Origin of the sequence: Maridesulfovibrio zosterae DSM 11974 (assembly GCF_000425265.1) — a bacterium.
GTDB classification, from domain to species: domain Bacteria; phylum Desulfobacterota; class Desulfovibrionia; order Desulfovibrionales; family Desulfovibrionaceae; genus Maridesulfovibrio; species Maridesulfovibrio zosterae.
Map to the genome: position 1 here is coordinate 171,826 of NZ_KE384342.1, position 102,977 is coordinate 274,802.

78 protein-coding genes, 4 tRNA genes, 1 pseudogene and 1 riboswitch (1 of these 84 running past the window's edge) are annotated in these 102,977 nt (G+C 40.8%); of the genes and pseudogenes, 57 read left to right on the forward strand and 26 right to left on the reverse strand.

The window, feature by feature from the left end; translation table 11 throughout:
• The 22 genes and pseudogenes from H589_RS0112310 to H589_RS20475 form a co-directional block, all read left to right on the forward strand.
• Window positions 1-1,789, forward strand: partial view of a heme lyase CcmF/NrfE family subunit gene (locus H589_RS0112310; RefSeq protein WP_027722297.1) — the 3' portion only. 89 nt of this gene lie to the left of the window's left edge; the window shows 1,789 of its 1,878 coding nt (coding positions 90-1,878); the start codon falls outside the window, past its left edge; it ends in the stop codon at window positions 1,787-1,789.
• 9 nt (window positions 1,790-1,798) lie between these two features.
• Window positions 1,799-2,479, forward strand: coding sequence for an ABC transporter ATP-binding protein (locus tag H589_RS0112315; RefSeq protein ID WP_027722298.1), 681 nt, complete (start codon window positions 1,799-1,801; stop codon window positions 2,477-2,479).
• Complete coding sequence (locus H589_RS0112320) at window positions 2,472-3,149, forward strand: heme exporter protein CcmB (RefSeq protein ID WP_027722299.1); 678 nt, start codon at window positions 2,472-2,474, stop codon at window positions 3,147-3,149. The genes H589_RS0112315 and H589_RS0112320 overlap by 8 nt, the downstream gene beginning before the upstream one ends.
• Before the next feature lie 44 nt (window positions 3,150-3,193).
• Complete coding sequence (gene ccsA / locus H589_RS0112325; protein WP_027722300.1) at window positions 3,194-3,859, forward strand: cytochrome c biogenesis protein CcsA; 666 nt, start codon at window positions 3,194-3,196, stop codon at window positions 3,857-3,859.
• Between the two features lie 21 nt (window positions 3,860-3,880).
• A complete protein-coding gene (locus tag H589_RS20670; RefSeq protein ID WP_084147000.1) occupies window positions 3,881-4,021 on the forward strand; it encodes a CcmD family protein in 141 nt (46 codons plus the stop codon).
• Window positions 4,011-4,637, forward strand: coding sequence for a tetratricopeptide repeat protein (locus H589_RS0112335; protein ID WP_027722301.1), 627 nt, complete (start codon window positions 4,011-4,013; stop codon window positions 4,635-4,637). Before H589_RS20670 ends, H589_RS0112335 begins: the two co-directional genes overlap by 11 nt.
• A gap of 446 nt (window positions 4,638-5,083) precedes the next feature.
• Window positions 5,084-6,259, forward strand: coding sequence for a branched-chain amino acid ABC transporter substrate-binding protein (locus H589_RS0112340; RefSeq protein ID WP_027722302.1), 1,176 nt, complete (start codon window positions 5,084-5,086; stop codon window positions 6,257-6,259).
• Between the two features lie 85 nt (window positions 6,260-6,344).
• A complete protein-coding gene (locus tag H589_RS0112345) occupies window positions 6,345-7,247 on the forward strand; it encodes a branched-chain amino acid ABC transporter permease (RefSeq protein ID WP_027722303.1) in 903 nt (300 codons plus the stop codon).
• 78 nt (window positions 7,248-7,325) lie between these two features.
• Entirely contained in the window at window positions 7,326-8,549 is a 1,224-nt protein-coding gene (locus tag H589_RS0112350; protein ID WP_027722304.1) for an ABC transporter permease subunit, read from the forward strand.
• Window positions 8,542-9,342 carry an ABC transporter ATP-binding protein gene (locus H589_RS0112355; RefSeq protein ID WP_027722305.1) on the forward strand — a complete coding sequence of 267 codons (801 nt, stop codon included), beginning with the start codon at window positions 8,542-8,544 and terminating at the stop codon, window positions 9,340-9,342. Before H589_RS0112350 ends, H589_RS0112355 begins: the two co-directional genes overlap by 8 nt.
• On the forward strand, window positions 9,335-10,042 hold the full coding sequence (locus tag H589_RS0112360; protein ID WP_027722306.1) for an ABC transporter ATP-binding protein: 708 nt from the start codon (window positions 9,335-9,337) through the stop codon (window positions 10,040-10,042). Before H589_RS0112355 ends, H589_RS0112360 begins: the two co-directional genes overlap by 8 nt.
• Window positions 10,043-10,316: 274 nt before the next feature.
• A complete protein-coding gene (gene guaB, locus H589_RS0112370; RefSeq protein WP_027722307.1) occupies window positions 10,317-11,774 on the forward strand; it encodes an IMP dehydrogenase in 1,458 nt (485 codons plus the stop codon).
• Window positions 11,775-11,789: 15 nt separating this feature from the next.
• Entirely contained in the window at window positions 11,790-13,337 is a 1,548-nt protein-coding gene (guaA, locus tag H589_RS0112375) for a glutamine-hydrolyzing GMP synthase (protein ID WP_027722308.1), read from the forward strand.
• 665 nt (window positions 13,338-14,002) lie between these two features.
• Window positions 14,003-14,374, forward strand: coding sequence for a Sec-independent protein translocase protein TatB (tatB, locus tag H589_RS0112380; protein WP_027722309.1), 372 nt, complete (start codon window positions 14,003-14,005; stop codon window positions 14,372-14,374).
• 251 nt (window positions 14,375-14,625) lie between these two features.
• Window positions 14,626-15,393: pseudogene (tatC, locus tag H589_RS21285) on the forward strand (twin-arginine translocase subunit TatC); the annotation flags it as partial.
• 214 nt (window positions 15,394-15,607) lie between these two features.
• Complete coding sequence (gene hisB / locus H589_RS0112390) at window positions 15,608-16,195, forward strand: imidazoleglycerol-phosphate dehydratase HisB (RefSeq protein WP_027722311.1); 588 nt, start codon at window positions 15,608-15,610, stop codon at window positions 16,193-16,195.
• A complete protein-coding gene (locus tag H589_RS0112395; RefSeq protein WP_027722312.1) occupies window positions 16,195-16,851 on the forward strand; it encodes a hypothetical protein in 657 nt (218 codons plus the stop codon). The genes hisB and H589_RS0112395 overlap by 1 nt, the downstream gene beginning before the upstream one ends.
• The gene (gene hisA / locus H589_RS0112400) at window positions 16,848-17,576 is read left to right on the forward strand and encodes a 1-(5-phosphoribosyl)-5-[(5-phosphoribosylamino)methylideneamino]imidazole-4-carboxamide isomerase (protein WP_027722313.1); all 729 of its coding nucleotides are present in this window, start codon (window positions 16,848-16,850) and stop codon (window positions 17,574-17,576) included. Before H589_RS0112395 ends, hisA begins: the two co-directional genes overlap by 4 nt.
• A gap of 9 nt (window positions 17,577-17,585) precedes the next feature.
• Window positions 17,586-17,792, forward strand: coding sequence for a heavy-metal-associated domain-containing protein (locus tag H589_RS0112405; RefSeq protein ID WP_027722314.1), 207 nt, complete (start codon window positions 17,586-17,588; stop codon window positions 17,790-17,792).
• A gap of 323 nt (window positions 17,793-18,115) precedes the next feature.
• Window positions 18,116-19,822 (forward strand): FAD-dependent oxidoreductase, encoded by a 1,707-nt coding sequence (locus H589_RS0112410; protein WP_027722315.1) that lies wholly within the window; start codon window positions 18,116-18,118, stop codon window positions 19,820-19,822.
• A gap of 223 nt (window positions 19,823-20,045) precedes the next feature.
• Window positions 20,046-20,441, forward strand: a complete 396-nt coding sequence (locus H589_RS0112415; RefSeq protein ID WP_027722316.1) for a response regulator — start codon at window positions 20,046-20,048, stop codon at window positions 20,439-20,441.
• 366 nt (window positions 20,442-20,807) lie between these two features.
• Window positions 20,808-22,790, forward strand: a complete 1,983-nt coding sequence (locus H589_RS20475) for a histidine kinase dimerization/phosphoacceptor domain -containing protein (protein WP_051249740.1) — start codon at window positions 20,808-20,810, stop codon at window positions 22,788-22,790.
• Between the two features lie 452 nt (window positions 22,791-23,242).
• Here the strand turns inward: H589_RS20475 and H589_RS0112430 are convergent, their stop codons facing one another.
• Window positions 23,243-24,274 carry an esterase-like activity of phytase family protein gene (locus H589_RS0112430; RefSeq protein WP_027722318.1) on the reverse strand — a complete coding sequence of 344 codons (1,032 nt, stop codon included), beginning with the start codon at window positions 24,272-24,274 and terminating at the stop codon, window positions 23,243-23,245.
• Window positions 24,275-24,458: 184 nt separating this feature from the next.
• Between H589_RS0112430 and H589_RS0112435 the strand changes: the two genes are divergently transcribed.
• The 14 genes from H589_RS0112435 to H589_RS0112500 all read left to right on the forward strand — a co-directional run bounded on the left by H589_RS0112435 (window position 24,459) and on the right by H589_RS0112500 (window position 48,985).
• Window positions 24,459-27,119 carry a hybrid sensor histidine kinase/response regulator gene (locus tag H589_RS0112435; protein WP_027722319.1) on the forward strand — a complete coding sequence of 887 codons (2,661 nt, stop codon included), beginning with the start codon at window positions 24,459-24,461 and terminating at the stop codon, window positions 27,117-27,119.
• On the forward strand, window positions 27,112-28,587 hold the full coding sequence (locus tag H589_RS0112440) for a sigma-54-dependent transcriptional regulator (protein ID WP_027722320.1): 1,476 nt from the start codon (window positions 27,112-27,114) through the stop codon (window positions 28,585-28,587). Before H589_RS0112435 ends, H589_RS0112440 begins: the two co-directional genes overlap by 8 nt.
• A gap of 429 nt (window positions 28,588-29,016) precedes the next feature.
• Window positions 29,017-32,541: a pyruvate:ferredoxin (flavodoxin) oxidoreductase gene (nifJ, locus tag H589_RS0112445; RefSeq protein WP_027722321.1), complete on the forward strand. Its 3,525-nt coding sequence runs from the start codon at window positions 29,017-29,019 to the stop codon at window positions 32,539-32,541.
• A 217-nt stretch (window positions 32,542-32,758) separates the two neighbouring features.
• On the forward strand, window positions 32,759-34,471 hold the full coding sequence (locus H589_RS0112450; RefSeq protein WP_027722322.1) for an L-lactate permease: 1,713 nt from the start codon (window positions 32,759-32,761) through the stop codon (window positions 34,469-34,471).
• Window positions 34,472-34,586: 115 nt separating this feature from the next.
• On the forward strand, window positions 34,587-35,969 hold the full coding sequence (locus H589_RS0112455; protein WP_027722323.1) for an FAD-linked oxidase C-terminal domain-containing protein: 1,383 nt from the start codon (window positions 34,587-34,589) through the stop codon (window positions 35,967-35,969).
• Between the two features lie 5 nt (window positions 35,970-35,974).
• Window positions 35,975-37,270, forward strand: coding sequence for a (Fe-S)-binding protein (locus tag H589_RS0112460; RefSeq protein ID WP_027722324.1), 1,296 nt, complete (start codon window positions 35,975-35,977; stop codon window positions 37,268-37,270).
• A 218-nt stretch (window positions 37,271-37,488) separates the two neighbouring features.
• Window positions 37,489-39,606, forward strand: coding sequence for a phosphate acetyltransferase (pta, locus tag H589_RS0112465; protein ID WP_027722325.1), 2,118 nt, complete (start codon window positions 37,489-37,491; stop codon window positions 39,604-39,606).
• On the forward strand, window positions 39,607-40,797 hold the full coding sequence (locus tag H589_RS0112470) for an acetate kinase (protein WP_027722326.1): 1,191 nt from the start codon (window positions 39,607-39,609) through the stop codon (window positions 40,795-40,797).
• A gap of 219 nt (window positions 40,798-41,016) precedes the next feature.
• The gene (locus tag H589_RS0112475; protein ID WP_027722327.1) at window positions 41,017-41,643 is read left to right on the forward strand and encodes a lactate utilization protein; all 627 of its coding nucleotides are present in this window, start codon (window positions 41,017-41,019) and stop codon (window positions 41,641-41,643) included.
• Complete coding sequence (gene ldhH, locus H589_RS0112480) at window positions 41,643-43,799, forward strand: L-lactate dehydrogenase (quinone) large subunit LdhH (RefSeq protein ID WP_027722328.1); 2,157 nt, start codon at window positions 41,643-41,645, stop codon at window positions 43,797-43,799. The genes H589_RS0112475 and ldhH overlap by 1 nt, the downstream gene beginning before the upstream one ends.
• Before the next feature lie 380 nt (window positions 43,800-44,179).
• Window positions 44,180-45,991, forward strand: a complete 1,812-nt coding sequence (locus tag H589_RS0112485; protein WP_027722329.1) for a methyl-accepting chemotaxis protein — start codon at window positions 44,180-44,182, stop codon at window positions 45,989-45,991.
• Between the two features lie 95 nt (window positions 45,992-46,086).
• A complete protein-coding gene (locus H589_RS0112490) occupies window positions 46,087-46,389 on the forward strand; it encodes a Dabb family protein (RefSeq protein ID WP_027722330.1) in 303 nt (100 codons plus the stop codon).
• A 383-nt stretch (window positions 46,390-46,772) separates the two neighbouring features.
• On the forward strand, window positions 46,773-48,584 hold the full coding sequence (locus H589_RS0112495; RefSeq protein ID WP_027722331.1) for a methyl-accepting chemotaxis protein: 1,812 nt from the start codon (window positions 46,773-46,775) through the stop codon (window positions 48,582-48,584).
• A gap of 74 nt (window positions 48,585-48,658) precedes the next feature.
• Window positions 48,659-48,985, forward strand: coding sequence for an Hpt domain-containing protein (locus H589_RS0112500; protein ID WP_027722332.1), 327 nt, complete (start codon window positions 48,659-48,661; stop codon window positions 48,983-48,985).
• Window positions 48,986-49,062: 77 nt separating this feature from the next.
• Here H589_RS0112500 and H589_RS0112505 read toward each other — a convergent pair whose 3' ends face one another.
• The 4 genes from H589_RS0112505 to H589_RS0112520 form a co-directional block, all read right to left on the reverse strand.
• Window positions 49,063-50,025 (reverse strand): YheT family hydrolase, encoded by a 963-nt coding sequence (locus tag H589_RS0112505; RefSeq protein WP_027722333.1) that lies wholly within the window; start codon window positions 50,023-50,025, stop codon window positions 49,063-49,065.
• 144 nt (window positions 50,026-50,169) lie between these two features.
• Window positions 50,170-50,727 (reverse strand): manganese efflux pump MntP, encoded by a 558-nt coding sequence (locus H589_RS0112510; RefSeq protein WP_027722334.1) that lies wholly within the window; start codon window positions 50,725-50,727, stop codon window positions 50,170-50,172.
• 112 nt (window positions 50,728-50,839) lie between these two features.
• Entirely contained in the window at window positions 50,840-51,529 is a 690-nt protein-coding gene (locus tag H589_RS0112515; RefSeq protein WP_027722335.1) for a TVP38/TMEM64 family protein, read from the reverse strand.
• Window positions 51,526-52,263: a glycosyltransferase family 2 protein gene (locus H589_RS0112520; protein WP_027722336.1), complete on the reverse strand. Its 738-nt coding sequence runs from the start codon at window positions 52,261-52,263 to the stop codon at window positions 51,526-51,528. The genes H589_RS0112515 and H589_RS0112520 overlap by 4 nt, the downstream gene beginning before the upstream one ends.
• A gap of 88 nt (window positions 52,264-52,351) precedes the next feature.
• On the opposite strand from H589_RS0112520, the gene H589_RS0112525 reads away from it, so the two are divergent.
• The 4 genes from H589_RS0112525 to ptsP all read left to right on the forward strand — a co-directional run bounded on the left by H589_RS0112525 (window position 52,352) and on the right by ptsP (window position 57,475).
• Window positions 52,352-52,427 (forward strand) — tRNA-Met (locus tag H589_RS0112525).
• A gap of 466 nt (window positions 52,428-52,893) precedes the next feature.
• Window positions 52,894-53,952, forward strand: a complete 1,059-nt coding sequence (dhaK, locus tag H589_RS0112535; protein ID WP_027722337.1) for a dihydroxyacetone kinase subunit DhaK — start codon at window positions 52,894-52,896, stop codon at window positions 53,950-53,952.
• 179 nt (window positions 53,953-54,131) lie between these two features.
• Window positions 54,132-54,761, forward strand: a complete 630-nt coding sequence (dhaL, locus tag H589_RS0112540) for a dihydroxyacetone kinase subunit DhaL (protein ID WP_027722338.1) — start codon at window positions 54,132-54,134, stop codon at window positions 54,759-54,761.
• A 224-nt stretch (window positions 54,762-54,985) separates the two neighbouring features.
• Entirely contained in the window at window positions 54,986-57,475 is a 2,490-nt protein-coding gene (gene ptsP / locus H589_RS0112545) for a phosphoenolpyruvate--protein phosphotransferase (RefSeq protein WP_027722339.1), read from the forward strand.
• 142 nt (window positions 57,476-57,617) lie between these two features.
• On the opposite strand, the gene H589_RS0112550 is transcribed toward ptsP, so the two are convergent.
• Window positions 57,618-58,238 (reverse strand): LysE/ArgO family amino acid transporter, encoded by a 621-nt coding sequence (locus tag H589_RS0112550; RefSeq protein WP_027722340.1) that lies wholly within the window; start codon window positions 58,236-58,238, stop codon window positions 57,618-57,620.
• Window positions 58,239-58,341: 103 nt separating this feature from the next.
• Between H589_RS0112550 and H589_RS0112555 the strand changes: the two genes are divergently transcribed.
• The 4 genes from H589_RS0112555 (at window position 58,342) to H589_RS0112570 (ending at window position 61,202) form a co-directional block, all read left to right on the forward strand.
• The gene (locus tag H589_RS0112555) at window positions 58,342-59,226 is read left to right on the forward strand and encodes a LysR family transcriptional regulator ArgP (protein WP_027722341.1); all 885 of its coding nucleotides are present in this window, start codon (window positions 58,342-58,344) and stop codon (window positions 59,224-59,226) included.
• Window positions 59,227-59,361: 135 nt separating this feature from the next.
• A tRNA-Met gene (locus H589_RS0112560) sits at window positions 59,362-59,437 on the forward strand.
• A 208-nt stretch (window positions 59,438-59,645) separates the two neighbouring features.
• Window positions 59,646-59,721, forward strand: a tRNA-Met gene (locus H589_RS0112565).
• Window positions 59,722-60,017: 296 nt separating this feature from the next.
• Window positions 60,018-61,202: a CgeB family protein gene (locus H589_RS0112570; protein WP_027722342.1), complete on the forward strand. Its 1,185-nt coding sequence runs from the start codon at window positions 60,018-60,020 to the stop codon at window positions 61,200-61,202.
• 71 nt (window positions 61,203-61,273) lie between these two features.
• On the opposite strand, the gene H589_RS0112575 is transcribed toward H589_RS0112570, so the two are convergent.
• The 3 genes from H589_RS0112575 to H589_RS0112590 all read right to left on the reverse strand — a co-directional run bounded on the left by H589_RS0112575 (window position 61,274) and on the right by H589_RS0112590 (window position 65,749).
• Window positions 61,274-62,422 carry a YibE/F family protein gene (locus H589_RS0112575; RefSeq protein WP_027722343.1) on the reverse strand — a complete coding sequence of 383 codons (1,149 nt, stop codon included), beginning with the start codon at window positions 62,420-62,422 and terminating at the stop codon, window positions 61,274-61,276.
• Between the two features lie 103 nt (window positions 62,423-62,525).
• Window positions 62,526-64,079 carry an alkaline phosphatase gene (locus H589_RS0112580; protein ID WP_027722344.1) on the reverse strand — a complete coding sequence of 518 codons (1,554 nt, stop codon included), beginning with the start codon at window positions 64,077-64,079 and terminating at the stop codon, window positions 62,526-62,528.
• A 431-nt stretch (window positions 64,080-64,510) separates the two neighbouring features.
• Entirely contained in the window at window positions 64,511-65,749 is a 1,239-nt protein-coding gene (locus H589_RS0112590; RefSeq protein WP_027722345.1) for an APC family permease, read from the reverse strand.
• 130 nt (window positions 65,750-65,879) lie between these two features.
• On the opposite strand from H589_RS0112590, the gene H589_RS0112595 reads away from it, so the two are divergent.
• From H589_RS0112595 to H589_RS0112615, 5 genes are all read left to right on the forward strand, one after another.
• The gene (locus H589_RS0112595; RefSeq protein ID WP_027722346.1) at window positions 65,880-66,752 is read left to right on the forward strand and encodes a LysR family transcriptional regulator; all 873 of its coding nucleotides are present in this window, start codon (window positions 65,880-65,882) and stop codon (window positions 66,750-66,752) included.
• A gap of 333 nt (window positions 66,753-67,085) precedes the next feature.
• A complete protein-coding gene (locus tag H589_RS0112600; RefSeq protein ID WP_027722347.1) occupies window positions 67,086-67,667 on the forward strand; it encodes a hypothetical protein in 582 nt (193 codons plus the stop codon).
• Window positions 67,668-67,965: 298 nt separating this feature from the next.
• The gene (locus tag H589_RS0112605) at window positions 67,966-68,556 is read left to right on the forward strand and encodes a hypothetical protein (protein WP_027722348.1); all 591 of its coding nucleotides are present in this window, start codon (window positions 67,966-67,968) and stop codon (window positions 68,554-68,556) included.
• Window positions 68,557-68,752: 196 nt separating this feature from the next.
• Entirely contained in the window at window positions 68,753-69,190 is a 438-nt protein-coding gene (locus H589_RS0112610) for an alanyl-tRNA editing protein (RefSeq protein WP_027722349.1), read from the forward strand.
• A 73-nt stretch (window positions 69,191-69,263) separates the two neighbouring features.
• A riboswitch (ZMP/ZTP riboswitch) is annotated at window positions 69,264-69,351 on the forward strand.
• A 60-nt stretch (window positions 69,352-69,411) separates the two neighbouring features.
• Entirely contained in the window at window positions 69,412-70,668 is a 1,257-nt protein-coding gene (locus H589_RS0112615; RefSeq protein ID WP_027722350.1) for a serine hydroxymethyltransferase, read from the forward strand.
• A 152-nt stretch (window positions 70,669-70,820) separates the two neighbouring features.
• Here the strand turns inward: H589_RS0112615 and H589_RS0112620 are convergent, their stop codons facing one another.
• Window positions 70,821-71,420, reverse strand: coding sequence for a phosphatase PAP2 family protein (locus H589_RS0112620; RefSeq protein ID WP_027722351.1), 600 nt, complete (start codon window positions 71,418-71,420; stop codon window positions 70,821-70,823).
• Between the two features lie 241 nt (window positions 71,421-71,661).
• Here H589_RS0112620 and H589_RS0112625 point away from each other — a divergent pair, with 241 nt between their 5' ends.
• The gene (locus H589_RS0112625; RefSeq protein ID WP_035076269.1) at window positions 71,662-72,771 is read left to right on the forward strand and encodes a glycosyltransferase family 4 protein; all 1,110 of its coding nucleotides are present in this window, start codon (window positions 71,662-71,664) and stop codon (window positions 72,769-72,771) included.
• 264 nt (window positions 72,772-73,035) lie between these two features.
• Here H589_RS0112625 and hisF read toward each other — a convergent pair whose 3' ends face one another.
• The 5 genes from hisF to H589_RS0112655 all read right to left on the reverse strand — a co-directional run bounded on the left by hisF (window position 73,036) and on the right by H589_RS0112655 (window position 76,357).
• Window positions 73,036-73,815 carry an imidazole glycerol phosphate synthase subunit HisF gene (gene hisF, locus H589_RS0112630; RefSeq protein ID WP_027722353.1) on the reverse strand — a complete coding sequence of 260 codons (780 nt, stop codon included), beginning with the start codon at window positions 73,813-73,815 and terminating at the stop codon, window positions 73,036-73,038.
• Entirely contained in the window at window positions 73,808-74,446 is a 639-nt protein-coding gene (gene hisH, locus H589_RS0112635) for an imidazole glycerol phosphate synthase subunit HisH (protein ID WP_027722354.1), read from the reverse strand. The genes hisF and hisH overlap by 8 nt, the downstream gene beginning before the upstream one ends.
• 235 nt (window positions 74,447-74,681) lie before the next feature.
• A complete protein-coding gene (locus H589_RS0112645; protein WP_027722355.1) occupies window positions 74,682-75,491 on the reverse strand; it encodes a J domain-containing protein in 810 nt (269 codons plus the stop codon).
• Window positions 75,492-75,497: 6 nt separating this feature from the next.
• The gene (locus H589_RS0112650) at window positions 75,498-75,935 is read right to left on the reverse strand and encodes a YkgJ family cysteine cluster protein (protein ID WP_027722356.1); all 438 of its coding nucleotides are present in this window, start codon (window positions 75,933-75,935) and stop codon (window positions 75,498-75,500) included.
• Complete coding sequence (locus H589_RS0112655) at window positions 75,935-76,357, reverse strand: CoA-binding protein (protein WP_027722357.1); 423 nt, start codon at window positions 76,355-76,357, stop codon at window positions 75,935-75,937. Before H589_RS0112655 ends, H589_RS0112650 begins: the two co-directional genes overlap by 1 nt.
• A gap of 154 nt (window positions 76,358-76,511) precedes the next feature.
• On the opposite strand from H589_RS0112655, the gene H589_RS0112660 reads away from it, so the two are divergent.
• Entirely contained in the window at window positions 76,512-77,741 is a 1,230-nt protein-coding gene (locus H589_RS0112660; protein WP_156891729.1) for a M24 family metallopeptidase, read from the forward strand.
• Window positions 77,742-77,838: 97 nt separating this feature from the next.
• Here the strand turns inward: H589_RS0112660 and H589_RS0112665 are convergent, their stop codons facing one another.
• The 3 genes from H589_RS0112665 to H589_RS0112675 form a co-directional block, all read right to left on the reverse strand.
• On the reverse strand, window positions 77,839-78,717 hold the full coding sequence (locus H589_RS0112665) for an AMIN domain-containing protein (RefSeq protein ID WP_035076030.1): 879 nt from the start codon (window positions 78,715-78,717) through the stop codon (window positions 77,839-77,841).
• Window positions 78,718-79,043: 326 nt separating this feature from the next.
• Window positions 79,044-80,234 carry an iron-containing alcohol dehydrogenase gene (locus H589_RS0112670; RefSeq protein ID WP_027722360.1) on the reverse strand — a complete coding sequence of 397 codons (1,191 nt, stop codon included), beginning with the start codon at window positions 80,232-80,234 and terminating at the stop codon, window positions 79,044-79,046.
• 151 nt (window positions 80,235-80,385) lie between these two features.
• Entirely contained in the window at window positions 80,386-82,338 is a 1,953-nt protein-coding gene (locus tag H589_RS0112675; RefSeq protein WP_027722361.1) for a cytochrome c biogenesis protein CcdA, read from the reverse strand.
• 81 nt (window positions 82,339-82,419) lie between these two features.
• Here H589_RS0112675 and H589_RS0112680 point away from each other — a divergent pair.
• A tRNA-Lys gene (locus tag H589_RS0112680) sits at window positions 82,420-82,495 on the forward strand.
• 189 nt (window positions 82,496-82,684) lie between these two features.
• Window positions 82,685-82,864, forward strand: coding sequence for a hypothetical protein (locus H589_RS0112685; protein ID WP_027722362.1), 180 nt, complete (start codon window positions 82,685-82,687; stop codon window positions 82,862-82,864).
• Window positions 82,865-83,857: 993 nt separating this feature from the next.
• Here the strand turns inward: H589_RS0112685 and H589_RS19775 are convergent.
• From H589_RS19775 to H589_RS0112700, 3 genes are all read right to left on the reverse strand, one after another.
• Entirely contained in the window at window positions 83,858-85,249 is a 1,392-nt protein-coding gene (locus H589_RS19775) for an alanine/glycine:cation symporter family protein (RefSeq protein ID WP_051249741.1), read from the reverse strand.
• Window positions 85,250-85,315: 66 nt separating this feature from the next.
• Window positions 85,316-86,428 (reverse strand): alanine dehydrogenase, encoded by a 1,113-nt coding sequence (gene ald, locus H589_RS0112695; RefSeq protein WP_027722363.1) that lies wholly within the window; start codon window positions 86,426-86,428, stop codon window positions 85,316-85,318.
• 488 nt (window positions 86,429-86,916) lie between these two features.
• Window positions 86,917-88,539: a sigma-54 interaction domain-containing protein gene (locus H589_RS0112700; protein WP_035076033.1), complete on the reverse strand. Its 1,623-nt coding sequence runs from the start codon at window positions 88,537-88,539 to the stop codon at window positions 86,917-86,919.
• Between the two features lie 934 nt (window positions 88,540-89,473).
• Here H589_RS0112700 and H589_RS0112705 point away from each other — a divergent pair.
• Window positions 89,474-91,030: a DUF4301 family protein gene (locus H589_RS0112705; protein ID WP_027722365.1), complete on the forward strand. Its 1,557-nt coding sequence runs from the start codon at window positions 89,474-89,476 to the stop codon at window positions 91,028-91,030.
• A 102-nt stretch (window positions 91,031-91,132) separates the two neighbouring features.
• Here H589_RS0112705 and H589_RS0112710 read toward each other — a convergent pair whose 3' ends face one another.
• The gene (locus tag H589_RS0112710) at window positions 91,133-93,976 is read right to left on the reverse strand and encodes a bifunctional diguanylate cyclase/phosphodiesterase (protein ID WP_245577143.1); all 2,844 of its coding nucleotides are present in this window, start codon (window positions 93,974-93,976) and stop codon (window positions 91,133-91,135) included.
• A gap of 316 nt (window positions 93,977-94,292) precedes the next feature.
• Between H589_RS0112710 and ercA the strand changes: the two genes are divergently transcribed.
• Window positions 94,293-95,453, forward strand: a complete 1,161-nt coding sequence (ercA, locus tag H589_RS0112715; protein WP_027722367.1) for an alcohol dehydrogenase-like regulatory protein ErcA — start codon at window positions 94,293-94,295, stop codon at window positions 95,451-95,453.
• Window positions 95,437-97,113 (forward strand): PAS domain-containing sensor histidine kinase, encoded by a 1,677-nt coding sequence (locus tag H589_RS0112720; protein ID WP_027722368.1) that lies wholly within the window; start codon window positions 95,437-95,439, stop codon window positions 97,111-97,113. Before ercA ends, H589_RS0112720 begins: the two co-directional genes overlap by 17 nt.
• Before the next feature lie 55 nt (window positions 97,114-97,168).
• On the opposite strand, the gene H589_RS0112725 is transcribed toward H589_RS0112720, so the two are convergent.
• The 3 genes from H589_RS0112725 to H589_RS0112735 form a co-directional block, all read right to left on the reverse strand.
• Window positions 97,169-98,323: a hypothetical protein gene (locus H589_RS0112725; RefSeq protein ID WP_027722369.1), complete on the reverse strand. Its 1,155-nt coding sequence runs from the start codon at window positions 98,321-98,323 to the stop codon at window positions 97,169-97,171.
• Between the two features lie 18 nt (window positions 98,324-98,341).
• The gene (locus H589_RS0112730; protein WP_027722370.1) at window positions 98,342-100,000 is read right to left on the reverse strand and encodes a Na/Pi cotransporter family protein; all 1,659 of its coding nucleotides are present in this window, start codon (window positions 99,998-100,000) and stop codon (window positions 98,342-98,344) included.
• Between the two features lie 183 nt (window positions 100,001-100,183).
• Entirely contained in the window at window positions 100,184-100,660 is a 477-nt protein-coding gene (locus tag H589_RS0112735; RefSeq protein WP_027722371.1) for an OmpH/Skp family outer membrane protein, read from the reverse strand.
• A 250-nt stretch (window positions 100,661-100,910) separates the two neighbouring features.
• Between H589_RS0112735 and pyk the strand changes: the two genes are divergently transcribed.
• On the forward strand, window positions 100,911-102,332 hold the full coding sequence (pyk, locus tag H589_RS0112740) for a pyruvate kinase (protein ID WP_027722372.1): 1,422 nt from the start codon (window positions 100,911-100,913) through the stop codon (window positions 102,330-102,332).
• A gap of 62 nt (window positions 102,333-102,394) precedes the next feature.
• Here the strand turns inward: pyk and H589_RS0112745 are convergent, their stop codons facing one another.
• A complete protein-coding gene (locus tag H589_RS0112745) occupies window positions 102,395-102,814 on the reverse strand; it encodes a cereblon family protein (RefSeq protein WP_027722373.1) in 420 nt (139 codons plus the stop codon).
• Between the last annotated feature and the right edge of the window lie 163 nt (window positions 102,815-102,977).

The following is a 102,977-nucleotide window of genomic DNA, read 5'->3' on the forward strand; positions in this document are numbered from 1 at the left end:
TAAGCGAAATGTTCTGGTGCTTATTGATAGAGCCAATATCAGTATTGCCGGTTTTGTATCTTTTGCCAGTATTGTAATGACCATTGCTTTGGTTAATCGTAATTATTCATTCAAGTATGTATATGAATATGTGGATAATACTCTTCCAATTTTTTATACATTAACAGCTTTTTGGGCAGGGGCTGATGGCTCGTTGCTTTTCTGGATGCTATCCATTGCTGTTATGGGTGTTGTTTTTACCAGACTAAATCTTTTTAATGAATTTTCTGAAAAAACACGCCTTTATTACTGGCTTTTTTATATGGTTATTCAGGCATTCTTTCTGCTTATCCTTACCTGCTGGTCCAATCCGTTTATGGAGCTGGTTCCTACTCCGCTAGATGGGCGCGGCCTGAATCCTTTACTTCGTAATCCGGGCATGATTTTTCATCCTCCATTGTTGTTCTTAGGTTATGCAGGTTTTACTAGTCCTGCCGTTCTGGCGTTGGCTTCCTATGTCTCCGGCGAGTTGAAATCTTGGGTTTCATTTTGCCGTAACTGGAATATTGCGGCTTGGATTTTTCTTACAGCCGGTATTATTCTTGGTTGCTGGTGGTCATATATGGAGCTTGGCTGGGGAGGTTATTGGGCCTGGGATCCTGTGGAAAATGCATCACTTATTCCATGGCTTAGTGCTTCAGCCTTCATGCATACAGCAATTATTCAGACAAAAAGAAACGCTTTGCAGCGATCAAATGTTTTCCTTATGAGTTTGACTTTGCTGCTCTGTGTATTTGCAACATATCTTGTTCGAAGCGGTGTTGTTCAGTCTCTCCACGCTTATGGCGAAAACGGAGTCGGACTGCCACTGCTTACATTTATGCTTTTTACTATTGCATTGATTTGCATTGTTCTTGTCGTTGGTCCTAAGGTTGAGGGTAATACTCTTTCATGCCTTAACAGCAGACAGGGACTTCTTGTAATAACAGCCTGGGTCTTTCTCGGATTGGGCCTTGTGGTCGGTCTTGGAACCATGTGGCCTGTCATTAGTAAAACATGGAGTGCCAGTCCTGTTGGCCTTGATGCACGATTTTATAATCGTGTATGTCTACCTTTATTTAGTCTTATCATTTTGATGTTTACAGCCTGTCCATGGTTTGACTGGAAAGAAGGTATCCGTGAGAGGCGCGGTTTGATGCTTGTCGGTGGATCTTTTTTAGGTGGTGGAATAATCAGTTATGCTTGCGGACTTCATAACCCCGTTGCATTAATTACAAGTGCTGCATCTATTGCTTCACTCGTTAGCATCTTCGCTCTGTTTGTTTTTATGCCTCAGTTGCGCAGAGTTACATCCTCTATCGGGACATACGGTTTGCACCTAGGTGTTGCTCTTGTCTTTCTGGGTGTGGCATGGTCGGGCCCAAATAAAATTGAGCAGGAATTTATTGTAAAGCCGGGCGCAAGTATCCAGCTAGGTTCATATACAATGAATTTTAAGAAAATGGTTGAAGGTCAGACCCCGGAAATGGCTAAGATCTCAGCTATCGTGGAAGTAACTGAAAATGGCAAACCTGTTGGACTGCTCAGTCCTGAACGCAGGATATATCGTAATTTTCAACAGCCTTTTGCTGAAGTTTCAGTCATCCCCAGTTTGGGCAGTGAAATTTATGCTACTTTGTTAAGTGTAGACGAACAAGGTAATGCAACTTTTAAAATGAGCATTAATCCGCTGATTAACTGGATATGGATTGGCGGAACTCTGATGTGTCTTTTCGGTTTTGTGGCCTTTAGAAAGCCTCGTTTAAGCTAGGCGGTCATCGTGGAAAACAGTGAAAGAGTAGCTCTCAAGGTGCGCGATGCAGCCAAGTTTTTTGGAACAAGGCTTATTTTCAAGAAAGTCAGTTGCGATGTGATACGTGGGGAAATTCTTCTCGTAGTTGGTCGCAATGGTGCGGGTAAAACAACTTTGCTGAAAATTATGTCCGGTCTTTCAAGACCTTCGGCAGGATCGGCGCAAATTCTGACTGAACCTGAAAAAACGGCTTACCTTGGACATGCCACCTTTATCTATCCTCGCCTCAGCGGACTGGCCAATCTTTCTTTCTGGGCTTCCATGTATGGACTTTCGCCTTCCCGTGAAGAACTTCTCGTTTTGCTGAAGAGAGTCGGGTTGGAAAGAGCAGCTGAAGAAGAAGCCGGTGCTTATTCACGCGGCATGGCTCAGCGGCTTAATCTTGCAAGAGTTTTTCTTGTAAATCCTGACCTTCTCTTTTTGGATGAGCCGGGAACCGGTCTTGATCAGGCATCGCTAAACCTTCTGCGTGAGGAAGTTGTTTCGTTGCGTAATAATGGGACGGCGGTTGTCTGGATCAGTCACGATGTGAATCATGATACAGCTCTTGCGGACCGGGTTTTAGGATTATCTGGGCATAAAATGGCTTTTCTAGGCAGCGCAGCTGACTTTGATCCCGATTTTGTGTTGGGGGGAGATCATGCTTAAGCGTGGATTGACCATTGCATCTAAGGATTTACGGCTTTCAATGGTTGGAGGACAGGGGCTGACGCAAGCTGTTCTTTTGGGACTGCTTTTGATTTTTGTGTTCAGTCTATCACGTCCTGCTGGACAGCTGGTAGAGCCGCAAGCGGCCTCAGCTATATTCTGGCTTGCTTCATCATTTGGTTTAGTATTGGTTTTCAATACATTGTTTTCAATGGAAGAATCAAATGAGGCGCGACTGGGGCTGTTGTCTTCACCTGTGCCGCTTCATGCTGTCTGGTTTGGCAAAGGTCTGGCCGGTTTTGGATTGTTATTGTGTTCGCAGTTGGTCTTTCTTCCGGCGACAATTGTTTTTCTGGGGCAGGATATGAAAGGTTCGCCAGCTATTTTCGCTGCAACCCTTTTTGCTGCAGACTGGGGACTTGTAGCTCTTGGCGCATTGCTCGGTGCAATATCGCAAGGGCAGGCTGCAAGAGAATCTCTTTTGTCGGTGATTCTTTTTCCTCTACTTCTGCCTATTCTGCTTGGAGCAATTCAGCTGATGACTTCGGTTTTTTCCGGGGTTACCATAATGGATGAGAGTTCATGGATGGGAATTATTATTTCCGCTTCAGCTCTTTTCAGCGGTGCGGGACTTATCCTCTTTCCTTTTGTATATAGCGGTGAGCAGTAGATAATTGCTTTCCGATAAACATATTGTTTTTATGGAGCTTTTAAATGAATCTTGCAATTGCGGCACTTATCTCCGGCATTGCCTTGTGCGTCGGACAGTATTTCATCTGGATGTACGCTCCCGTCGAGATGACCATGGGGCTGGTGCAGAAAATTTTCTACACTCATATGCCTATGGCGGTCTGGGCCATGATAAGTTTTTTCGTGGTTTTTATTTTTAGCGCTGCGTATTTGCTTAAAAGAAATATTAAATATGATTATATAGCCGGAGCTGCTGCTGAAATCGGAGTTGTTTTTAGCGGAGTCGCTCTTATTACCGGTTCCCTATGGGGACGGGCTGCATGGAATGTCTGGTGGACGTGGGATCCAAGGCTGACAACCACTCTTATTATGTGGTTTGTTTATGCTGCGTATCTGGTTCTGCGTACATCTCCTATGTCAGCTGAACGAAGATCCCTTGTTTGTGCAGTTCTCGGAATAGTCGCTTTTGTTGATGTCCCTCTCGTTTTTTATTCTGCAAGACTATGGAGAAGTGTACACCCGAATATAATCGGTGCAAAGGGAGGAGGAATGGAACCTGAAATGTTGACAACATTGCTCGTCAATGTAGTTGCTTTCGGTTTATTCTGGCTTGTTCTCCTCATGGTCAGATTCCGTCAGCTACACCTGTCCGGTAAGCTTGATGCCCGTATGGTGTGGGATAACGAATAGTATAAATCAGGAGTAATATATATGAATAGTGAAACTTATCTTCTAATTGGAAATATTGCTGCGTGGGCTGTGATCGCCGGCTATCTGGTGTTTATTGCAGCAAAGGGAACATCCATGGAACGCCGCATCAGGCAGATGGAGTTACTCGATAATGATAGATAATAAGGGCTTATCTCTTTCTGGTGGACAGAAAGCTGTTGTTTGGATGCTCGGGATGTCACTTGTGGTAATTTTTATTGCTTCATTGACATACCGTATGAATCATCCGGGTAACAAAGTTGAGTTTCAGCAGGAAGGTGGTCAAAGATCTTCTGGTGGAATGCCGGGCGGGATGGGCAGCGGTATGAATGAAGCAAGTATGAAGCGTGTCCGCGGCCTTATGGAGAAAATGGGCAAAGATCCGGAGAATATGGAAATTCAGCTTGAACTTGCCAATTCTTTTATGATGATCCGGGCTTATGAACGTGCTCAGGTATTCTTTGAAAAAGTTGTTGCAAAGGAACCTGAAAATGAACAGGCCCTCATGGGCCTTGGAATGTGTTACTATCAGGGCGAGCAGTTTGAAAAAGCTGCTGCGGCTTTTGATGAAATTCTCGCCTTTAACCCCGATGAATCCATGGCTCAGTTTAATGTAGGCATTATCAAAAAATATTACCTCCACAAGCATGATGAAGCTGAGGAGCATTTTAAGAAAATTATTGATAATCCGAAAACGCCGGCTGATATGAAGAAAAGGGCAGAAGAGGAACTTATAAAGGATCCTCACCCAGAGCAATAATGATTTAAAAAAAGGAGTTCGTATTTAGGCGGACTCCTTTTTTTTTAATTTTTTCTGAAATGATTATTTATCTAAAGAGAATCTTTGATTAGTCATGAATTCTTTTGATGAAGAAGTGGTGCTTTTTACGAGCTGGTAAAATTTTATTACTTAATTCGTATTTATTCGCTAAACATTGACAAGTTTGCTTAATTTTGACTAATCAATGGGTACAAAGTTTGAATCTTATGCTTAAAATGCATTTTTTGTTCGTCTTGCCGGATTTGAACAGAAAATATGGTCTCGGATCAAATTTTAAGTAGCTGGCTGTTTTCAACAGTAGCATGTGCATGATAAGGTGTTTCACGTTTCATCTTGTGACTTTTCAAAGCACGAGTTGTTACGCAGGTGAATATGGTAACTCGGGCGATATGCCCCACAAATTAAAGTAGTCAAGGAGTGTAATGATGAAACGTTCATTGCTGGTTCTGGTTGCTGCTCTGATGTTGACCGTTGGTCTTATCGGTTGCAGCGGCGAGAAAAAAGACGATGCCCCCGCAAAAAAAGAAACCTCTGAAAAAGCTGCCCCGGTTTCTGCCAAGACAATTCTTCTTGGTGTTCCTGGAGCACACAGTGGTGACCTTGCTTCCTACGGTCTTCCTACTGTTGAAGCAGCAAAGCTTGTTGTAAAAGCAGTTAATGATGCAGGTGGTATCAACGGTGCACAGGTTGTTCTTTCTATGCAGGATGATCAGTGCAAACCGGAATTTGCTACCAACGCAGCTTTCAAGCTCGTTTCTGATAAAGCTACCGTTGTGCTGGGACATATCTGCTCAGGTGCAACCAAAGCAGCTCTTCCTATTTATAAGGAATCCAATCTTGTCTGCATGTCTCCTTCCGCAACCAATCCTGCTCTGACTCAGAGCGGTGACTATCCAAATTTTTTCAGAACTATTGCCTCAGATGATGCTCAGGCTGCACTGGCAAGTAAGTTCGCAATGGAAAATCTTGGCCTCAAAAACATAGCCATCATTCATGATAAAGGTGACTATGGTAAAGGTTTTGCTGAATTTGCTAAAAAATATGTCGAAGAATCAGGCTCAGCCAAAGTTGCCCTTTTTGAAGGAGTAACTCCTGGTGCAGTTGACTATTCTGCTGTTGTACAGAAAATTAGAGCTTCCGGAGCTGACGGTGTTATTTTCGGTGGTTATCATCCTGAAGCTTCCAAAATTGTATCCCAGATGCGTAAAAAGAAAATGACTGTCCCATTCATCTCTGATGATGGTGTTAAAGCGAAAACCTTCATTGATGTTGCAGCAGCAGCTGCTGAAGGTGTTTATGCAACCGGTCCCCGTGATATAACTGCTAATCCTATGTATAAAGTTGCTCTTGAGCAGTACAAGGCTTCCCACGAAGGTGAACCCGGTGCTTTCTTTTTCGAAGCTTATTCAGCTGCTATTGCTTTGCTGAAAGCTATCGAAAATTCAGGATCAACTGATTATGACAAAATCGTAGAAGCTCTGCGTACACATGAAGTTGAAACTCCTGTTGGTAAAATCAAATTTGATTCAAAGGGTGATGCTATAGGTGTAGGTTTCTCCGTATATCAAGTTAGAAACGGTGAGTATGTAGAAGTTAAATAACTTCTGTTTACTTTCTTAAACGTAATTCCGGTTCAGGGGGCGGACTGGTGTCTGCCTCCTGAGTCTTGATTCAGCAGGGATTTCAATGGACTATTTTCTGGAACTATTTTTTAGCGGTCTGACCAGAGGCAGTATTTATGCGCTTATCGCCCTCGGTTACACAATGGTTTACGGTATTATTGAGTTGATCAATTTCGCACACGGTGAAATATATATGATCGGAGCTTTCGTAGGGCTAACTGTTGCTGGTATTTTGACCAGCTTCGGGTTTCCTGCTGCTTCTATCATGGTTATGGCTACAATGGCTGCGGTTGTTTATGCCGCTGCTTATGGCTACACCCTGGAAAAGATTGCTTACCGTCCACTTAGAGGTGCGCCAAGACTCTCTCCGCTTATATCTGCAATTGGTATGTCAATTTTTCTACAAAACTATGTAATGCTTTCTCAGACTTCTGACTTTTTATCCTTTCCAAGTCTGACACCTGAATTCGGTTTTCTTCATAAGTATTCATCCATGATCGGCTCATCTGATTTTCTTATCATTGTCGTTGCAGCTGTGGTCATGGTTGCTCTGAACCTTTTTATTAAATTTACCAGAATAGGCAAAGCCATGCGCGCCACGGCTCAAAACCGTAAAATGGCTATGCTGGTCGGTATTAATGTGGATCAGGTAATTTCCGCCACATTTGTAATAGGTTCCTCTCTGGCTGCTGTTGGTGGAGTGCTTATCGCTTCTCATATTGGTCAGATCAACTTTTTTATCGGATTTATCGCAGGTATTAAGGCCTTCACCGCAGCTGTTCTCGGTGGCATTGGCTCTGTTCCGGGAGCAATGCTCGGAGGACTTCTTCTTGGGTGGACCGAGAGTTTTTGTACCGGGTATGTTTCCAGTGACTACGAGGACGTTTTCGCTTTCGCACTGCTGGTTCTGATCCTTATTTTCAGACCTTCCGGACTTCTCGGTAAGGCTCCGGTTCAGAAAGTTTAAGCTGCTCAATTATTCATCTTAAGTCAGGATATATGAAAATCCTGCTGATCAAAAAGATAAAAATGGAAAATTTGTAATATGGAAGGCTTAAAAAAATCTATACTGGCTTCATTGTGGTTCATGTTTTTGACTTTGCCCATTATGGGAGTCTTTGTGAACACAATTGATAAGTCCGTTACTTGGCATTTGGACAGAGTTTTATATGTCGGGGCTGCTGTTTTTGTACTTTCTTTTGTTTGGAGATTTCTACTGAACAGAAAAGAGCATGGTATGCAACAGGAAGAGCAGTCAAACGAGGAGAAAGTAACTTTTAGTTCTAAATTACTGACTAATCCAAAATTCTACTATCCACTTCTTGCAGTACTTATTGTTTTTGCTATCTGCTTTCCTAAATTATTTTCTATGTATCAGGTCAATATCATGATCTCGGCACTCATTTATGTAGTGCTCGGGCTTGGCCTGAATATAGTTGTAGGACTTGCGGGATTGCTCGACCTTGGTTTCGTCGCATTTTATGCCGTCGGTGCATATTCATATGCTTTGTTGAATCTTTATTGGGGAGTCAGTTTTTGGATAGCACTTCCTGTAGGAGCACTGCTTGGCGCTACTTGCGGTCTTCTGCTTGGTTTTCCTGTGCTCCGGTTGCGTGGTGACTATCTTGCTATTGTTACTCTCGGTTTTGGTGAAATTATCCGTCTTGTCCTTGAAAACTGGGGTGAATTCACTCACGGACCGTCAGGTATAGCCAATATCCCACGTCCAGACTTTTTTGGTTTAGTGTCAGGGCTGAGCGGTTCGATTTATTTTATGTACTACTTGATGCTGGTTCTTGTTGTTTTTACGATCTTTGTTGTGAGCAGGCTTAAAAATTCACGTATAGGTCGTGCTTGGCAGGCTCTTCGTGAAGATGAAATTGCATGTCAGGCAATGGGCATTGATAAAATGAAAACTAAACTTCTGGCTTTCTCTCTTGGCGCTACATGGGCCGGGATGGTCGGAGTTGTTTTTGCCGCCAAGACATCATTCATCAATCCTGCATCCTTCACATTTCTTGAATCGGCAATTATTCTTTCAATCGTAGTTCTTGGTGGTATGGGCTCTACTTTAGGCGTTATTTTAGGCGCTTTTGTATTAAGCTTACTCCCGGAATATTTGAGAGATTTCTCTGAATACCGTATGCTTGTTTTCGGAGCCACAATGGTTTTGGTTATGGTGTTCAGACCTCAGGGACTTATTAGGGATGTGCGTAAGAAAATTGATATCAGTGCTGTGAAGAAGGCTTTAGGTGGCGCCAATGAATAATGAAGAAAGATTTGTTCTTGATGTAAAGGGTGTCTGTAAAGACTTTGGTGGCTTGCGTGCACTTGATGATGTTGATCTTAATGTTAAGGAAGGAGAGATTGTAGCTCTCATCGGACCTAACGGAGCCGGTAAAACAACCTTTTTTAACTGTATTACCGGTATTTATACCCCTACATCAGGTGATGTAATTATTGATCCTAAAGGAGATGGTCCGAAAAGAATCAATGGGATGAAGACCAATCATGTGACTGAGCTTGGAATGGCTCGTACATTTCAAAATATCAGACTTTTTCCGTCCATGTCAGTTATTGAAAATGTTATGATCGGGTGTCACTGCCGTACCAAAGCAACATTTCTCGGTGCAATTTTTCGAGATCCGCGTACAAAAAAAGAAGAACAGGAAACAATCATCAAAAGTTATGAACTTTTGAAAGAGCTTGGTCTTGAGCAGTTTGCGGATGAACGTGCCCGCAATCTGCCTTATGGAGCACAAAGGCGTCTTGAAATAGCACGCGCGTTGGCTACAGATCCTTTTATTCTGCTGCTGGACGAACCCGCCGCAGGTATGAATCCTCAGGAGACCCTTGAGCTAGAGGAATTAATTGTTTCAATCAAGGAAAAACATAGAATATCAGTTTTACTCATTGAGCATGATATGAAAATGGTGATGAGTCTTTCTGATCGGCTGTTTGTTCTTGAATATGGACGTGAGATTGCTCACGGCACACCTCAGGAAGTCAGCGAAAATCCAGCTGTTATCAAGGCCTACCTCGGAGAAGACCTAGATGCTTAAACTTAAAAATATTAATACTTTTTACGGTAATATACAGGCTCTTCGAAATATTAATATCGAAGTTGAGCAGGGTGAAATTATTACTTTGATCGGAGCTAACGGCGCCGGCAAGACAACAACGCTTATGACTATCAGCGGTGTTGTTCCACCCCGTACAGGCGAAGTTTTATATAATGGTCAGTCTATCAACAAACTTAATCCTGATAAGATCGTCAAAATGGGGATTTCACAGGTCCCTGAAGGGCGTCTTATTTTTCCAGATCTGACAATTACTGAAAATCTCGATATGGGTGCTTTTCTGCGTGATGACAAGGATGGAATTAAAGATGACATGGATCATGTTTATGAACTTTTTCCTATCCTGTGGGAACGCCGTAAACAGGCGGGAGGTAATTTATCGGGTGGTGAGCAGCAGATGCTTGCAATTTCAAGGGCACTTATGGCGCGCCCAAAGCTTTTGCTGCTGGATGAGCCTTCGCTTGGATTGGCTCCGCTGATTATTCGGCAGATTTTTGAAATCATCAAGAAAATTAACGAAGAGAGCGGTACAACTGTTTTTCTTGTTGAACAAAATGCGAACCTCGCTCTTAAGACAGCCCATAGAGGATATGTCATGGAAAATGGGGAGATTATACTCTCTGACAGTAGCGAGAATCTACTTGCGAACGAGGAAATAAAAAAGGCTTACCTAGGACTTTAGAGTTGACAAAAATCGGCCCCGCACATATGCGGGGCCGAACACTTTTAATAACTTTTTTGTACGGGCCTTGAGTCTGAGGCAAAAAAGTATATAATCTGTTTATCAAAGTTTGAAAATCCCGGCAGGGAAGAACCTGTCACAAACCCGATTGAAACTGCCGGCAACATGTCCCGCCGTCCGCCAGAAGACCGGGCTGGAGCCTTGAGAGGAATCATCAGTATATGGTTTCTCTTTTCTTTTAGATAATATTTCAAAAACATAATGCGAGGGCAATATGGAAAAGGTAGTTGGTCAGGCTCTGACTTTTGACGATGTTCTGCTTTTGCCCGCCTATTCGGAAGTTCTTCCTGATAGCGTGGACTTAACCGCCAAGCTTACCGAAGAGATCACTCTCGGAATTCCTCTTATCAGTGCTGCGATGGACACCGTAACCGAGTCCGACATGGCTATTCAGATGGCACGTCACGGAGGTGCAGGGGTTGTTCATAAAAATATGAGCGTCCGTGATCAGGTTCGTGAAGTGGAAAGAGTTAAAAAATCCGAATCAGGCATGGTTACTGATCCTATTGTGGTACATCCTGATGACACAGTTGGTAAAGCTCTTGACCTTATGTCTGAGTTTAAAATTTCCGGTTTTCCAGTTGTTAAGGGCGAGCACCTTGTCGGTATTATTACTAATCGTGACGTTCGTTTTATCACTGACCGTAATGTGGCTGTATCCGAAGTTATGACAAGCCGTAATCTCATAACTGTTCAGAAAGGTACTTCTACCGAGGAAGCAAAGCGTCATCTCCATACTAACCGCATTGAAAAATTGTTGGTTGTAGATGAAGAAAATAAGCTGACCGGTCTGATTACTATTAAAGATATTGATAAAGTCAAAAAGTATCCTAATGCTGCTAAAGATTCTCAGGGTAGATTACGTGTAGGTGCTGCTATCGGTGTTGGGCGTGATCTTATGGAACGTAGTTCCGCTCTTATTGCTGCCGGTGTAGACTTTCTTACCCTTGATTCAGCTCACGGCCATTCTAAAGGTATTCTTGATGCAATTCGTGAACTACGTTCATGTTATCCTGATACCCAGATTATCGGTGGTAATATTGCTACATATGATGGTGCTATGGCTCTTATCGATGCAGGAGTAAATGCCGTTAAAGTTGGTATTGGTCCCGGTTCGATATGTACTACACGTGTTGTTGCAGGTGTTGGTGTTCCCCAGATTACGGCGATTATGGAAGCAACCAGAGCATGTTCTGAACGTGGTATAGGTGTAATAGGTGATGGTGGTATCAAGTTTTCCGGTGATGTCGTCAAAGCTTTAGTTGCCGGTGCAAACACTGTTATGATGGGTTCTATGTTTGCAGGAACTGACGAAAGTCCCGGTGAAAAAGTTCTTTATCAGGGACGTAGCTACAAACTTTATCGCGGTATGGGTTCTATTGACGCTATGAAACAGGGTAGTTCTGATCGTTATTTTCAGAAGGATACAAACAAGCTTGTTCCTGAAGGTATTGTCGGTCGTGTTCCTTATAAAGGGCCTGTTTCCGATAGTGTTTACCAGATCCTCGGCGGACTTCGTTCCGGTATGGGATATGTGGGTTGCGCGACTATCGATGAACTTGCTGAAAAAGCTCAGTTCACACGCATGTCCGCCGCAGGGTTTAAAGAAAGTCACGTACATGATGTAATCATCACTAAAGAAGCTCCCAATTACCGGGTAGATTCTTATTAATATTCAGGAGTCGTCATGCAGCACGAGAATAAAGTAATTATTCTGGATTTCGGGTCACAGTTTACACAGCTGATTGCCCGCAGAATCCGTGAAGCAGGGGTATATTCCGAAATCCATCCCTGTAATGTTGATCCTCAGAAAATTAAGGATCTTAATCCCGGAGCGCTGATTCTTTCCGGTGGGCCTTCTTCTGTATTAGAAGAAGATTCTCCCCAGCTTGATCCTTCTTTGCTTGAACTTGGTATACCTGTTTTAGGTATTTGTTATGGCATGCAGCTTATGACAAATGATCTTGGCGGTCGCGTTGTTTCTTCTGAAGATCGTGAGTATGGTCGAGCAGAATTTTGCGGTACCGATGATTGCGTTCTCTGGGAAGGTATTGAAGATATTGAAAAACTTACTGTCTGGATGAGCCACGGCGACCGCGTTGAAGCTATTCCTGAAGGTTTTAAAGTTTGCGGAACTACCGAGTCTATTCCTTTTGCAGCTATGGCTAACGATGAACGCAAAATGTATGCTCTTCAGTTTCATCCTGAAGTTGCTCATACTGAAAGCGGAACTACAATTATCTCCAACTTTGTATTCAAAGTAGCAGGTCTTAAAGCTGATTGGACCATGTCTTCCTTCGTTGAAAACTGCATCGAAGAAATGCGTGAAAAAATTGGTGATAATAAGGTGGTTCTCGGTCTCTCCGGTGGAATTGATTCTACCGTTGTCGCTGTTCTGCTGCACAAAGCTATCGGTAAAAATCTGCATTGTATTTTTGTTGATAACGGTCTGCTACGTATGCATGAACGTGAAGAGGTTATCGGTTTTCTTGAAGAACACTTTGACCTCAATGTTAAATGTGTTGATTCAGCAAAACTTTTTCTCGATAAGCTTGCCGGTGTTGAAGATCCTGAGAAGAAACGTAAACTTATCGGTTACACATTTATTGATGTATTCAATGAAGAAGCAACTTCTCTTAAAGATGTTAAATACCTTGCACAGGGAACACTTTATCCTGATGTAATTGAATCTGAATCTTTTAAAGGTCCCTCAGCTGTAATTAAATCTCACCATAACGTTGGTGGCCTTCCTGAAGATATGGATCTTAAGTTGGTCGAGCCACTGCGCGAACTCTTCAAAGATGAAGTTCGTAAAGTTGCTTATGAACTTGGATTACCCGAGTTCATCATCTGGCGCCAGCCGTTCCCAGGTCCTGGTCTCGCTATCCGTATTCTTGGTGAAATTACTGAGGAACGTCTTGAAATTCTGCGTCAGGCAGACAAGATTGTTCAAAATGAAATGCATGCTACTGGCTGGTATCGTAAGGTCTGGCAGGGATTTGCTGTCTTATTGCCGCTGAAGACTGTTGGTGTAATGGGTGATGACCGTACTTATGAGCATGTTATTGCTCTCCGTATAGTAGACAGTATTGACGCTATGACAGCCGACTGGAGCCGTATACCAAACGATATTCTTGCACGTATGTCTAATCGCATCATTAATGAGGTTAAGGGTGTAAACAGAGTTGTTCTCGACATCTCTTCAAAGCCGCCGGCAACCATTGAATGGGAATAGTTACCACGAACAACATAGCTTGATAATAATTTATTATAAAGTATACCTAAGTCTGCATAATTGCAGACTTAGGTATTTTAATATGTGTCAGACTCAAAAAGATATATATTAAAAATAATTCATGAGCGTATTATCTGTTCAGGGCATTTGGTGTTTCATATCAATTAATTGATGTTCTCTTACTTTTCAGCCTGTAACGAGAGCATGATGAGAAATATTGTCTAAACCATCCAAGCCTAATTCTTGAGGGATATCTTGATCAATAACAAATACCTGATGGCGAATTGATTGTGCTTTTAATATAATCTGAGCTATTACCGATTGTAACTTTCATTTATTTAATGCTCCCTTAAGCGCTGATATACTTCGAAAGAAAAATATTAATATTTGTTGCTTAGAATTGGTCTTTTCAAGTGTTATTAACAACCAAAAGTGAATTGATTCTATGCATATAATGAATGAACTGAGTCTTTGTTAATAAAAACATATGACTATTATGAAATATGCTGATTTTCAGTAGTGATAAGGCGTAGAAAAAGTTTTTGAAATCAGTTACAAGACATCAACAATTCATGAAAAACCTATGCCTGATTCAGTTTTGGAACTAGGTATAGGCTTGCAGCGTATACATGGTTTTTTCTGCCACAATGAACTAAGGAATTAATATGTTCGGTATCGGTTCTACAGAACTTATAGTAATTTTGGTTGTTGCTTTGATCTTGATCGGCCCTCAGAAACTTCCTGAACTGATTAAGAATCTTGGCAAAGGGCTTTCTGAAGTTAAAAAGATGTCTAATGATGTAAAGTCTACTTTAGATGCTGAAATTTCTGCTGCTGATCAAGAAAGAAAAGCAAAAGAAGCAGCGGAACAGGAAGTCGTTCGAAAGAAAGCTGAAGAAGAAGCTATGGAAAAGGCTCGTCAGGCTGAAGCTCAAAAGCAGCAGGCAGAAGAAAATGCCACTGTTGCTGATGTGGACACTGATGAAGCTTCTAGCACTGATGAACTTAAGACCGAGACTGAAGGTAAGAAAGCATGAGTTCGACGGGGAAAGATTCTCCTGATGTAGAAAATGAGAGCCTTGAGAGCACTAAAAAGATTGAAGAAAATCTGGAAGATTCTGAAGAAAAGGCTCAGGAAGTTCATACGGCAAAAGCAGAGGATAGTTCTGATGCCGGATTAGAGCATGGTTCTGACTTGCTTGATGAAAAAAGTTCTACCGAAGTTGCTGAAACAGGTGAAGCTGAATCAGGTAATGGAGATGAAGAGCTAGACGAAGAAGAGTCTCCTATGACTTTTCTTGAACACCTTGAAGAGCTGCGCAAACGGTTTTTAAAAATATTTGTTGCCTGTATAATCGGTTTTCTTGCATGCTATTCGTTTGCAAAACCTCTTTTTTCTCTGCTTATGGCTCCATTGGTAGCTGTACTTCCAGAGAATTCAACGCTTATTTTTACATCTCTTCCGGAAGGATTTGTAACTTATTTAAAAGTTGCTTTTGTTGCGGGTATTTTTACCGTCTCACCATATATTTTTGCCCAGGTGTGGGGATTCATTGCACCGGGACTATATGAGCATGAGCGTAAATGGATGATCCCTCTTGCATTTCTGTCCGCATTCTTTTTTGTTGGCGGTGCTCTGTTTGGCTATTACGTAGTTTTTCCTTTTGGCTGTGAATTTTTTATGGGTTTTGCAGATGAATTCATAAGGCCAATGCCCACTTTGCGAGAATATTTAGGCTTTTCGCTTAAATTACTTTTTGCTTTTGGCGTTATCTTCGAACTGCCGTTGTTTATTTTCTTTCTTTCACGTTTAGGTGTAGTCACTGCTGAAGGACTGCGTTCTAAGCGTAAATATGCTATTTTGGTTTGCTTCATTGTTTCAGCAATATTGACACCACCAGATGTTATGACCCAGAGTCTTATGGCTGGGCCACTTATTTTGCTTTATGAAATAGGCATCTGGGTTGCTTACTTTTTTGGCAAGCGAGGTGGTCGCAAACTCAAAAATGAACAGCATCATGGCGGAAATGATGATCCAGATGATTCCGGTCCAGACGGTGGTTCTGTCAGCAATGCCGGTAACGAAGATTCTGATACTTCAGTTGATTCTGAAGGCATTCAAGAGCAGGCTGTAAAGCAGATAAATGAATCTGAGCCTGAAGAAAAAAAGAAAAGAGATAAGTCCAGTGATTCAGCCGCAGGCTATGACGAGGACATGATTGAAATGTAATTGCTGCCAATATGGCAGCATCAGATAAGCGAGGTTGATTTTGACTCAGAGATCCGCATCTATTGCCCGTACTACAAAAGAAACTGATATTGATTTGTCTGTAAATCTTGATGGTGAAGGTCGAAGCGATATTTCAACCGGAGTTGGATTCGCTGATCATATGCTCACCCTGATGAGTTTCTGGGCTGGATTTGATCTTGATCTCAAGTGTAAAGGTGATCTCGAAATAGATTCTCATCATACCTTGGAAGATATTGCTATAGTGCTTGGCCAGGCGATGGTTGAAGCCATGGGAGACAAAAAAGGTATTAATCGTATCGGTTTTGCTAAAGTTCCTATGGATGAATCTCTTGTCGAAGTTGTTATTGATCTTTCAGGGAGAGCATATCTTGTGTATGATGATGATATTCTGCCTCCTATTATAGCTGGCGATGAAAAAGATGTGTGGCGTGAATTTTTTAAATCTCTGGCTTTCAAGGCCGGAATGAATTTACATATCAAGTTTGAATACGGACGTAACGGCCATCACCTTCTGGAAGGTGCTTTCAAGGCTTTGGGGTTGGCATTCAGACAGGCTCTGTCGGTTGATCGGCAGGGTGTATCAAGTACAAAAGGGAGTCTAGACTAATGAAGCGACTTGTCCATCTGTTTATGACATGTGTTCTTGCTCTTGCTCTGCTGAGCGGGTGTGCAAGTAAAAGCGAAGTTGTAAAGCTCCCTCGTCCTGTTGGCACCATTGCTATTGCCGGCTTTACAAATCCTGTTTTTAACTGGGAGCTTTTAGCTGGATATCTTCCTCAGGAAGGAAGGCCTATTAAGGCTGATGTCCTGCAGCAGCTTGATGCTAAAATGGTTGGAGTCCTTTCCAAACATGGCGTGACTGGTTATGCCCGTCCGGCAATTACTCGTCAGTGTCAGGAAATTGAAGTTTTTGAAAATATGGGGACTAGACGTCAAGCTGCGTTTGCTTACTGGGTAAAAGTAGGTGAGTGCATGACAGCTGATTATATTCTGGTGCCGCAAATTCTTTTTTGGCAGGACCTTCGTGGAATGCAGAAGGCAGATTATAATATTCAGCCTGCATCTGTTATTATTGATCTTTACCTTATCGACGTTAACAACAAGCGTATTGTCAGAAGATTTCATTTTGATGAAACTCAGCAGCCTTTATCTGAAAACGTGCTCAATGCTGGGACGTTTTTCAAACGTGGCGGTAAATGGGTAAAAGCTATGGATCTTGCTGATGAGGCTCTTGATAATGGACTTATGGAGCTTGGTTTATGATTCTTTTTCCAGCTGTAGATATTAAAGACGGCGTATGTGTACGTCTTTCACAGGGGCAGGCGGATGCTGTTACTGTTTTTTCAAGTGACCCTGTTGCACAGGCAAACTATTGGGAAAACCAAGGTGCAAGGTATTTACATGTAGTTGATCTTGATGGAGCATTCAGCGGAATTCCTAAAAACTTTGATCTTATTAAAGAAATTTGTAATCAGCTCAGCATTCCTGTTCAGCTGGGTGGTGGTATTCGTGATATCGAAACGGCATCAAAGTATATTGAGGCTGGTGTCAAAAGACTTATCATAGGCACTATGGCTCTTGAAGATGAAGAAACTTTTGCAAAACTTTGTGCAAAATTTCCTGGGCAGATCGGGGTATCTCTTGATGCTGTAAATGGTCAGCTTAAATCCCGTGGCTGGGTTGAAGATGCCGGAATTTCTATTTTGGATATTATCCCTCGTATGGAAGCAGCTGGTGCCGCTTTTATTATTTATACTGATATCAGCCGTGACGGAATGCAGACCGGGGTCAACTTGATCGCTTTGTCTGACCTTTGTGCTAAAACAAAGCTTCCTGTCATCGCAGCAGGCGGAGTTGCAACTCTTGAAGATGTTATCAATCTTCAGCCCTTAGTGTCGAAAGGCTTAGAGGGTGCTGTTTCGGGTCAGGCCATTTATACTGGTTCCCTTGATTTTGTCGAGGCAATAGAGTGGATTGAAAATAATTAGGAGATTCAATTGAAAACTATAGAAGTAAAAGGCATGAGCTGCCAGCATTGTGTCAGTTCTGTTGAAAAAGTTCTTAGTGGTATTGATGGACTTATTAATGTTAAAGTCAGCCTTGAAAATGGTTGTGCAACCTTTGATGAAAGCAGTCCAGTTGAAGTCGATAAAATTAAAGAAATGATCAATAAAATTGGATTTGAAGCAGGAGAAATTAAATAGCCTGCTAGAAAATATACTTTTTAAAGGCCTGTAACAGTATAGCTGTTGCAGGTTTTTGTTTTTTTGAGCTTTCGGGACTCAGTGGTTTGTAGATTCTATATATTAAATAAAAAATATTTGGACTTATTGATATTAAGTCAGAGCATTTTTTAAGAGGGTATGAGAATTTGATTTTAGGTCTTTATAAGTTAAAAGTAGAGTAGTTAATACTGTGCACGTACTTGCCTTTATTTGGTAAAATGATTAATTGCTAGACCAAAGACAATTCCCCTTCTTTGAATTTTTTTCAGAAGTTATATTAATCTCAAACAGAGGTTTGGTTCATGTCAGAACATGTAGTTGTCATTGGTGCTGTCGCACTTGGTCCTAAAGCTGCTTGCCGTTTTAAAAGAATCAGGCAGGACGCGAAAGTAACTCTTATTGATAGAGATGAAATTTTTTCATATGGCGGTTGTGGGATTCCCTATTTTGTTTCCGGCGATGTCTCGGATGCAAATCAGCTTCGCACTACCGCTTTTCATATGGTTCGGGATGAGCCTTTTTTTCATGATATTAAAGGGGTAGATGTCCTTTCAGGAACAGAAGCTACTAAAATAGACCGTGCAAAAAAACAGGTTCATATTAAAAATTTAAAGTCTGGCGCAGAGTCTGTACTCGATTATGATCAGCTTGTAATAGCAACCGGGGCAACTCCCCGTAAGCTTAATCTGCCAGGTGAAGAGCTTGAAAATGTATTTTATGTCGGCAATATGCATGATGCTGAGAAAATAAAGCAGGGCATTACCAAAGGTAAATATGCCAAGGCTGTTGTCGTTGGCGCTGGTTTTATCGGCCTTGAAATGGCGGAAGCATTTGCAGATATGTGGGGAATTGAAACTACTGTTGTTGAAATTTTTGATCAGATTCTGCCGCGTATGTGCAGTCCCGTACTGGCTAAAATGGGCCAGAACCATATGGAAGAGCAGGGTGTTGCTTTTAAGCTCGGTCAGACCGTGGCCAGCATTGAAGGCAATGGTAAAGTCGAAAAGGTTGTAACCTCTGATGGCGAAGTCGAAGCTGACATTGTAATTGTTTCGGCCGGTGTAATTCCAAATGATAAATTAGCTCGTGAGTGTGGCCTTGATTGCAGTGAACGTGGTGGTATTCTTGTTGATGAATCCATGCGCACATCTGATTCTGCAATTTTTTCAGGCGGTGACTGCGTTATTATCAAGAATGCTGTTGACGGTTCTCCCATGTTTTTACCTATGGGCTCTATGGCTAATAGACAGGGACGAGTGATCGGAAGCAACCTTGCCGGTCACAGTGAAACATTTCCCCCAGCAGCTGGTTCTTGGGTTGTAAAGATTTTTGAGCGCGCTATGTCAGGTACTGGCATGAGCCTTGGAGCTGCTAGACAGGCCGGGTTTGACGCTATAAGCGTTTTGTTGATCATGGCTGATAGAGCTCATTTTTATCCAGAGAAGGATATGATGACTCTGGAAATGGTTGTTGATAAAGCTACCAGACGTGTTCTTGGCCTACAGGGGTATTCTGCAGGTGGTGACGCAATGGTAGGGCGTATTAATGCTGTTGCTGCTCTAATGAAATTTCAGCCTAAAATTGAAGATATCAGCAACCTTGAGGTCCCTTATTCTCCTCCTTTTGCTTCTGCAATGGATGTGCTTAATGCTATCGCAAACATGGCAGATAATGCAATTTCAGGAATGAATCATGGTCATGGTCCTGATACTTTTGCCGAATACTGGGCAAATCGTGAAAGTGGAAAGTTTTGCTTTCTTGATGTTCGAGAATCTGCAGATGCAGAACCATTTCTCAAAAAATATCCTGAATACTGGCACAACATTCCGCAGGGAGAGATTCCTAAACGTTATGAAGAGTTGCCCAAGGATAAAAAGTTGGTACTTGTCTGCAATACTGGTGGCCGCTCTTATGAAGCTCAAGTTATGCTCGATGCTTTAGGTTTTGAAGAAGTACATAATACTCAGGGTGGTATGGCTGTTATCAAGGCTTATGGTGTTGATATTTGATTTTTTAGTTATATAGATTCTACAGCCGCTTCCCTTAATCGGGAGGCGGCTTTTTTGTATTTCCAAATAATATTCTTCACAACTGGCTATAATTTTATTGTTCTATGTTGTAATTTATGAATTTAGTATTGCTATGAAGTTACATTTATTTTATTGTCAAACTTATGTGAAAATATTCGTACTTGATATTTTTTAAATATTTTTCATTATGGAGAGAGGGTATATGAGGTTTCTTATTATTGATGACGATGAAACCGTCCATATGTATTTGGAGCAGCTATTATCACCATATGCACGTCTAGATGCTGTTTTTAGTGGGGCTGAAGCTATAGATAAATATCAGGAAGCTTATGCTGAGAAAGATCCTTATAGCACTATTTTTATGGATATTCTTATGCCTGAGATGGATGGGCACGAGGTTACAAAAAAATTGCGGGACCTTGAAAAAAGTATGAATGTAGATGGACCAGATGAATTTAAGTTGGTTATGATCACTTCGCTTAAGGATACAAAAAATGTTAGTCAGGCATTTTTTAAGGGTTGTGCCAGTTGTTATATTGTTAAGCCTTTTAATAAAGTTCAAGTAATGAATGAGTTACGCGAAAACAATGTTCTATAGTTTTAGTTAAAATTAATTTTTAAGCGGTCAGGAAACTGGCCGCTTTTTTTTGCATTATAGCTAGATTTTTATATGTCAGAGTTATGCTTATGTGCAGCGTATTGACTAGCTTCTTACTGTGGTTCATATTCCGTGCGGGTAGGGTTGATCCCGTAATAGAGTGGATGTAGATTCGAATGTTGCAATTGATTAGAGTAGTACTTCTTCACAAGTTGCTGAATTTAAAGTCTGATATAGCATTATCAGGGACGAAGACGCATCAGCCGGAATTATGGGATCAATTGTGAATAATTTACAGTAATCCTTTTTAACAAGCTTACTTTCAATAATTAATTCAATTATGTGCATATTGTTTTGGAGTTTTAAATGAATACCATAAGCGGCCTTCGCGAAGAAGGTCTTAATAAAGAGCTTGAGGCTGCACTTGCTAGAGTCGCCGTTCTAGAGAATAAATTATGTTCAATTTATGACTCTGATCCAAGTCTATCTGAAAATAAAATGGTTTTGTCTAAAGCTGAGTCTTATGTGCATCTGGTTGAAAATATTGATCAAGGTGTTCTCGTTTTAGATGAAAATTTTGATTATATTTTTGTAAATCAGAGTGCTTTACAGATTTTTAAAACAAGTCATGATGATTTTGATATACCCAGTTTATTCCATGCATTGTCCGAAACTGCACAGCAAAATATATATGAATTGCTTGTTCGGCAGAAAATTTCCAGAGCTATTGAAAAAATTGAATGTGATCTTGTCGTAGACTCTGGAGAAATTCTTTTTTTGTATCTTAAATTTATTCCAGTCTTTGATTCTGATTGCAGGTATGAAGGTGTTCAGATTGTCATAACTGATATAACCGAAGAGCGTGTAGTCAAACAGGCATTGAAGCGGTCAGAAAAACTTTATAAAGCTCTATTTGATGGGGCAGGTGATGCTATATTTGTTCATGATGAAGGAGGAACTTTTATAGATGCTAATAATGTTGCCTGTGATCGTTTAGGGTACTCCCTTGATGAAATTTTAAAAATGACACCTGATGATTTAATAAGCAGACGTTCAAGTAGGAATTTTATTTTTAATAGTGATAACCATGTTAATTTTATTGAGCATAGTACGAAAAATGGTAATAAAATTTTAGTTGAAGTAAATTCACGAAGGGTTGATTTTGACGGTGAAAATAAAATTTTAACAATCGCAAGAGATATTACAGATAGGATTGATGCCGATAAAAGAGCTGTTTTAAATAGGAATAGATTAAGGGCTCTCTATGAGATGGCTCATATGAATGAGTCTTCATCGTCTGTATTTTTCGATTTTGCTCTTAGCAAAGGAGTAGAGCTTTCACAAAGTGAACTTGGATTTATCACTCTTTTGACAGGGCACGGCAATAGTACAGGGTTTTGTTATTGGAGCAGTCTGAGCCACTATGGAAAGAAAAATATGCTTCCTGAACCCGAAAGTATAGATGTCTGTGGAATATGGAAAGAAGCTGTTGTCAAGCGCAGCCCTGTTCTTGAAAATTCAGTTGAACCAGATAGCTCGATATATCCATTCACAAGTGGTAGTGTTGAAAATTTTTTAGCTATTCCTATTCGCGAAACAGGGAAGGTGGTTGCCCTGGCTGTTTTTGTTAATAAGGATGGTGGTTATGATAGTGATAATGTAAGAAATTTGACCCTGCTTCTTGAAGGTATGTGGAATATTGTTGGCAAAAAGAAGTCTGAAGAGAAAGTACGCAAGTCATTGCTTGAAAAAGAAACTCTGCTTAAAGAGGTTCATCATCGAGTAAAAAATAATATGCAGGTTATATGCAGCCTACTGAACCTGCAAACGGATTATATAAAAGATCCGCAGGATTTGGTGCTTATTAAGCATAGTATAGATCGGGTACGGTCAATGGCATACGTACATGAGCAGCTTTATAGATCTGATGATTTGAGCAGTATTGATTTTGGGAAGTATATTAAGGGGCTCGGGTCATCATTAATAAATTCATATGGCGCTGCTGGTAATGTAGAATTTGTAACTAGTCTTGATTCTATTATGCTCCCAATTGAACAGGCGCTGCCGTGCGGTTTAATTGTAAATGAACTGCTTACCAACGCTATAACTCATGCTTTTCCAGAAGATTATATTCAGAAATCTAAAAGGATTTCTGTTAAACTGGAGTTTAGTGGTGAAAATATTTTTATGACTGTTTCTGACAACGGAATTGGAATTGAAAATGGTCTTGAACGTACTGGTAGCCTGGGGCATGTTCTGATTGATACACTTGTTAATCAGATTGAAGGTTCAATGAAGGCTTATTCAGATAATGGGGCCAAATTTGATCTGGTTTTCAAAATGAAATAAAAGTCCTCCTTTTAATGTCTTTTTTAAAAGGAGGACTAGTTGCTACTCACTACCATAGTATCCTCAACTCTATGTTTTTATCTTTTGTCCCGAGCCGAATTCATTTGTCTAAAATCGGCATTCATGATTGAACTGCGTCTATCCTGATTATACCAGCTGTCAGGTGTCATTACTAAATACTCATGTTTACTTATGATGTTTTTCATCATACACACTGGCAAATCCAATTTCTTCTTAACATTCTTGTCTTCCTTCATAGGGCGCTCCTTTTCTATGAGTTGTATTTAGAAATATAATAACTCCTATTGCATGACAAAACAATGAATCTTTAAAAATAAATGATATAATTTTAGATTTTCCTTAAATAATCAATTCTTTCGCCGTGTTGACTAAAAGGCTGATTTAATTGTTTAAAAATGTTTTTATGTCTGTAAGTATAGAACATATTACGATCAATTTTGTCTGTCAGGATTTAGTTCGAAAAGAGTTAATAATGTATGTTGAAGTGGTGAAAAATTATCATCGGATATTATATATATGAAAGTTTTTCCATCCTCAGTTGTGATTGTGTCTACTCCTTCATAATTGTCTAGTGGAAGTATAGACGGGAGCTCAAAAACAAGTTCTGGTCGAACATTTTGGTCGGCCTTAATTTCATTTGAGTTAAATTTTCTAAATCTTATTCCGAGTGTGCCCGGGCCTTTATATCTGCGTTCAAGTATCAGAACTTCATTGGCAGGAAGATTTGCTGCGGAGGTTGGGCGATAATCCTGACTTCTCTGATACATATATTCAGTCCATTTTTTCTTCTTAAGTATTGATGCGTAGGATAACGGACCTGATTTAGAGTCACCTTCCGATATAATGAGCAGATCCTTATTGGGTAGGAGGAGCATGGATTCAATTCCGCTGTTGTCCGGTAGATCTTTAATTTTTTTTGGAGCTGTAAAATTAGTTGGTTTTCCAGCTAAGCTCAAATTTTTATTTTTGAATAAATTAATGCGGTGAATTCTTTCAAAAGATACCAGATATCCCCCTCCTGGTGCACGGCTTAAACCTTCAGCGTCAGCATTATATTTTATTGAGTATGTATTTCCATTGGTATCGCAGAGCTGTCCCAGTTGTGCTTTCTCTGAAACTGTGCGTAGAAAACCGCTAGGCGAATATTTTATATCAGCTTTCATCCAAAAACCCATATCAGTTACAGCGAGTAAAGATTTTCTGTCATTACTTATGAGCAGATCAGAAAATCCTCCAAATGCTGGATGAGGGCTATATAATAGTAACGTGCCAAGATATTTAATATTAGAGACTCCTAGATCGACATTATCGTTTTCAAGGGGGCCAACCTGACTGGCTGTAAGTTTCACCGTGATCGGGTTAGTAGTGGGCTGCTTTGCATCTACGTTCATAGTTGAAGGGCCAAACAGTAAAGTAATGGGCGTGAAACACAGAATTAGTATAAAGATTATAATTTTTATCATTTTTTCTCCAAAAATATGTGGTAAGGAGCAGTTAGCATGTCTTATTCAATATGTATATGTAATGTAACTTAGGTATAATTCTTGTATGCAGATAAAGCCTGAAATGAAGATTTTTTCTGATTACAGTTGATTAAATACCCTAGCTGAAAACGTTTCAATTTCCTGAAACGGGAGAATTTTGTAAGTGAGACATTTTTTCACGATAATTACTTTGTTATTAATAATATCTTATTCTTCAAGTGCCTTTGCGGAGAATGAAAAATTTAACGTACTTTTTCTGAATTCGTATCAGAATGGTTATGCATGGTCTGATGATATTTTAAGTGGAGTTAGAGATGTACTTAATTCCAGTGGATTAACAGTAGATTTACATATTGAATATATGGACACTAAGCGTTTTTACGGTACAAAATTCATGGATATTCTTCATTCATATTATGCCTATAAATATAGAGGATACAAATTTTCTGCAATCATTGTGTCTGATAATAATGCTTTGAATTTTATTCTTAAATATCAGGAAGACTTGTTCCCGGATGTTCCTGTTATATTTTGTGGTATCAATGATTTTAAACCAAGTTTTATTTCCGGTAAGGATAATTATGCAGGTGTTCTGGAGCATCCTGATATGAGGTCTAATCTTAACATGGTTTCGAAGATTATTCCTGATCTGAAAAGAGTCGTGGTCGTTGGTGACAAGTCCGTTACATCCAAAGCAATTTTAGAGCAGATTAGGAAGGCTGAACCTGAATTTAGTGATAGACTCAAATTTGAATATTGGGATGATCTGCCTCTTGATGATCTTCTTGCTAAAGCTCGTGACATGGATCGCAATGAAATTTTGCTTTTTACACCCTTTTATAAAGGGGCGCACGGCGAGCTTTATACTGCTGAAGAGGTTTTGGAAATTCTTTGTGATAATACTGATGTTATGATTTTCAGTATCTGGGAGTTTCTGCTTGGGCACGGAATTGTTGGTGGCAAGCTTCTTTCTGGATTGGAACAGGGGTCTCAGGCTGCTAATATGGTAGTCTCTATCCTCAAGAAAGGGAAAATGCCACATATACGGGTGGTTACGCCTACTAATGAAAAATTTATGTTTGATTACAATGTATTGGAGAGATTCAAGATTGATCAGGAACTTCTTCCTGAAGATAGCATTATAATAAATACTCCCGACTATTTTTATAAGCTCAACAAGAAGGTTTTCTGGAACATTATTGTTTCTATTCTGGTTCTATCCATGATTCTTGTTATGCTGGTCATTTCTATAATTCAGCGGCGTAAAATTGAGAAGAGGATAACAGCTCAGTTGGCGTTTCAGGAAATTCTGATGGATACTTTGCCTTTGCTTATATGCTGGAAAGACAAGCGACAAAGGTATCTTGGGGCGAATCGGTTTTTTACTGATTTTTTTGAACTCACTTCCCCGTCAACCATAATAGGAAAGAGCGATGAAGAACTTAAGACGGATAAAAGATTTACAGCTAAAGCTGCTCTCTGGGATAAGGAAGTTATTGAGACTGGTAGACCCCTTTTGCGTATCAGTTGGGCTATGAACCGTGAAGGTTGTGAACCTGTCTGGTTAGAAATTAACAAAGTTCCGCTTTATAATGAGCGGGCTCAGGTTGTCGGAACACTCTCTACTGCTCAGGATGTCACTCGTAAAGTTAACCTTGAAAAACAGCTGCTCCAATCTCAGAAGATGGAAGCAATCGGTACTCTAGCGGGCGGCATATCGCATGACTTCAATAATATTCTGACTTCTATTATGAACTCAGTGGAACTTGCATTGACTGACATTGATGAAGGGACCATTACATGGAAAGATCTTGACCGGGCTATCAAAGCTGCTCAGCGTGGTAGCCGGGTTGTTAAGCAAATACTTACCTTCAGTCGTCCTTCACAGGAAGGTTTTAAACCTACTGATATAGGTGAAGTGGTAAAAGAAACGGTTGATTTTATTATGGCTTCATTGCCAAGAAATATTGCTGTTAAGGCCAAAGTTCCTGAAGGCGCTCCTTTGATTATGGCTGATCCTACCCAGATTCATCAGGTTATTATGAATTTGTGTACCAATTCTTTCCAGTCGTTACGTGGAGGAGGAGGGCGTATTGAGGTTTCACTTACAACTGTTGAAGTAAGTGATGAACAAGCTCAATTCATGCGTGTTGCGCCCGGAGTTTATCTGCGTCTTGAAATTTCTGATAACGGTCCAGGTATTCCCGTCGAAATTCTTGATAAAATTTTTGATCCCTTCTTTACCACTAAAGGAAAAGCAGAGGGAACAGGACTGGGCCTTGCGGTTGTTCATGGTCTGATTAAGGGGCATGGCGGGGGAATCTCAGTTAACAGTACACCGAATGTGAAAACAACATTTGAAATATATCTTCCTGTTCAGGGACAACTTAGGGATGTGCAACGTAAAAGTTTTGGATCATTGCCTCTTGGTCAGGAAAATATTCTTTTTGTAGAGGATGATGAGGATCAACTTGAGACAACTCCCCGCATACTTGAAAGTCTGGGGTATCAAGTTACTGCAATGGCTTCCCCTAAGGAGGCATTTATATTAGTAGGCAAGCATCCTGACAAATTCGATTTAATGATAACAGATTATGATATGCCGCATACCAATGGTATTGAGTTGGCCCGTCAGGTACATGCTGTTGCACCGAAGCTTCCTGTGATGGTCGTTTCAGGACGTCGCGCAGTTCTGGAATATGTTACTGATGCCGATAGCGATATAAAGAATGTTAAAAAGATTTTATTGAAACCATATAATAAAACATTAATTGCAGATGCTGTAAGGGAAGTTCTTACTTCAGCGGAGAATATAAATGGGTAGAATCCTGATTATTGATGATGATGTTCAGGTCTGCGAGACTATTGAAAGCCTTATTGCCCGCACAGGGCACGATTCTGTAAGTGCATATAATCTTAAAGACGGAGTCGCAAAGGTAACAAAAAGTGAATTTGATCTGGTGTTTCTGGATATTTCACTTCCGGATGGTAATGGTCTCGATTACTTGCAGCAGGTTAAGGACTCAGCAGGAAATCCAGAGGTTATTATCCTGACTGGTAAGGGAGATGCTGATGGTGCAGAGCTAGCCATTCAGGGGGGAGCATGGGATTTTCTTGTGAAACCTTCATCTGTAAAGCAAATATCACTTTCCATGCGGCGTGCGCTTGAATTTCATAATGAAAAGAAAAACAGGGCACAGTGCGTTGCACTTAACCTTGATAATATCGTTGGAAAAAGTGCCGAAATTAAGAGTTGTTATGATCTTGTTGCTCATGCATCCGGTTCAGATGCAAATGTGCTTGTCAACGGAGAGACTGGAACTGGTAAAGAGCTTTTCGCCCGTACTATTCATGATAATTCAAGGCGTGCAAATAATAATTTTGTAATTGTTGATTGTGCATCACTTACTGAGACGTTGGTGGAAAGTACTCTTTTTGGTCACAAACGTGGTTCGTTTACCGGAGCGCAGGCTGATCGAAAGGGGCTAATCCCATTAGCTGATAAAGGTACATTGTTTCTGGATGAAGTCGGCGAGATGCCGCTTGCTGTGCAGAAATCATTTTTGAGAGTTCTGCAGGAACGTACATATCGTCCTGTAGGAGAAAATAGAGAGTTCAAAAGTGATTTTCGTCTTGTAGCTGCTACCAATCGTGATCTTGAGGCGATGGTTGCTCGAGGTGAGTTTCGGCAGGATCTTCTTTACAGGATACAGACAATTTATATTTATCTTCCTCCGTTACGTGAAAGGGAAGGGGATATAAGGGAACTTACGGCTCATCATCTCTCACGTTTGAGCACCCAATATGGTGTTCCTCCTAAAGTTGCCAATTCTGATTTTTATGATGTTTTGGAAAATTATGATTGGCCTGGAAACGTACGTCAGCTGTTTAATATTGTTGAGCAGGCCTTTGTCGCATCCGGTAGTGGAAACACTATTTACGCCATGCATCTTTCGGATGCTTTGCGTATTAAAATGGCTAAATTTAATCTTGAGAAGAAAAGCTACGCTGATAATTCGCTTAATGAAAATTCAAATAGAGAGAATAAAGGGCTGTCTGAGAAATCAGAATCATATGAAGCTCAACCTCAACCTGCATTTGCTGCAACTGTTGCCAGTCTTTTTGTTGAAGACCTTCCCCCATTAAAATTATTTAAAGGAATGGCTGAAAAAAGGTATTTAGAGGAATTGCTTAACAGATATCACGGTGAAACTCAGACAATTCTAAAGATTTCAGGTCTTTCCCGCTCCCATTTTTATGCATTACTTAAAAAACATGATATAAAAGTGTAGTGATTAGCATAGTGATTTTTATTATATTGTGTAATTAAAATAGTTGATTAACTAATCAGTCTGATTTTTAAGAAAAGCCTTGTCCTAAAAATAGGACAAGGCTTTTCTATTTAATATGTACGGCAGGCAATACCTAAAGAGGATTTCTTGAGCGTTGCAAATCTTAATCGTGGTTGAAATGAAGACATATAATATATAATAGAGTCCTAATTTTCAGACTGATAGTTATGTATGTAGGATTTGGGAATAGTCTTGACATGTTAAGTGCCTGAATATGCATATTTAAAATTTAAAAATAGATTTGGCACGTAAATTGATTAAAGAGCAGTTCATGAGTGTTCAACCTTGCACTTGGGTTCCGATTGTTTCGCAAGGTTTTTTATTACTCGGTGAGGTTACTACATTAAAATCTCTTAAGGAGCTTACTTAATGGCTAAGAACATGAAAACTATGGATGGTAACACCGCTACCGCTCACGTATCGTATGCGATGAGTGATACAGCAGCCATCTACCCCATCACTCCTTCATCCACCATGGGTGAAGTCGCAGAAGAGTGGGCAGCACAGGGTCGCAAAAATATCTTTGGTCAGGTCCTCAACGTTAAACAGCTTCAGTCTGAAGCTGGTGCTGCAGGAGCCGTTCACGGTGCTCTTTCTGCAGGTGCTCTTACTTCTACTTACACAGCATCGCAGGGTCTCCTGCTCATGATCCCCAACATGTATAAAATCTCCGGTGAGCTTCTTCCCGGTGTTTTTCATGTTTCTGCTCGTGCAATTGCTGCGCAGGCACTTTCCATTTTCGGTGATCATCAGGACGTTATGGCTTGTCGTCAGACAGGTTTCGCAATGCTTGCATCCAGCTCTGTTCAGGAATGCATGGATATTGCGCTTATTTCTCACCTTGCTTCTATCGAATCAAGCGTACCTTTCCTTCACATGTTTGACGGATTCCGTACTTCTCATGAAATTCAGAAGATTGAAGTAATTGATTACGATGATATGGCTTCCCTCGTTGATTGGGACGCAGTTGCATCTTTCCGCGCAAGAGGAATGAATCCAGAAAATCCTGCTATCCGCGGTACAGCTCAGAACCCTGACATTTACTATCAGGCTCGTGAAGCTGCTAATGGTTTCTACGATCAGGTCCCTTCTATCGTAGTTAATTGCATGAAACGCGTTGGTGACCTCACCGGCCGTTACTACAAACCTTTTGATTACGTTGGTCACGATGAAGCTGAAAGAGTCATCGTTGCAATGGGTTCCGGTTGTGAAGCCATTGAAGAAGTAGTTAATAAGCTCGTTGCAGAAGGCGAGAAAGTGGGTCTCATCAAAGTACGTATGTACCGCCCATTCCTCACCGAATTTTTCCTCAACGTTCTTCCTGCTTCTACTACTAATATTACTGTTCTGGATCGCACAAAAGAACCTGGTTCTCTTGGTGATCCTCTGTACCAGGATATCTGTACTGCATTTGTTGAATCCGGAATGTCTCCTGTTATTACTGCTGGCCGTTACGGTCTCGGTTCTAAGGAATTCCGTCCAAATATGGTTAAAGCCATATTTGACAATATGAAAGCTGCTGGTCCTAAGAACCACTTCAACGTAGGTATCGAAGACGACGTCACTAACACTTCTCTTGCAGTTGGTCCTGAACTGGATACTACTCCTAAGGGAACTGTTCAGTGTAAGTTCTGGGGTCTTGGTGCTGACGGTACTGTTGGTGCAAACAAGCAGGCTATTAAAATTATCGGTGACAAGACTGATATGTACGCACAGGGATACTTCGCTTATGACTCCAAAAAGTCCGGCGGTATCACCATGTCTCACCTGCGTTTTGGCGATGAGCCTATCCAGTCTACTTATCTGGTAACCAGCGCAGACTTTATTGCTTGTCACAACTCAAGCTACGTACATTTGTATGACCTTCTTGAAGGCATTAAAGACGGCGGAACCTTCCTGATCAACTCACCTTGGTCTGCTGAAGATATGGAAAAAGAACTTCCTGCTTCCATGCGTCGCACTATTGCTGAAAAGAACCTCAAGTTTTATACCATCGACGCGGTTAAAATCGCTGCAAGCGTTGGCCTTGGCGGTCGTATCAACATGGTTATGCAGACAGCATTCTTCAAGCTTGCTGATGTTATTCCTTTTGAAGATGCAGTTGCATACCTCAAAGAATCCATCAAAAAAGCGTACGGTAAGAAAGGCGACAAGATCGTCAACATGAATAATGCTGCTGTTGATCAGGCTGTTGAAAACCTCGTCGAAGTTAAGGTTCCCGAATCTTGGAAAAACCTCACTGAAGACGAAGCGGCCGTATCTGATGATCCGGATTTCATCTCTGATGTTGTTCGTCCCATCCTTGCTCAGAAAGGTGACAACCTGCCTGTTTCCGCATTTGAGCCTGACGGCCTCTTCCCTCTTTCCACTTCTCAGTTTGAAAAACGCGGCGTTGCTATCAACGTTCCTGAGTGGCTGCCTGAAAATTGTATTCAGTGTAACCAGTGTGCATTTGTTTGTCCTCATGCAGCAATTCGCCCCGTTCTCGTAACTGAAGATGAATTGAAAGGCGCTCCAGAGTCCTTCGTAACTATTGATGCAAAAGGTAAAGAGGTCAAAGGCCTCAAATACCGTATGCAGGTTTACTCTCAGGATTGTCTCGGCTGCGGTAACTGTGCAGATATCTGCCCCGCAAAAGAGTCCGCTCTGGTTATGAAACCAATTGCTACTCAGACTCCTACTGAAATTCCTAACCTTGATTTTGCTCAGACCATTCCTGAAAAGGACGGCCTTATGAGCAGAACCTCTGTTAAGGGTTCTCAGTTCCAGCGTCCGCTGATGGAATTCTCCGGTGCATGTGCCGGTTGTGGTGAGACTCCCTACGTTAAAGCTCTCACTCAGCTCTTCGGTGAGCGTATGATCATTGCTAACGCAACTGGTTGTTCCTCCATCTGGGGTGCATCAGCTCCTACCACTCCTTACTGCGTAAACAAGAACGGACATGGCCCTACCTGGGGTAACTCTCTGTTCGAAGATGCTGCTGAGTATGGTTTCGGTATTGAAATGGGACTTTCACATCGTCGTGATAAACTTGCTGACCTCGTAACTGAGGCTGTTGAAGCAGGTGTTCCAGCTGAACTCGAAGCTGACATGAAAGCATGGCTTGAAAACCGTGATAATGCAGCTCTTTCAGAAGAATACGGTGAAAAAGTTCTGGACGGAATTTACTCTGCTCCTCAGACAGAACTTCTTCATGAAATCGCTGACATGGAAGAACTGTTCACTAAGAAATCCTTCTGGGTATTCGGTGGTGACGGTTGGGCATATGACATCGGCTTCGGTGGTGTTGACCACGTGCTCGCATCCGGTCGCGACATAAACATTCTGGTAATGGATACTGAAGTATACTCAAACACTGGTGGACAGGCTTCCAAGTCTACTCCTCTGGGATCCATCGCTAAGTTCGCAGCTTCCGGTAAATCTACCGGTAAGAAAGACCTTGGTCGCATGATGATGAGTTACGGTTACGTTTATGTAGCATCCGTATCCATGGGCGCTAACAAACAGCAGTTCATGAAGGCAATCCAGGAAGCAGAAGCTTACCCCGGTCCTTCTTTGGTTATCTGCTACGCTCCTTGTATCAACCAGGGTATCAGAAAGGGTATGGGTAAAACCCAGCTCGAAATGAAGCTGGCTGTTGACTCCGGTTACTGGCCTCTCTACCGCTTCAACCCTGCTCTTGCAGACGAAGGCAAAAATCCTTTCGTACTCGAGTCCAAGGCTCCTGACGGAACAATGCAGGAGTTCATGGCCGGCGAAAACCGTTACGGTCTGCTCGAACGTACCAATCCTGAAGCATCTAAAGAGTATCGTGCGAAAATCGAGAAAGATTACAACGAACGTTACGATATCTTGAAATATATGGCTGCCGCTGATTACAGCGCTGGCGAATAGCACCACCCGTTGTTAAGGAGCGGGCCTTTCGAGGCCCGTTCCTTAACACCCCTAATGCGGATCTGAAGGTGAACCGCAATGCGGAAAGGGGAGGGGAAGTCTTTCAACCGACTTTTAAATAAATGTTGAATTGGTGTCTCTCTTATGTGGTTTGGTGAAAATGTTTCATCAGAGAGTGACATAAACCCAAGTGATATTTTTCTTTTAAGGAGGAAACATGTCTGTAGGAATTTTGGCCATTGTAGCGCTTATCCCGATTCTCTTAGCTCTGGTTCTGATGGTTGGCATGCGCTGGCCTGCTACTAAAGCAATGCCCGTTGCATGGCTTTCTGCTGTTGCCGGTGCAATTGCTGTCTGGAATCTTCCCGCTGCTTATGTTGCAGCTCTTACCATTCAGGGTATCATCACTGCGATTGGTATTCTCATCATCGTTTTCGGTGCAATCATCATTCTATACACACTGCAATACAGTGGTGGTATGGAAACTATCCAGTACGGATTCCAGAATATCAGCCGTGACCGTCGCGTACAGGTTCTGATTATCGGTTATCTGTTTGCTGCTTTCATTGAAGGTGCAGCTGGTTTCGGTACTCCTGCAGCTCTTGCAGCTCCACTGCTTCTCAGTCTCGGATTTCCTCCGCTCTGTGCAGCTGTTATGTGTCTTGTTTTCAACTCCTTCCCTGTAACTTTCGGTGCGGTTGGTACTCCAGTTATTCTTGGTTTTAAATATCTGACCGGCCTTGTTGATGCTGCAGTTGCTGCAAATATTCCAGGACTCAACTTTCACTCTATGGAAATGTTTGATAAAATCGTAAGTCAGTGGGCAACTGTAATGCATCTGCCATTGATCTACATCCTGCCTATTTTCATGCTCGGCTTCATGACCCGTTTCTTTGGTCACAACAAGAGCTGGAGTGAAGGTTTTGCAGCATGGAAATTCTGTCTTTTTTCTGCCACAGCATTTTCTGTTCCTTATCTTTTCACCGCTTGGTTTGTAGGTCCTGAGTTTCCTTCCCTTATCGGTGGTCTTGTAGGTCTCGGTATCGCTATTGTCGGTGCTAAAAAAGGTTTTTGTGTTCCTGAAAAAGTTTGGGATTTCGGTCCTTCTTCTTCTTGGGATGCAGATTGGACAGGTTCTGTTTCTGCTGAAAATACCGGCGAATTCAAAGCTCACATGAGTCAGGCACGTGCATGGACTCCTTACATTCTTATCGGTCTGATCCTTGTTATTACTCGTATTCCTGATCTCGGCCTTAAAGGCATGCTCGCTGGTGTATCCATTCCTTTCAAAGGAATCCTTGGATTCGGTAGTGTTAATGCTTCTATCAAATATCTGTACCTTCCCGGTACCATTCCTTTTGCTCTCGTAGCTTTGCTGACAATTCTCATCCACAAGATGCCAGCTGACAAAGCTGCTATTGCATGGAAAGAAGCTATCGCTAAAATGAAGAACCCCACAATTGCTCTGTTCTTCTCTGTAGCACTTGTATCCATCTTCCGTGGTTCCGGTATTGCTGATACTGCTTTGAACCCTAACGGTTATCTGTCTATGCCTTTGGCTCTTGCTGAAGCTGTATCTGGTCTTGCCGGTCAGACATGGCCTATGTTCGCCTCCTTTGTTGGTGGCCTCGGTTCTTTCATCACTGGTTCTAACACCGTCTCTGACCTTCTGTTCGCAGAATTTCAGTGGGGCGTAGCTAGCAGCTTGAGTCTTCCCCACCAGATCATTGTAGCTGCTCAGGCAGTTGGTGGTGCTATGGGTAACATGATTTGTATCCACAACATCGTTGCAGTATGTGCCGTTGTTGGTCTTTCCGGTAAGGAAGGAATGATCCTTAAGCGCACTGTATGGCCCTTCCTGCTTTATGGTGTGATTGTAGGTATCGTTGCTACTATCATGTCTTTCGTATTGTACCCGAACTTGTTCTAAATTAAATATCTTCCCCCCCAGGACCGGAGACGTCTCCGGTCCTGGGATTTAATTTGAACAGAATTACTTTCCTTAAAATATACTGAATGTTTTTAGTACAGGAGCAAAAAAAAACATGTCAAACGCTAAATTAGCTAAAGAATTTGAGAAAATTGTAGGCGCTGGTGGCGTCATGCATGAAGAAGCTGATCTGCATGCATACTCCTATGATTCTGCAGTACTTGATCCTCAGGTGCCTGCCCTCGTAATCAAGCCTTCTAATACAGAGCAGCTTGGACCTATTACTAAGCTTTGCAATGATAATGGTCTTCCACTGACCGTTCGTGGTGCAGGAACAAATCTTTCCGGTGGAACTATTCCTCATCCCGGTGGAGTTGTTTTATTAACCAACGGTCTCAATAAAATTCTCGAAATCAATGAAGAAGACCTCTATGCAGTTGTCGAACCGGGCGTTGTTACTGCTCAGTTTGCAGCAAAAGTTGCTCAACGTGGACTTTTCTATCCCCCGGATCCAGGCAGTCAGGCTGTTTCCACCCTTGGTGGTAACGTCGCTGAAAATGCAGGTGGACTCCGTGGTCTTAAGTACGGTGTAACCAAAGATTATGTCATGGGGATGGATTTCTATGATGTAAACGGTGATTTGATTAAATCTGGCTCACGCACTGTTAAATGCGTTACCGGTTATAATCTTTCAGGCCTTATGGTTGCATCTGAAGGAACACTCGGCGTGTTCAGCAATATTATCCTCAAACTCGTACCTCCGCCGAAAGCTTCCAAGGCAATGATGGCTGTATTTGATGATGTTCAGAAAGCTTCTGAAACAGTAGCTGCTATTATCGCAAATCACATCGTTCCCTGTACACTTGAATTTCTTGATAATGCTACAATACGCTATGTTGAGGACTATACAAAAGCAGGTCTTCCTACTGATGCCGAAGCAATTCTTCTCATCGAAGTAGACGGTCATCCTGCTGAAGTTATCGACGATGCCGAAAAAGTAGTTAATATCTGTAATAAGATAGGTGCAATTGCTGTTCAGGCTGCTGAAACAGCTGAAGAACGTGAAGCTCTATGGACCGCTCGACGTAATGCACTTCCTGCTCTAGCACGTGCAAAACCGACAACTGTTCTTGAAGATGCAACCGTTCCCCGTTCTCAGATTCCTGCAATGATGGCTGGCCTCAAGAAAATAGCTGAAAAGTATAAACTTGATATCGGTACATTCGGTCATGCAGGCGACGGTAATCTGCATCCAACCATTCTTTGCGACAACAGAAACAAAGAAGAATTCCATCGTGTTGAAGAAGCAGTCAACGAAATATTTGATGTTGCTCTTTCCCTTAAAGGAACTCTTTCAGGTGAGCATGGCATCGGAATGGCTAAATCTAAATGGATGGAAAAAGAAACTTCCAGAGCTACTCTTGATTACTCATTGAGAATGAAGAAAGCTATTGATCCCAAGGGAATTTTGAATCCCGGCAAGATCATTGGAGGTTAATCAATATGAATGACCTCAAACAATTAGCTCAGAATTTAATGGAGCTTGACGACCAGATGGTCGCTTGTATGAAGTGCGGTATGTGTCAGGCTGTTTGTCCTGTCTTTGCCGAAACTATGCAGGAAGCAGACGTTACTCGCGGCAAGATTGCGCTGCTTGAGAAACTTGCTCATGAAATGGTCAGAGATGCTGACCAGGTCAATGAGAAGCTTAACAGATGTCTGCTTTGCGGCTCATGTGCAGCGAATTGTCCCAGTGGTGTTAAGATCATGGACATTTTCATGAAAGCCCGTGTTATCGTTACCACCTATAAAGGACTTTCTCAGACAAAGAAGATGATCTTCAAGGGATTGCTTACCCGTCCTAAATTGTTCAACTTCTTGACAGAAATGTCTGCTAAATTCCAGGGTCCTTTCACCAAAGTAGCTGATCAGGCTTCAGGTGCATCCAGTTGCGCTATGCTTAATCCTCTTATCGGTGAACGTACTTTTATGCCTTTAGCAAAACGTCCATTTCGCAAGGATTATCCTCAGCTTGATACTCCTCGCGGAACAAGCGGACTGAAGGTTGCGTTTTATCCAGGTTGTGTTGTTGATAAAATGTTCCCTCAAGTTGGACATGCTGCAATCAAAATACTTGAATACCATGGTGTAGGTATCTTTTTACCTAAAGCACAGGCTTGCTGTGGTATTCCTACTCTTGCTTCAGGTGACTCAGATACTTTTGTGGACCTCATGAAGCAAAACGTTAAAGCATTTGAAAACGGCACTTTTGATTATCTGGTAACTCCATGTGCGACATGTACAGCTACCATCCATGAAACATGGATTAAGATGATTGATACCGAAGATGCTGTTTTTAAAGATAAAGTACAGGCTATTGCTGATAAGACTATGGATATAAATGCATTCCTCGTAGATGTCGTAGGAGTTAAAGCTCCTTCTGAACTATCCAAGGGAGGCAAGGTCGTTACTTATCATGATCCATGTCACTTATCCAAGTCACTCGGAGTAACTGCACAGCCTCGTGCATTGCTTAAGAGTAATCAGAGTTATGAATTCAAAGAAATGAACGAAGCTAACCGTTGCTGCGGTTGCGGTGGTTCATTCAATCTGTACCATTACGACCTCTCTAAGAAAATTGGAGAACGTAAAGCTGAGAACGTCCGCGATGCGGGTGCTGACGTTGCAGCAACAGGCTGTCCTGCATGTATGATGCAGCTCAGCGATATGCTTGCCCAGTCCGGCGGTGGAGTCGAAGTTAAGCATGTCCTTGAAATCTATGCTGATTCTATAAAGTAAATAGATAGATAAATATAAAGTAGTCCGGAGTGAAATTCACTCTGGACTACTTTAAAGAAAAACGTTTTTATAGAAGGTGGTTGGTAAGCATTTTTTCGGGTTAGTAGGACTGTTAAAGTTACGTCCGGCCCAAATCTTACACTAAGAAATTGCGTGAACTCTTCATATCCGGCTCTGAAACTTCCAGCCGTTCACGTATTACACAGGAGATAATCCCAGTGTCCAATAATCTTTACATCACTGCCACCGAAGAAAAGAGCGGTAAATCTGCCATCGCTCTGGGCGTGATGCAACTGTTGCTTAGAGATTTGCAGCATGTAGCCATCTTCCGACCTATCATTAATGACAACCAGACTGGTTCTCGTGATCACGATATAAATCTGATCATGAATTATTTTAATCTGGATATCAATTATGAGGATACCTATGCTTATACTTTGAAGGAAGCTAGGGAACTCATTAACAGCGGCAAGCACTCTCTGTTGCTGGAAAATATTCTTAATAAGTACAGCCAGCTTGAAGAAAAGTATGATTTTGTTCTTTGTGAAGGAACTGATTTTCAGGGCAAAGATCAGAATTTTGAGTTTGATATCAATGCTGAAATTGCTTCAAATCTCAGCTGCCCAGTTTTGTTAGTTGCTAACGGACGCGGAAAGACTGCTGAAGATATTGTTGCATCCACCCAACTGGTTATTGATGCTCTCGAAGACAAAGGTGTAGACACCGTTGCAACAGTAATCAACAGAATTACTGCTAGTAAGTCTGAAGCTGCCGAAATTCTTTCCAGCATTAAAAGTAATACCAGAGGTTCTGACGATCTTTTGGTTTACGGAATTTCAGAAGATGAAAGTCTCGGTAACCCAAGCATGAACGATGTTCGTAAGTGGTTGGATGCTTCTGTACTTTACGGTCATGGCAGACTTGATACTCTTGTTGATGATTACGTTATCGCAGCAATGCGTATCGGTAATTTCCTTGAGTACATTGAAGATGGAAGCCTGATCATTACTCCTGGTGACCGCTCAGATATTATTCTGAGTTCACTGGCTTCCAGACTTTCAACTTCTTTTCCCGATATTTCCGGTATCTTACTTACCGGTGGACTTCAGCCTAGCGCAAGCGTTCACAAACTTATTGAAGGCTGGACAGGCGTTCCGATTCCCATTCTTTCCGTACCTACAAATACCTATCGCACAACTCAGCTTTTGAGCGAACTTTACGGAAGAATTGATCCTGAAGATCAGCGTAAAACAGCTTCTGCTCTCGGTACTTTTGAATCTCATGTTAATACTGATGAACTCAGACATCGTCTGGTTACCAATAAGTCTCTTAAGGTAACTCCAAAAATGTTTGAGTATAAGCTTGTGCAGAAAGCTAAAGCTAACAAGCAGATCATTGTTCTTCCTGAAGGAACCGGCGAAAGAGTTCTTCAGGCTGCTGACATGCTTACCCGTCGCGGTGTTGCTGACATAGTACTGCTGGGTAAAGCAGATGAAGTTGCAGGTAAGATTTCTAAGCTCGGTCTTGAAATGAGTGATGTACGGATTCTTGATCCTGAGTCTGCACCAGAGTTTGAAGATTATTGTGAAACTTATTTTAAACTTCGTGAGCATAAGGGCATTCGCATGTCTGATGCCCGTGACCGTATGATGGACCCGACTTACTTTGCGTCCATGATGGTATACAAAGGTCATGCCGATGGTATGGTTTCCGGTTCTATCACAACCACTCAGCAGACTATTCGTCCTGCATTTGAGTTTATTAAGACTAAGCCCACAGCATCAATTGTATCGAGTATCTTCCTCATGTGCCTCAAGGACCGCGTCCTTGTATTTGGTGACTGCGCAGTCAACCCTAATCCTAATGCTGAACAGCTTGCCGAAATCGCTCTGAGTTCTGCTCAGACTGCAAAAATATTCGGTGTTGAGCCGCGTGTTGCTCTTATGTCTTATTCAACAGGACAGTCCGGTAAAGGTGCTGATGTTGATAAAGTCAAGGAAGCTGTGCGCATCGCTAAAGAGCGTGCTCCAGAACTGCTTATCGAAGGTCCTATTCAGTATGATGCTGCAATTGATCCTTCTGTTGCAAAAACAAAGCTTCCTGACAGTCAGGTTGCAGGTCGAGCCACTGTTTTTATTTTCCCAGATCTTAATACTGGTAATAACACATATAAAGCTGTACAGCGTTCCGCGGAACAGTCAGTTGCTATCGGTCCCGTACTTCAGGGACTGAATAAGCCTGTAAACGATCTCTCCAGAGGTTGTACTGTTCCGGATATTGTTAACACTGTAGCTATCACAGCAATTCAGGCTCAGGCCGAAAAAGGACTTATTTAAATGAAAGTATTAGTTATTAACGCAGGAAGCTCTTCAATCAAATATCAGCTTCTTGATATGAGCAACGGTGACGATCTCGCCTCCGGTATTGTCGAACGTATCGGTGAAGAGATGGGTAGCATCAGCTACAAAACCGATTCTAAATTTGTTAGCGAACAGCCTTTTCCTACTCATAGAGAAGGTATGGTCGAAGTTATCAATCTGCTTACCGATGCAGACAAGGGTGTTGTTAAAGATAAAGCTGAAATTGCAGCTATCGGACACCGTATTGTTCATGGTGGCGAACTTTTCTTCGAGCCTGTTGAAGTTAATGAAGAAGTACTGCAGGGAATCAGAGATTGTATCCCGCTTGCTCCTCTGCACAACCCTGGCCATGTTATCGGGATTGAAACCGCAATGGAACTTTTCCCCGGTGTGAGACAGGTTGTTGTCTTTGATACTTCTTTTCATCAGACTATGGAACCTAAAGCATACATGTACGGTGTTCCTTATGAGTACTATGAAAAATACGGTCTTAGAAGGTACGGCGCTCATGGAACATCCCATAAGTATGTAGCACGTGAAACAGCCAAGCTGCTGGAAAAACCTCTTGAAGAGTGCAACATTATTACTGTTCACCTCGGAAACGGAGCATCCATTTCAGCTGTTAAGAACGGTAAATGCTACGACACATCCATGGGCCTGACTCCTCTGGGCGGTATCATTATGGGAACCCGTTGTGGTGACATTGATCCTGCTATCGTAGGTTTTATTGCTGAAAGGACCAAACAGTCTGCTGCTGAAGTTGTTGCAACTCTCACGAATGAAAGTGGACTTAAAGGTATCTGCGGCTCTAACGACCTGCGTGATATTCATGCTCGTATTGAAAAAGGTGATGAACGTGCAGAGCTTGCTCTTGAGATGGCTTGCCACAGAGTTCGTCAGTTTATCGGTTCTTATGCATTTGAACTCGGTCATGTCGATGCGATTGTTTTCACCGCGGGTATTGGTGAAAACGATGATGTGTACCGTGCTAAATCTCTCTCCGGACTTGAGAACTTCGGTATTACTATTAATGCTGAAAAGAACTCTAACTGGGATAGAACTCCTTCTTTCATCAGTGATGATGACGGTAAGGTTAAAGTTGCAATTGTTGCTACTAACGAAGAACTTGAAATCGCTAACGATACTGTCAAGGTTCTCGGACTGTAGTAAATAGTTATTGTATATATCCGGGATGGGGAGTGGAAGCCCTGTCCCGGTTTAAATGTAAGGTTGAGATTGTATCTCCTGTAACAATCTCTTGGAAACGGCCCGGGCAGCCTTTCGGAAGGGGCTGTGTCACCAGATTCTTGTGGAAGGGGATCTTTTGGCAAAACGGGATTAATCACGGGTCTCACAGAAGTGAGCACCCAATTATTTGGGGGAAAAATGACAGTCAAAGCTGAAAGTTTAGAACTTTTCATTGAAAAAGCTAAGATTGCTGCTGCTGTTGTCAGCGAGATCTCATCTTTTGATGAAGCAATCAAGTACACAATGGATTTATGCGGAAAAAAAGAAGCCTGTAAATTGCTCGTATCCGGTTGTGAGGAAGGTCTTTCAAATAAAGCAGAGGCCTTGTGCGCTACAAAAACCGGTAAAACTATTTCTGCTCCTGCACTTAGTAAAAAAGAAATCACTGCTCTCGATAAACAGTGTGAAGAAAATGGATTTGCTTTAATTAAAGACAGCGTTCGCAATCACCTTGGCGGTATCGACATCGCTTTCACATATGCAGATCACGGCATTGCTGAAACAGGTTCTCTTGCATTGAGTTGTCCCAGCGAAGAATTAAGACTCGCAACCATGGTAAGCGAAGTACATGTTGCTGTTCTGCCTAAGTCCACTATTGTTGATAATTCTTATGATCTTGAATCATGGATGGAAGCAAATATGATGGAAGCCAATTATACTGCTTTCATTACTGGTCCCAGTCGTACAGCAGACATCGAACGTGTTTTAGCTATCGGTGTGCATGGGCCACTTGAACTTCACATTCTTCTTTTGGGGGACAAATAATGCAGGACGCTAAAAATTTAAAAGAATACAGAAAAGAGGTTCGTGAATCTCTTGATAACGATTTTCTCAGAACTGCAATGGACAACTTTGCTGTCGCTTACCGCGGTAGCCGCGCCAATGCATTTAAAGGTATGGATGAAAAAAGCCTGATCGCTGATATTGCAGGTGCTAAAGATTGCGCAGCTGCTAACATTGATGAGCTTTATGCAAAGTTTAAGGAAGAAGCTGAAAAACGCGGTGCTGTAGTACATCTTGCAAAAGATGCTCAGGAAGCTAACGAAATAATCGGTCGTATTGCTCAGCAAGAAAATTGTAAGACCATTGTTAAGTCTAAATCCATGACTGCTGAGGAAACTCTGCTTAATCACCATCTTGAAGATCTTAACCTTGAAGTCGTTGAGACTGATCTTGGTGAATGGATCATTCAGATGCGTCATGAAGGACCTAGCCACATGGTTATGCCTGCTATTCACCTTTCACGTCATCAGGTCAGTGATCTGTTTTCTGAAGTGACCGGTAAAAAGCAGGATGATGATATCCAGAAGCTTGTTAAGGTTGCTCGTCGTGAGCTTCGTCAGAAGTTTGTCGGCGCTGATATGGGTATTTCGGGCGGTAACTTTGCTATCGCTGAAACCGGTTCTATCGGTATCGTTACTAACGAAGGTAACGCAAGACTGGTTACCACATTGCCTAGAGTGCATGTAGCACTTATGGGTCTTGATAAGCTTACACCCAAACTGCATGATGCTCTGCGTGTGCTTAAGGCTCTGCCCCGTAATGCTACAGGTCAGGCAATTACTTCTTATGTTACCTGGGTCACCGGGTCCAACGAGTGCGCTGTGGCTGAGGATGACAGGAAGAAAGTGCACTTCGTGTTTTTGGACAATGGAAGACGCGCTCTCGCTAAGGATCCGGTGTTCTCTCAGGTACTGCGCTGCGTTCGCTGTGGTGCATGTGCCAACGTCTGTCCTGTTTACCGCATGGTTGGCGGTCACAAGATGGGCCATATATATATCGGGGCTATCGGCCTCATCCTGACTTACTTCTTTCATGGCACTGATAAGGCCAAAAACCTTGTTCAGAACTGTATCAACTGTGGTGCATGTAAAGAAATATGTGCCGGTGGTATTGATCTGCCCGGTTTGATTAAAGATATTCAGGCTCGTATTCTGGAAGAGGAAGGTCATCCCCTTTACTCTACTTTCCTCGCCAAAATGATGAAAAATCGTAAATTATTTCATAAGTTCCTGCGTATTGCTAAGCATGCTCAGAAACCTGTGAAGGCAAAAGACGGTTTTATGCGTCACCTGCCTATGATTTTTGCTCCTGACCATGACTTCCGCGCACTTCCTACCGTTGCTGAAGTTCCTTTCAGAGACATGTGGGCTAAAGTTAAACCTGCAAAGGTAGCAGATCCTAAATTTAAGGTCGCACTCTTTTCCGGTTGTGTTCAGGATTTTGTTTACCCAGAACAGTCTGTAGCTACTGTTGAAAGTATGAAAGGAAAAGGCGTAGAACTCGACTTCCCAATGGATCAGTCCTGTTGTGGTCTTCCTTTGCAGATGATGGGTGAAAAAGAAGCATGTAAAGAAGTTGCAATCCAGAATATGGAAGCATTTGAAAAAACAGATTGTGACTATATTCTGACTATGTGTGCATCCTGTGCTTCACATCTGAAACATAATTACGTTAAATTCCTCGGTCATGATCCCAAGTACGCTATCAGAGTTCAGGAATTTGCCGATAAAGTTATCGATTATAGTTCCTTTATGAATGACGTACTTGGCGTAACTGAAGATGACTTTCTTGATTCTGCTGGTGAGAAAGTTACCTATCATGCTCCTTGTCATCTTTGCCGTGGTCTGGATGTAAAATCTGCACCTCGTGAACTGATGGTGAAAGCAGGGCTTGATTATAAAGAAAGTGCTGAAGAAGAAGTCTGCTGTGGATTTGGCGGAACATACTCTGTTAAGTTCCCTAAAATCTCTGAACAGCTTCTCAGCAAGAAACTTGAAAATGCCGCCGAAACAGGTGCTAAGACTCTTCTCACCGATTGCCCCGGTTGTGTAATGCAGATTCGTGGTGGTGCTAAGAAACTTGGTAAAGATCTTGATGTTCGCCATATTGCTGAGTTCATCGCTGATCGTAGAAAATAATGAAATAAATTCAATGTCCGCGGCGTTGTTTGCCAGTCGCGGACATTGTCACCGCAGCGGTATGTAATTATGCCTCCAATTCCGGTATCTTCACCTCGCAACTGAAAACACCGGTTACCTGCCGCGCTATATAAGGCTTTTCCATTCGCTCGCCCGATGGAAAAGCCTTTTTTTATGATATGAATCCATATATTATTTTTTGATATATATAATTTAATAGAAATATTTATTATAATACATAAATTACGTATATTGTTAATATGATAATTATTATGTACACTAAAAGAGTTATAAATAACAAAGTGTGTTAGTTGTATGTATTTTTGTTAAACTTGACGTTGTGAAATTAGAATTTTTAATAGCTGATGCATGGAGTAAGTATGATTAAAAATTTATCTATTGGCGGCAGATTTGTTTTATTATTGCTTTCGATGTTTTTATTTCTCATTTTGAGTGGAACAATGTTTCTTATGGAGATTCGTGAAGTTGTTACTACCGGTGTTCACGAAATCGGGGGCGTAATGCTCCAGGGGCAGAGAAATAAAATTGAAGTCGCAACAAAAGGGATTGCATCAGCTCTTGGTGAGCAGCTCAGACATCTCAATAGTAAAGAAGCCAAGATAGATTATATAAGAAAAAGTATTGATAAATTTAGGTTTGAGGAAGACAATTCCGGTTATTTTTTCGTTTATGAAGGGACCACTTGTGTTGCATTGCCGCCTAAAAAATCTGTCCAGGGTAAAGATTTAGGTAATTTGACAGATAAAAATGGAGTTTTTTTTGTAAAGAATCTTCGTGATTTAGCTTCTTCAGGAGGAGGTTTTGTAGAATATACTTTTGATAAACCAGGTAAAGGGGTGCAGCCGAAACTTGGCTATGCCATTACTATTCCCGGAACTGATATGTGGATCGGTACCGGAGTTTATCTTGATAATATTGCTGCAAAGCAAGTTGAAGTCGGCGACTACCTAAGTGCTGAAGTTAAATCAGATACGACCATAATAGTACTTACCGTATTAGCTCTTTTGATCTTTTTTGTTGCCCCCCTTTGCCTGATCATAGTGCGCTCTATTGTCCGCCCTGTTAAGGAGGCAACTGATGCAGCAAGTAGAGTCGCTACTGGTGATCTATCTGTCAGTCTTAAACCAGAAGGAAAAAACGAAATATCCACCTTACAGCAATCTCTCAACAGCATGGTAGAGACTCTTTCAGATAATCTTGATGATATTAAGAAAAAAGAAGCTGAATCAGCTGAGCAGACTCGTGTCGCCAAGATTGCAGCGGCTGAGGCTAATCAGGCTCGTCAGGAAGCTGAGGGGGCTAAACGTGAAGGGATGCTTACTGCCGCCACAAAGCTGGAATATGTGCTTAATAATATAGTTAAAATTTCTCGTGCAGTAGAACAGTCTACTAATGAGATAATGAATGGCAGTGATTTTCAGAAACAGCGTATTACTGAGACAGCAACAGCTATGGAAGAGATGAATGCTACTGTTCTAGAGGTTGCCCAAAATGCGACAGAAACGAATCAGGATACTGAGCAAACCAGAGATAAAGCTGATGAAGGTAAATTAGTTGTGCAGGGTACTATTGAATCAATGGTTGCAATTCAGCAGCAGACTACTGATCTCGAATCCCTAATGGATGAGCTTAATACACAGTCTATTGAAATTGGTAATGTTATGAGTGTAATTAATGATATTGCTGATCAGACAAATCTTCTTGCTCTTAATGCAGCGATTGAAGCTGCTCGTGCCGGTGATGCCGGTCGCGGGTTTGCTGTCGTGGCTGATGAGGTTCGTAAACTTGCTGAGAAGACTATCGGAGCAACTGATGAAGTTCATAAAAGTATAACTTCCATTCAGACACTTGCTCAACAAAATATAACTGGTATGCATTCTGCCGTAGCAGCTATTTCTAAAGCTACAGATAATTCCCGTTCATCAGGTGAAGTTTTGGCAGAAATAGTTGATCTTGCATCAAATGCAGCAGGGCAAGTCCAGTCAATTGCAACAGCAGCAGAGGAGCAATCAGCGACTTCTGACGAAATTAACCGTAGTATTTCTGAAATTGATTCAATGACTGAAGATAATGCCCGTAACAGTATGCAGGCTGCTGAAGCTGCTAAGGATCTATCTCGCGAAGTTGATTCACTCGTAGCACTTGTAGAAGAATTGAGGAGTGGTGAATAAAGACTTGCATCACTTTAAAAAATAGTACTAAATATGCGTTCTGATTAAATTCAGACCATTGTTCGTATTAATATGCACTTGGAAACGGAGGGATAATGATTAAACATATTGTAATGTGGACGCTTAAAGAAGAAGCTGCTGGTGGAACTGCAGCAGAGAATGCTTCTAAAATGAAGGAAATGCTTGAGAATCTTAATGGTAAAATTGAAGTTCTTAAACATCTGGAAGTCAGTGCAGATATTTTTCAGGCTGAACCTGACTGTTCTGTTGTTCTTTATTCTGAATTTGATAGCAAGGAAGATCTTCATACCTATGCAGTTCATCCGCTTCATCAGGAATGTGTTGCATTTATCAAACAGATTGTTAGCTCGCGCAGCGTTATTGATTATGTGATATAGTTGGTTTTTGCATTAGATATTAAGGCCGGATGCGTAAGCTTCCGGCCTTTTTTTATGGTCTGTCCCGTCCTGAAATAGGTTTTCAGCCATAGGACATAATTCAGGACGGCTCATTTATTTGTGTTTATTATAAAAATATCAGCGGATCAGTTTTTAGAATGTAATACTGGTTTTTATATTTAAAATGATTAAATTTAAATTAGATTACTTAAAAAATATTAAGAGATTATAAATTTATTATATGGTAATATGAGTAGTAGTGTACCAAAATTTAAAAAATACTTTTAAAAAAATATATATTGTGTATTTTTAAAAAAAGTATTGCATATTTCAGTAGTAGAGAAATAAGTGCCCAATTAAAATTAAACACCAAGGAGGGGCATATGTTTAAGAATTTATCAATTGGAGCAAGATTTTTTGTTTTATTGGCTTTGATGGTTGTCTTTGTGATCGTAACAGGTTTTTCCTTTGTTGGGGCTATCAGAGATATTACGGCTATTGGTGTAAGCTCTACTGAACAGATAATGTTTCAAGATCAAAAGGATAAGATCAAGGTTGCAACTCAAAGTATAGCTTTATCCCTTGGTGCAGAAATGAAGAAACTACCTAATGAGGAAGTTCAATTAGAATTTATAAGGGCTGCCCTTGATCCAGCTCGGTTTGAAGAAGATAAATCTGGCTATTTTTTTGTATACAAGGGAACAGTTAATATGGTCATGCCCCCTAAAAAGTCTTTGGAGGGCAAGGATTTAAGTGGATTAAAGGATCAGAACGGTCTTTTTGTTATAAAAGAGTTAGAAAAGACAGCTAATGCCGGTGGTGGTTTCGTTAAGTATTTTTTTGAAAAACCAGGGTTTGGAGTACAACCAAAGATCAGTTATTCAATGTATATTCCAGGGACAGATTGGTGGATTGGATCCGGTGTATATATTGATAATATAAAGCACGAAACAGGGCTTATGCGTAATAGCATGATTGAGAATGCCGATTCTATCACATTTAAGATTTTAATAGGGTCCGGTGCTGTTCTTTTGTTTCTTGTCATTCCGCTAAGTATTTATTTAATACGTACTATTGTTAAACCTCTATCGGAATCTACCGAAGCTGCTACAGCTGTTTCTGAGGGCAATCTTGATGTTGTTTTGAATCCAGAAGGTAGAAATGAAATTTCTACACTCCAAGTTGCTCTTAACACAATGGTTACAACCCTCGCCAAGAACCTTGAAAGTATTAAGGCCAAAGAAGCTGAAGCTACTGAGCAGGCTCAGATCGCTGAAGAGTCAGCAATTCAGGCTCGAGAAGCTCAGAAGAGGGCAGAGGGAGCTAAGAAGGAAGGGATGCTTGCAGCAGCTGATAAGCTTCAAAGTGTCATTGAACGTATTTCAGGTATTACAACAGAAGTAACAAGTAGTGCTGATGAAATAATGCGTGGCAGTGAATTCCAGAAGCAGAGAGTAACTGAAACAGCAACAGCCATGGAAGAGATGAATGCAACTGTTTTGGAAGTTGCTAAAAATGCAAGTGAAACTAATGAAAGCTCTGAGAAGTCTATGCTTAAGGCCCGTGATGGAGCGGAAGTTGTTCAGAAAGTGATTAATTCCATGATTAATATTCAGGGGCGTACCGATCAGCTTAAAAAATCTATGGAGCAGCTTGATAGTCAGGCTGTTGACATTGGTAATGTGCTTGGTGTTATTAATGACATTGCAGATCAAACTAATTTGCTGGCTCTAAATGCAGCTATTGAGGCTGCTCGAGCCGGTGATGCAGGTCGAGGATTTGCAGTTGTGGCTGATGAAGTTCGTAAGCTTGCAGAAAAGACTATCGGTGCAACTGATGAAGTTGAGTCTAGCATTAATGGAATTCAGACGCGTGCACGTGAAAATGTGAAAGGGATGGATGATACTGTGGATGCTGTTAAGAGTGCCACAGAGTTGTCTCGCTCTTCCGGTGAAATGCTTGATGAAATTGTTGATCTTGCACGTAATTCTGCTGATCAGATTCGGTCGATCGCTACAGCTGCAGAAGAGCAGTCTGCGACTTCTGATGAAATCAATCGTAGTGTAAGCGAAATTGATTCTATGACAGAAGCGAATGCACGTAACAGTCATATGGCAGCAGAAGGAACTCAGTCGCTTTCAGAAGAAGTGCAAGAACTGTTAAATCTTGTTGAGGAACTTCGTAGCGAAGAGTAATATAGTCTAAAATATATAAGCAGGGGGTTCTACCCCTGCTTATATAAAGGCAATGCTAACAGCAGGAGATCTCTATGAACTCTAATCTTGTGCAGGTTGTTAAAAAACATCTTCGTGATGAGGTTGGAGTAGATCCTGAAAAACTTGATGATTTTATTAAAGAGTCATCCGGACACCTTAAAAATATTTTGATGATTCTTGATGATGCTATAGATGAAGGCGACTTTGAAGAAATAATTGTTAATGCTCATAAGTTGCGTGGAGCATTATGTAATGTAGGTCTTGCAGATTTAAGTTTGGTTGCTAAAAGTATAGAAATAACTGCTGCGAGTAATACCCCTGCATATTTATGCTGTTACGTAATGAGGCTTCAAAAAGAATTGAAGGTTTTTTTTCAGTAGCATATTGGTTTTTAGAAGAAAATTAAGAAAGCCCGGAAGATATTCTTTCGGGCTTTCTTAATTCCAATTCAGTAAGATCATGTGTTTAAAAAACGAATTGTCCGGTCTTCTGACCAAAGCTGTTTTTCTACTGGCAGGTCTGCAAAACCTACATGTCCACCATAGTTGGGGATAACCAAAGAAAGGGCAGAGCTGGATTGGGCTTCTTTAACAGGAAAACATGATTCAGTTAGAAAAGGATCATCTTTAGCGTTGATAATTAAAGAAGGGACTTTAATTTTATCCAAGTACTGCTTGCATGAAGAATGTTTATAATATTCTTCAGCGTCTTTGTATCCATTAACTGGTGCAGTGTACGCGTTGTCGAAGTCGATAATATTACGGATGGAGGATAGTTTCGCGAGAGGGTATTGGTCAGGAAATTGTTTATTCTTAAGCTTTATTTTATTTTTGAGTGATCGCAAAAAGTAGTGATTGTATATAAAATTGGATCCGTGACATAGTCTTTTGGCTGATGCAGAAAGATCACATGGGACAGATATACCTATTGCCCGTTTTACTTTTGCCGGTACTTTTTCAGGATTTTCGCCTAAATATTTAAGGACCTGATTACCGCCCATACTAAACCCGATAAGGGCTGCATCTTCATATATCCCGTGGTCAAGACCATATTGCAGGACTGTATGCAGATCACGTGTATCACCACTATGATACATTTCAGGCGTTCTATTCATTTCGTGACTGCATCCTCTGAAATTGTATGTGATGCAATCCCATCCGGCAAGAACCAGTGCGCGTGCCATGCCTAGCATATACGGTCGTCTGGCGTTTCCTTCAAGACCATGAGCAATTATTGCAAGACGTGAGCTGCTGGCTAAATGCCAATCTATATCCAGAAAGTCTCCATCAGGTGTATCAATTCTTCTTTTTACAACCGGAGGAAGGCTTACTTTGCGGAATATACGAGGAAAAATTGTTTGAATATGACCGGATTGAAGAGGCAGTTTAGGTTTATAGGGAGGGGGTTGCAATAAGGGCATTTGGTAAAAATATCCGTCCTTTGGTTACTTTGTGAAACCGGTAAAAAGTTTAGATGATCAAATTTTGTTGCAGAATATACCGATGCTTGAACTCTGTCAAAATAGTTATGAGATAAAAGTAATTTTTTTGCTGATAATTTTTAATTATAGAAGCAGTAGTTTAAGTCCTATTAAAATAAGAACAAAACCGCCGATTCTTTCAGCAATATGACTGTATTTTGAGGCGCTGGCGAATTTTTTTCCAAGCCATAGTCCAAAAGAAGTTAAGATTGCAGCAGTTAAACCGATATAAATACATGGTTCTGCTATAGGGTAGTTCATGACGGCGAAAGATAGTCCTACAGCCAGAGCATCAAGACTGGTAGCTACAGAAAGAAATATTAGGGATATTCCTTTAGTCGGATCTTTATAATTTTTACATGAATCATCAATATGAAAAGATTCCTGGATCATTTTCCCACCTACAAGTGCAAGCAGAAAAAAAGATATCCATGGAGCGTATGTAACAACGATGGATTTTATAGTTAGTCCGGCAGTCCAGCCTAAAACAGGCATGATTGCCTGAAAAAGTCCAAAGTGAAATGATAGTCTAAAATTTTGGCGTTTACTGACATGAGGCATGCACAATCCGCATGCAACAGCGATTGTGAAGGCATCCATTGCAAGAGCAATAGATAAAATTATAATTTCATATTTGGACATATAATTTGTCGCCGTATAAGGTTTTAGTGTTTGCTGTACTTATAAAATTAGCCAATGTGATTAAGGGAAAAATCGCATTGGCTTTTGATAAAAAAATCTGGAAAAGTTGGTTTTATTCTATAACAGCTCCAGCTTGATTCTTATATTTTTGATATATTTTGAATCCAAGCAGAGTCGATATGGCAAAGAGAATTACCGCCATTACCATCTGGACTGATGATGAAACATTAATACCCGACCCAAAAAGGGCGAATACAACGTTCTGGGGTACATATCCTACCGTTGATCCTAAAATAAACGGCAAGGCTGGAATGCTGGTTACCCCAGCCAGTACATTTGTTATAACATTACTGCCGATAGGAAAAAAGCGAATTGTGAGAGCCATATTGAAAGGACTGCGCCTAAGGAAATCATCAACTTTCTGAATGCGTGATCCAAATTTTCTTTTGATGAAAGTTCTTCCAACCAGTCTGGAATATGTAAAGGCACATGCACAGCCTAGTCCTGTACCAATGGAGCCGAGTAATCCTCCAAAGGCAAAACCGTATGCATAGCCTCCCATAAAACAGATAATCTGACGTGGAAAACCGATTGCAGAAAAGAACGTTGCCAGTCCAACGTAAGTCAGAATTCCTGTCAGCCCTCTTGAACGGACATGTTCATCCATCCATTTGGTATCAAGGGCATCGGCAAGTCCTGCATACCTGATCAAATAAACGATAAGGGCCAGCACCCCTAACATAGTCAACCCTTTAATAAGAGCTTTTATGCTTAATTTTGAGTCACTTTTCAGGGATGTCATAAGTCTTTTTCGTTACTGCGTTCTTTAATCTTATATGAAAAGTGACGGCTTTGAATCCAGCGAACACCAAGCAGATCGTATCCACCCGCTATAGCACGATCGATAGTGCCATATTTGGATTCTCCCTGATGACGGGGACGGTGATTAACTTTTACTTCGGCAACACTTGCACCCTGCATTTTCATGAGTGTAGGCAGAAAACGATGCATACCATTAAAACGTGGAATCTCACGAACCATGGTTGTATCCATAATTTTCAGTGAACACCCTGTGTCCTTCACTGATTCGCGAGTTAAACGGTTGCGTATTGCATTAGCTATTTTGGATGCAATTCTTTTAATCCAGACATCCCTGCGTTTTTCACGCCAGCCGATAACCATCTCATGGCCTTTATTATATAACGAAAGCATTGCCGGCAGGTCTGCCGGATCGTTTTGCAGATCCGCATCCATAGTGGCAACACGCGGTGCCTTTGCCTCATCGAAGCCTGCACAGAATGCTGCTGACTGTCCGCGATTCTCTTCAAAAGAAATATAACGAGCTTTGGGGTAATCTTCTGAAATATCACTAAGTACGGCGAGGCTTGCATCTGTGCTGCCGTCGTCTACAAAGATAACTTCGTATGGAATTTTAATCGGTTCTAGTGCCGAATTAATTTCCTGCATCAGTTTTCGTAAATTGTCCTGTTCATTATAAACAGGGATTACGAGGGAGAGTTCATATTGATTTGTCATGTCGAGAGATGAGATAAGAAAATTTAATAAATTTGTAAATAGCTGTTGACAACTTAGAGGTCGGACTGTAGACATGCTCTCACAGTGACGCGGGGTGGAGCAGTTGGTAGCTCGTCGGGCTCATAACCCGAAGGTCGTTGGTTCAAGTCCAGCCCCCGCAACCACATTGATATAATATAACCCGTTCTTTGAGCGGGTTATTTTTTTGTCTAGTCGCTTTTGCCTGCCTCATACAGCAATCTCTACATTCTTATTTATTTCTGAAAATTATATTTCGTTTCGAATATGAAAGATTTTACAGTCGTAAAACTCCGTTGTTCATCCGATCTTCATTTATGCTCATTTCAAAACATTCATAGATTTTTACTCTTTATCCATTATATAAAATGAACTAACTAAAATAGTGCGTTAGATAGTAAGTGTGTTATAAAATGTAAAAAAAATATTTTGTGTTATTTTTGAGCATGAGATGAAAATGAAAGAAATTATGTTCGAAAACGAATATTTAGCATGCTCGAAAAAAATAATAATGATAGAATTCAAAAATAATAAGTTCATTTGTCGACATAACTATCGTTTTGTTTTAGTTTCGGACAACGGAATGTTAACCAGAACCAGAGGTGATGTTTGATGAAAAAACTGATCAATGATGTGGAAAATGTGGTTAAGGAACAACTCGAGGGTATGGCGATTGCTCACCCTGAGCTGACAGTCAAGTTCGACCCCTACTATGTCTACAGATCTGATGCCCCGGTTAAAGGCAAAGTTGCAATTATTTCCGGTGGAGGATCAGGCCACGAACCAATGCATGGTGGATTTGTAGGTAAAGGTATGCTTGATGGTGCCTGCCCTGGTGAAGTTTTCACTTCCCCCACACCAGACCAGATGTACGAATGCGCTAAAGCCGTAGACAGCGGTGAAGGCGTTCTTTTTTTGGTAAAGAACTACACTGGCGACGTAATGAATTTCGAAGCAGCATCTGAACTGATTGCTGCAGAAGGTATTAAAGTACAAAATATCCTTCTTGATGATGATGTAGCGGTTAAAGACAGTCTCTACACTGCCGGAAGGCGTGGTGTAGGTGTGACGGTTCTGGCAGAAAAAATTGTCGGCGCTGCTGCAGAAGCAGGGTACAATCTTGAAAAATGCTCAGATTTATGCCGCAAAGTTAATCAGTATGGTCGTTCTTTCGGTGTTGCGCTGTCTTCATGCACCGTTCCAGCTGCCGGTAAACCTACTTTTGAACTGGGCGAAGATGAAGTTGAAATGGGTATCGGTATTCACGGCGAGCCCGGAACTCACCGCATGCCTATTAAATCCGTTGATGAAATGACTCAGTATGCTGCTGAGCAGATTGTTGACGATCCTGCATACTCTCGTACCGTTCGTGAATGGGACGGCAGTGATTGGGAAGAAAAAGTACTCGTCGATGAGCCTTTTGCAAAAGGTGATAAAGTTATCGCATTTGTAAACAGCATGGGTGGAACTCCGGTTTCTGAGCTGTATGCGGTTTACAGAAAATTAGATGAAGTATGCAAAGACAAGGGAATTACTATTGTCCGCAACCTTGTAGGTCCGTACATTACTTCGCTAGAAATGCAGGGTTTTTCTATTACTCTGCTTAAAGCTGATGATGAGATCCTCAAATTCTGGGATGCTCCTGTAAAAACTCCCGGATTGACATGGTAATGGCTAATAGATCTAAATAGTTATAAATGTGCGCAGGCGTGGAAAAATATTTTTTACGCCTGCGTTCCTGTTTTTTCGACGGTTGACGCCAATTTCGGCTTATGTTCCTCATTGCAGTATATGAATAAATTTCAACAATGACCCATGAAATTTGGCGTCAGTATTTTGGAGGATAAAAAATGCCTATGAATAAAACCCAGCTTATTTCCTGGCTCGGAAGACTTAATGAAGTTTATGCCGATAAAAAAGAATACCTTACTGACTTAGATGCTGCTATCGGCGATGCTGATCACGGTATCAATATGAATCGTGGTTTCAGCAAGGTTATGGAAAAACTGCCTACAGTAGAGGACAAAGATATTGGAACTATCCTTAAAACCGTAGGAATGACTCTCATGTCCAGCGTTGGTGGTGCCAGTGGACCTCTTTATGGAACTTTCTGGATGAAAGGCGGTATGCTGCTTGGTGGTAAAGAAGAACTGAATTCAGAAGATTTTATGAATTTTATTGAGGCTGGAGTCGGTGGTATCCTTCAGCGTGGAAGACCCAATCTGGGGGATAAGACAATGTATGATCTTTGGGCTCCTGTCCTTGATGAAATCAAGGTGTGCGTAGCTAAAGGTGATGATGTTTCATCTATTGTAGATGCATCCCTGCCTGTAGCAGAGAAAGCTCTGGCTGATACAATTCCTTTGCAGGCAAAGAAAGGACGAGCCAGTTATCTGGGTGAGAGATCTATCGGACATCAGGACCCCGGTGCAACTTCTTCATACTATATGCTTGAAACTTTGAAAGAAGTGCTGAACTAGCTTTAATCCACTACGGATTTCCGGGGAGATTTGGATATAATCCATAATCTCTCCGGGGAGCCGGGGATCTTAAGGATCTTGGTTTTACCTGAATTATTTTTTTACGAATGATATCTAGGTTTGTTATGGGTTGAAATGCTGTAGGATGTCTGGATTAATGGCTAGTATAGTCGCTTTATGCCTATCTTTGTGAATTAGCTGATTGTGATTTTTCGGAGTATATTATGATTGGAATAGTGATAGTTTCCCATAGTGAGAAATTGGCAGAGGGTGTGCTTGAGCTTGCGGCGCAAATGACGCAGGGGAAGGTTGCCATGGAAGCTACAGGCGGTATAGACGATCCTGATAATCCCATCGGCACTGATCCTATGAAGGTTATGATGGCTATTGAGTCTGTTGCAATGCAGGCTGAAGATGGCGTGCTGGTTATGATGGATTTGGGCAGTGCTCTTATGAGTGCTGAGACTGCTCTTGATTTTCTGCCGGATGAGGTGAAGGCGAAAGTAATGCTTTGCTCTGCACCAATTGTGGAAGGAACTATGGCTGCTGCTGTTCAGGCTTCGGTCGGAGCATCCTTACAGGAAGCAATTGCTGAGGCGTCCACCGCTATTAACGTCAAGATTCAGCAACTGGCTCCGATTACCGGAGAGAGCATCAGTACTACTGATTGTGTACAGGAAGATATGCCTACAGGCGAGGAACTCAGTGCTGATTTGCTGGTGATCAATAAAATGGGACTTCATGCCCGTCCTGCTGCGAATCTTGTTTCTACTGCCGGAAAGTTTAAGTCCAGTGTGGCTATTCGTAAAGGAGCTGATTCTGCCTCTGCTAAGAGTATTAATCAGGTAGCTCTGCTTTCTGTTAAAAATGGAGACACTATTACTATTTCAGTGTCCGGGGCAGATGCTCAGGAAGCTTTTGATGCTTTGATCAAGCTGCATAAAGATAATTTCGGCGAACGGGATGAAGACGTTGCGGAATTAGTTGAAGATATTAAGCCGGTTGTTCAGGCGGGAGATGGAACTATTGTTGGTGCTCCCGGTTCAGGAGGTTATGCTGTCGGTACAGCTTATGTGCATCAGGCCACTCTTCCTGAAGTTGAACGTAAGAATATTTCTGATGTAGAGACAGAGCTGGAGAAACTTGACCTAGCCATTTCTACTGCACTGTCCGATATTAAAATTTTACAGCGTGAAACTGAAAAGACGTCCGGTAAGGCAAATGCTGCAATCTTTGAAGTACATGCGATGATTATCAGCGATAAAGATATGCGGGACAAGGCTGCAGAGATTGTTTCTGAGCAGCAGATTAATGCCGATTATGCCTGGTTTGAGGTTATGAATAAGATTACTGCTGATTATCGCAATCTTGACGATACATATATGCAGGCAAGAGCGGCTGATGTAATGGATTGCGGCGGTCGTGTGTTGCGTATCCTTGCTGGTGAAGAGGAGCAGGGTATCTGCCTTGAAAATGGAGCAATTATTGTGGCTCACGATCTTTCTCCTTCTGATGTGGCTGGACTTGATCTTGAAAAGGTGCTGGGCGTTGTCACAGAAATAGGTGGAGTTACTTCCCATGCTGCAATCCTCTCACGTTCAATGGGAATTCCTGCTGTTATCGGAGCTGGAAAGTCTATCCAGCAGATTCAAAATGGTACAATCATAGCCTTGAATGGTTTTGAAGGGGTTATCTGGCCTGAGCCTGAACAATCCGTTGTTAACGATATTGCTGAGAAGAGAGTTCTCTGGCTTGCTGAGCGTGAAGAGGCAAAGGCTAAGGGAGCGGCTCCGGCTAAAACGTTAGATGGTACAGATATAATGGTTATGGGTAATATCGGAGTCCCCGCAGATGCGCCTCGTGTATTTGAGTACGGAGCAGAGGGTGTTGGACTTTTTCGTACCGAGTTTCTTTTTCAGGACAGGTCGCAGGCTCCTACCGAAGATGAGCAGTTTGATGCCTATGTGGAGGCTGCCAGAGCTATGCAGGGGAATCCTGTGATTATAAGGACTCTCGATATTGGCGGTGACAAACCGGTTAAATATCTGGATACCCCTGAAGAGGATAATCCTTTTCTCGGTGAGCGTGGTATACGTTTTTGTATGGCGCGTCCTGAACTTTTCCGCACTCAGCTTCGTGCATTGTTGCGGGCAGCCAGTGAAGAAAATATATGGATCATGTATCCTATGATTTCTGATGTTGATGAGCTTTCATCTGTATTGGAAATTCAGAATCAGGCTCGTGAAGTGCTTGTAAGTGAAGGCGTAAAGATCGCCGAAAAAATAAAAACCGGGATTATGATTGAAGTACCGGCTGCTGTTGCAGTTGCTGATAAACTTGCTCAAAAGTGTGATTTCTTCAGCATTGGAACTAATGATCTTACTCAGTATGTAATGGCTGCTGATCGTGGAAATGCTTCGGTTTCTAAACTGTGTGATAATCTTAACCCAGCAGTTCTGCGTATGGTTGCTATGACCTGTGATGCAGCTAAAAAGGCTGGAATTGAGGTTGGAATGTGTGGTGAGCTTGCTGGAAACAGTAAGGCTTCTGCATTATTGCTGGGACTTGGGCTGGATGAATTAAGTATGAATGGCCCTGCAATTCCAGAAGTGAAAGAGGCTATCCGTTCCGTGAATATGGATGATTGCCGTGCTTTGGCTCAAAAGGTACTGGAAGCAAATTCAAGTGATGAAGTGCGGGATTTATTAAAGTAGCTTTGTTATTCATTAGAATTATTGAGACCCCGTTCAAATGAACGGGGTCTTTTTTTAGGGATAGTATCAAAATTATTTATTGATAAAAATTGTAATTTTTAAAATTTAAAATTCAAAAAAAATTTCGCGTGGTCGTTTTATCTTAAACACTTATAGCCTTACCAGCCATATTGAAAGCAATAGTCCACATTATTATAGCGATTAAACTGTCCAGTATTCTCCATGTACTGGGTTTACGAAATATCGGGGCAAGAGCACGTCCACCTAAACCAAGGGAGTAAAACCATAAGAACGATGCTGTGATGGCTCCAAGTCCGAAAATATACCTGGCATTCCCTGCATACTGACCACTCATGGAACCGAGCATAACAACTGTATCCAAATAAACATGTGGATTAAGCAGAGTAATGGTCAGCGTCAGCAGTATCACTTTGCCAATTTCAGTTGTTGCCACTTCTTCACTTTCGAGCTTTCCTCCTTTAATGGCTGAGCGGATTGAACCGAAACCATACCATGTCAGGAAAGCAGCCCCTCCCCATGCTGCGGGTTTCATGAGAATGGGATTGTTCGCGACAAGATCGCCTGTCCCCATAACTCCAAGTGTAATTAACACAGCATCGCAGAGAGCACATACAAGGCACACTGTGAGATGGTGATTTTTTTTGATACTCTGTGAAAGTACATAAGCATTTTGTGCTCCAATGGCGATGATAAGCCCAGCACCAGTTCCCAGACCTTGTATATATGGCGTAAACATAGTCATTTAGTTCCTCCTTTCATCCGTGTTTTCTGCAATGTATGCAGATTGTATGTATTAGTAAAATTAAATATTTTCATTTGTGATAAGTTTTGCTAATAATTAATTCATGCTTGATAATAAATTTTTAGAAGCTCTTACAGCTGTGGTTGATGAAGGCGGCTTTGAAAAGGCCTCAGTCAAATTGAATCTGACACAATCTGCAATTTCACAACGCATTAAAAATCTTGAGGAGCAATTGGGGCAGGTTTTAATCATACGGTCTTCACCTCCTGAGCCAACCGTGGCTGGCCGAAAATTGATAAAGCACTTAAAACAGGTGCGCCTGATGGAAGGTGAACTATCCGATTCGTTGGGGCTGGGTAATGATAACGATTTTACAAGTTTACCGTTGGCTGTGAATGCAGATAGTCTGGCAGGATGGTTACTGGATGCAGTCGGTGACTTTCTGCGTGAAAATCGTATCCTGCTGGATATATATGTTGATGATGAAAACCAGACCCATGAATTATTACGGCGTGGAGATGTTGTCGGATGCATTAGTACAGGGGCTAAACCTCTTAAAGGATGTCATAGCGAATATCTTGCAACGATAGATTACTTATGTGTTTGTACATCCGGTTTTTATAAGAAGTGGTTTCCAAATGGATTTGACCTTGAATCAGCTCGTAAAGCACCTGCTGCTTTGTTTAATCGCAGGGATGAAACTCACGGAAAGATGCTTGAGATAATGTTTTCGGGCGAGGTAGTTGTGCATCCTGTATTTTATATTCCGTCTTATGGTCCATTTGCAGACATCATACGCCGCGAACATGCGTATGGAATGGTTCCGCAGTATCAAGTCTGTGATGATATTGAAACTGGGAAGCTTATAGAATTTTTGCCTCAGGGAAGGGTGGAAGTTCCGCTTTATTGGCAGTCATGGGATATGGAGATTCCTCTATTGGCTGGTTTGAGAAGGGTATTGGTACAGTATTTTGAAAATATGTCTTAAGCATATTTCTAACTGTTTTATTCTTTAAAATTTAATATTTGAGTATAATTTAATTTATTTAACAATAAATTGATTTATTTTTTAGTATAGTGTTGACAAGCACACACCGTCCATGTAGACATGCGATCTCGGTGACGCGGGGTGGAGCAGTTGGTAGCTCGTCGGGCTCATAACCCGAAGGTCGTTGGTTCAAGTCCGGCCCCCGCAACCACTTAAAATAAATCCGGTCATGACGGATTTTCAGAAAGAATTGCAGAAGTAATCTGGAAGCAGATATAAACCTTTTTTTCTTACTGACGGATCAGAAATGCTTTTTAATAAAACATGGAAGGTTCGATAATATTTGAAATAATTTGCTGAATATTCGAATTAGTTGTTGACAGCAGATTATAGAGCATGTAGACATGCTCTCACAGTGTCGCGGGGTGGAGCAGTTGGTAGCTCGTCGGGCTCATAACCCGAAGGTCGTTGGTTCAAGTCCGGCCCCCGCAACCAGAATGATTATTAAAAAGGTCCAGCCTAAAGGTTGGATCTTTTTTTTGGTTTTCTGTGGATTACATAAATCGGGTCTACACCAAACAAGCGGGCGTAAGCCCGATAGATAAAACCTCCAGCCGTTTATTAGTTCTTCGACTCCTCGCACAAAAACCGCATGCTCAGCTGTTTGTTTTCAAGAATTATGAATTTATATACAGCCGTTGCCTGATTTACATTTAACGTATCAAATTTCTTCAAGTATCATATTCTTTTTAGTGTAGACATTGCATATTTGGCAGGATAAATAATTCTCTATGATCAAAGTCCCATGCATAAAAGGTCAAAGTCCACGAGTAATGCTTATCTCGCAGGATTACTTCATTGTTCCAGAGCTTATTAGGTCTTTAAAAAATCTTGGGATATCTTTTGTCACAGTAGATTTTCAGCAAAGTCCATCTTTTCTTAAAGATATGTTTAGGAAAATAGCAGGTTTCAGGCCTCATTTTATTTTGTCTATCAATCATGCCGGACTTGATGCGGATGGACAGGTCCTGGCGCTTTTAAAGCGTTGTGGTGTTCCGTTTGCAAGTTGGTTTGTTGACCGTCAGGAGTTATTTTTAAAAAAGGCAGTTGACCCAGATTCTCTACTTGCCGTTTTCAGCTGGGATCCTGAGGCTATCCATTTTTTGAATAAGAGAAATGTTCCATATTCTCAATTTCTTCCACTTGGAACTGATACATCGATTTTTTATCCTGACAAGTCTGCCCGTGGTCCAATATATCCTGTTTCCTTTGTTGGATCATCGTGGACAGCAAAGATTACGGATGTTTTGCGTGCAGGACGTTTTCCGGCCATATTATTATGTGAATATAAAAACTTAGCCAGATTATTAGAAGTTGATCCTGCTATCTGCATGCACGGGCTTCTTGACAATGCAGGGAGTAAGGTCTTCAAAGCTTGGGAGCAGATGACTTTTGAAAAGCGAGAAATGTATTTTCGTCTTATAAATCTGCAGGCTACGAGACTAAGGCGTGTCAAAATTGTATCTGAATTATTGGAATTTGAGCCGGTTATCGTTGGTGATGCATATTGGGCTAGAATTTTGTCCAAGAGTGAATTGGATTTCACATGGTGGAATCACCTTTCATATGAGAAACAGTTACCTGCTTTTTATAGGCAGTCTATATTGAATTTTAATGCAACAAGTCTTCAGTCTATATTTTCTTTGAATCAACGTGTTTCTGATGTTCCTGCGTGTCGTTCTTTTCTGCTGACTGAATATAGTTCTGCACTGGAAGACCTTTTTGAGCCTGGTAAAGAAGTTTCATGCTATAATGAAACAGATGATGTCTCAGCTGTTGTTTCAGAATGGCTTTCAGATGAAAACGGGCGCAAGAATATAGCTCGTGCCGGAATGAAAAGAGTTTTTGCTCATCATACGTATCAGCATCGGATTATCGAAATAATTTCAAAGATGCGTTTGTTTTTCTATCATTAATAGACAATATCTAAATTATTTTAAGGTTTATTTTTAATTGTTTTTATTAAGTTAATGGCTGAAGGGTGTTATTATAAACTGGAATCAGTTTTTTTATGTTCTTGAGTCTGATTTGGAATTCCACATAGTATAAATCCTGCAATCACAGCCGTTATTGGAGCAACAAGCACCAGTCCTACGCTGCCAACTAAAGTTCTGAAAATTTCAGCAGCAACAAGTTTAAAGTTGAGCATCCGTGTAAATGTTGCTCCTTTAGTTACAAAGAACATGACCATGGTCAGGTAGCCACCGGAATAAGCCAGTAAAAGGGTGGTAGTCATGGTTCCTGTGACCATGCGGCCGACATTAAATCCGGAACGGATAAGTTCGTTTCGAGAGATGTCAGGTCGTTTATCCAGAACTTCATTCATAGAAGCTGTTACATCCATGGCAATATCCATAGCAGCGCCGGATGCTCCTAGTATTACTGAGGCATAAAAGATGTCTTGCAGATCTATATTGAAGTGCCCTGAAAAGACCAGCATTGTAGCAAATGGAGCAGTCATGCCTGCCAGTTTAAGTTTTTCTCCAAAAATAAGAGTCAGGGAAAGGGCTAGAAAAAGTCCGCAGAGAGTTCCCAGTGTTGCTATCAATGTTACCTTAGAGAATCCTGCAACAGAGGTTATTATAACTACTGTTAAAAGGACAAGGGTTATTACACTGAGCCAGATAGGATTGCCACCGGCAAGCAGGCTTGGAATAAAAAATTTCCATAGAATATAAAAGCTTGTAATAAAACTGAAAAGAGCCTTCAAACCTATGCTCCGTGCATAGATTAAAAGGATCAGTACGAAGATCGCAAACAGTCCCAGTTCCCAGCCCTGGCGATACTGATTGACTGTACGTGCCTGAGTGGGAATCCCGTCAATAATGCGTACTGCCATGAGCAGAATATCTCCTGGATAATAAACTTCATCCATCTCAAGCTGGCCTGTAAGCTGATTTACTCCTACTACATTTTTCCCCTTGGCTTCACCTTCCATAAGTACAGCTGTTACATGCTGCGCACCTATTCTGGCTGTTCCCATGTCGACAAGAGCAGTGTTGTCCACGCTGGTTGCTACTGCACGAACTTCGTGTACATCGGGCGATCCGGTATTCATTGACTGGTCATACTGCAACAGCCCGATAATGCCTGCGATCATCAGAATAAAAAAGATAGGGGAGATAAACCGTTTCATCGAGTCCTCATAATATTAAAAGGCCCCCGAGTTAACGGGGACCTTCTGATAATGAATTTGTAAACCAACAAAATTATTAACTGCTTTTATACAGCCTGTCAGTTTATTTATTGTAAGGAATTTTAGCGTATTTTTCCTGAGGACCATAAGTTTTACCAAGAAGAGCCTTGGAGTCAGTTTTCTTATCGGTAGAGAGCTTTGCTCCGATTGCTGCAGCAATGCGGGTAGGAATATCAGTGTTATCGATAAAGCCGTTGAAGTTCTGAGCTCCTACACCAATTGCAGACGCAGGAATAAAGGTTCCAGTATGAACAAAGGAGGTCCAGAATACACGTGATCTCTGTGAAACCAGGTCGGTTACAGCAACCATAGTAGGTGTATAAGAGTAACCATAGCTGACCTTTTCAGCTTTAGGCAGTGACTGGTTTTTATCCTGAACATTCATTGCGTCTGTCAGAACTTTGTTTTCTGATTCAGTGCGGTCAGTCAGGCCCCATTTACTTTCAATGTATTTAATGAAAGCTGCATGGCGTTTTTCAAGGTTAGATTCTTTTTTAGCGAGCTTGTTGTAAAAGCCGTTAAGATTGTCTTCTGCGGAAACAGAAACTTTTTCAAGAGCCTTGAGGTTAAGGAAATAACCTTTGGAGTCCATGGAGATACCAAGGCCTACACCACCTGTTTCATGGTCGGCTGCGGTAACAATCAGAGTTTCTTCTGGATGTTTTTTGTAGAAATCGTAAGCAACTTTTACTGCAGCGTCCATTGCAAGAGTATCCAGAATTGTGGATGCAGCGTCATGAGCGTGAGCAGCATGGTCAATGCGACCGCCTTCAACCATCAGGAAGAATGGTTTATCCTGAGCAGCAAGAGAATCAACAGCTTTTGCTGTCATTTCGGAAAGAGCTGGGATTTTGTTTTCTTTAAGGTTGCTGTTACGGCGAGCTATTTCGTAAGGGATGTGGCTGTATGCCAGTGCAGCAAAGACTTTATCACCTTTTTTGGGTGTGTAAGAGCGGAATGCATCACGGGTAGAATCACCAACAAAGAGAGTATAGCCTTTATCTGCAAACATTTTGACTACATCTTTGTCATCTTTACGTTTTGATTTCAGGCCCTTTTTGTTGTTTTTTGCAACGAAGTAGCGATATCCGCCGCCTGCAAAGAAGTCAAAGTCCGAGTTAGCCTGGTCAATAGCAATTGCGTCAGCAGCATTACGGTCAGTATTATGTGCTGAGAATGCTGCTGGAGTAGCATGTGTCAGTCTGGTTGTGGTAACAATACCGATTGCAAATCCTTTTTCTTTAGCTGCCTCAGCCAGAGTCGTAACGTTTGTTCCGTCAGGAAGCTTGGCGAGGTAACCGTTAGTGGTCTTATAGCCACATGAAAGAGCGGTGCCGCCTGCTGCGGAGTCAGTAATAAGGGTGTTGTCAGAATAAGTGGTAACTAAAGCTGTGTTTGGAAAAGTGTTCATTACCAGCTTTGCATCAGGATTGTTAGTTTCCATTTTATTGTAAAGTTCAGCAGCCATACGCTGTGTGGGGCCAAGACCGTCACCGATGAAATAGAAAACATACTTCGGTGCACCTGCAAAAACTGTGGTAGCCAACAGGGTAACACAGATAGCCAGAGTTAATGGGCGAATGATTCTTTTTAACATACTTCACTCCCTATAAGGGGTTATGGTTATGCAACATATCCTTTACATAAGTTCGGATATGTATGCGATGGTGGGCAACATCAACCCAATTTAATCCTCACTGATCAATTGGGTTGTATCAACAGTTGCCGGTAATGAACATGTTGAATGAAAAAGGTCTCCGGGTGAAAAACATGACTTTTTCATGTTTCACTCCTCCAGTCAGAGATCAAATCCAGTCAATGAAAGATATTCATTTTTAATAGTAATTTAAAAATTAAGTTCACATTAGAACAAATTTTCATATTGTCAACGAACTTTTTTTCGTATTAGTAAATTGAATAAAGTTGTTACATAAATGTAAGTTGTTTAAATATTAGTAATAAAAAATTAATTATAAGTTGTAACACAACTGTAACATTTCTTTGATTAAAAAAAGTCAATCAAGATTTTCAATTTTGAAAAACTACAAGCGTTTTAAATCTTAAAGTACCTATTGTTACTGCCAGTAGTGCAAGTAATGGCCATATTGAAGAGAATGATAATAGTGATAAGAATCCTGCACACAGTAATATGCTTGGAATACGCAGAAAAAGCGATGGGAAAATTTTTATTGCTGCGGATACTGCAATAAGTGAGTTTGCAAGAAAAAAGACATTCGCAAATGATATGACTTGTTCAAGAGTGATAAGACCAAAATGTAGAAGTAAAAGATTACTGAAATGAAAAGTAAACAATAAATACAGACTTCCTGTTGGCGCATCATTTACATTCCTTTTGGATAGTACAACAGGTAGTTTTTCTTTAGATGCAAGTGTAGCCAAGAGTCTTGCAATAGCTCCTACAAACATTAAATATGTGCAGATGCAAAGAGCAGTGCTAATGAGCATGATTAATATCTTGGAGTATTTACCAAGTAGTGATGTTACAATCATGTACATTGAAAAGTTGTTTATACTACCCGCGCTTGAATGTATGGATTGTATTGCTACAGCAACTAAAATATAGATTATGCAGATTGTTCCTGTTCCAATAGCGGTTGCCATAGGTATCGTTTTTTGGGGGGCACGAACTTCTAAAGTGTAGTTTCCTATTACCTCCCATCCTATAATAGCCCAGAACATTATCAGTAACGTTCTGCCCATATCCTGAATATTAATTTCTGTTACCGGAAGCAGGTATACCGGCATTGTTATTATAGTGTTGATGCTGCCAGCAGCAAGAACAAATGCAATTGCAAGACTTGATGCAAAGGCAATTGTCCCTACTGTGGTTATGCTTCGCATGAGTAGGATCATACATAAAATTAGTAGTCCTCCTGCTATGGCAGGGTTAAAGTTAGCTGGGATGCTGAAGGTCGTAGAAATCGTTTTTGCAGCGGTCATGAGAACTGCAACCGGACCAACACAGACAGCACAGATTATATAATTTGAAACAAGTTGACCGGCACGTATTCCAAATGCTTCACGCACTGCTATGGCAACACCTTCGTCACCGGGGAAAGCCAGGGCCAGTTTTGCAAAGAGTATTGCGAAAACAGCTCCAAGACTCATTATAAATGTCCATGCGGTAATTGACCAATCATGTAGTTGCATATGTGCAATTGGGGGCAACAAAATAATACCAGACCCAAGTACTGCTCCTACTATTAAGCCGCTTAATTGAAGTGTACCAATGACTTTCTTTTTCATAATATTACCTTCTTAAATTTGTTTGCTGAAAAGCTAGCAGAGAACTTTATATTCGCATAACTGAATTTTATGATTGATAGGTTCAGTAAAACAGATAAGAATGAGGGGAATAAAATCTGGAAGGTCATATATGGAAATCAGACATCTTATTTCATTTAAGGCAATCGTAGAACATGGAAGTTTTATAAGAGCTGCAAAAGCACTTAACTACGCACAATCTTCAATAACTTCCCATATTCAGGCACTTGAGGATTACTATGGTCATCCTTTATTTGATCGTATAGGTAAAAAAGTGATTCTTAACTCATTTGGATCGCGGGTTTACAAGTATGCAATTCCTTTTCTTGCAAGCTATGATGGCATTTGTGAGCTTCATAATATATCTAGTGAACCTTCTGGAACTCTATATATAGGTGCACCTGAATCTACGCTGATTTATAGACTGTCGCCAATCTTGCGCCAGTATAAAAAGCAATATCCTGCTGTTGAAGTTATTATGCAGAATTCCATCTGCTCAGATATGCGTAAAGCTTTAAAAAATGGCGAGCTTGATTTGGCCATATTGCTCGAAGGTGAGGTGGAAGAATCTGACTTGATATTCAAGCCCTTATATGAAGAACCTATGAGCATCATTATGCCTGGTGATTATCCTTCTAGTGAACTTATCAATACTGGTCGGCATGCTGTCATCTATACAGAGAAAGGATGCAGCTACCGTTCTGTGTTTCAGAAATTTTTGGCGGAAAAAGGTATTAAAGCTGATAATATTATAGAAACAGCCAGCATTGAGGTTATCAAGCAGTATGTGCTTTGTGATATAGGTGTTTCATTTTTGCCATATATAGTTGTTAGAAATGAAATAGAGTCTGGAAAAATAAAACATATTAAGTGCCACTCAGATAATCCGGTAATGGTAAGGATCGCTTACCATAAAAATAAATGGATTTCCCCCGCAATGGCTGAGTTTATCAGGCTTGTGGTTGTGGAATCCCGTAAATGGTAAATTGCCTTTTAAAAGATGCTAAATTTGATATTTTTTAGCACTCTTATCGTATTATAATATGAAGAAGTGTAAGCTTATATTATATAAGGAACTAGCGTGGTTGCTGAAAGTGATTTCTTATTATTTTGTAAGACAATATAGTTTGAGTATTTTTTAGGTGGTTGGAATAATTTTTGCTTAATGGATTTTTGTGATCAAATATATGACGCTTGGGTAATGATTGCATTTGTTGATAGGAAATCTTGTTATTATTTGTTTTGTTGAAGGTGTTTTGTCTTGACTGATTAATGCGCGGGGATTATTTTATAATAACGTTTAAGGGGAGGAAAAATAATGAAGAATAGTATAATTGCTTTTTTGATAGTTTTAATATTGTCAGTGGCTGGATTTGCTCAAGCATCGCCTTATTATTTGACACTGGAAGGAACAGTAGGCTCTATCAACGATGGTGGAGGGCTGGCTTCAGCTGCAAATATTGGAGTCGGTGCTAATGTAAAGTATGTGATTCAGGTTGATCCTGATAAGCATGGAGTTTCAGGTAAGGGGAGAGATTCCATTTTTGGTACCCTTTATGCTGGAGTCTTAAGTGGGCATAATACTCAGGGTCAAAACTATATTAATCCATATTATGAAGGTTTTTACGCTCAAACAGGTAATGAAAAGTCTATTACTTATATTCAGAACTGGGGTTTAGATTTTGCAGATCTTGCTGTCGGGTCGACTGTTAAGTCGCTTACAGAATATTCCCATAGTTTAACTCCGGGGGGATGGTATGGCGGTGAGACCACACTTACCCTGAACAATCTTAAGGTTACAGATATCTCTAACGTTGCACCAACCCCAATTCCTGCTGCCGCTGTTATTATGCTTGGTGGGCTTGGTCTGGTAGGATTTATTAAGCGCAGATTTGCTTAATTGGTTTAGCTGACCTGAAATGGTGGCAGATAGATTAGATATTGAACCACGCTCAACATTTGTTGAGCGTGGTTTTGTTTTGCATGCTGATTTATAATATGGGAGTCTGCAATATAGCAGAGTACACTTTCAGTATTTATTAAATACGCGAGAGAGTATGCCTATAAGGTATGATTGATAGTTCTTTGTAAATATATATTATTGTATTTATATCTATCTTGCTGTTATGCCTTGACTATGTCTGATGTCAATGGTAGCTGGCTAATATTTTTAGGTAAAGTTAGAGGGGTGATGAAATATGGTTAAGAGGACGATTGCTGTTTTTATTGCAATGTTGGTGCTGTCAGTATCCGGTTTTGCTCAGGCTTCGCCATATTATTTAACTTTGGAAGGGACTGTTGGTGAGCATATTCTTGATGCGGGGCGACTCGCAGCAGATGCTAATATCGGAGTCGGTGCTAAAGTAAAATATGTTGTAAAGATTGATGCAAGCAAGGTTGGAACTGTTAGTTTGCTTGGACGGCCTATGTATAAGTGGGGTTCCGTTTTTGGCTCCTTACATGCGGGTGTCCTTAGCGGAAAGGTAGAGATGGATGACAATTGGGTAGCACCTGCTTATAGTGGTTTTTATGGTCAGACAGGTAATGAGAACTCTGTATTGTATATGTTGAATATGTATTCCAAACTGAATGATCTGGTTGTGGGGTCAACGATTAATCAATTGTCAGAATATTCTTATAATCGACTGGGGCAGTTAACTAAGCTTACTATAGAGGATGTTACTGTTACAGATATCTCTAACGTTGCTCCAACCCCAATTCCTGCTGCCGCTGTTATTATGCTTGGTGGGCTTGGTCTGGTAGGATTTATTAAGCGCAGATTTGCTTAATTGGTTTAGCTGACGTATTTGCGACAGATGAGAGGTTACAATATTTGAACCGGGGTCAGTCTTTTGCTGATTCCGGTTTTTTTGTTTCTAAAATTTATGCAAGGCACACTGTCACTTGTGGTAAGAGTTCAATTAGAATATGTTAATTGTCATAATTTAATGACTTAGAATGTAAAAATTTAAAAGGATTTTTATAATGGCAAAAGACTATCGACCACGTATGCATTCAGCCGAGCATATTTTGAATCAGGTTATGGTTAGGAAATTTGGTTGTGAGCGTTGTTTCAGTGCTCATATCAACAAGAAAAAGTCTAAGTGTGACTATAGATTTGATCATGCTTTAACTGATCAGGAAGCTCTCGAAATTGAGCAGGGTGTAAATGATGTAATATCGTCAAATCTGGCGGTGACTGAACACGTAATCAGTCTTGAAGATGCAGATAAACAGTTCAATCTTACTCGTTTACCTGAAGGTGTAGATAGTGTCAGAGTCATAAGTATTGGTGATTTTGATGCCTGTCCATGTATCGGTGAGCATGTAGATAATAGTAATGAAATCGGTGAGTTCAAGATGGTTTCGCATGGTTTTGAAGACGGTGTTTTGCGTATTCGCTATAAACTTATTTTATCCTAAATATTACAATAGGGCTAAAAAACTGTTTACAGAGTTAAATTACGTTGATAATTATGTAACTGCATTTTGAACACACATTCCGTGCAACTGGCGATGTTATGTGGAATTAACCACAGGGAAACACGGAATTTTATATCCAGCCGCTCGCCTGGGCCTCGTCTTTTTCAAGACGTGCATCCTTTCCTCTTTTTACGAAAGAGGATCAATTTAAAGGAGTGCCCATGCAAGAATATCGCGACCTTCTCCAGAAAAATGATTCAGAAATTTTTAATGCTCTTTCAGGTGAGGAATCTCGTCAGAAAGCAGGTATTGAATTAATCCCATCTGAAAACTACACTTACCCCGAAGTTCTCTGTACCCTTGGCAGTATTTTTACGAACAAATATTCCGAAGGGTATCCCGGAAAACGTTATTACGGCGGCCAGCAGTTTACCGATACCATTGAAGAAATTGCCCGTGAGCGTGCTAAGCAGGTTTTCAGGTGTGAACACGCTAATGTGCAGCCCCTTTCCGGTTCCCCTATGAACCAAGCGGTATATCTCGGTTTACTTGAGCCGGGGGATACTATTCTAGCCATGGACCTCTCTCACGGAGGTCATCTTACTCATGGTGCACCTGTGTCTTTCATGGGTAAGCTTTTCAATTTTATACGTTACAAAACAGATCCTGTTGACGGTTCTATCAATTTTGATGAATTGCGTAAAACGGCCCTTGAACATAAGCCGAAGATGATCCTTTGCGGTTATACCTCCTATCCCCGTGATCTGGATTATTCTAAATTCAAAGCTATTGCTGACGAAGTGGGAGCAATCACGATGACCGATGCTTCCCATTATGGCGGTCTCATCGCTGCCGATGTCATTCGCAATCCCTTTGATTTCGGTTTTGACGTGGTAACCACCACCTCCCACAAATCATTACGTGGTCCACGTGGAGGCATGATTCTTTGTAAGAAAGAATTTGCTTCCAAAATCGACAAGGCTGTCTTCCCCGGATTGCAGGGTGGTCCTCACATGAACACTATCGCAGGTATTGCGGTTACTCTCAAAAAAGCCGCTGAGTCTGAGTTTCATGAATACGGATTACAAGTGCTTAATAATGCCGGGACATTGGCTGATGAGTTGTTAAAATCCGGTGCATTCCTGATTACCGGAGGAACTGACAACCATATGATGGTTCTGGATACCGAGAAGAGTTTCGGCATAAATGGAAAAGTTGCTGAAGAGCTCTTGGACGCTGTTTCCATAACCACTAACAAGCAGATCATCCCCGATGACCCCAATCCTCCGCTAAAGCCCAGTGGAATCAGAATCGGAACACCCGCTGCCACTACTCGTGGGATGAAAGAGACCGACATGGTCAAACTTGCGGGCTGGATGACAAAGATCCTCCAACACCCCGAAGATAAGGACTTGGCGATCCACACTAAGTCTGAAATCGAATCTTTCTGCTCAAGGTTTCCGGTTCCGGGAATCTAGCCTAATCCTTCCTTCTCAATTTGTTCGGGATTCTCAATTCAAACGAGAATCCCGAATAAAAATTTTCAATGCCGGACTGACTAGAAATGAATATCAATTGTCTTGTGGTAAAGCTTGATTTTCAGTCAGTCCGGCAAATTTTTTGCAAGTCTTTAAACCTGAAGTTTTTCAGGTAATTTCCATTTTAAATAGTATTCCCAAAATAGCCATAGAGAAATTGCTACACATGCCCCAAGGGCCCACCCTGCCATAATATCTGTCGGAAAGTGCTTTCCAAGATATAGGCGGGAATAGCCAACTGATATGGGCAGAAAAAGCATCCAAGGTCTGAGTTTTCTGAAGAAAAACATCAGCATGACAGCAAATGCCATGGAGTTCGAGGCATGAGCAGATGGATATGAGTTACCGCGTTCCTTGCTTTGTTTAAAATCAAGCGCTCGCCTTTGCCATTTACCGTCTTCATGATGGTAAGTGAGTGGAATTGAGTTTAGCGGTCGGACTCTGCCTATGGATTTTTTAATAACATTGGTGGATATGTCTGCAATCCCCATAGAAGCGATCACCAGCAAAATTATGACCATGAATTTTAAGCCTTTCTTGTACACGCCAAGCAGGGTGACAATTGTTATGACAGCCCAAAGTAAAGTTGCTGATGATAGTATGGGCATAATAATATCCATCCAGTGTTTCCTGAAAACCTGGTTGGCCAGTATAAAAATTTGCATATCCAGATGCTGAGTCATAAACGGCATGGTCTCTCCTGAACAGGGAATAGCAAAATAGCATTATTTGGTATTCCAAGTGAATATTGATTCAGTAAAAAAGCATTAGTTTCGTTTCTCTTGGCAAGTCGGCACTTTCAGTCTAACATCACCGCCCGTTACCAGATTACAATACTTGCTGCTTCAGTTTGCGAGTATCAATATAAATTATGTCGGGCAAGGATATTTGCTTTGTCGACATCACTTAATGGACACTGCGCCGAAGTATTTTATGAAAAAGATAGCTATCATCCTTCCCCGTTTCAGTCGTTATGGTGGGGTTGAGCGTTTTGGATACAATTTGAGCGCGGCTCTTGCCTCCGCTGGATACAAAGTTGACTTTATCTGTTCACGCGCTGAGGAAGAAGCTCCGCAGGGTGTGCAAATTATAAACGTCGGCCGTTATGGGGTATGCCGTGCCGGAAAGTTATTGTGGTTTGTTCTTGCAGCAGAAAAACAACGCAAAAAGGGCAAGTATGATCTTAGTATAAGTCTTGGCAAATCGCTTAATCAGGATATTTTGCGCATTGGCGGTGGACCTCTCCAGTCTTTTTGGCGTCTTTCACAAAAAGCTTGGCCTGCTGGATTTGGGCGATCTTTTAAAATGTTCCGTAGGCATACAGCTATGGTTAATTTACTGATAAGGTACATTGAACGGCGCCAATCTTTATCTCCATGCCATATCGTTTGTGTGTCACACAGGGTGAAAGAATGGATGCTTGAGTCTCATCCAGAACTCGCAGGGCGTAAGATTGATGTGGTATACAATAAACCGGATCTTTCGTTGTTTAGCCCACCGGAGGCAAGCATGAGGGACGCAAGCAGAGCTGAATACCATCTTAAAAATGACGACATTCTTATCTCCACAGCAACAACAAATTTTGCATTAAAGGGTGTTTCTTCATTAATTAAGGCTATTGCACAGCTTCCTTCAAATTATCATCTGCATATTGCCGGTGGCCGCAATCCATCTAAATATATTAAACTGGCCGAGCAGTATAAAGTTGTAGAGCGTGTCCAATTTTTAGGCAAAGTAACTGACATGCCGGAATTTTATGGAAGATCAGATATTTTCGTCCTTCCATCTTTTTATGATGCTTGTTCCAATTCTGTTCTTGAAGCTCTGGCATGTGGCCTACCTGTAATAAGTTCCAGAGATAACGGGAGCAGTTATTTTCTGCCTACTGAACAGATCATTGATGATCCATCAGATTACATGGCACTAAAAGATGTCATTTTAAAAACATCCGAACAAAAAAGCACTGAACAATTTGTATGGCCCGAAGACATAGTTTGTGGGATTGAGCCATATTTAAAATTGGTGGAAGACCGTTTAAAGTAGTATCCATAAATCTATTTGGGAATCAAATGAGCCTTTCAAATGAGGTTCTGACATTATTTTTTATTAATCGAATTTTATTGTAAAAGTGAAAGTTGGGTTGTTAGCTGGTTAAGCCAATATTATTGAATTGGTTCAGTAAAAATAAAAGTTCGGCGAAGTTGATATATCAATTTCGCCGAACTTATTTACTAAAAGCTTTCAGACTTGTTAAATCTTGTTAGAAAGATATTTTAATTCGTCTGCGTAATTTATTACCTAGTCTTGCTACCAGCTGTTGCGTGTGCGTACACCTTTGGATTCCATATATTCTTTAATCTGGGGAATAGTGTATTCTCCATAGTGAACAATGGATGCTATAAGTGCTGCTGTCGCGCGTCCTTCGGTTACAGCGTCTACCATATGCTGTGGATGCCCTGCGCCACCAGAAGCGATAACCGGTACACCTACGTTCTCGGCAATCAGTCTGGTCAGCTCAAGATCATAACCGTCTTTAGTACCGTCTGCGTCAATAGAATTGAGGCAGATTTCTCCGGCACCTAAAGCTTCACAGGTTTTGGCCCACTCCAGAGCATCGATGCCCATAAACTTGCGTCCACCATTGATAACTATTTCAAATCCCGAAGGTATCAGTTCAGACTTTTCAACACGCTTTACGTCCATACCCAGAACAATACATTGAGAGCCGAAAGCTGCTGCTCCTTCACTGATTATGTCTGGATTTTTAACTGCGCCTGAGTTTACAGAAACTTTTTCAGCTCCGGCAAGAAGTACTGCACGCATATCTTCAACTGTGTTGATTCCTCCACCAACAGAGAAGGGGATGAATATTTCAGAAGCAACGCGTTCTACAACATCAAGGAAAATACCTCGACCCTCAGATGAAGCTGTGATGTCATAAAAGACGATTTCATCAGCACCTTGTTCATAATAGAGTTTTGCGGTTTCGACTGGGTCGCCTATGTCAATGTTATCTTTGAATTTCACTCCTTTGGTAAGGACTCCGTTCCTCACATCTAAGCAAGGGATAATTCTTTTACTAAGCACCGGAAACCTCCTTACAGTATTCATAGAAGTTGGAAATAAATTTCAGGCCGGGATTACCACTCTTTTCAGGGTGGAATTGAACAGCCCAGAGGCCGTCACGCCCGTGGAGAGAGCAGAATGGGCGGCCATATGTGGTTTCACCTATGATGTATTGTTCTTCTGGAGCAGGATAGTAACTGTGAACAAAATAAAAATGTGCTTCCGGGTCAATACCTTTGAAAAGGACACAGTCCTTTTTGAGTTCAATCTGATTCCAACCCATGTGAGGAACACGAATAGGTACACCTTCATAGTCTTCCCATGAAGGATTGAAAAGACGGCATTCGCCAGGAATCACTGATAATGCCTTTGTATCATTTTCTTCACTGTAGTCTAGAAGGATCTGACATCCGACACAGATACCGAGCAACGGTTTTTTTTGAAGAATGAGTTCTTTGAGCAGTTCGTCCAGTCCGCCGGATGTTAGTTCATCCATGGCCTGTCCTGCTGCACCGACACCAGGAAAGATGATACCTGTCGCATTTGCGAGTTTTTCTTTGTCCGCAGTGATTTCGTTAGGAATTCCAAGTTTATTCAACGCGCGTTGAACACTAGTCTGATTTCCGGCCTTATAGTCAAGAATAGCCAGCATGAGAAGGGCCCCCTTAAGGTTTATAATACTTGTTGAACCGCAGAACTTGTATCTGGAATGAGGGTATTTATTTCGGGAGGCAGGGTAGCTTCCCAAAGAACGGCTGCCGAAATGGCAGATTTTTACGGTTCTGATCTATCTATAGGGGCTAGTAAAAAAATCGAAGGAAAACAAGAGAAAATGTAGAAACAATAGGTTTTTATTTTTTTTTAAATCAGTATGAAGCCGAAAACAGCTATTTTGCCATGATCCGCAGGTATAAATCGCCTTTAAAAGGTCCAAGTTTTCTACCTTGCCCTTTGAGTCTGATAGCTCGCCCGATTATGAAGTCACGCGGCAGGGTAATTTCGAGCGTTTTTGACTTCTTGCGAAGGCCCTGTTGAATTGTAATGCGAATATTTCGTCCGGGGTGCAGCGCCTGTGCAGGAAAATAAACAGTCTGTTCATCATCCATCTGCCCTTTTACCCATGACTTTATTCCTTCGGTAAATCCGGATGAAACATCCACCGAAGTGCTTTTATCACCCCAGCTTAGGTTTAGTTTACGGTCCTGCATGGGGGCAGAAGGTTTTTTGAAAGGTTTGTCTTTGCTTATCTGGCTATAAATATCTTCAAAAACCTGTCTGGCAAAAGGGTCATTGAGGATATCTTTTAATACGTCTTCTTCTTTCTGGAAAAAATAGCGACTTTGCTGGGCTCTTGCTGAATCTGCTTTGCTTGCTTCACTTCGGGCTTTTGACTGTTGTTTCTGGTAAGCTTTAGCTCCGTCAGATGCTGTCTTGCGATCTGTCTGGGGTTTTGAAGCTGTATTCCGGCTGGTGTAAGATTTTTGACCGGCAGAAGTTTTTCTGCCGGACGTATTATTCATGACGTTTTTGAGAAAGACATAAGCTTCATTAAGCTCACGAAATTTTTGAGCAGCATCAGGGCTGGGGTTTAAATCCGGGTGCATACTGAAGGCCAGCTTACGGAAAGAACGTTTAATGTCTCCTTCTGTTGCATCGCTTCCAACTTTTAAAATGCTCTGTGCTTGTCTGGTATTCATCGTGTATTAGTCGTCTTCAGTAATGAGTGCATTTGGGGCTACATCAGGGTCGTGCTGGCGGAGTCCTTCAGATTTTATATATTCTTTGCCTTGTATTACAAACTGCGCATGTCCAGCTTCTTTATTTACGCCTGGGCAGTATTCCTGAATCATTTCCCAGCTGATTTCATCGATGAGATTTCCACGGAAAAAAGGCCACGCCCGGCATATGTCAGGCCGGCCTGGGTGTATACCGCAGCCTTCGTTAAAGAATACGCAATATCCATTTTCTTTGGATTGAAGCCGGATTTTTCCATTAACAGTTTCACTGAACTTATTTACCATTTCATCTTCGGATATCCCGAGGAACTCTGCGAGTCTTTTTCTATCCTTGGCAGTCATGATAATCCCGCCTTCACCCTGGCAGCAATGGCCGCACATTCGGCATTCAAAAGCTTGAGTCATTATTCTTTGCCTACTAAATTTTTATGGTCAATCATTAAACACCTGTCTTCTATGACGGTGATGTCTTTACCGGATAACATCGCACGTGATTCAGGACTTGATATACCTTGCTGCATCCAGAAAACTTTTGGCAGTTCTTTAAGATTTAAACATTCATCTGCATGAAACGGGCAGAAATTTGCTGCTCTGAATAAATCTAAAAGATCAATTGGCTCTGGAATATCCAGAATAGATTTATATGTTTTAAGTCCCCATACATTTTCTCTTTTAGGATGGACAGGAATAACTTTAAAGCCTGCATCAATAAGATAGCGGCCAACTCGATCAACAGGTCGCCCCGGTTTATCAACTGCACCGATTACGGCTATCACCTTGACCTCATTAAGAAGTGAGGCTAGTTTTTTTTCGTCTAATAGCAGCATAATTTGTTCTCCACGGGCAATTTAAGTTTATGCACGTTACAGCAAAGCCTGATTACTTGCAAAGTTCTCTTTCCACATGATTAAAAGAGGTCTTGTCTTATTTTCTTGAAGATCCATAATATTTATAATTTACAATTTCAGGAGTTTATTCCCGATGAATGATATGAATACGAATATAGTTGTGCCCCGTACTGAGCTTGAAGCCCGCTGGGCTAAATGTCGTCGTTTTCTTCCCGAAGTTGCTCCGCAGGCTGGGGGAATTCTTTGTTTTTCACGTTTACAGATTTATTATCTCTCCGGTTCATTTGTCAATGGTGCGGTCTGGCTGCCTTTGGAAGGTGAACCTGTTCTTTTTGTGCGCAGGTCTCTTGACCGTGCGCGTATTGAAAGTACATGTAAAACGATTGTTCCATTCAAATCATTTAAGGACCTTGCTCCTCTTGCTAAAGAAGTCGGACAGCCTTTATCCGAAGTGATTGGAGCTGAAACAGCTGGTCTTACATGGCAACTTGGTGAAATGCTTACTTCACGCATGGCTGAATATCAATTTGTGCCAGCTGATAAGGTGCTTTCTCTTGCCCGTTCAGTTAAATCTGAGTGGGAGCTTGAAATTATGCGCGAAGTTGGTGAACATCATAATATGGCTCTTGTTGAAGTTTTGCCGGAACTGATTGAACCCGGTATGACCGAGATGGAAATTTCAAAATTCATATGGAATGTTTTTTTTGAAATGGGGCATGAAGGTCATATGCGTATGCAGAGCTTTGGTGAAGAAATTTTTCTTGGACATGTATCTGCTGGAGATTCCGGTATCTATCCAAGTTCTTTCAATGGACCTTTAGGTCTTCGAGGTGTTCATCCTGTTTCACCATATATGGGAAGTGCTGGGAAAATATGGGTGGATAATTCACCGTTGTCAGTTGATGCCGGATTTGTCATGGAAGGCTACCATACCGATAAAACACAGGTATACTGGGCTGGTTCAAAATCCTCTATTCCCGGAGATGTATTAGATGCGCACCTCTTCTGTAAGGACATGCAGACTCTAGCCGCAGAAAATCTTAAACCCGGTGTGCTTGTCAGTGATATATATGACATGCTCATGTCAGAGGCTGCTAAATCAGGTTACACAGATGGGTTCATGGGGATAGGCGAGAGCAAAGTACCTTTTATAGGACATGGAATAGGTTTGACCGTTGATGGGTATCCTCCAATCGCGAAAGGTTTTAACCTGCCTATTGAAGAAGGAATGGTTTTTGCCCTCGAACCCAAATATGGTATCCCGGAAGTAGGTATGGTCGGTGTTGAGAATACTTTTGAAGTAACAAAAGACGGTGGGCAGTGTATTACCGGAGATAATTTCGATATTATTTGTATAGAATAAGAGAAGGGGCTTTGGGCCTTTTTGATTATTAATATTTTGTTAAAAATAAAGCTCCGAAGTCTGGCGAACTGGAGCTTTATTTTTTAACTTTAAAAAATTATTTTACGTCGATATTCAGGCCCGTTGATGTCTTCGTTATAACCGGAGCTGGTGTTTGACCTTTCAGATCCATAACCATACGTATTTTATCTTCATAAATTCCAATTCTGAATCGTGAGAATATAGGGTTTTCGGGTCTGAGTATTGTAGGCCCATAATATTCCCAGTTGCCATGGATATCTACAACCAGCCTGTCAGGGTTGCTAAGGAAAAAGGAGGTATATGATAAAGGTGCCCCCCCAAGATCAAGATTAATTCTGGTTTTGTCGGCTACGGCTTTAAAATAGATTGATCTAAGTTTGCCATTTTGCAGACCTGGTTTTTCATTAACTGGTTCAGGTTTTAGATCGGCAGTATTATTTGTTGCCATGTCAGTTGTTGCATTTACTACTTCTGTTCCATTAAATGCCAGAATAGTTTTGTCAGTTTGGTTACCTGTTTTTGTCGCATTTTCAACCATATCTTCAACTGCTGAAACAGTACTATTCTCAAAAATTAATGAACTGTTTGTCGAATTCATAACAGCCATACTTAGCAGTGGCATCTCTGTGGAATTTTGGGCAGGCTCAGAAGAAATTTCGGCAATCATCTCGACTGGCTCTGTTTTTTGTTTTTTCAGAAACCAGTTTTGCGGGTTCAAAAAATGTGGGTTAACTATAGCCAATATTGCTATCAGCCCGACAATATGAATTAGCGCCTGCTTGCTTGTGAAGTAATTTCCGAAGCGGTGAAAACTGCGGCTGCATGATCCGCAAGTGTATGATTTAACAGGGAGTAGTAAAGAAATAAGCACGTCAGAAACTAGTCCTCGTCTGAAATAAAGACGATTACTGTTACAAAACGGACATTGTACTATTTTCTTATTTTTTTTAGCCATAAATATTCCACCTGCAGTGTCTGAACTCCCTATCGTTGTTTATCAAAATTCTTTTATTGTAACCAGTTATATTTTTATAAATGTGATGAGCGAAATGTCAACAGGCAAGATTTTCAAGTTAGTAATATATTAAAAAGAATATGTTATAAAAAGGTCAATAGTGATATTCGCAGAAGTCTAATTTGTTACAATAAATATTAAATTGCAGCAGAGTAGTAAGGCATTTTGGAATATGTGTAAATTTCCAGAGAGCCTGATTTTATTTCTCGGGATTGTACCACTGAATATAAAGACCAGACTCTCCGGATAGTTAAAACATATGTCGATTAACCTGCGATGGCCTCAGAGACTATACATTCGAGATCTTCTTGAGTCATATTGGCTGGTGTACATTCAAATAGTTTGCCCATTGTTTCGAACGCTATTTGAACAAGTTCTGGAACATCTTCTTCTTTTGCACCGTATGTTTTGAGAGATTCATCATTAAATCCGGTCCGTTCAAGTAAGTGACGAAGTCCTTCAAGGAATATGGTGGCACGCATGTTTTCATCAAGAGACTGGGTATCGTAACCCATTGCCATGGCTAGATCTTCAAAACGATCAGGATTTTCGGGAATTAACCTTTTAAAATATGCGATTGACAGCTTTGCCAAGCCCAGACCGTGTGGCAACTCCGGATATTTCGCACTGAGTGCATGTTCCAGTGAATGCTGGGAGATGCAGCGGGAAAGCGTTTCACACATTCCTGCTGCTGTACTTGCCCATGCCATGACAGTGCGTGCTTCAATATTATCACCTTCAGCTATTGCCATGGGCAGATAGTTGCTGATGAGATGTACTGCTTCAAGAGCAAGCATGTCGCTTACAGGCTGGTGTTCTTTGGATACGAAAGTTTCAACTGCGTGGAAAAATGCATCTATGCCGGTATATGCTGTCATCCGTGGCGGCACTGTAAGCATAAGTTCCGGGTCGATTATAGACATTGCTGGAAATGTGGAATCATTACCAAGGCTGATTTTTTCATTTGCCCCGGATTTATTGATAACTGCCCATTGATCTGCTTCTGTTCCTGTGCCTGATGTGGTTGGAATGGCAATAAGCGGTGCTGCTGGGTTTTCCGCTCTAACTCCGCCGCCGGAGCCTGACTGGATGTAGTCCCAGCATTTGCCTACGTTGGTTGTCAGCAGTGCAATTGCTTTGGCTGCGTCAATTGTTGAACCTCCACCAAGGGCTACAATAAAATCGATTTCTTTTTCACGGGTAATTTTTGCTGCCTGATCAATCTGGTCTGATTTAGGATTAGGAGAAATATTGTCGAATACAATTGTAGATATATTCTGTTTGGCAAGAGATGCCTGTACCTTATCGAGATAGCCGTTGCTGATCATGGCGCCTGACTCGCCGATGACAATCATGGCTTTATCACCTTTAGGAAGGTTTGGAGTTGTGGCGAGTTCAGCAATTTTTCCGGGGCCGAAAACTATACGTGTAGGAATAAAAATTTGAAAGTTAAGCATATATTTCCTTTATCTTGTGCTGTTAAGCTAGTGATTGAATGTTGAACCAAGATAGATAGCTGACACTAGACGCGCCGTAAAGGGCTGTGAAGGCCAAAAGGGCAGATAATGAGAAAATCCGGCTGATAATTTTATCTCAGCCGGATTTTTCTTATTCGAGTGTCTGTTTTAAAGCTTCATCCATTTGTCCTGTTGTGTATAGGTCTCTGATAACCGTTGGTGATTTTGAACCGTCGCCAATACTGAATACTGCTGCCAGCGGTATAGATCTGCTGCCTAGTGACCGCAGGAATTGGTCAGCGTTTTTGTTAGGTGCAGTTAGATCAACTTTTATGAAGGTCAGGTTGTATTTTTTCTGCCACCGATTCAGATTCGCCGGAGTGAGTGTGGTTTGTTCAAGAATCTTACAAGATGGACACCAGTCTGCGGTGAATTCCACCAGCATTTGTTCATGGCCTAGTCTTGCGGCAAAGTCTTCTTTTTTGAAATTTATCCAATTGGCATTTCTAACAGGTGGGGTCGCAGCCCAAAATCCTGCGGTAATGCAAATGGCAAGAGCTGCAATACGCAGTATATACATAGATGTTTTACTGTTGCTTCCACCGGCCAGACCCCACATCCATGCTGCAACGGCTGTGAACCACATGAAGATCAGAGTCGGGATGAGCATATTTTCCGGTAGAATGCTGAGCAGGTATATACAGGTCCCTGCAAGGAAAAAACCAGCTACGCGTTCTATCCATACTGTCCATGCTCCCGGTTTAGGAAAGCGTGTTGCGAGAGCAGGAAATAGTGCCATCGATATATAAGGAATTGCCATACCTGCACCTACGCTTAGAAATACAGAGCTTATCACGTAATATTTTTGGACCATCGCCCAGCCTAGTACTCCTCCCAGAAATGGCCCGCTGCATGGTGTTGCCAGCAAAGTTGCCAGTACGCCTGTGAAAAAGGCCTGAGTGCGTGGTCCACTGTTTTTTGTGCTGATTTTCAGGTCTACTATAGGAAGATTGAATAGCCTGAATAGACTTAAAGATAGAGCAAAGACAATTCCGGTAAGTCCGATTACAACTGGTGGCTTTTGAAAAATCTGACCCCAGGCCATTCCTGTCATACCCAGAATCACACTTAGTAATCCGAAGTAGATCAGTATGCCGAGGGCAAAGAATAAATTGTGTTCACGAAAGTTACGTTTTTGCTCTGCTGCAGTTATATGCTGTGCTCCTGCAAGAAGAGTAGATAGTTTGAGGCTGATGACCGGAAGGACACATGGCATGAAGTTAAGTAGAAACCCCGCCAGCAGTCCAAAAAGTATTGCTGTAGTTAAATCTGTTACTTCAAGTCCCGGGGTAAAAGATTGCGGTTTCAGGTCAGAAAAGGAAAAAGAGGTTAATGGAGCAGTTTTATTTTCGTTATCTGTTTTTCCTGTGGCTGACTGAGGTCCTTTTTCCGATTTTGGTTTGATTATAACTTCTGCTTTTGTCTTTGGTGTCAGGGCGGAAATGTTTTTAAGATTTATTTTGTCTTTATTTGTGTTCGCGCGGGACCTTACCAATTTAAGCCACCACGGCTGAGTATTTGCCGCAGGTAATTTTTTGGCAACAATCCCAATTCCCAGAAACTTAAGCTCAGTTTTAAAAGGCTGACAGGCTGTGTCAGAGCACATTAATAACGAGAGCTGTGTCTTGAGTGTAAAGGACTTTGAGGTCTGAGGTACTGGGATCAGTATAGGTGTCTGATCAGAATATGTACCTATTTTACTTCCTTTGTTAAATGGATCGTCTTTAAGTTTACCCGGAAGGTAGAGTGGAGTTAGAATCACTTTATCCGGCATAAGGGTAGCTTTTAATGTTGTCGGCTGTCCCATTTTTCCCGGATTGTGTGAGTATGTATACCAGCCGTTTTTTGTTTCAAGGATCAGAGCTGCGAGTATTTCGGTTTGAACGCCAATTTTTGCCTGATCTTCAAGACTCAGTTTGAATATTTTCCATTTAGTATTTAGATTAGGGTTTTGATTCTGTGCACTCAGAGCATTCTGAGGATAAAGAGTTCCTGTGGCAGAAAATAAGCTTAATAAAACAAATAAAATTAACTTCAAACGCATTAAAGTGCCTTTTTTTTGAAAAAATATAAAAATGTTATTGACATCTGTAGCAATCAGCTCTAAACCGTTTTCTCACGACACGGGTCACTAGCTCAATTGGTAGAGCAGCGGACTCTTAATCCGTTGGTTAAAGGTTCAAGTCCTTTGTGGCCTACCAGAGAATTCAGGGGTTTAGATGAAAATCTAAGCCCCTTTTCTTTTATCAACTTTACTAGCTTCATAGTCTTCCCCATATAATCTAAAAAAATGAAAAAAGTTTGATTAAGTTTAAATTTTTGTCGTCGATCTATCTCCATGCTCTAGCTCTGCTTAGCTAAACTTAATTTAACCACGTTGGAGATTAAGCATGGCTGACTTTCAAAATTATAAATTTACTGGTCTTGAAAGTACAGGATTAATGAAAACTAATATTAATAGTTCAAACAAATCCCGAAAGTCTAAAAAGTCATTTATTACTTCCCCTCTCTCTTTGGCAAGAAGTTCTGAAGGAAGATTTATTGGAATGTTGAATCCTGCCGTTGAATAGACTCTCTAATCATAAGCTGCTTAAAAATTGCTTTAGCGAGCATGAAGTTAGATCAGTAATCAACTTTCGGTTCAGCTTTCTTTCGTTCATTTTGAAGCTATGCAACTGCTTCATACTGGTTCCGGTCTCAAGGTTTGTACCGGGTTAGTTAATGCTGAAATTTATTGATATCATTATTTGGGGTCCAACTGTTTCATGTATCAAGCTTTTAGACTTGGGCCGTGTGGTACCGATACATTTAAACCACTTCGCCGGGGAAAGCATATTCCAAACACGTATTGATTTGCCCAGTAGGTGAGATGTGGAAAATGACGCAGACCGCCTAATTTGCAGATGTGCCGGCAAATAAGTTCATTAACTACACCAACTCAATGTAATAAACCGAATCTTATAGTAATTAATTTAGGTGCCGGACATGAGTAAGCTGAGTCAGGTCCGGCCAGTAGGCATTCTTGAATTTACGCAAAAGCAGGTTTGCAAAGAATATTTCCCCAGCGTTACGAGGATGGATTAATTAGGCAGGCGGGTCTTTTTAATATTGTTTAACGGTGTAGCGAGAAGTCAAGTCTTCTCATATTATACTGATTAATAAAGCAATATCTTTTTAAGAAGAAATAAAAAAATGAGTCCAGCTTCCTGTTTAGGATGCTGGACTCATATGTGCATGCCTCAACCAAAATTTCCTGAATATGTTATTCAGGTAAGAATCATTTACCTCTGTAAACTCTTTTAGCATATATTATTGTGCTGTCAGAGTTGCGCAGCTTGTGTCCGGCGTTAACATGACTGCCGGATTATTTTTTTAGTTTTTTGGTACTGTTTACCTCCTGTATTTTAGTAAGAGCATAGAGTCATGTGGAAAGTGATTACGTATGACTTACTGTTGCAAACTTTGAAATATCTGGTTGTTTTTTATAGAACGACCTTCTTTCGGGCAGTGAGGCACCCGGAAGAAGGTCGTATTTTTAGGCGATTATGTGGGAAAGGGACTAATTATGAAACGCTATCTGATGGGTTCATGTTGTCGGCCTTATCAGCGCTGCTTTTTGCTGCGAAGTACTTTTTAGTTTCCGCAACTACAACCGGGGTTAACATCAGCAGTCCAATAAGGTTTGGGAGAGCCATAAGGCCGTTCAGTGTGTCTGATATGTTCCAGACAAGGCTGAGTTTAGACACGGCTCCAACTCCGACAAAACAGATGAATACAAGGCGGTAGGGAAGCACTGCCTTGATACCGAGCAGATACTCAATCGATTTTTCACCATAGTAACACCATCCGAGAATGGTAGAGTAGGCAAACAAAACGAGGCCGATGGTTACAATGTGCGCTCCGCCGGGGATTCCGGCAGCAAAGGCTACTGTTGTCAGCTCTGCGCCAGTGGCTCCACTTGACCATGTTCCGGTAAGAATCAGTACCAGACCTGTCATTGTACAGACGATAAGAGTATCGATAAAGGTCTGGGTCATAGACACCAGTGCCTGTGTTACCGGACTTTTGGTCTGTGCAGCTGCAGCAGCGATTGGAGCACTACCAAGACCAGATTCATTTGAGAATACACCGCGGGCTACACCCATTCTGATGCAGAGCATGATGGATGCACCGGCAAAGCCGCCGACCGCAGCACTCGGGTTGAATGCCTGTTCTATGATGAATAGAATAGCTGAGGGAACTTCAGTGATATGTGTAATGATGATATAGGCTGCGCCGGCCATATAAAAGACGATCATGATAGGTACAAAGAAACCTGTTACCTGACCGATCTTTTTAATACCGCCAAGAATAACTGCAGCAGTACAGACCATAAGGATGCCACCAGTTATGAATGGTGATATATGGTAAGTTGCTTCTACAGCATCTGCAACTGAGTTTGATTGAACCATATTACCGATTCCAAAGGCTGCGAAGGAAGCGCATATTGCGAATATGGTTCCAAGCCAAGGCATTTTCAGACCTTTGGAGATATAATACATAGGTCCACCGCTCATTTCACCGTGTTCATCTACAACACGATATTTAACGGCAAGAACAGCTTCAGCATATTTTGTGGCCATTCCAACGAGGCCTGTTATCCACATCCAGAACATTGCTCCGGGACCACCAATTGCAATAGCAGTTGCAACCCCTGCGATATTACCGGTACCTACTGTGGCCGATAATGCTGTCATCAATGCTTGAAAATGAGTGATATCTCCAGGTTCGTCAGTTTCTTCCTTGCGTTTAACAAGAGCAAGGTAGAGGGCGTACCACAGTTTTCTAAATTGAAGACCGCGGAGTGAATATGTGAGCCAGAAACCGGTACCTACGAGTAGAATCAACATCGGAGGTCCCCAAGCAAATGCACCTATTTTCCCTACTATTCCATCGATTAAAGTCAATAGTTCCATGTTTTCCCCTTTAACTTTTAATAATAACTCCTTTATGAGCCTCTATAATTGAGCGACTTTTGTTGCTTACAGAACGTTGTCAACGGGGACGTATTCAAGGTCAAAAGCATCTGCTACACCTTTGTAGGTAACCTTTCCGTTTACCATGTTGAGACCGGTTTTAATTGCATTGCTTTCAACAGCAGCTTTTTTCCAGCCTTTATTTGCAATCTGGAGAGCGTAAGGAAGAGTTGCATTAGTAAGTGCCATGGTGGAAGTAACAGGTACTGCGCCAGGCATGTTTGCTACGCAGTAGTGAATTACGCCTTCAACTTCGAAAACTGGATCTTTGTGAGTTGTTGCTTTTGAAGTTTCAAAACAACCACCCTGGTCAATTGCAACGTCAACGATAACAGAGCCGTCTTTCATGGATTTGAGCATTTCACGGGTAACGAGTTTAGGAGCTTTGGTACCAGCTACAAGCACTGCACCGATAACAACATCAGCTTCCAGAACCAGTTCGCGGAGAAGTGCGGGGCTGCTCATCATTGGGAAACAATTTTTAGGCATTACTTCTGAGAGGTAACGGAGTCTGTCGAGGTTCATATCAAGCAGAGAAACTTTTGCGCCGAGTCCGCAAGCCATCAGTGCTGCGTTGGTTCCTACAACACCACCACCGATAACAACTACGTTTGCAGGTGCTACACCGGTAACGCCGCCCATGAGAAGTCCTCTTCCACCGTAGTAGCGCTCAAGGTATTTGGCTCCTTCCTGTACTGACATACGGCCGGCAACTTCACTCATAGGGGTGAGGAGAGGAAGATCGCCTGAGGGGCCTTCTACTGTTTCATAAGCAATTGCGATGGATTTGTTTTTAATGAATGCACGGGTGAGAGGCTCGTCTGGAGCAAAGTGGAAATATGTGAAAACAATCTGACCTTCACGTACCATATCATATTCAGAAGGCTGGGGTTCTTTTACATGCATAACCATTTCACAGTCAGCATAAATCTCAGCGGGGGTTTTAATGATTTTAGCTCCAGCTGCAACGTAGTCTTCATCGGAATAACCGCTTCCTACGCCAGCTGAAGTTTCAACCATAAGCTCATGACCATTGGCGCACATTACTTCAACGCCTGTGGGGGTCATGGCAACTCTGTTCTCTTCAGATTTGATTTCTTTCAGGATTCCAACTTTCATTTCCAACTCTCCTAGGTAAAAATGTTATATCCCGTAATCACACCGGGAGTTTTAAAGTAGAGTCTGAACTCTTGGTTTTTACTCTCTTAGGCAATCCTCATGCCAAGATAGGCCTATGAAAGATTGTGAATTTATTCATTATTTTAAAGTTAGTTAAATCCAGTCGTTACCTGAAATGGAGATTGAAATTAAAATAACTTTGAAACTGAAAAAGGTGTGTGAAAAAAAGGATAAGAAACATAAAATGGTGCTATCTAATACCACTTGTAGCTAATAACTTCTTTAAGTATCTGATATTTATGAATTTATTTGATATGGTATGTTTTGGTTCCATAAAGGAGACTTGTTACCACCGTGCTTAGCTATATTATGAAATAGAAAATACCTATATGTTTTGCCATATATTATTGATAATATCTTTTTAAGACGTGACAGAACCGGAGGGGAAGGCAGTTCAAGTTTAGAATAAAGATGGAGGCTGTATTGTATTACATCTCAACGAGAGGAGATTCCCACATAATATCTTTAGCAGGGATGTGCAGTTCATACTTTTGTATTTTTTTAAGAAGGGCAGTGTGAGATAAGCCTAATTTCTTGGCGGCCTTACGGATGCTTGAAGTGGAATTAAGAGCTTCCAGCAGCAGTTTTGCTTCGTAGATGCCAACCATTTCTTTTAAAATCTTTCTACCAGCGGAGAGTTCGGGCAAGCGGCACTGATTACTACATGAGTGAGGTTTTGTATTGAGGTGTATATTATCAGCAGTAATTTCACTGGATTCATTGAGAATTGATGCCCGTTCAATAACATTCTGAAGCTCTCTTACATTTCCGGGCCAATTATAATTATGGAGTTTGTTCAGAGCTTCAATGCTGATGGTTTGATCTTCTTTTTGTAATTTGTAGTTGAATTGCTTGAGAAACTTGCCGACTAAAAGAGGAATGTCGGACATTCGTTCGCGTAATGGAGGTATCTGTATTGTCAGCACATTTATTCTGTAAAATAAGTCTTCTCTGAAATCGCCTGAACCAACCATCTTACTGAGGTTTTTGTTAGTTGCTGTAATTACCCGTGCGTTGACAGGAATTTCTTCAACACCACCTATTCTGCGTACGAATCCATCTTGGAGTACTCGCAGAATTTTTGCTTGAGGTGCGGGGGGCATGTCACCGATTTCATCCAGAAAAATGGTCCCATTTCCGGCGGCTTCAAAGAGTCCCGGTTTTCCTTTCTTTTTTGCTCCTGTAAAGGCTCCGTCTACATATCCGAATAATTCACTTTCGATAAGAGCTTCCGGCAGTGCTGCACAGTTGATCGGAATAAATGGTCCTTTTTTGCCACTTTCAAAATGAATGGCTCGGGCAAAGAGTTCTTTTCCTGTTCCACTTTCGCCGGTAATTGATACAGTTGTGTCGAGGTCTGCAACTTTTTTTGCAAAGCTGATAAGGTTTTTGATGGCTTTGCTTTCACCTATAAAATCAGCAAAATTAATTTCAATGGGATCCATCACAGCATCAACCATTGCTTTTATTTCTTTGAGGTCTTTTATAAGTAATACAGCTCCCACAAATCTTCCTTGGGAGTCATGAATAGGAGACGCAGAACCATAGAACTCAACTCTTCCGGTTCTAGTAACTGCTGATTTTCTTCTGCTGACAGGGATTTTTTTTTCTACACATTCAAGCAACAAATTATCTTCAGGACTTAATTCACTTACATGTGTGTTCACTATGCTTTCGTATGGCAGGTCCCAAATTCTACATGCTACACTGTTAGCGGTGTTTATGATGCCTTTAGAATCTACTGAAAGTATTCCTTCACTTATTCCGTCGAAAAGTGTGCGGTACCATCTTTCCCTTTTTTCTTGCGGTAATGTATTCAGTGGAGATTGTGATTCAATATTGGGCAGGGTTGCAAAGAGTTTGAGTATTCTATCGGGATCTAATTGATTGTTTCTATCTTCTATTTCAACTGAAATTTCAGCAAAACCTTCTTTTTGTTCAACTTCCATACAAATGATGTTCAGCTTTTGCTTTAACATAAGTTGGGTAATATCGAACACAATTCCTATTCTGTCTTTAAAAATAAGTTTAAATTTTTTGCTTGAACTCATACCGATCCCCTCCTTTTATGTGGAGTAGTTTTCCGGATTATAAATATTAAAGCTGTTAAAAATAGGATTAGAAAGTATGTTGTATCTGTTTTTTATTTGTAAGGTGTTACTTTTTATGGATAATTGTAAGGATAAGAATGAAATAATTAGTTCCGAGTAATAATCAAATTAGAGTTGATGCTTATTCCCGCAACATAAAAAATATCACAAAGAATACATTCTGAAATTTGTTTTTCTTGATTGGTAAATAAAACTAAATAAATAAGTGTGTTGAGCATTATTAATGCTCGTTTTTTTCGTAAAGAGAAAAAAACATGTTTATGTAATAAAAGCAAGTGCGAAAAATCGTATTATTTTATAACGCATGATTATATGAGCTTAACTTATTTAAAATAAACAACTTTTGGATATATTTTTTACCTAAGAGAACTTAAGTTCTTATAAATCTCAGGGTTGATTTCGTAGCTGTGTCAACATGTACATCATTTTTCAATGATTACGATTTATATAGAAGTTGTAAAGAGTCATAATCTTATCCCGTCTGATGTTGCATATCATTTAAGTAGTCACATAAATGTCCTCTTTAATCTTTAAGTACAGTTAGGTTATTTCAGGCTTATTATTTAGATGTTAAAGATCTTAATTCGTTACTGTGTATCGTTTACATTGAGTATTTTTATTACTTATAAGATTACAGTTGATTGTTTGTAACTATCTGAAAACTAATATTTTATTATAAAAAATAAAGGTAAGTATTAGAGTTATAAGGTTAAAACTGAAAAGTTATGATTTATTTTATTTTGAGACTAAACATGCGCCAAAAACTGTGCTAAGGGGTAGATATCTAGGAGTCTGTTTTGTGTTCGCAGCTAAGATAAATATGGACTTTATTGTCCACAACACTGTCTTTCAATTAAACGAGGGGAAGGTGCATATGACTACTGAAAACGAACTTCGCAAGATTGAGAACGATTTAATTGATATTATTGATAGCACTATTTCCGTTACTGATTTGTCAGCTCAGGTTGAGCGGTTTAAGACTGGATTTCCAGCTACGCACCTTGATCGGGCATGTATTATTGGAGATGGGATTTATCGTATCAAATCTAAAGAGCGTGACGAACTCTTAGGCATTTTTGAAGAAGCAGCGTCTCAAGGACGATTTTCAAAGTTTGTCCCTGCTTCAGGTGCTGCAACAAGAATGTTTAAGCATCTTATTTCTAAGTTGAATGTTGAAAAAGATGGAGGTGAACTTGAAGCGAATGATTCGCTGCTTGTAGATGACTTCATGGAGTGTCTGCCTATGATGCCTTTCTACGGTTCACTAAAGAAAGTCATGGCTGAAAATGGGTATGACCTTGAAAAATGCTTCGATAATGCTGAATATTCGACTATTTTGGAATATCTGCTGACTGATAAGGGACTTAGATTTGTTGAGATGCCTAAGGGGCTGATACCATTTCACAGCTATGATGATAGTTATAGGACTTCTTTTGAAGAACATTTGGCCGAATCTCTTGAATATATAAAATGCCGCAAGAACAAAGTTAAAATTCATTTTACTGTTTCTCCGGACCACAAAGAAGCTATCAGTACTCATATTAATGAAAGTATAGCAAAATTTAGTGGTAAAAAATTCGACATAACTTTTTCAGAGCAATCTAAGAAGACCGATACTGTTGCTGTCGATATGGATAATGAAATTTTTCGTACTTTTGATAATAAGATATTGTTTCGTCCTGCCGGACATGGTGCTTTGCTTGGGAATTTACAGCGGATGGGCGGTGATCTGGTTTATTTAAAGAATGTTGATAACGTTGTTCCTGACAGTAAGAAAGGGCCGACTATTGAGTATAAAAAACTTCTGGGTGGTTTACTTGTTCAATTGCAGGATCAAATTTTTGAATGCATAAATATGCTTGAAAATCACAATTGCAGTGAATTTGAGGTCGCTGTGGTATCCCTTTTTGCTGTATCCCGGTTAAATCTTCATCTGCCAATTAATTTTACCCAACTCAGCATACAAGAGCGTGTTGATTTTCTTTTGAAACATATATCCAGACCAGTTCGCGTATGTGGGATGGTAAAGAATCAAGGTGAACCCGGTGGCGGTCCCTTCTGGGTCAAGGGAAGTGACGGCTTTGCGTCACCGCAGATTGTCGAGAAGAGTCAGGTCGATATGACTGATTCAGATCAGGAGGAAATTTTAAAAACAGCAACTCATTTTAATCCTGTGGATCTTGTATGTGGCGTGCGTAATTATAAAGGGGAAAGATTTAACCTTATGAAATTTATGGATCCTGAAACTGGATTTATTTCCACTAAATCCAAAGACGGGCGTATGCTGAAAGCTATGGAATTACCCGGACTCTGGAATGGTTCGATGGCGAAGTGGATTACTGTTTTCGTGGAAGTACCTTTGAGTACTTTCTCACCTGTGAAAACAGTTAATGACTTGCTAAAAAGAGAACATCAAGAATCTGTTTGTTAGTTATTGCGATTCCTTCTTTCGCAAAGTGCTGTTGCTTTAAGAGAGGGCTGAAATTTAATGTCTGAAAACATTGAATTTCGGCCCTTTAATTTTAACAAATATTTATTCCCAGTTAATTAAAAAGGGTATCAGTTCGTTGATGGGCATTGGTTTAGCATACAGATAGCCTTGTATTCTGTAGCAGCCTAATTTTTTAAGTATCTCTGCTTGTTCCTTGGTCTCAACACCTTCTGCCACAACTTTAAGCTTGAGGTTCTTACTCATATCAATGATGGTTTGAACGATACTTTCATCCTCACCGTGATCAGCCATGTCAGTTATAAATGAGCGGTCAATTTTGAGAGTATTAATGGGGAATTTTTTCAGATAGGCAAGTGATGAATAACCTGTACCAAAGTCATCAATTGAAAGTGAAAAGCCCATAGCTGAAATTTGATTAAGTGTTGCAATAGTCTTTTCAGTATTATCCATAAGCATTGACTCAGTTATTTCAAGTTCAATTTTTTTAGAGTGACAACCAGAATTGTCAACAATATTTTTAATATCTTCTATCAGATCATGATGTTTCAACTGGCGACCTGAGACATTGATTGAAATGATTAAGTTGAGGCCTGTTTTTTCAATAATTTCACGTTGAATTATGCATGACTCTTTAAATACAAATTTGCCGATATCAATAATCAGGCCTGTTTCCTCTGCCAGCGGAATAAATTCGGCAGGGGATATTACTTCTCCATTAGGCTGAACCCAGCGTATTAAGGCTTCAAGACCGTATACTTTACCTGTTTTTATATTAACTTTAGGTTGATAAAAAACAGCAAATTCATTTTTATTAACAGCTTGTCGGAGTGCATTTTCAATGTTCAGTCTTCTTTCTATCCGGTCATGCATTTCCTGCTTGAACATGTGGTAGCCGTTCTTGCCTTCTTCCTTAGCCTGATACATAGCAATATCGGCGTTCTTAATAAGTGTGCCGGGATCTTCGCCATCATCGGGGTAAAGGGTAATCCCAAGACTTGTGCTCACATACAGTTCGTGTCCATTGACCTTGTATGGTTTGGAAAATGCTTTAAGCAGTATTTCTGCCTGATTAATTAAATGAAATTCATCTTTTACATCTTCGATCATGATAACAAATTCATCACCGCCAAGGCGTGATATGATATCCTGATTTCCAAATATCTCAGAAATGCGGTTTGCTGTTATCTGCAGTATTATGTCACCTAAAGCATGGCCGAGTGAATCGTTAATGGTTTTAAAATTATCTAGATCAAGATAGAAAAGAGATAGCTTGGTATTTTGGCGTCTTGCTCTTGATATTGCCATTGCAATTCGGTCAATAAGCAATACTCTGTTTGGAAGACCAGTTAATGCATCGTGATGGGACTGATATTTAATTTGTTTTTCTTTGCTTTTCATTTCAGTGATATCATGAAAAACCGCAACGTAGTGTGTTGTTTCATTGGAAGAATCATGAATTGCACTGATACTTAACAGTTCTGGGAAAGATTCACCGTTTTTTCGTCTGTTCCAGATTTCACCTACCCAGTGGCCTGTTTCAACTATTTCTTCCCACATGGTCTTGTAAAAATCTTTGCCATGTTTATTTGATTTTAGAATATTTGGATTTTTACCGATTACCTCATCAACATCATACCCTGTAATTGTTGTGAATGCTGGATTAGCCTTGATTATATTACCGTTAAAATCGGTAATAGTGATTCCTTCCATTGCGTTATTAAAGACTTCTTCAAAAAGTTTGCGTTGGTATTCAGATTCTTGTCGGGTAGCGACTTCTGTACTGAGGTTACATTGTATCCCTTGAAAATCATCCATAAATTTATTGAACTTGCGTGAAAGGACACCTATTTCGTCTGGTGAATTGTTTTTCGAACGGGTGGTCCAATTCCCTTTTGCTGCATCAGAAAAAAGCGCAACAAGCTTATTAATTGGAATAGTTATACTGTTTCCAATTAGTGCACTTAAAGGAAGTGCAAGAACTAAAGATATGAAAATTGAAAAAATAATAAAATATATTATTTGCTTGAGGGGATAATATATCTCATCTGTATACATTGAGGACGCAACAATCCAGTCCATTTCTGGGAGGTACTTAAAGATTGCAATTTTTTCGCGGTTTTTTTTGCTGTTTTGGTCAACCAAGTTATACTTAATCTTGCCATTTTTCTTTTGATAGATGTCAGATAGAACCTGATAGCCAAGTATATCGTAGAATTCTTTCATAGTACCTGATATCCATGGGTGAACTATGACTTCTTCATCTTTACCTATTATGAACACGTAGCCTGATTTTCCGAGTCTTACGGCTTTTATTTTTTCGCGAAAATCTTCAGCATTTACAAGGGAAACAAAATCATTACGGTATGCTGATGCTGAAATGATCCAATCCCACGGTTTAAAATAAGCCATGAACAGGGCTTTTGCTTTTTTATCTCCTTCATTTGGGTTTGCCCAATCGTATTCAATATAGCCAGTTTTAAGAGCTAGCTGCTTTTGTATAAAATCGAAATTATCTACATTAATTCCGACCAGTTTACTGTTAGGATGTACGGCAATACTGCCATTACTGTGTAGGCAGTAGTTGTATCCTTTTTTACCTATTTTTTGATTTAAAATCAGTTTCTCAGCTTTGTTTTTAGCTTCGGCTTCAGTTAATTCACCAGATTTATATTCTTCATAGATCGTTTGAATATTTTGAAGATTCGTTTCAGATACAGCTCGTAAATGGTTGCGGACCGAAACATTAATTGCGGCTTGAACCATATCTGCAACAGTACTGGTTGTATTGATCAGTTCATTTTCAATGTTGTTTTGAACGATATTTTTAACAAGCGGATATATTGTGCCTGCACATAAGATAATTGCAAAAATTGTAATTGCCGAAAATGAAAGGGTGAGCCTTGAGCGTATTTTCAGACGTGTCATAATTATTGATAGTTTCATCATATTCGTATTGGCAGGTTACCGGTTTATAGTTTCAATACGTAATATTAACTTTATCTAATATTATTTGATCATGGTATTATATTAATATCATAGATAGCAATAGTTCCTAGTATTAATTCATTAATCTAAAATTATAACGTGAAAGTGGCGTTTAATATTTGTATGAAAATTTCAGATATTGTAGCGTGTTATTTGCTTTATTAAATAAAAAGGTGTTATCTGTTAAAAAAATGTTAGCTTAACCTTATATATCGATGAATAAAGGTTATTACCTTTTTATCTGTGGAGGGAGGCTGTGAAAGAAGTTATCGCCAAACGTAAATTTGTTGCTCCAGAGTTGATTTTCGGAGTAGGTGCATCACTGCTGGCAGGGCAGTATGCTGAAAATTTCGGTGTAAATAAGGCTTTGATAGTTACTGATCCGGGACTTGTTGAGTGTCGTTGGGTTACTAAGGTCCAAGCCAGCTTGACTAAATCCGGTGTAGATTCGGCTATATTTAGTGATGTTTCTGAAAACCCGCGCGATACGGAGGTAATGAAAGGGGCTGAAGTATATATGGATAACAATTGTGACTGTATTGTTGCAGTCGGTGGTGGAAGTCCGATGGATTGCGCCAAAGGAATTGGTATTGTTATTACAAATAATGCTCATATTCTTTCTTTTGAAGGTGTAGACATGGTCGAAGTTCCCGGTCCACCTCTGATATGTATCCCATCCACCGCTGGTAGTTCTGCCGATGTTTCACAGTTTGCAATTATTACCGATACTAACCGTGATGTTAAAATCAGTATTGTCAGTAAAGCTATGGTTCCGGATGCAGCCCTGATTGATCCCGAACTAACAACGACTATGAGTCTGCAACTGACAGCAGCAACAGGTCTGGATGCCCTTACTCATGCCATAGAAGCCTATGTTTCCAATGCAAACTCTGCACTTACGGATTTACTGGCCCTTGACGCAATCAAGCTTGTAAGTGAAAATCTTGCAGCAGTTATACAAGATCCTGAAAATATAGATTTGCGTGGTCATATGATGCTTGCAAGTATGCAGGCAGGACTTGCTTTTTCAAATGCTATTCTCGGAGCTGTGCATGCTATGGCTCACAGTCTGGGCGGGCTTCTGGATCTTCCACATGGTGAATGTAACGCAATTCTTTTGCCATATGTCATCAGAAAAAATTTTTCCTCTGCTGTTGAGAGATATACGGAAATATCTGAGTCCATGGGAATTAATGTTCAGAACAAATCTTCAGATCAAGTTTGCGATGAACTTGTGCAAAGAGTTATTGAATTGCGAACAGCAGCTGGAATACATAAATCTTTACGTGATTTCGGTTTGAGAGAAGCTGATATACCAAAATTAGCTGAGCTGGCTTTGAAAGATGCGTGTATGGTTACAAATCCTGTTGAACTCACCCAAAAGGATATAGAGAAAATTTATGAGGCGGCGTTATAAGAAAGAAAGCAACGAGGATATTCGCAATAAACTCATAGGGCTCGGCGAAAATTCTATGCGCAAAAGCTATTATCCTGAACTAAGGGAAAGGATTAATGAGCTAGAAAGATTCAGGGCACTGGTAGAGCATGCTAATGATGCTCTGTTTGTGCTTGATGCTTTCTCATGGAGTTTTGCAGATATAAATAAAACGTCTCTTAAAAAGACTAATTATTCGCGTGAGGAATTGATTGATAGCCCTCCAGAATTAGTTTTCCCTGAAGAAACATGTTTTTTACTTCATGAGGTACTTACTGACGATGAAGTCTATTCTTCATGGGATAAGGAAGATGTCTCTACAACTGAGTTGCTATGCAAAGACGGGGCTAAAATTCCGGTTGAGATGACCTTGCGCGTACATTTTGTCGGTGGCAGACTGTATATTGTTATGGTTGCCCGTGATGTTCGCAGGCGTCTTGCTGATCAGCGTGAACTCCGCCGTACACGTAATTATCTGGCAAATTTGATCGATTCAATGAAGTCAATTCTGGTCGGAGTTGATGAAAAGGCCAATGTTGTGTTGTGGAATGCTCATGCAGTAGCAGAGACAGGAATTTCGGAGGTTGATGCTCAGGGACATTTTGTTTTTGAGATGATGCAAGAACTTCGGCGTTTTGAGCACCTTATTTATGGTACTATCCATGGCGAGGTTGAAGGCGGAACAGAAATTTTTCATGTGGATCGTGGAGCCGAGTCCGTTTTTTTTGAAATTGTAGTCTTTCCTTTTAAGTCTGAGGATGAGGCCGGAGCAGTAATTCGTATTGATGATATTACTGCCCGTACCCGTATGGAAGAAGTTATGGTTCAAACTGAAAAAATGATGACTGTCGGCGGTCTGGCCGCAGGAATGGCTCATGAAATTAATAATCCACTGGGTGGGATTCTGCAAGGTGTTCAAAATATTTTAAGGAGACTTTCCAGTGACTTAAATAAAAATAAAATGATTGCAAATGAGCTGGGCATACCTTTTGATAAAGTTTTGCAATATTGTGAGCGTCGTGGAATTATCAATAAACTTCAGTCAGTCCAGCAAATGGGAGAACGCTCTGCCCGGATCGTTTCCAATATGTTGCAATTCAGCCGTCAATCCGGAGGGGAGAAGGTCTGCTCAGATATTGCTAAAGTTGTTGAAACAGCTATTGATTTATCTTTCAGTGGATATGATATTTACCGAAAGTCAGGAGATCGCGGCATAGAGATAGTTCGTGATCTCGATAGTTCCATTTCTAATATTTTATGTTCTCCGTCTGAAATTGAACAGGTGTTGATTAATCTTATTAAGAATTCTGTTCAGGCAATTTATTCTGATCCAGATCGAAATGAAGACTCACGTGGTGTTATTACTGTCAGGCTTAAGCTTGAAAGTGAATTTGTGCGTATAGAAGTAGAAGATAATGGTCCGGGGATGGATAATGAAACCCGTAAAAATGCATTAGAGCCATTTTTTACAACAAAGGCAGCTGGTGAAGGAACGGGACTAGGTCTTTTTGTCTCTTATTTTATAATTACACAGAAGCATGGTGGTCTATTTACCATTGAGACAAGCCCTGGAGAAGGAATGACAGTAATAATTAGAATTCCAATCACATTTTATTGCAGTTCTGAGACTAGAATTTCCTGATAAATTGAGTGATTTTTTTTGCGGGCCGCATGCGTAAAGCATGCGGCCTTTTATTTTAGATTTTTCTTTCGATTAATTCTGCCCGTCTTTCCATATCATCTGCAATTTTATTCAATATTCTGCTTCCGGAAAGGATTGATTCAATTCGGCTGTCTTTGTCTTTGATGCGTCTGAATACCCATTTGGCAATGTAAAATGAGTCATCAGGAGTTTCACATATACCAGCACAAAAAGACTTAATTTTAGAGGTTATACCCTCTTTTATTTTCTCGCGGACAGTTATCGCATCTTTAAGAATTTTTCCGGAATGAGTCGCTCTGTTTTTAGCTGCTACTGAGTTTGAATTCTGGGACTGGTTCAGGTCAGATTGAAAAATACCATTTGCAATATCAACTCTTTTTTCTGCCTTGATATATCCATCCATGGCCTGAATAAGATCTCTATTTTCAGCGATAGCATTTAATATGGCAGCAACATGACGGAGGGGAAACGTGCTCACTTTGAACATCTCAGCCCGTTGTTTTCTTGTCAGTTCACGCAGTTCATATGAATCACCTTCAAGCATAAACTTTCTTTCTGCCAGAATTCCTTTTTCCTCAATAATATCGAGCAGATCAGAATTATATGTTTCATAAAGTTTGGTCAGTGTGCCTGGAGAAAGCAATTCACTCCAGATTTCTCTGCGGGCAGAATCAAGAGACTCAGATTCTGGTGTAAGACCCCGTAAATTTAGACCAAAGTATGTGTTGATGCTTTTAAAACCGGCAGAGCTGTATCCTGCTTTTTGATTATTAGGAATAGATCCCACCGGATGGTAGTTGTCAGCAATATAGCTTGCTAAATTATCTAAGAAAATTTCAGTTACAATAACTTTCTGGATTTTAGTAATTGCTTTACCCGCAGTCATTTCATCTGTTTTGTTTCTGTCGGGTTTGTTTTCTTTTTCATTTGTGCGGTTAGAGCCTTGGCTGTCTTTTTGCGGCTTAGCATCGCTAGTATTATTGGTAGCATTATTATGATTACCGGAACTGGCAATTTTACCTGATATGGGTTGCATACCGCTTGATCCGTTCTTATGAACCCAGGCCGGAGCGTCTACAGGTGCGCTTGTTTTTTTGGCAGTATCATTTTTAATATAGAGAATAAGTGCGATTGCAGATGCAACGAATACAGCACCAAAAATAAGTGCGGGAATTTTGAATTTATTCATTATGAAGCTCCAGTATTTTTACCAGTGGCGGTTCCATGCAAATTTAACAGTGTTTGTCGGGCAGCAGATGCCGGAAGCCGGATTCATAGCTGTAAGATAGACAGCCCCTTTGGCAGTCTGTCTGGTAATTCTTCGTATTTTTGAGAAAAGTTCAAGCTGCTCAACCATTTCGGGGACTGGAATATTACCTTTTCCTCCGGCCGAAAGCAGCTTGGCTTTTAAATCATGATATGCTGATAGCATGTCGTGTATCATGTTGTCGATTTTGCAAAATTCATCAGATGATGGATTATCTGCAATATTCAGTACTCCAAGGCATGAGTTCATGAATACAGATACCAGATCTGCATCAGTACCAAGTTTTTCAAGATCAGGTTTTAGTCTTTTCTTTTCAATTGATGAAGATAAGGCTCCGGCTGTTCTGAAATATTGTAGAACTCTTAAAGCCGTAGCGACCTGTTGTCCCTGAACTTCGGTCAGTGGTCTGGATTGCAGCTTAGCGCAAAAAGATCGTGAAGCCTCAATAAGGCTATTCTGGATTTCTTTATCAGAAGACATTGCAGCATAACTGAAATTAGAATTAAGCCCGTTACGTACTATTGTACGGGTAACTTCACCTATTCGTTCCATTTCTAAGTTCAGGGCATCAATGGCTAGAGTCGGAGTTCCGATAACATTGCTGTCAAGATATTGAGGTAGAGTTCTATCATCTCCTGATTTTGCATATCGCCGATTGATGAAGTCTACAAGACGACTTGTGAAAGGCCAAAAAATGATAACTCCAAGAATATTAAAAATAGTATGAAAGAGGGCGAGAATCACAGCCGGTTCATGCTCAATACCCACCATTTTAGTTAAAAATAATATAGAATTAATGATAACTGGAAGCAGTAGAAGAGCGGTAAGGGCTGTTGCTATATTAAAGATTATGTGTGCTGTAGCTACTTTTTTAGCATTTACAGTTGCACCGATGACGGAAAGAGCCGCTGTGGAAGTAGTTCCTATGTTTGTTCCGATTATTGCAGCTGCTCCCTGATTAAGGTCGAGAAGACCACTGACCGTAGCAGTTAAAACCAAGGCCATGGCAGCACTGGAACTTTGCATCAGTACGGTTAGAATTAGTCCGATACCTATAAAAACAGGTATGGATATAAGTCCCATATTTGCGAACTGTGAGAGGTCAATTGATGACTCTATCCCATTGAAAGATGTTTGCAGAGTTGCAATTCCGATGAGGAACAGGCCAAAACCGGCAAAGGCATCACCAAAAAAAGATCGCCGGGCATTTGGACCGCTAAGACGCATAAGCGCACCTATAGCAATCATAGGCAGGGCAAGACTTTTCATATTAACACTAAAACCAACCGAAGCGACAATCCATCCAGTTATTGTTGTTCCTATATTACTGCCGTAAATTACCCCCACAGATTGTGAAATGGTGATGAGGCCAGCATTAACAAAACCTATAACTGCAACAGTGACTGCGCTTGAGGATTGAACCATAGCGGTTATTATAAAACCTGAAAAAAGCCCTCTGGCAGGGTTTTTTGTCCATTCTCCCAATATTCTTTTAAGGGAACCTCCTGCTGCCTGTTTAAGCCCGGTTGTCATCATCCTCATACCGATAAGGAAAAGTCCAAGGCCTCCAAAAAGGCTTCCGAAAATTGCAAAATTCATAATAATCCATTCGTTTTAATTGAATTTTATGGTGACTATTTAATCCAATAATCCACTGGCTAATTTTAAAAAGCAAGTGAAAGCTGGTTATTAATTGGTTAATTTTGCATTAAGTGTATAAAAAATAAATCCCCCCTGTCATATGACAAGGGGGATTTGTAATCCATAAAAATCAAATAAAGATTATTCAGGTTTGATTTTGATGTCCATTTTATCCATAGCTTCGATGATTTTTGCACTTATGTCTGCAGCTTCGTCATAGCTGATGGCAGATTCAGTAGAGATAACAGCAGAGTATCCGTTTGCTTTGCGGTAATCACTAACTGCTTTGGTGAAACTGTTTTGAAGAGCTTCAACAATTCTGTTCTGTTCAGCACTCATTTTAGTCTGGTATTCGCCAAGAGCTGCCTGAAATTTGCGGGTATTTTCTTCAGTTTGATTACCTGCAAGTTCTTTCTGCATTTCAGTAAATTTTGCCTGAAATTCTTCGCCAGCATTTTTTAAATATTCCATTCCGGCAGCTCCGGCCTTGCACTCTTTGAAAACCTTGTTAGTATTAACAAAGGCAATTTTAGATCCGGAGTTTGTCTGCTGCTGACAGCCTGCAATAAACGCTGCCATAGCAATGAGAAGTGTCAGTTTAAGTAAATTTTTGAACATTTGATCTCCATGTGGTTAGATTATTTTTATTTAAGGTCGATTTTCTAAAAATGGGCAAAGACGCTCTGTAAAACAATTTAATAGCTGTTGGCAAGAAAACTGGCCTTGAAATTATCATTATGGACATTTCCGAAAATTAGGTTATAGTTGTTTTCGGAAATGAACATTTACAGTCAGGTCAGCTGTACGGATATTGGTGAATTTGGGAAGTGGGAAATTTACTCAATAAACAAAACTTGAGGTTAAGAAAATGAGAACCAAAGTTGTTGCTACTCTGGGGCCGGCTTCCGGTAATGCCGAAACTATTACTAAAATGGTTAAAAACGGGGTCAGGATCCTGCGTTTGAACTTTTCACATTCGGACGCTGAAAGTTTTCGTCCACTTATTGCCATAATTCGTAAGGTGGAAAAAGATTTATCCATTCCTCTGACCGTTATGGGTGACCTTTGTGGTCCTAAGATCAGAGTTGGAGTTGTCGAAGGTGCTCCTCACGAGATTGATGCCTATAATGATGTTTATCTCGGACTTCCTGAAGTTGCAGGTGATGTGACTGATCTGCCTTTTATTCCTCTTGATCAGCCTGAGCTTCTGCTTGGACTTAAAGATGGTATGGAAGTTTCATTAAGCGATGGAATGCTTACATTTCTTGTAACTGAAACTATTGAAAAAGATAAACTTTATAAGATTCGCTCTCAAAATGCAGGGATTCTTTCTTCACGTAAAGGAATAACTTTTCCCGGTAAAAATATTGCACTGCCTGCATTTACTGAAAAAGACCGTGTTGATCTCGCCGGATGTATCGATATCGGAGTAGATGCTATCGCAATGTCTTTTGTTCAGACGGCGAAAGATGTTGAAGATGTTCAGGCTGAAATGCAGATTCGCGGTACATGGTTGCCAATTATCGCCAAGATTGAGAGACAGAACGCTGTAGATAATATTGAGTCAATTTTAAAAGTTGCTGACGGTATTATGGTTGCTCGTGGCGATCTTGGTCTTGAGTGTAAGCTTTCTACTGTGCCTGTTATTCAGAAAAAACTTATTCGTGCAGCTCGACATGCTCAGAAGCCTGTTATTGTTGCTACACAGATGATGCTTTCAATGGTTAAAAATCCGATTCCTACTCGTGCAGAAGCAAACGATGTTGCTAACGCAATTATGGACGGGGCTGATTGCTGTATGCTGTCCGAAGAAACTGCAATTGGTAATTATCCTGCTGAAGCTGTCGGCTATATAAAGGAAATTGCTGAGGGTACTGAACCTTACTATCTGGAACGTATAGAAGAACCGTATAAGCCGAGCAAAGAAGTTAATCCGATTAAATATCTTAGTTATTCAGCTTGTCTGCTTGCCGATAATATTGAAAGCCCGGCTATTCTCTGTCATTCAAATAGTGGGGCGTCTGCTAGAGTTATTTGCAGTCGTAGACCTCAGCAGGCCATATATTGCCTGACACCTGATAAAAGTGTTCCGTCCTATTTAAATTTCTTCTGGGGGATGATTCCAGTTTTGACTGATTCTACAATTCCTAATCACAGAGAGCGCCTTGAAGCGTATCTCGAGTCCAGTAAGACATTTAGCAGAGGTAAAGGATATATTCTGGTTTCCGGCCAGCCTACACCCGGCCAGACTGAATCTAAAACAAATGAGATAAAACTTTACTATAAATAAATTAGTACTTTGTTTTTGGTATAAATAAATAATGCCCCTGAAATCATATGATTTCAGGGGCATTATTTATTATCGTCAAGAATATTGTTTTTGATGAGTCCGAAAAATGAATAATTACTGCCCTGAAATTTCCAACCAAGATGTTTAAGACAGTTTTTACAAATTGCAATTTTCCATGTGTATCCTGAGAACCATGAAAATTCAGATGATGGTTCACCTATGCTTGAACTACCTATAGCTGTAGAAAAACACTTGATTTGAAATACGTAGCCACCGGGATTGAAAAAAGAGTGCTCATGGCTGCCGTTGATGTTGATGGCAAAGGATTTGGCTGTAATTTGGAAACCGCATTCTCGACATATAATTTTATTATATTCACGTGTCTTCTCCTTAGAAGACTGGTCTGAATCAGGGGTGTCATGCTGAATGGATGAAGGCTTCGTTTTTAAGAAATACTGGTTGATTTGTGGTAATATTTCCATGCGAAGAATATATCTTGCAAAATAGGATATGAGAAGGGCGGAGACATTATAAAAATAAAAAAGGCTGTTTTCTTTCGAAAACAGCCTTTGAGCTATCTGGCTCCCCGGGAGGGACTTGAACCCCCAACCTAGTGATTAACAGTCACCCGCTCTGCCGATTGAG

Bases quoted from the DNA above. Each gene is read 5' to 3' on its own strand.
- H589_RS0112320 (WP_027722299.1), top strand. From the start codon at position 2,472: ATGCTTAAGCGTGGATTGACCATTGCATCTAAGGATTTACGGCTTTCA.
- ccsA (WP_027722300.1), top strand. From the start codon at position 3,194: ATGAATCTTGCAATTGCGGCACTTATCTCCGGCATTGCCTTGTGCGTC.
- H589_RS20670 (WP_084147000.1), top strand. From the start codon at position 3,881: ATGAATAGTGAAACTTATCTTCTAATTGGAAATATTGCTGCGTGGGCT.
- H589_RS0112335 (WP_027722301.1), top strand. From the start codon at position 4,011: ATGATAGATAATAAGGGCTTATCTCTTTCTGGTGGACAGAAAGCTGTT.
- H589_RS0112340 (WP_027722302.1), top strand. From the start codon at position 5,084: ATGAAACGTTCATTGCTGGTTCTGGTTGCTGCTCTGATGTTGACCGTT.
- H589_RS0112345 (WP_027722303.1), top strand. From the start codon at position 6,345: ATGGACTATTTTCTGGAACTATTTTTTAGCGGTCTGACCAGAGGCAGT.
- H589_RS0112350 (WP_027722304.1), top strand. From the start codon at position 7,326: ATGGAAGGCTTAAAAAAATCTATACTGGCTTCATTGTGGTTCATGTTT.
- H589_RS0112355 (WP_027722305.1), top strand. From the start codon at position 8,542: ATGAATAATGAAGAAAGATTTGTTCTTGATGTAAAGGGTGTCTGTAAA.
- H589_RS0112360 (WP_027722306.1), top strand. From the start codon at position 9,335: ATGCTTAAACTTAAAAATATTAATACTTTTTACGGTAATATACAGGCT.
- guaB (WP_027722307.1), top strand. From the start codon at position 10,317: ATGGAAAAGGTAGTTGGTCAGGCTCTGACTTTTGACGATGTTCTGCTT.
- guaA (WP_027722308.1), top strand. From the start codon at position 11,790: ATGCAGCACGAGAATAAAGTAATTATTCTGGATTTCGGGTCACAGTTT.
- tatB (WP_027722309.1), top strand. From the start codon at position 14,003: ATGTTCGGTATCGGTTCTACAGAACTTATAGTAATTTTGGTTGTTGCT.
- H589_RS0112395 (WP_027722312.1), top strand. From the start codon at position 16,195: ATGAAGCGACTTGTCCATCTGTTTATGACATGTGTTCTTGCTCTTGCT.
- hisA (WP_027722313.1), top strand. From the start codon at position 16,848: ATGATTCTTTTTCCAGCTGTAGATATTAAAGACGGCGTATGTGTACGT.
- H589_RS0112410 (WP_027722315.1), top strand. From the start codon at position 18,116: ATGTCAGAACATGTAGTTGTCATTGGTGCTGTCGCACTTGGTCCTAAA.
- H589_RS0112415 (WP_027722316.1), top strand. From the start codon at position 20,046: ATGAGGTTTCTTATTATTGATGACGATGAAACCGTCCATATGTATTTG.
- H589_RS20475 (WP_051249740.1), top strand. From the start codon at position 20,808: ATGAATACCATAAGCGGCCTTCGCGAAGAAGGTCTTAATAAAGAGCTT.
- H589_RS0112430 (WP_027722318.1), bottom strand. From the start codon at position 24,274: ATGATAAAAATTATAATCTTTATACTAATTCTGTGTTTCACGCCCATT.
- H589_RS0112440 (WP_027722320.1), top strand. From the start codon at position 27,112: ATGGGTAGAATCCTGATTATTGATGATGATGTTCAGGTCTGCGAGACT.
- nifJ (WP_027722321.1), top strand. From the start codon at position 29,017: ATGGCTAAGAACATGAAAACTATGGATGGTAACACCGCTACCGCTCAC.
- H589_RS0112450 (WP_027722322.1), top strand. From the start codon at position 32,759: ATGTCTGTAGGAATTTTGGCCATTGTAGCGCTTATCCCGATTCTCTTA.
- H589_RS0112455 (WP_027722323.1), top strand. From the start codon at position 34,587: ATGTCAAACGCTAAATTAGCTAAAGAATTTGAGAAAATTGTAGGCGCT.
- H589_RS0112460 (WP_027722324.1), top strand. From the start codon at position 35,975: ATGAATGACCTCAAACAATTAGCTCAGAATTTAATGGAGCTTGACGAC.
- H589_RS0112470 (WP_027722326.1), top strand. From the start codon at position 39,607: ATGAAAGTATTAGTTATTAACGCAGGAAGCTCTTCAATCAAATATCAG.
- H589_RS0112475 (WP_027722327.1), top strand. From the start codon at position 41,017: ATGACAGTCAAAGCTGAAAGTTTAGAACTTTTCATTGAAAAAGCTAAG.
- ldhH (WP_027722328.1), top strand. From the start codon at position 41,643: ATGCAGGACGCTAAAAATTTAAAAGAATACAGAAAAGAGGTTCGTGAA.
- H589_RS0112485 (WP_027722329.1), top strand. From the start codon at position 44,180: ATGATTAAAAATTTATCTATTGGCGGCAGATTTGTTTTATTATTGCTT.
- H589_RS0112490 (WP_027722330.1), top strand. From the start codon at position 46,087: ATGATTAAACATATTGTAATGTGGACGCTTAAAGAAGAAGCTGCTGGT.
- H589_RS0112495 (WP_027722331.1), top strand. From the start codon at position 46,773: ATGTTTAAGAATTTATCAATTGGAGCAAGATTTTTTGTTTTATTGGCT.
- H589_RS0112500 (WP_027722332.1), top strand. From the start codon at position 48,659: ATGAACTCTAATCTTGTGCAGGTTGTTAAAAAACATCTTCGTGATGAG.
- H589_RS0112505 (WP_027722333.1), bottom strand. From the start codon at position 50,025: ATGCCCTTATTGCAACCCCCTCCCTATAAACCTAAACTGCCTCTTCAA.
- H589_RS0112510 (WP_027722334.1), bottom strand. From the start codon at position 50,727: ATGTCCAAATATGAAATTATAATTTTATCTATTGCTCTTGCAATGGAT.
- H589_RS0112515 (WP_027722335.1), bottom strand. From the start codon at position 51,529: ATGACATCCCTGAAAAGTGACTCAAAATTAAGCATAAAAGCTCTTATT.
- H589_RS0112520 (WP_027722336.1), bottom strand. From the start codon at position 52,263: ATGACAAATCAATATGAACTCTCCCTCGTAATCCCTGTTTATAATGAA.
- dhaK (WP_027722337.1), top strand. From the start codon at position 52,894: ATGAAAAAACTGATCAATGATGTGGAAAATGTGGTTAAGGAACAACTC.
- dhaL (WP_027722338.1), top strand. From the start codon at position 54,132: ATGCCTATGAATAAAACCCAGCTTATTTCCTGGCTCGGAAGACTTAAT.
- ptsP (WP_027722339.1), top strand. From the start codon at position 54,986: ATGATTGGAATAGTGATAGTTTCCCATAGTGAGAAATTGGCAGAGGGT.
- H589_RS0112550 (WP_027722340.1), bottom strand. From the start codon at position 58,238: ATGACTATGTTTACGCCATATATACAAGGTCTGGGAACTGGTGCTGGG.
- H589_RS0112555 (WP_027722341.1), top strand. From the start codon at position 58,342: ATGCTTGATAATAAATTTTTAGAAGCTCTTACAGCTGTGGTTGATGAA.
- H589_RS0112570 (WP_027722342.1), top strand. From the start codon at position 60,018: ATGATCAAAGTCCCATGCATAAAAGGTCAAAGTCCACGAGTAATGCTT.
- H589_RS0112575 (WP_027722343.1), bottom strand. From the start codon at position 62,422: ATGAAACGGTTTATCTCCCCTATCTTTTTTATTCTGATGATCGCAGGC.
- H589_RS0112580 (WP_027722344.1), bottom strand. From the start codon at position 64,079: ATGTTAAAAAGAATCATTCGCCCATTAACTCTGGCTATCTGTGTTACC.
- H589_RS0112590 (WP_027722345.1), bottom strand. From the start codon at position 65,749: ATGAAAAAGAAAGTCATTGGTACACTTCAATTAAGCGGCTTAATAGTA.
- H589_RS0112595 (WP_027722346.1), top strand. From the start codon at position 65,880: ATGGAAATCAGACATCTTATTTCATTTAAGGCAATCGTAGAACATGGA.
- H589_RS0112600 (WP_027722347.1), top strand. From the start codon at position 67,086: ATGAAGAATAGTATAATTGCTTTTTTGATAGTTTTAATATTGTCAGTG.
- H589_RS0112605 (WP_027722348.1), top strand. From the start codon at position 67,966: ATGGTTAAGAGGACGATTGCTGTTTTTATTGCAATGTTGGTGCTGTCA.
- H589_RS0112610 (WP_027722349.1), top strand. From the start codon at position 68,753: ATGGCAAAAGACTATCGACCACGTATGCATTCAGCCGAGCATATTTTG.
- H589_RS0112615 (WP_027722350.1), top strand. From the start codon at position 69,412: ATGCAAGAATATCGCGACCTTCTCCAGAAAAATGATTCAGAAATTTTT.
- H589_RS0112620 (WP_027722351.1), bottom strand. From the start codon at position 71,420: ATGCCGTTTATGACTCAGCATCTGGATATGCAAATTTTTATACTGGCC.
- H589_RS0112625 (WP_035076269.1), top strand. From the start codon at position 71,662: ATGAAAAAGATAGCTATCATCCTTCCCCGTTTCAGTCGTTATGGTGGG.
- hisH (WP_027722354.1), bottom strand. From the start codon at position 74,446: ATGCTGGCTATTCTTGACTATAAGGCCGGAAATCAGACTAGTGTTCAA.
- H589_RS0112645 (WP_027722355.1), bottom strand. From the start codon at position 75,491: ATGAATACCAGACAAGCACAGAGCATTTTAAAAGTTGGAAGCGATGCA.
- H589_RS0112650 (WP_027722356.1), bottom strand. From the start codon at position 75,935: ATGACTCAAGCTTTTGAATGCCGAATGTGCGGCCATTGCTGCCAGGGT.
- H589_RS0112655 (WP_027722357.1), bottom strand. From the start codon at position 76,357: ATGCTGCTATTAGACGAAAAAAAACTAGCCTCACTTCTTAATGAGGTC.
- H589_RS0112660 (WP_156891729.1), top strand. From the start codon at position 76,512: ATGAATGATATGAATACGAATATAGTTGTGCCCCGTACTGAGCTTGAA.
- H589_RS0112665 (WP_035076030.1), bottom strand. From the start codon at position 78,717: ATGGCTAAAAAAAATAAGAAAATAGTACAATGTCCGTTTTGTAACAGT.
- H589_RS0112670 (WP_027722360.1), bottom strand. From the start codon at position 80,234: ATGCTTAACTTTCAAATTTTTATTCCTACACGTATAGTTTTCGGCCCC.
- H589_RS0112675 (WP_027722361.1), bottom strand. From the start codon at position 82,338: ATGCGTTTGAAGTTAATTTTATTTGTTTTATTAAGCTTATTTTCTGCC.
- H589_RS0112685 (WP_027722362.1), top strand. From the start codon at position 82,685: ATGGCTGACTTTCAAAATTATAAATTTACTGGTCTTGAAAGTACAGGA.
- H589_RS19775 (WP_051249741.1), bottom strand. From the start codon at position 85,249: ATGGAACTATTGACTTTAATCGATGGAATAGTAGGGAAAATAGGTGCA.
- ald (WP_027722363.1), bottom strand. From the start codon at position 86,428: ATGAAAGTTGGAATCCTGAAAGAAATCAAATCTGAAGAGAACAGAGTT.
- H589_RS0112700 (WP_035076033.1), bottom strand. From the start codon at position 88,539: ATGAGTTCAAGCAAAAAATTTAAACTTATTTTTAAAGACAGAATAGGA.
- H589_RS0112705 (WP_027722365.1), top strand. From the start codon at position 89,474: ATGACTACTGAAAACGAACTTCGCAAGATTGAGAACGATTTAATTGAT.
- H589_RS0112710 (WP_245577143.1), bottom strand. From the start codon at position 93,976: ATGACACGTCTGAAAATACGCTCAAGGCTCACCCTTTCATTTTCGGCA.
- H589_RS0112720 (WP_027722368.1), top strand. From the start codon at position 95,437: ATGAGGCGGCGTTATAAGAAAGAAAGCAACGAGGATATTCGCAATAAA.
- H589_RS0112725 (WP_027722369.1), bottom strand. From the start codon at position 98,323: ATGAATAAATTCAAAATTCCCGCACTTATTTTTGGTGCTGTATTCGTT.
- H589_RS0112730 (WP_027722370.1), bottom strand. From the start codon at position 100,000: ATGAATTTTGCAATTTTCGGAAGCCTTTTTGGAGGCCTTGGACTTTTC.
- H589_RS0112735 (WP_027722371.1), bottom strand. From the start codon at position 100,660: ATGTTCAAAAATTTACTTAAACTGACACTTCTCATTGCTATGGCAGCG.
- pyk (WP_027722372.1), top strand. From the start codon at position 100,911: ATGAGAACCAAAGTTGTTGCTACTCTGGGGCCGGCTTCCGGTAATGCC.
- H589_RS0112745 (WP_027722373.1), bottom strand. From the start codon at position 102,814: ATGGAAATATTACCACAAATCAACCAGTATTTCTTAAAAACGAAGCCT.